This is a genomic window from Flavobacterium sp. MFBS3-15, assembly GCF_026107645.2.
Taxonomy (GTDB): domain Bacteria; phylum Bacteroidota; class Bacteroidia; order Flavobacteriales; family Flavobacteriaceae; genus Flavobacterium.
The window spans coordinates 1-115,343 of sequence record NZ_JAPCHV010000003.1 but is presented as its reverse complement, the minus strand read 5'-3'; the positions used below and the strand labels follow the sequence as shown (position 1 = coordinate 115,343).

At 46.5% G+C, this 115,343-nt stretch carries 91 protein-coding genes and 1 pseudogene (1 of these 92 running past the window's edge); 41 read left to right on the top strand and 51 right to left on the bottom strand.

Features of this window, described 5'->3' with window-relative positions:
• The 4 genes from gldD to mutY all read right to left on the bottom strand — a co-directional run.
• Nucleotides 1-568 carry the 5' portion of a gliding motility lipoprotein GldD gene (gldD, locus tag OGH69_RS04205; protein ID WP_265173197.1) on the bottom strand. It extends 5 nt beyond the left edge of the window, so 568 of the gene's 573 nt are visible here — the first part of the coding sequence; it begins with the start codon at nucleotides 566-568; the stop codon falls past the left edge of the window.
• Nucleotides 565-1,848, bottom strand: a complete 1,284-nt coding sequence (gene gldE / locus OGH69_RS04200; protein WP_265173196.1) for a gliding motility-associated protein GldE — start codon at nucleotides 1,846-1,848, stop codon at nucleotides 565-567. The genes gldD and gldE overlap by 4 nt, the downstream gene beginning before the upstream one ends.
• 22 nt (nucleotides 1,849-1,870) lie before the next feature.
• Nucleotides 1,871-2,314 (bottom strand): single-stranded DNA-binding protein, encoded by a 444-nt coding sequence (locus OGH69_RS04195; protein ID WP_265173195.1) that lies wholly within the window; start codon nucleotides 2,312-2,314, stop codon nucleotides 1,871-1,873.
• 187 nt (nucleotides 2,315-2,501) lie between these two features.
• On the bottom strand, nucleotides 2,502-3,629 hold the full coding sequence (gene mutY / locus OGH69_RS04190; RefSeq protein ID WP_265173356.1) for an A/G-specific adenine glycosylase: 1,128 nt from the start codon (nucleotides 3,627-3,629) through the stop codon (nucleotides 2,502-2,504).
• A 133-nt stretch (nucleotides 3,630-3,762) separates the two neighbouring features.
• Between mutY and OGH69_RS04185 the strand changes: the two genes are divergently transcribed.
• The 18 genes from OGH69_RS04185 (at nucleotide 3,763) to OGH69_RS04100 (ending at nucleotide 20,750) form a co-directional block, all read left to right on the top strand.
• A complete protein-coding gene (locus tag OGH69_RS04185) occupies nucleotides 3,763-4,059 on the top strand; it encodes an HU family DNA-binding protein (RefSeq protein ID WP_265173194.1) in 297 nt (98 codons plus the stop codon).
• Between the two features lie 382 nt (nucleotides 4,060-4,441).
• Nucleotides 4,442-5,998, top strand: coding sequence for an Rne/Rng family ribonuclease (locus tag OGH69_RS04180; protein WP_265173193.1), 1,557 nt, complete (start codon nucleotides 4,442-4,444; stop codon nucleotides 5,996-5,998).
• A gap of 79 nt (nucleotides 5,999-6,077) precedes the next feature.
• A complete protein-coding gene (locus OGH69_RS04175) occupies nucleotides 6,078-6,923 on the top strand; it encodes a hypothetical protein (RefSeq protein WP_265173192.1) in 846 nt (281 codons plus the stop codon).
• Between the two features lie 141 nt (nucleotides 6,924-7,064).
• Nucleotides 7,065-8,096 carry a DUF6438 domain-containing protein gene (locus OGH69_RS04170; RefSeq protein WP_265173191.1) on the top strand — a complete coding sequence of 344 codons (1,032 nt, stop codon included), beginning with the start codon at nucleotides 7,065-7,067 and terminating at the stop codon, nucleotides 8,094-8,096.
• A gap of 62 nt (nucleotides 8,097-8,158) precedes the next feature.
• A complete protein-coding gene (locus OGH69_RS04165; protein ID WP_265173190.1) occupies nucleotides 8,159-8,584 on the top strand; it encodes a DUF8192 domain-containing protein in 426 nt (141 codons plus the stop codon).
• A gap of 107 nt (nucleotides 8,585-8,691) precedes the next feature.
• Nucleotides 8,692-9,345 (top strand): tetratricopeptide repeat protein, encoded by a 654-nt coding sequence (locus tag OGH69_RS04160; RefSeq protein ID WP_265173189.1) that lies wholly within the window; start codon nucleotides 8,692-8,694, stop codon nucleotides 9,343-9,345.
• A 118-nt stretch (nucleotides 9,346-9,463) separates the two neighbouring features.
• Nucleotides 9,464-10,429, top strand: coding sequence for an ankyrin repeat domain-containing protein (locus tag OGH69_RS04155; protein ID WP_265173188.1), 966 nt, complete (start codon nucleotides 9,464-9,466; stop codon nucleotides 10,427-10,429).
• Nucleotides 10,422-11,057 (top strand): ankyrin repeat domain-containing protein, encoded by a 636-nt coding sequence (locus OGH69_RS04150; protein WP_265173187.1) that lies wholly within the window; start codon nucleotides 10,422-10,424, stop codon nucleotides 11,055-11,057. Before OGH69_RS04155 ends, OGH69_RS04150 begins: the two co-directional genes overlap by 8 nt.
• 8 nt (nucleotides 11,058-11,065) lie before the next feature.
• Nucleotides 11,066-11,884: a WGR domain-containing protein gene (locus OGH69_RS04145; RefSeq protein ID WP_265173186.1), complete on the top strand. Its 819-nt coding sequence runs from the start codon at nucleotides 11,066-11,068 to the stop codon at nucleotides 11,882-11,884.
• A gap of 18 nt (nucleotides 11,885-11,902) precedes the next feature.
• The gene (locus OGH69_RS04140) at nucleotides 11,903-12,661 is read left to right on the top strand and encodes a LytR/AlgR family response regulator transcription factor (RefSeq protein WP_265173185.1); all 759 of its coding nucleotides are present in this window, start codon (nucleotides 11,903-11,905) and stop codon (nucleotides 12,659-12,661) included.
• Between the two features lie 39 nt (nucleotides 12,662-12,700).
• Nucleotides 12,701-14,440, top strand: coding sequence for a histidine kinase (locus tag OGH69_RS04135; protein ID WP_265173184.1), 1,740 nt, complete (start codon nucleotides 12,701-12,703; stop codon nucleotides 14,438-14,440).
• Nucleotides 14,437-16,224: a tetratricopeptide repeat-containing sensor histidine kinase gene (locus OGH69_RS04130; protein WP_265173183.1), complete on the top strand. Its 1,788-nt coding sequence runs from the start codon at nucleotides 14,437-14,439 to the stop codon at nucleotides 16,222-16,224. The genes OGH69_RS04135 and OGH69_RS04130 overlap by 4 nt, the downstream gene beginning before the upstream one ends.
• 112 nt (nucleotides 16,225-16,336) lie before the next feature.
• Nucleotides 16,337-17,083, top strand: a complete 747-nt coding sequence (locus tag OGH69_RS04125; RefSeq protein ID WP_265173182.1) for a hypothetical protein — start codon at nucleotides 16,337-16,339, stop codon at nucleotides 17,081-17,083.
• Nucleotides 17,084-17,091: 8 nt separating this feature from the next.
• The gene (locus tag OGH69_RS04120) at nucleotides 17,092-18,120 is read left to right on the top strand and encodes a hypothetical protein (RefSeq protein ID WP_265173181.1); all 1,029 of its coding nucleotides are present in this window, start codon (nucleotides 17,092-17,094) and stop codon (nucleotides 18,118-18,120) included.
• Between the two features lie 99 nt (nucleotides 18,121-18,219).
• The gene (locus OGH69_RS04115; RefSeq protein ID WP_265173180.1) at nucleotides 18,220-18,537 is read left to right on the top strand and encodes a hypothetical protein; all 318 of its coding nucleotides are present in this window, start codon (nucleotides 18,220-18,222) and stop codon (nucleotides 18,535-18,537) included.
• Between the two features lie 2 nt (nucleotides 18,538-18,539).
• Nucleotides 18,540-19,490: a hypothetical protein gene (locus tag OGH69_RS04110; RefSeq protein WP_265173179.1), complete on the top strand. Its 951-nt coding sequence runs from the start codon at nucleotides 18,540-18,542 to the stop codon at nucleotides 19,488-19,490.
• Nucleotides 19,491-19,555: 65 nt separating this feature from the next.
• Entirely contained in the window at nucleotides 19,556-20,095 is a 540-nt protein-coding gene (locus OGH69_RS04105) for an ankyrin repeat domain-containing protein (RefSeq protein WP_265173178.1), read from the top strand.
• A gap of 1 nt (nucleotide 20,096) precedes the next feature.
• Nucleotides 20,097-20,750, top strand: coding sequence for a hypothetical protein (locus OGH69_RS04100; RefSeq protein ID WP_265173177.1), 654 nt, complete (start codon nucleotides 20,097-20,099; stop codon nucleotides 20,748-20,750).
• Between the two features lie 34 nt (nucleotides 20,751-20,784).
• On the opposite strand, the gene OGH69_RS04095 is transcribed toward OGH69_RS04100, so the two are convergent.
• The 20 genes from OGH69_RS04095 to OGH69_RS04000 all read right to left on the bottom strand — a co-directional run bounded on the left by OGH69_RS04095 (nucleotide 20,785) and on the right by OGH69_RS04000 (nucleotide 33,802).
• Complete coding sequence (locus tag OGH69_RS04095; RefSeq protein ID WP_265173176.1) at nucleotides 20,785-21,183, bottom strand: hypothetical protein; 399 nt, start codon at nucleotides 21,181-21,183, stop codon at nucleotides 20,785-20,787.
• A 12-nt stretch (nucleotides 21,184-21,195) separates the two neighbouring features.
• Nucleotides 21,196-22,695, bottom strand: a complete 1,500-nt coding sequence (locus OGH69_RS04090) for a hypothetical protein (protein WP_265173175.1) — start codon at nucleotides 22,693-22,695, stop codon at nucleotides 21,196-21,198.
• A 78-nt stretch (nucleotides 22,696-22,773) separates the two neighbouring features.
• The gene (locus OGH69_RS04085; RefSeq protein ID WP_265173174.1) at nucleotides 22,774-23,007 is read right to left on the bottom strand and encodes a hypothetical protein; all 234 of its coding nucleotides are present in this window, start codon (nucleotides 23,005-23,007) and stop codon (nucleotides 22,774-22,776) included.
• Between the two features lie 55 nt (nucleotides 23,008-23,062).
• The gene (locus OGH69_RS04080) at nucleotides 23,063-23,692 is read right to left on the bottom strand and encodes a hypothetical protein (protein ID WP_265173173.1); all 630 of its coding nucleotides are present in this window, start codon (nucleotides 23,690-23,692) and stop codon (nucleotides 23,063-23,065) included.
• A gap of 56 nt (nucleotides 23,693-23,748) precedes the next feature.
• Nucleotides 23,749-24,111: a hypothetical protein gene (locus OGH69_RS04075; RefSeq protein WP_265173172.1), complete on the bottom strand. Its 363-nt coding sequence runs from the start codon at nucleotides 24,109-24,111 to the stop codon at nucleotides 23,749-23,751.
• A 44-nt stretch (nucleotides 24,112-24,155) separates the two neighbouring features.
• Nucleotides 24,156-24,842, bottom strand: a complete 687-nt coding sequence (locus OGH69_RS04070; RefSeq protein ID WP_265173171.1) for a TPM domain-containing protein — start codon at nucleotides 24,840-24,842, stop codon at nucleotides 24,156-24,158.
• A 36-nt stretch (nucleotides 24,843-24,878) separates the two neighbouring features.
• Nucleotides 24,879-26,105, bottom strand: coding sequence for a hypothetical protein (locus OGH69_RS04065; protein ID WP_265173170.1), 1,227 nt, complete (start codon nucleotides 26,103-26,105; stop codon nucleotides 24,879-24,881).
• Nucleotide 26,106: 1 nt separating this feature from the next.
• Nucleotides 26,107-26,991 (bottom strand): hypothetical protein, encoded by an 885-nt coding sequence (locus OGH69_RS04060; RefSeq protein WP_265173169.1) that lies wholly within the window; start codon nucleotides 26,989-26,991, stop codon nucleotides 26,107-26,109.
• A gap of 118 nt (nucleotides 26,992-27,109) precedes the next feature.
• Entirely contained in the window at nucleotides 27,110-27,670 is a 561-nt protein-coding gene (locus OGH69_RS04055; protein WP_265173168.1) for a hypothetical protein, read from the bottom strand.
• A gap of 17 nt (nucleotides 27,671-27,687) precedes the next feature.
• Nucleotides 27,688-28,182: a hypothetical protein gene (locus OGH69_RS04050; protein WP_265173167.1), complete on the bottom strand. Its 495-nt coding sequence runs from the start codon at nucleotides 28,180-28,182 to the stop codon at nucleotides 27,688-27,690.
• Nucleotides 28,182-28,424 carry a hypothetical protein gene (locus OGH69_RS04045; protein ID WP_265173166.1) on the bottom strand — a complete coding sequence of 81 codons (243 nt, stop codon included), beginning with the start codon at nucleotides 28,422-28,424 and terminating at the stop codon, nucleotides 28,182-28,184. Before OGH69_RS04045 ends, OGH69_RS04050 begins: the two co-directional genes overlap by 1 nt.
• A gap of 7 nt (nucleotides 28,425-28,431) precedes the next feature.
• A complete protein-coding gene (locus OGH69_RS04040; protein WP_265173165.1) occupies nucleotides 28,432-28,860 on the bottom strand; it encodes a hypothetical protein in 429 nt (142 codons plus the stop codon).
• An 8-nt stretch (nucleotides 28,861-28,868) separates the two neighbouring features.
• Nucleotides 28,869-29,492, bottom strand: a complete 624-nt coding sequence (locus OGH69_RS04035; protein WP_265173164.1) for a hypothetical protein — start codon at nucleotides 29,490-29,492, stop codon at nucleotides 28,869-28,871.
• 4 nt (nucleotides 29,493-29,496) lie between these two features.
• Entirely contained in the window at nucleotides 29,497-29,943 is a 447-nt protein-coding gene (locus tag OGH69_RS04030) for a hypothetical protein (protein ID WP_265173163.1), read from the bottom strand.
• Nucleotides 29,934-30,206 carry a DUF6966 domain-containing protein gene (locus OGH69_RS04025; protein ID WP_265173162.1) on the bottom strand — a complete coding sequence of 91 codons (273 nt, stop codon included), beginning with the start codon at nucleotides 30,204-30,206 and terminating at the stop codon, nucleotides 29,934-29,936. The genes OGH69_RS04030 and OGH69_RS04025 overlap by 10 nt, the downstream gene beginning before the upstream one ends.
• Entirely contained in the window at nucleotides 30,203-30,613 is a 411-nt protein-coding gene (locus tag OGH69_RS04020) for a hypothetical protein (protein ID WP_265173161.1), read from the bottom strand. Before OGH69_RS04020 ends, OGH69_RS04025 begins: the two co-directional genes overlap by 4 nt.
• Nucleotides 30,614-30,649: 36 nt before the next feature.
• Entirely contained in the window at nucleotides 30,650-31,057 is a 408-nt protein-coding gene (locus OGH69_RS04015; RefSeq protein ID WP_265173160.1) for a 5-fold beta-flower protein, read from the bottom strand.
• A 35-nt stretch (nucleotides 31,058-31,092) separates the two neighbouring features.
• Nucleotides 31,093-31,743: a hypothetical protein gene (locus OGH69_RS04010; RefSeq protein WP_265173159.1), complete on the bottom strand. Its 651-nt coding sequence runs from the start codon at nucleotides 31,741-31,743 to the stop codon at nucleotides 31,093-31,095.
• Nucleotides 31,744-31,793: 50 nt separating this feature from the next.
• Nucleotides 31,794-32,360, bottom strand: a complete 567-nt coding sequence (locus tag OGH69_RS04005) for a hypothetical protein (RefSeq protein ID WP_265173158.1) — start codon at nucleotides 32,358-32,360, stop codon at nucleotides 31,794-31,796.
• Between the two features lie 8 nt (nucleotides 32,361-32,368).
• Entirely contained in the window at nucleotides 32,369-33,802 is a 1,434-nt protein-coding gene (locus tag OGH69_RS04000) for a hypothetical protein (protein ID WP_265173157.1), read from the bottom strand.
• Between the two features lie 232 nt (nucleotides 33,803-34,034).
• Between OGH69_RS04000 and OGH69_RS03995 the strand changes: the two genes are divergently transcribed.
• The 6 genes from OGH69_RS03995 to dgt all read left to right on the top strand — a co-directional run bounded on the left by OGH69_RS03995 (nucleotide 34,035) and on the right by dgt (nucleotide 41,258).
• The gene (locus tag OGH69_RS03995; RefSeq protein WP_265173156.1) at nucleotides 34,035-35,228 is read left to right on the top strand and encodes an MFS transporter; all 1,194 of its coding nucleotides are present in this window, start codon (nucleotides 34,035-34,037) and stop codon (nucleotides 35,226-35,228) included.
• A 157-nt stretch (nucleotides 35,229-35,385) separates the two neighbouring features.
• A complete protein-coding gene (locus OGH69_RS03990) occupies nucleotides 35,386-35,706 on the top strand; it encodes a hypothetical protein (RefSeq protein ID WP_265173155.1) in 321 nt (106 codons plus the stop codon).
• Between the two features lie 26 nt (nucleotides 35,707-35,732).
• The gene (locus OGH69_RS03985) at nucleotides 35,733-36,059 is read left to right on the top strand and encodes a hypothetical protein (RefSeq protein ID WP_265173154.1); all 327 of its coding nucleotides are present in this window, start codon (nucleotides 35,733-35,735) and stop codon (nucleotides 36,057-36,059) included.
• Nucleotides 36,060-36,062: 3 nt separating this feature from the next.
• Nucleotides 36,063-36,782, top strand: coding sequence for a GLPGLI family protein (locus tag OGH69_RS03980; RefSeq protein ID WP_265173153.1), 720 nt, complete (start codon nucleotides 36,063-36,065; stop codon nucleotides 36,780-36,782).
• Nucleotides 36,775-39,444, top strand: coding sequence for a TonB-dependent receptor (locus OGH69_RS03975; protein WP_265173152.1), 2,670 nt, complete (start codon nucleotides 36,775-36,777; stop codon nucleotides 39,442-39,444). The genes OGH69_RS03980 and OGH69_RS03975 overlap by 8 nt, the downstream gene beginning before the upstream one ends.
• A gap of 470 nt (nucleotides 39,445-39,914) precedes the next feature.
• On the top strand, nucleotides 39,915-41,258 hold the full coding sequence (gene dgt, locus OGH69_RS03970) for a dGTP triphosphohydrolase (RefSeq protein ID WP_265173355.1): 1,344 nt from the start codon (nucleotides 39,915-39,917) through the stop codon (nucleotides 41,256-41,258).
• Between the two features lie 429 nt (nucleotides 41,259-41,687).
• Here dgt and OGH69_RS03965 read toward each other — a convergent pair whose 3' ends face one another.
• The 4 genes from OGH69_RS03965 to OGH69_RS03950 all read right to left on the bottom strand — a co-directional run bounded on the left by OGH69_RS03965 (nucleotide 41,688) and on the right by OGH69_RS03950 (nucleotide 45,617).
• The gene (locus OGH69_RS03965; protein ID WP_265173151.1) at nucleotides 41,688-42,638 is read right to left on the bottom strand and encodes a DUF3078 domain-containing protein; all 951 of its coding nucleotides are present in this window, start codon (nucleotides 42,636-42,638) and stop codon (nucleotides 41,688-41,690) included.
• Nucleotides 42,639-42,683: 45 nt separating this feature from the next.
• On the bottom strand, nucleotides 42,684-44,453 hold the full coding sequence (locus OGH69_RS03960; protein ID WP_265173150.1) for a 1-deoxy-D-xylulose-5-phosphate synthase: 1,770 nt from the start codon (nucleotides 44,451-44,453) through the stop codon (nucleotides 42,684-42,686).
• A gap of 280 nt (nucleotides 44,454-44,733) precedes the next feature.
• The gene (locus tag OGH69_RS03955; RefSeq protein WP_265173149.1) at nucleotides 44,734-45,360 is read right to left on the bottom strand and encodes a hypothetical protein; all 627 of its coding nucleotides are present in this window, start codon (nucleotides 45,358-45,360) and stop codon (nucleotides 44,734-44,736) included.
• Nucleotides 45,357-45,617 (bottom strand): hypothetical protein, encoded by a 261-nt coding sequence (locus tag OGH69_RS03950; protein ID WP_265173148.1) that lies wholly within the window; start codon nucleotides 45,615-45,617, stop codon nucleotides 45,357-45,359. Before OGH69_RS03950 ends, OGH69_RS03955 begins: the two co-directional genes overlap by 4 nt.
• Before the next feature lie 89 nt (nucleotides 45,618-45,706).
• Here OGH69_RS03950 and OGH69_RS03945 point away from each other — a divergent pair, with 89 nt between their 5' ends.
• The 4 genes from OGH69_RS03945 to pbpC all read left to right on the top strand — a co-directional run bounded on the left by OGH69_RS03945 (nucleotide 45,707) and on the right by pbpC (nucleotide 55,259).
• Complete coding sequence (locus tag OGH69_RS03945; protein WP_265173147.1) at nucleotides 45,707-46,150, top strand: nucleoside deaminase; 444 nt, start codon at nucleotides 45,707-45,709, stop codon at nucleotides 46,148-46,150.
• A 579-nt stretch (nucleotides 46,151-46,729) separates the two neighbouring features.
• Nucleotides 46,730-52,288 (top strand): alpha-2-macroglobulin family protein, encoded by a 5,559-nt coding sequence (locus OGH69_RS03940; RefSeq protein ID WP_372339329.1) that lies wholly within the window; start codon nucleotides 46,730-46,732, stop codon nucleotides 52,286-52,288.
• A gap of 84 nt (nucleotides 52,289-52,372) precedes the next feature.
• Nucleotides 52,373-52,618, top strand: coding sequence for a hypothetical protein (locus OGH69_RS03935; protein ID WP_265173146.1), 246 nt, complete (start codon nucleotides 52,373-52,375; stop codon nucleotides 52,616-52,618).
• Between the two features lie 295 nt (nucleotides 52,619-52,913).
• Nucleotides 52,914-55,259 (top strand): penicillin-binding protein 1C, encoded by a 2,346-nt coding sequence (pbpC, locus tag OGH69_RS03930; RefSeq protein ID WP_265173145.1) that lies wholly within the window; start codon nucleotides 52,914-52,916, stop codon nucleotides 55,257-55,259.
• A 16-nt stretch (nucleotides 55,260-55,275) separates the two neighbouring features.
• On the opposite strand, the gene OGH69_RS03925 is transcribed toward pbpC, so the two are convergent.
• From OGH69_RS03925 to OGH69_RS03900, 6 genes and pseudogenes are all read right to left on the bottom strand, one after another.
• A complete protein-coding gene (locus OGH69_RS03925; protein ID WP_265173144.1) occupies nucleotides 55,276-55,509 on the bottom strand; it encodes a hypothetical protein in 234 nt (77 codons plus the stop codon).
• Nucleotide 55,510: 1 nt separating this feature from the next.
• Nucleotides 55,511-56,059, bottom strand: coding sequence for an RDD family protein (locus OGH69_RS03920; RefSeq protein ID WP_265173143.1), 549 nt, complete (start codon nucleotides 56,057-56,059; stop codon nucleotides 55,511-55,513).
• A 20-nt stretch (nucleotides 56,060-56,079) separates the two neighbouring features.
• On the bottom strand, nucleotides 56,080-58,497 hold the full coding sequence (locus tag OGH69_RS03915; RefSeq protein ID WP_265173142.1) for a ribonucleoside-diphosphate reductase subunit alpha: 2,418 nt from the start codon (nucleotides 58,495-58,497) through the stop codon (nucleotides 56,080-56,082).
• A 71-nt stretch (nucleotides 58,498-58,568) separates the two neighbouring features.
• Nucleotides 58,569-59,546 (bottom strand): ribonucleotide-diphosphate reductase subunit beta, encoded by a 978-nt coding sequence (locus OGH69_RS03910; RefSeq protein ID WP_265173141.1) that lies wholly within the window; start codon nucleotides 59,544-59,546, stop codon nucleotides 58,569-58,571.
• A gap of 246 nt (nucleotides 59,547-59,792) precedes the next feature.
• Nucleotides 59,793-59,933 (bottom strand): annotated as a pseudogene (locus OGH69_RS03905) (DUF3109 domain-containing protein); the annotation flags it as partial.
• Nucleotides 59,934-60,589: 656 nt separating this feature from the next.
• The gene (locus OGH69_RS03900; RefSeq protein ID WP_265173140.1) at nucleotides 60,590-61,177 is read right to left on the bottom strand and encodes a DUF3109 family protein; all 588 of its coding nucleotides are present in this window, start codon (nucleotides 61,175-61,177) and stop codon (nucleotides 60,590-60,592) included.
• 210 nt (nucleotides 61,178-61,387) lie between these two features.
• Between OGH69_RS03900 and OGH69_RS03895 the strand changes: the two genes are divergently transcribed.
• From OGH69_RS03895 to OGH69_RS03875, 5 genes are all read left to right on the top strand, one after another.
• The gene (locus OGH69_RS03895) at nucleotides 61,388-61,963 is read left to right on the top strand and encodes a MarC family protein (RefSeq protein ID WP_265173139.1); all 576 of its coding nucleotides are present in this window, start codon (nucleotides 61,388-61,390) and stop codon (nucleotides 61,961-61,963) included.
• A gap of 58 nt (nucleotides 61,964-62,021) precedes the next feature.
• Entirely contained in the window at nucleotides 62,022-62,222 is a 201-nt protein-coding gene (locus tag OGH69_RS03890; protein WP_265173138.1) for a hypothetical protein, read from the top strand.
• Nucleotide 62,223: 1 nt separating this feature from the next.
• Complete coding sequence (locus OGH69_RS03885; protein ID WP_265173137.1) at nucleotides 62,224-62,835, top strand: FAD-dependent oxidoreductase; 612 nt, start codon at nucleotides 62,224-62,226, stop codon at nucleotides 62,833-62,835.
• An 89-nt stretch (nucleotides 62,836-62,924) separates the two neighbouring features.
• Nucleotides 62,925-63,812 carry a hypothetical protein gene (locus OGH69_RS03880; RefSeq protein WP_265173136.1) on the top strand — a complete coding sequence of 296 codons (888 nt, stop codon included), beginning with the start codon at nucleotides 62,925-62,927 and terminating at the stop codon, nucleotides 63,810-63,812.
• A 61-nt stretch (nucleotides 63,813-63,873) separates the two neighbouring features.
• On the top strand, nucleotides 63,874-64,755 hold the full coding sequence (locus OGH69_RS03875) for a winged helix-turn-helix domain-containing protein (RefSeq protein ID WP_265173135.1): 882 nt from the start codon (nucleotides 63,874-63,876) through the stop codon (nucleotides 64,753-64,755).
• A gap of 17 nt (nucleotides 64,756-64,772) precedes the next feature.
• On the opposite strand, the gene OGH69_RS03870 is transcribed toward OGH69_RS03875, so the two are convergent.
• From OGH69_RS03870 to OGH69_RS03840, 7 genes are all read right to left on the bottom strand, one after another.
• Nucleotides 64,773-65,276, bottom strand: coding sequence for a hypothetical protein (locus tag OGH69_RS03870; RefSeq protein WP_265173134.1), 504 nt, complete (start codon nucleotides 65,274-65,276; stop codon nucleotides 64,773-64,775).
• Between the two features lie 501 nt (nucleotides 65,277-65,777).
• Complete coding sequence (locus OGH69_RS03865) at nucleotides 65,778-66,467, bottom strand: hypothetical protein (RefSeq protein WP_265173133.1); 690 nt, start codon at nucleotides 66,465-66,467, stop codon at nucleotides 65,778-65,780.
• Nucleotides 66,464-69,724, bottom strand: a complete 3,261-nt coding sequence (locus tag OGH69_RS03860) for a carbohydrate-binding protein (RefSeq protein ID WP_265173132.1) — start codon at nucleotides 69,722-69,724, stop codon at nucleotides 66,464-66,466. Before OGH69_RS03860 ends, OGH69_RS03865 begins: the two co-directional genes overlap by 4 nt.
• Nucleotides 69,725-69,733: 9 nt before the next feature.
• On the bottom strand, nucleotides 69,734-71,179 hold the full coding sequence (locus OGH69_RS03855; RefSeq protein WP_265173131.1) for a glycoside hydrolase family 30 protein: 1,446 nt from the start codon (nucleotides 71,177-71,179) through the stop codon (nucleotides 69,734-69,736).
• 117 nt (nucleotides 71,180-71,296) lie between these two features.
• Nucleotides 71,297-72,199, bottom strand: coding sequence for a hypothetical protein (locus OGH69_RS03850; protein WP_265173130.1), 903 nt, complete (start codon nucleotides 72,197-72,199; stop codon nucleotides 71,297-71,299).
• 10 nt (nucleotides 72,200-72,209) lie between these two features.
• A complete protein-coding gene (locus OGH69_RS03845) occupies nucleotides 72,210-73,712 on the bottom strand; it encodes a RagB/SusD family nutrient uptake outer membrane protein (protein ID WP_265173129.1) in 1,503 nt (500 codons plus the stop codon).
• A gap of 17 nt (nucleotides 73,713-73,729) precedes the next feature.
• Entirely contained in the window at nucleotides 73,730-76,858 is a 3,129-nt protein-coding gene (locus tag OGH69_RS03840; RefSeq protein ID WP_265173128.1) for a SusC/RagA family TonB-linked outer membrane protein, read from the bottom strand.
• A gap of 552 nt (nucleotides 76,859-77,410) precedes the next feature.
• Here OGH69_RS03840 and OGH69_RS03835 point away from each other — a divergent pair.
• Nucleotides 77,411-80,317 carry a helix-turn-helix and ligand-binding sensor domain-containing protein gene (locus OGH69_RS03835; RefSeq protein ID WP_265173127.1) on the top strand — a complete coding sequence of 969 codons (2,907 nt, stop codon included), beginning with the start codon at nucleotides 77,411-77,413 and terminating at the stop codon, nucleotides 80,315-80,317.
• Nucleotides 80,318-80,325: 8 nt separating this feature from the next.
• Here the strand turns inward: OGH69_RS03835 and OGH69_RS03830 are convergent, their stop codons facing one another.
• Together OGH69_RS03830 and OGH69_RS03825 are read right to left on the bottom strand one after the other, a co-directional pair.
• Nucleotides 80,326-80,931 carry a trimeric intracellular cation channel family protein gene (locus tag OGH69_RS03830; RefSeq protein ID WP_265173126.1) on the bottom strand — a complete coding sequence of 202 codons (606 nt, stop codon included), beginning with the start codon at nucleotides 80,929-80,931 and terminating at the stop codon, nucleotides 80,326-80,328.
• 149 nt (nucleotides 80,932-81,080) lie between these two features.
• A complete protein-coding gene (locus OGH69_RS03825; RefSeq protein ID WP_265173125.1) occupies nucleotides 81,081-83,225 on the bottom strand; it encodes a glycoside hydrolase family 97 protein in 2,145 nt (714 codons plus the stop codon).
• A 146-nt stretch (nucleotides 83,226-83,371) separates the two neighbouring features.
• Here OGH69_RS03825 and OGH69_RS03820 point away from each other — a divergent pair, with 146 nt between their 5' ends.
• Nucleotides 83,372-83,950 carry an HD domain-containing protein gene (locus tag OGH69_RS03820; protein WP_265173124.1) on the top strand — a complete coding sequence of 193 codons (579 nt, stop codon included), beginning with the start codon at nucleotides 83,372-83,374 and terminating at the stop codon, nucleotides 83,948-83,950.
• Complete coding sequence (locus tag OGH69_RS03815; RefSeq protein ID WP_265173123.1) at nucleotides 83,947-84,816, top strand: YitT family protein; 870 nt, start codon at nucleotides 83,947-83,949, stop codon at nucleotides 84,814-84,816. Before OGH69_RS03820 ends, OGH69_RS03815 begins: the two co-directional genes overlap by 4 nt.
• Nucleotides 84,817-84,882: 66 nt before the next feature.
• Here OGH69_RS03815 and OGH69_RS03810 read toward each other — a convergent pair whose 3' ends face one another.
• The 6 genes from OGH69_RS03810 to OGH69_RS03785 form a co-directional block, all read right to left on the bottom strand.
• A complete protein-coding gene (locus OGH69_RS03810) occupies nucleotides 84,883-85,926 on the bottom strand; it encodes an adenylate/guanylate cyclase domain-containing protein (protein WP_265173122.1) in 1,044 nt (347 codons plus the stop codon).
• A complete protein-coding gene (locus tag OGH69_RS03805) occupies nucleotides 85,926-86,303 on the bottom strand; it encodes a response regulator (protein ID WP_265173121.1) in 378 nt (125 codons plus the stop codon). The genes OGH69_RS03810 and OGH69_RS03805 overlap by 1 nt, the downstream gene beginning before the upstream one ends.
• 95 nt (nucleotides 86,304-86,398) lie before the next feature.
• Nucleotides 86,399-88,519, bottom strand: coding sequence for an ATP-binding protein (locus OGH69_RS03800; RefSeq protein ID WP_265173120.1), 2,121 nt, complete (start codon nucleotides 88,517-88,519; stop codon nucleotides 86,399-86,401).
• Nucleotides 88,520-88,530: 11 nt separating this feature from the next.
• Entirely contained in the window at nucleotides 88,531-90,651 is a 2,121-nt protein-coding gene (locus OGH69_RS03795) for a sensor histidine kinase (RefSeq protein WP_265173119.1), read from the bottom strand.
• A gap of 1 nt (nucleotide 90,652) precedes the next feature.
• Nucleotides 90,653-94,144 carry a sensor histidine kinase gene (locus OGH69_RS03790; RefSeq protein WP_265173118.1) on the bottom strand — a complete coding sequence of 1,164 codons (3,492 nt, stop codon included), beginning with the start codon at nucleotides 94,142-94,144 and terminating at the stop codon, nucleotides 90,653-90,655.
• Between the two features lie 114 nt (nucleotides 94,145-94,258).
• On the bottom strand, nucleotides 94,259-94,579 hold the full coding sequence (locus OGH69_RS03785; RefSeq protein WP_265173117.1) for a hypothetical protein: 321 nt from the start codon (nucleotides 94,577-94,579) through the stop codon (nucleotides 94,259-94,261).
• A gap of 221 nt (nucleotides 94,580-94,800) precedes the next feature.
• Between OGH69_RS03785 and OGH69_RS03780 the strand changes: the two genes are divergently transcribed.
• A complete protein-coding gene (locus OGH69_RS03780; RefSeq protein ID WP_265173116.1) occupies nucleotides 94,801-95,661 on the top strand; it encodes a UDP-2,3-diacylglucosamine diphosphatase in 861 nt (286 codons plus the stop codon).
• 641 nt (nucleotides 95,662-96,302) lie between these two features.
• Here OGH69_RS03780 and OGH69_RS03775 read toward each other — a convergent pair.
• Both OGH69_RS03775 and OGH69_RS03770 read right to left on the bottom strand, forming a co-directional pair.
• The gene (locus tag OGH69_RS03775; RefSeq protein WP_265173115.1) at nucleotides 96,303-97,676 is read right to left on the bottom strand and encodes a GH1 family beta-glucosidase; all 1,374 of its coding nucleotides are present in this window, start codon (nucleotides 97,674-97,676) and stop codon (nucleotides 96,303-96,305) included.
• A complete protein-coding gene (locus OGH69_RS03770; protein WP_265173114.1) occupies nucleotides 97,645-98,679 on the bottom strand; it encodes a glycosyltransferase family protein in 1,035 nt (344 codons plus the stop codon). The genes OGH69_RS03775 and OGH69_RS03770 overlap by 32 nt, the downstream gene beginning before the upstream one ends.
• 473 nt (nucleotides 98,680-99,152) lie before the next feature.
• Between OGH69_RS03770 and OGH69_RS03765 the strand changes: the two genes are divergently transcribed.
• The 4 genes from OGH69_RS03765 to OGH69_RS03750 all read left to right on the top strand — a co-directional run bounded on the left by OGH69_RS03765 (nucleotide 99,153) and on the right by OGH69_RS03750 (nucleotide 115,199).
• Nucleotides 99,153-102,659: a T9SS type B sorting domain-containing protein gene (locus OGH69_RS03765; protein WP_265173113.1), complete on the top strand. Its 3,507-nt coding sequence runs from the start codon at nucleotides 99,153-99,155 to the stop codon at nucleotides 102,657-102,659.
• 174 nt (nucleotides 102,660-102,833) lie between these two features.
• Entirely contained in the window at nucleotides 102,834-109,400 is a 6,567-nt protein-coding gene (locus tag OGH69_RS03760; RefSeq protein WP_265173112.1) for a T9SS type B sorting domain-containing protein, read from the top strand.
• 4 nt (nucleotides 109,401-109,404) lie between these two features.
• Nucleotides 109,405-110,436 (top strand): endonuclease, encoded by a 1,032-nt coding sequence (locus tag OGH69_RS03755; protein WP_265173111.1) that lies wholly within the window; start codon nucleotides 109,405-109,407, stop codon nucleotides 110,434-110,436.
• Nucleotides 110,437-110,771: 335 nt separating this feature from the next.
• Nucleotides 110,772-115,199, top strand: a complete 4,428-nt coding sequence (locus tag OGH69_RS03750) for a lamin tail domain-containing protein (protein WP_265173110.1) — start codon at nucleotides 110,772-110,774, stop codon at nucleotides 115,197-115,199.
• Nucleotides 115,200-115,343: the final 144 nt, after the last annotated feature.

Below are 115,343 nucleotides of genomic sequence, written 5' to 3'. Positions count from 1 at the left end.
TCCACCTGATGGTTTCCATGAGGTTGCGCATGTCGTCCTTGATGTAGCTGGCGGCAGGCAATATAGAATCATAATTCGGTTTTGCGTAGAAATACATCGACCCGGTAAGGAAGTGGCGTGTACTGTCGGTCACGTAAAACTGCGCGTTGGTAGCCGCATTGCCCCCTACCTGGTAAAACATCCCGTACACTTTACGGTCGTAGTTAAGGTAAGGCTGCTCCAGTATCTCATCAGCCTTTATTACGTGCTCATAGGTCAGTTTTTGCGCATCGCGAAGCAACAGTTCCAGGTTTTTATCATCCACCTGCTTGTAGGTAAGAAACACGGTTGCCTTCATTTTAGGATATTGCAGGACAAGGTTGCAATTTCCTTTATCGGTCACTTTGGCCAGGGAATTATAGCCGAAAGTATAAGGGCAGTCGCCGGTGTAAGGCACATACGTCCCCATAGGATAATCAAGCCTCAGGTAGGCCTGGGGTTTCGGGACTGCATCCTCACCGCAGCCTGTTACCCCTGCTGCAAACGAGAGCAGCACCGCAAAAATCCCGATTCTCTTTAAAATTTTCATGAAAGCGTTACCTTAATTTGTTTAATCCTTGTCCTGTCGACCATTTCGACGGTAAATATATTACCCTTAAATTTAATTTTCTCGCCTTTTTCCGGAAAATTGCCCGACAGCTCCAGCAGGAGTCCCGCCAGTGTTTCTGCCTCTCCTCTTTCCGCTTCAAAATCTTCCTCCTCCACATTACAGATACGATAAAAGTCCTTTAGCAATATCTTCCCGTCAAATAGGTAAGTCCTGTCATCTATTTTTGAGAATATGATGTCCTCATCGTCAAACTCATCGCTGATATCACCCACGATCTCCTCCAGTATGTCTTCGAGTGAGATGATGCCGGAGGTGTCGCCATACTCATCCACTACTATGGCGAGGTGGTTCTTCATACCCTGGAATTCCCTCAGCAGGTCGTCCAGCTTTTTATTCTCCGGGACAAAAAAAGGCTCGCGGATGATACCCTGCCATTCAAAATCCTGGCTGTCGATGTGGGGTAGCAGGTCTTTGGTAAACAAAACGCCCTCTATACGGTCAATATTGCCCCTGTAAACCGGAATGCGCGAATAGCCCATGCTTACAATATTCGGGAGCGCTTCGACAAAAGGGATTTCAATATCCAGCGCAAATACATCGATGCGCGGAGTCATTACCTGGGTGACCTCGGTACTGCCAAAAGCGACGATGCCCTCCAGCAGTTTGTGCTCCTCTGCCGATGCATCACCGTAATCTGTCAGTTCCAACGCCTGGGAGAGCCTGTCGACCGACAAATCGTTTCGCTGCCCCCCAATGCGCGCCTGCAGCTTCAGCGTAATTTCCCTCATGGGGATGCTGAGCGGAGATAATATCCTGCTTAACAGTTGCAAAGGCATTGCAACCCGTTTAGACAACCGCCTGTTATTGCGCACAGCATACACCTTTGGCACCACCTCCCCGAAGAGGAGCACCAGTAAGGCTATCACAGCAACTTCTACTATGAAGCGAAGCCATGGAAGGTGGATTGCGGAAAAAGCATCCAGCCTGAAAAAAAAGATGATGATGGAAATATTGACAAAGGTATTGGCAATGGTAAGGGTAGCCAGCAGTTTTTTGGGCCTCTCGAGCAGAGCCGAGATTATTTTTCCTTTTTTTGGGCTCTTTACCCGTATCTTTTCGATATCCTGCAATGTAAGCGAAAAGAAGGCTGTTTCTGTACCCGAAAGGACAGCGGAAAAAAACAGCAGGATGGCTATTCCTGCAAAACCCAGTATAAGGTTATAATCTATCGTACTGAAACTCGAGGGGTCGGGATCCAAAATGAGGGGTATTGGTTAAACATCAAAACGGCAGGTCCGTATCAGGCGCCGGCAGGTTCTGTATATCATAGTTCGGCTTGGAAGGCTCGGCCGCTACAGAGAATGGCTGCCTGTTGTGGTCAAGCTCTTTTTTGGTAGTAAGGAACGTGAACTCGGTAACCTGGATCTCAGTGGTATATTTGGTGGTACCGTCTTCCGCCTGCCACTGGCGCGACTTGATGCGGCCCTCCACATAGATTTTATCACCCTTGCTCAGGTATTTCTCGCAAATCTCGGCTGCTTTGTTGCGTACCACTAGATTATGCCACTCTGTCGAAGTGATTTTTTCGTTGGTTTGCTTGTTGATGTATACCTCATTGGTTGCCAATGGGAAACGCCCAATGCAGTTGCCCCCCTCAAAATAGTGGATTTTTACATCGTCGCCCAAATGCCCTATCAGCAGGACTTTATTAAGTGTTCCGTTCATAGCCCTGGTGTTTGTTCACTCAAATATACTATATAAACCTGATTTTTTGATTGCGTTATGTAAAAATTTCACATAACCGAACTATGAACTACGTAAATCCTGACATTTATTACAGTACAGACTTTGAACTGCAACATCTCTACCATGGCAGTAATGGTGCAGGCTGGAAGATACCATCGCTCATTACCTAAACTCTCCAATGCTTCTCCATAAAATTATGGATGACGATTGGGAATGGGTACTTCATCGCTTCTTCTATAGAAATTGCATTTGACAGTACATTACCGAATTCCACCTCCCAAAAACGAATACTTAGGTGCTGGTGCGACAGTTTATGCAATATGCGTTCAGGATGAAGCAGCGTGATGCTTTTCGGCGCAAAAGCTACCTGGGCAGGAGATGCCTTCCCCTCCTCTGGAGAGCCTGTCCCGCCATGGCGGGAGGCGCCCGAAGGGCGGGGTGGTTTTTCATCGGCAAAATATCGTCCGATAATCATACTCATTTCATCAACAGAAACCTCTTTTTCCGTCTCAATCAGCGGAAATTCATACAGATTATGCCAGATGCCTTTGGCGGTGCGCTTGTTTACTATAGTGTGTCCGGCAGCATCTTTTACAATAAGGTAATTAAAAAACCTGTCGGTCACTTTTGTTTTTTTCAGCTTTACGGGAAGCATGCTTACGCGGCCGGTAAGGAAGGCGGCACATTCCTTATTAAAGATGCACACGCTGCAATCGGGATTCTTTGGCACGCATTGGAGGGCACCGAATTCCATCATCGCCTGGTTGAAGGTGGCGGCATCATCCTTCGGAAGCAACGACGCAGCGACTTCGGTGAATTGCTTTTTCGCACCCGATGAGGAGATGTCGGTTTGAATGCCGAAATAGCGGGCCAGCACACGGTAAACATTCCCGTCGACCACAGGCACCGGTTCACCGTAGGATATGGAGGCGATGGCAGCAGCGGTATAGTCGCCCACGCCTTTCAGTTTCAGCAGGCCTGCATAGCTATTGGGGAAGGTGCCGCCCATTTCGAAGGCTACCTGCCTGGCCGTAGCATGCAGGTTGCGCGCCCGTGAATAATAGCCCAGTCCCTGCCACAGCTTGAGAATGTGCTCTTCGGGAGCGGAGGCCATGTCGTGGACGGTGGGAAACGCTTCGGTAAACTTTACAAAATAGGGCGTTCCCTGCGCCACGCGCGTTTGCTGAAGCATGATTTCCGAGAGCCATATACGGTACGGATCGGTGGTTTTGCGCCAGGGCAAATCACGCTTGTTTTGTAAATACCATTGAATTAAAGACTTAGAAAACCCCATCATTACTGTAGTGTTTGCAAAAGTAAATGTTTATGTTATTAAATTTTAATCGATTAACCTTGAATATTTGTTTTTTTAATTCTTATATTTGCACACTCAAAAAAAATACACACTTATTAAAATTTTATAGAAAATGACGAAAGCAGACATCGTAGCGAAAATTTCCGAAAAACTAGGACTAGAAAAAGGAGATGTACAGGCAACAGTTGAGTCTTTTATGGAGGAAGTTAAAAATTCCCTTGAGACAGGTGATAACGTATACCTAAGGGGCTTCGGAAGCTTTATAATCAAAACACGTGCTGAAAAAACGGGCAGGAACATATCTAAGAACACTACAATCAAGATCCCTGCACACAATATCCCGGCGTTCAAGCCAGCTAAAGTATTTGTTGACGGTGTAAAAACCAATACTGAAGCAAAAGTAAACTAATTTATTAACCACCCTAACCCTTCGACATTATGCCAAGTGGTAAAAAAAGAAAAAGACATAAGGTAGCTACTCACAAACGTAAAAAAAGAGCGAGAGCTAACCGTCACAAGAAGAAAAAGTAGTGTAATACTACTTTTTCTTTTTTCAAAAACGTTCATTGAAAACAGGATTTCAGATTTTAGATTTTAGATTTCAGATTGAGCTGCACTCCTGCACTTAACACTGAGACTGCGACTGGAAACTGTAATCTCCGGGTACACAAAATACCTGTTTAAATTTTGTTTAATCCATCCGATGAAAAAGTTGATGGTTGACAGTTGATAGTTGCCGGATCTTGCCGACAACCAACAACCGGCAACCGACAACCAAATTGCGGATAAAAATGTACAGTGTGAATAAAGAATTAATCATTCGATCTGGTTCTGACGCAGTAGATTTTGCCTTATTAAAAGATGGAAAACTAATTGAATTGCACAAGGAAAAGGAAGACAAGGACAAGTTCTCCGTAGGTGATATTTTCATCGCCAAGATACGCAAGCCTGTCGCCGGCCTCAATGCCGCCTTTGTCAACGTAGGCTTCGAGAAGGATGCATTCCTGCATTACCACGACCTCGGGCCCAACCTCCCTTCCCTGCTGAAATTCATGAAACTTGTAAGCGCAGGTAAATTAAAAGATTATTCCCTTAAGAACTTTTCGTTTGAAAAAGAGATCAACAAAGACGGGGCCATAGCCGATGTGCTGAGCGCCAACCAATCCGTTCTTGTACAGGTAGTCAAGGAACCCATATCGACCAAAGGCCCAAGGATAAGCTCCGAGCTTTCGCTGGCCGGCCGTTATGTGGTGCTGGTGCCGTTCTCCGACAGGATTTCCATCTCACAGAAGATAGAGTCCAAAGAAGAAAAGGACCGCCTGAAACGCCTCGTGCAGTCTATCAGGCCAAAAGGTTTCGGCGTTATCGTGCGAACGGTAGCCGAAGGAAAAAAGGTAGCAGAGCTGGACCGCGATTTGCAGAACCTTCTGGACAAATGGACAGGAATGTGCAAACGCCTCCCGAGCGCCCACCACCCAAGCAAGGTTTTGGGGGAAGTCAACAAGGCTTCCTCGATACTGCGCGACGTGTTCAACGACACATTTACGGGCATTTATGTGGACGACGAGGACCTCTTTTACCAAACTAAGGACTATCTGCAGGAGATAGCTCCCCAAAAAGCGAATATCGTTAAGTACTACCAGAACAGGGACCTGCCGCTCTTCGAGAAATACAACATCGAAAGGCAGATCAAGACCTCGTTCGGTAAAACGGTATCCATGAGCAAAGGCGCATACCTTATCATTGAGCACACGGAAGCACTGCACGTCATCGACGTGAACAGCGGCAACCGCTCGAACAAGGCCCTTAGCCAGGAAGATACCGCCCTTGAAGTCAATATGATCGCTGCCGCAGAGATTGCGCGCCAGCTGCGGCTCAGGGACATGGGCGGAATTATCGTGGTGGACTTCATAGACATGTCCAACCCCGATAACCGCAAAAAGCTCTTCGACTTCCTACGTGAGGAAATGAGCGACGATAAAGCAAAACACAAGATCCTGCCTCCGAGTAAATTTGGGCTCATCCAGATCACTCGTCAACGGGTAAGGCCCGAGGTGAACATCAAGACGCGCGAAGAAAACCCCAATGCCACAGGCGGGGAAATAGAGGCGCCGATACTGGTGATAGACCGCATTACGGCCGACCTTGAAAGAATTATGAAGTCACACAAGAAAATTGTGCTCAACGCGCACCCTTTTGTGGCCGCTTACCTAACAAAAGGATTTCCATCCATTCGCTCAAAATGGTTTTTTGAGCATAAGAAATGGGTGAAAGTCATACCACGTGACGCTTACACGTATTTAGAATACCACTTTTTTGATAGCAAAGGAAACGCTATCGCAGAATAACAACAAACCGCCTTTACTGATGTAAGGGCGGTTTTTTTGTTTGGGGAAATTTATTATGTTTGAGATTAAAAAATAATCAATGGGAACCTGGGGTACCGCAATATCATCTAACGACACTTTCGCTGATACATATTATGATTTCTTCACACTATATAATGATGGCTTTGAAGTTCCGGAGATCACGCAACAACTCATAGATCAAAATCAGGAAACACTCAATATTCCTGAAGATGCAAATAATTTTTGGTTAGCAATCGCCAAATGCCAATGGGAGTGTAAGCAGCTTGACCCGCAGATTTTAAACCGCATTAAAGAAATTATTGATGCTGATGCCGATATACTCATATGGAAGGAATTGGGAGCCGACATAAAAACATTAAAAAAGAGAAGAGAACATTTGGATAAATTCTTAGCTCAAATCCAGACTGAACGCACAAAGCCTAAAGTCCGAAAGAAAAAAATAATCCGTGAACCCATTTTTGAAAAAGGTGACTGCCTGATATTTAAATTAAATAATGGAAATTTTGGAGGTGCGTTTGTATTAGAGGCTATAAAAGGCACAGAATATAATTACAACCTGATTGCTTCCACGAGAATTAACAAGGTTAAGCAGCCCACAGAAAAGGATTTTAAAGATGCTGATATCCTTGTTAAAAATTATTCTAATCGGAAAGATGATGTCAATATTATGTGGTATCTTCCTATAGATCATAAAAACCTTCCCAAAATAGACATATTATATAATCTGGAAGTAAATAACTCATTTGACCCGAACAAAACACAATTTGGCTTCGTTAATAATTTTACGATGTGGTTTATAGAAACAATTGACGAACAGTTCAAACACGAGCAAATAAGCCATCAACCAAGTATAAAAATACCCGCCAAGAAATTTATAAAGAAAGATTTTTTTAAATTTTGGTAATTTGAAAATAAACTGTATTCCACCATCAACTAACCTAAACCCCCATGATCCCAACCTTCAGCTCCAATACTGAATAAGTCCGACCTTTAAGTAATAAAGGTCTCTCCTAAATAGTATACTATAAACCAACCGAACCGGCTTATGAGATTTTTTATCATCCCGTTTTTGCTACTAATTATTGGCTGTAAACATGAAAATGCATTAATTATCAGACAGCCTGAAAAGTTTGTAAAAGCCGACATTACACCTTCAGCAGTTGATAGCCTGATTACCAACGAAGATGTTTCGGAGTATATGAGAAAAATTGACACCAATTTTTCGAACTTCAGCGTCGCGGATATAGAGCTGTTACATGGCCGCCGGAAGCCTGAGGTTGACAGTATAATGAAACTAAGAATGAAAGAACTCGGAATTTCAAATAGTTTTTATAAAGCAGATTTTGACAATAATGGATATTCCGATTTGCTGGTACTCGGAGGTTGGAGACTTGGAGCAGACAGTCCTGAAGATGAACTTGCGTATGACTGCTTTTTGATAATGAATTTTGAAAATAACACCAGTAAAATTTTTGAATTGCAAAAAGATTTCAGGAATTTCGATGTTCCTGAAATTCGGTATTACGAAGGCAGAGAGCCATTGCTCGTAATCCACTCATCTGAAAATATGGACTATAAAAATCCGACCACCAAACAAATTACAGAAACAAAACTCACAGGGAAGTTTGGTGTATTTACTGAATATAACGAAAAGCCTGCTGCTGTTAAAATTGAGAGGATTGAATATGAGGCCGGGCCATGTCTTGGCACTTGCCCAATGTTTAAGATGACCATAAATAAAGACGGGGCGGCGACTTTTTTTGCGGAATATTACAATTTCAGTGAGGGCTCGGATGTTGACTTTAATAAGCCTGAAGGCACATTCAAAACGAATTTAAAGAACCAGGAGTTTGAGCAGCTTATGAACGTTTTGAACTATATTGACTTCAAAAACCTGAAGAACCAATATTCTGTGCGTTATACAGATGCGCCAATAGCCGATATTACAATAACGTATGACAATGGTAAAACTAAACATATTTACGATAACGGGATGAAAGGTACGTATGGATTACGGGCAGTATATGGATTACTTGCAGACCTCCGCTTCAATCAGGACTGGGTAAAGGTTAAGTAGTTAAAAAGCGCTTAAAATGTACTATTCCCATCAAAATTTCGTTTTTCACAAAAACTACACCTATGAAAAATTATCTCCATCTCTTGCTGCTTATGGCTTCGATGGGCATGTTTGCGCAGGCCGACAGGTGCGGGCTCGATAACAACCCCATGCTTACCGACGAGGAAGCCGCTTTCCTGAACGAATACTTTAGCGAACTGGACCGCAAAGGTTTCGACTTCACAGGAAAGAAAGTGCTGATACTCGGCGGCTCGGCCGGGTCAAGGTTGTGCGGCAAGCAGGATTACTTCAACAGCATTAAAAGCAGGATTGAGCAAACCACCCTGCCAATAGCCTCCAGCCCTTACCCGCTTACGGAAGAGGAAAAAGCACAGACAGGCTATGATGCCGTACTGACCTTTTGGAACAAAGTGCCCATGACCCGAGCTAAAATTAAAAGGGTAGTGCGCCGCGTAGCCGAGGGTATTTGGGAAGTGCCGGGTGTCTGAAAATACATGATGTTGGCGAACCGCTTTTGTTAGGCGGTTTTTTTGTACGGTATCGTTATGGATAAAGAAATTTCGTATGTTTACAGCCTTACCTAAACCAAAAAACTATGGACAGGATTGACCATGACGAATTGAAAGCAATGATCAGCAATGATGCTTTTGATAATTATACTGACGAACAGGTATTCAGGGATGCCAAATACTATTTTAAGTCGATGAAATCGGCGCCTTTCTTCGGGGAGGAAACGCTTGGCATTTATGTGGATATCTATAAGAAGCTTGGCGAAAGGGGCTACGCCCCGGCCTTGTATGAGCTGGGATTATTGTATCATAACGGAGAGTCCTGGCTGCCACCAAACTATGAAGTATCATTGGGCTACCACCAAAAGGCCGCCTCGCTGGGCAATGCCGATGCGATGTTTGAGCTGTACGTGTATTACGTACGAGGCATTGGCACCGAAATAGATGAGGAAACAGCTATGGACTGGAACCTGAAAGCTGCCAACACCGGCAGCGACAGGGCGTGCTACAACCTGGGGACTTTTTATGCCACGGGGAACGGCGTGCCACAGGACATGGATGTGGCTGTACAATGGTATGAAAAGGCTTCACAAATGGGCAATTTTCGTGCTACGGAAACACTCGGACTGATGTACCGCTATGGCGAAGGTGTACCGCGGGACGTTGACAGGGCCGACGCTTACGAAGAACTGGAAGACAGGCAGCGTGAGGAGTTCCGCCAATCCCTGGATGAGATGTAACCTTTAAACCGAATATTCACCTGTTGCCCACGAACCTTCATTTCAATATTGAGGGGCGGGCGGTTTTTATACCTTAGCAGAAGCATAGTAAAAAAAAGGCTTTAGCCTACCAAATGTTATGATAAATAACCTTAATAATGAACAGCGCAGGCAGTTTGGCATCGATGTCTACAAAGGGCATTTTGATGCTGTTGTGCAAACCATGTCGCAATATAATATCGATGTGAATGAGCTGGTATATGATGATAAGAATGAAAACATCATTTTCCAGTGCATTAGCGGTGTGGATCACAATGATAACATCCGCCTTATAAAGCACCTGCTGGATAACGGGGCCAATCCCAACATTAAGTCAAGGTCAGGCTATAACGCCTTCCATTCCATTTTATATATGCCAAAACACATCGAGCTTGTTTCGCTCATGCTGGACAATGATGTGGAAGTAAACAGCCAGGATGGCCAGGGCTATACCGCTTTCCACCTGTTTTTAAAGCATTACTATGGCGCGCTGGCGTGGAAAGGTATCCCGTTGAAAATGCAGTGCCTTGCCATTTTGGAGAAGTTCCTGCAAAAAGGCGCCGATCCGGATATCCTGAACAATTACGGGACGCCACCGAGGAATGAGCCGGTAAGGGAAATGCGTTCGGTAACCAACCTGTTCTCGAAATATGATGCAATGGGTATCGAAAAGCCTGTGCCGGTAAAGCAGGAGCGTAAGACTAACCTCAAATACCCTGAAGTGGGCAAAGAGATATGGGCAAAATATGTACCGCGCAGCGGGGCATCGGAAACGGTACAGGGCGAATTGCTGCGGAGCATCGAAAAGCTTCGTGATGAGGCCCAGCGCAACGGCAATGGCAATTATGGCGCAATGCACATGCAAATGGCAGACTACATTGCCACAACGCTTATAGCATCGGGTATGTTTGATGAAAAAGAAATAAACGACGACATAAAGCCACTGACCTATAAAACGAAGCCGTACCTGGAAGATGATATTTACGACCGTTTTTGCGACCGCATTTGCGAGTTTTACCTGAAGTACCCCGAACCGATATATATAAACCAGAACCAAAATGGCTAAACCGAAAATTGTATTGCCTCAAAAGCTGCACAAGGAATTCCATAAATTGAACGCCGATGCCGATATAGCCGGGCTGGCAGCATTTTTCGATGACAATAACATCGATATCAATGCGACACTATATAAGCCGGAAGAAGGTGAATATGGTTTCACCCTTTTCCATTATATTTTTAGTGGTAAGGGCATATTGGAAAAGCTCGGTTTTTTCCATCAGAGGGGCGTAGATATAAACATCAGGAATAGTCAATTTGCACATACGGCTTTGTTCCAACTGTATCCAGCCGAAAGGGACCTGCGTGTATTGGAGAAACTGCTCACTTTGGGAATCGACGTAAATATTCCCGATAATGAAGGAACTACTTATATTACCCGACTGACCCAGAATTATACCGATAAGTTTGTTTATGACGATAACGAACAAAGGCATATTGAAAAAAGCGAAAGCAAATTCGAAATAGAGTTCCGGTTCATTGAACTGGTCCTGCAGCATGGCGCCGACCCTTCGTTAAAAAACAAATATGATACCTCTGCACTTGATTGGATAGCGCACAGGAAGGCTACCGACGATTTTGCCGCGGCTGATGCCAAACTGGAAAAGCTTTTTCAGGAAACTGGAAATTTACAATAACATCTATTATGTCAACACTATACACCATTACGATAAAAAGCATTGAAGATATAAAGGTCACAGCTGAGGTACGCGTAGACCATCCGGATGCGGGGAGCGACATTGGTTCCAAAGATTTTGCCTTGCAGATACTGCTCGAAACAGGGCATATTGAAAGGCCTTATTTTGAGAAACTACCGATTCCTGAAGCAGAATGGGAAAAGCTGGTTACGGAACATCCGAGAAAGGAAGAATATGACCTGATGCACCTGTATAATGACGGGAGGAAACTTGACATCTCTGCGGAAGAAGGTAAAAAGAGGGAAGACATGAAGTATTGGGAAAAACATAATGAAGAGCTTGCATTGCAATATGGCATGAAAATTTCCAGCAGCGGTATGTCAAATGGGCAGTATTATGTCCGTTTTGAGAATGAACCGCTCAAGGTAATTGAAGCCGCTAACAAGGTCATTACATCAAAACCGGTAAAGAGGAAGCTTGAAAAAGACTTATACACCCTCGAGTTTGAACTTGCCGATGTGGAGTACCTGCACCACCTGAGGGAAAAGATGCGGTATGAGACAGCGGCGTATAATCTTTTGTCGTGCCACAGGTACGAAGTAAAAATAGAGGAAGGCGAAACGGTATTACTCACCTACAAAGATGCCAAGAGTGATAAGTTTTGGCAGGTAATGCAGGATGGCACAACACTGAATATTACTTACGGAAAAACCGGGACTGCGGGCCAGAAGAACGTGAAGGCTTTCGATTCGGTACAAAAAGCAGAAAGGGAACGCGACAAGCTGATTGCCGAAAAACTGGGCAAGGGATATACGCGTGCCAATTAACCATTACAATTTACAATTATGCTACGAGCCATTGTCATAGACGACGTTGAAAAAATAAGGAGCAAGAACATTGCTGCAATCAAGCAATATTGCCCGGGGGTGGCGGTGATTGCCGAGGCCGATGACGTAAAATCGGGGGTGGAAGCCATAAAGCGCTACCTGCCCGACCTGGTTTTCCTTGATGTGGAAATGCCCGACGGTACCGGTTTCGACCTGCTTCGCGAGCTGAGCCCCATCAACTTTAAGGTGATCTTCATTACCGGCTACCAGGAGTTTGCCATAACGGCGTTCCGCTTCAGCGCGATTGACTACCTGTTGAAGCCGGTGGAACCGTCCGACCTTATTGAAGCCGTTAAAAAAGCCGAGGAAAGCGTAAATAAAGAGGTGCTCGACCTGAAGCTGAGCACACTGTTCTCGAATATGGAACGGCCCAAGAACCTGCAGAAGCTCATCCTGAAAACGGCCGAAAAGGTATATTCGGTAAACGTGCAGGATATTGTGCATTGCGAATCGGACAAGAATTATACGACCTTTTATTTCATCAACGCGCCAAAGCTGGTAGTATCGAATACGCTGAAGGATTACGAAACGCTGCTCACACCACAGGGCTTCTTTCGCTCGCACCAGTCGCACCTTATCAACATGCTGTACTTTGACCATTTCATCAAGGCCGACGGCGGGGCGACCATCGTAATGAAGGATAAATCGAAAATACCTTTGGCGGTGCGCAAAAAAGAAGAATTCCTGACTATTTTGGAAAGCTACAGCAAGTGGTAGCCTGATAGCATGAGGGCTCGCTGTATAATACGGTTTTGCATGCTGTGCTGTATCCTGACAGGTACGGTCGACACCCTCTATTCCCAAAACTATAAGCGCATCGACTCGCTGCAATACATAGCCGACACCTGCAGCAGGGCGGGGCAAAATTATAAAGCGGCCTCGGCCCAGAATGACGTGGATTCAGGATTTATGATTGCCGGTAAGGAGCTGCGCGCCCATGCAGCCTACCGCAATGCGCAGGCGTACGTAAGGTCGCAGAAGTATGATGATGCGTTTTATTACATTACAAAATCCTTCGGGATAAAATGCGAATTGCAGGATTCGATAGGCATTGCCTACTGCTACAGCGTAATGGCACAAATCCACCTGTTTAAAAAAGATCATGACAAAGCCGGGCGTTACCACCGGCAGGCTATAGGGATCTTTGAACGCAATCCCCATAAAAAACAAAATGCTGTTACCGCCAAAGTACTGTATGCCGACTATTTCATCAACCAGAAAAAATACCGGGAGGCAATGGAACTGCTCTCCGCAGCGCTTGACGATACGCCCGGTACCGGCTTTTATAATTCAAAGGCATATATAAAAGACCGGATGGGTATGTGCCGCTTTATGACGGGCGACAGCAAAAAAGCGGTGATGTATTACCGGCAGGCATTAGCCGATGAAACAAAAAACCGTTATGTGGACATCCGCATGGGTATTTTGCTACACTTTGGAGAGCTGTATCTTTCTTTAAAAGACATACCGCAGGCCAGGCTTTTTCTGGAAAAGTGCATCAGCCTGAAGCCGGCGGGCGAAGTAAACGAGGATTATATACAGGCCAACCAGTTGCTTGCAAGGCTTTATGAAGGCCTGGGAAACTATGAGCAGGCCTATAACTATGGTATGGAAGCCATGCAGTCTAAAAGGGAACTGATGGATGACGCAATGCTTACCAGTACCGAAGCGCAGTCGGTAAAATTTGATGCGGAGCAGCTCTCGTTGCAAAACAGCCTGCTGCAGGCTACCGCTGAGACACAAAAGATTGAGGCACAACAGGCCGATGCACGCAAAAACATTTTCCTGTTCGGCTTTATATTTACTATTATAGTACTTGCAACCGTGCTGGCATTCCTGTATTTTTACTTCAGGCAAAAACGCGCCATTGCCACCAACAGGAACAACGAACTAAAGCAAAAACTACTGCTTACGCAAATGAATCCGCACTTTATCTTCAACTCGGTAGACAACATACAAAGCCTTATTTATGAAGATAGAAATGACGAAGCGGCAGACTACCTTTCGAAGTTTTCGCAGCTTACGTTACAAATACTCGAAAACTCGTCATTGCAATACATCAGCCTGAAAGAGGAGCTTAGCATGACTGCCAACTACCTGGTGATACAGCAGCTGCTTTACAATAATTTCCAATTTGAAATTACGGCAGAGGAAGGCATTGACAAAGAGACAATATACATACCCCCAATGCTCACCCAGCCTTTTATAGAAAATGCCATAAAACACGGCCTTGCCGGAAAAAAAGAAGGCGGGATGATACGGGTACGTTTTTATAAGCAGCGGCACAGGCTTTATTTTGAAGTAGCCGATAACGGAAAAGGAATCGGGACGGAAGCCCGAAAGGACCACCGGTCTATGGCGACCAAAATTACCGCAGAAAGGCTCAATGCTGCTCATGGTGAAATAGAAATAGCCTCCATTGTGGAAGATGGGATCGTAAAAGGCGCGGTAAGCCGTTTCGCCATTCCCTACAAAATAAAAAACAGGCACGGATGAAACGACTTGTTGCTGTGTGCTTTATAATTGTTCTTCTGGCGTTTTTACCGCCGGAGGCTGTGGCGCAGCGCAACAGCAGGAAAGCTTCTCCTGAAAAGATGGCGGATTCGCTGAACCGGCTTGGTTTGAAATATTACAACAATGACAACGAGCAAAAAGCAGAGACCAATTATTTAAAGGCCATAGCTGTCGCCCGGAAATACAATCTTAAAAAAGAGCTTGGGCTTAGCCTGTATAACCTTTCCAGGCTCTATTCCGATACAGAAGATTACCTTACTGCAATAGCGCTGGGGGAAGAATCCGTGGGGATACTCCAAAAAGCAGGTGACAAGGAAACCGTCGTCAATTGCCTCCTGAATCTCGAAAGATGCTACCGGAGGCATGGTATCATAGTAAGGGCGATGACCTATGCAGACAGTGCGGTTAAAACAATGAGGACCTTTAAAAATGACAAGCTGCTTGAGGTGGCTCTATGGCGGCAGGGTCAAATATACCGTAAATGGAATGCCGAATTGGCGATACCGATCTTTAAGGAAGCGCTGGCACTGGCAAAAAAAATCCCGGAATACGAGAACATTGATAACATGCTGGGTTCGCTGGCACATTGCCATACCGATCCGTACACCGGCAGGTATGATCCTAAGATGGCTGAATATTATCACAAACTTGCGTTGGACGCAGCATTGAAATACGACCGTAAGGATGTGAATACCTGCCGTATAGATTATGGCAAAATATGCACCATGAACGAAAAGTATGAAGAAGCGGAATACCAACTGAAGCTGGTTTATGACGAAGCATCTGCCAATAAAATTATTGATGACCAGTCTGTTGCGGCATTTTGCCTTAGCGAGGTCTATTTTGGGATGGGGGATTTCCCGACGGCCTACCGCTACCTGACCGAACACCAATCGCTTGAGGACAGGTTTAATGCCGGGGAGAAAAAGGGCATGGCCGAAAAAATGGCCTTTAACTTCAAGACCAAACGGATTGAGACCCAAAACAAGCTGCTGAAGAAGGAGCGCGAACTCCAAAGGGCAAAGCTGGATCAGGAAAGCTTCCGCAAAAGCGTGAAGGTATGGGTGTCGGTAATAACAGCATTATTCCTGGCACTGGTAACCCTGTTCTTATACCGTTTCCTTAAAAAGAAAAACCTGCTGCTTTCCAAAAGAAGCAACACACTGCGCCAGCAATTGCTGCTTACGCAAATGAGCCCGCATTTTATCACTTCATCCATCGACAGCATCCAAAAACTCATCAGGGAAGATAAACCCGACGTCGCGGCCACCTATCTTTCTAAATTTGCCCGCCTGACGCGGCAGATACTTGAGAACAGTGCCGGCGATTACATTTCGCTGGAGGAAGAGATCGCCATGGTAACGAACTACCTCACGGTACAGCAGCTGCTCCATCAGGGCGGCTTTAGCTTTACGGTAGATGACGACGGGCTGGATGCCGAAGCGGTGTACCTTCCGCCCATGCTAACGCAGCCGCTGCTTGCCAATGCGGTAAAAAGGATTGCTCATAACCCTCCCGGTGAACGGCATGTTGCGGTACGTTTCGGTATGAAAAACCGGAAATTGCGGTTTGAAGTTGGCGACACAGGAGGGCCGCTAAAGCCGGGTGAACAAAGGAGCATTTTTGAAGCGCAGGACGTACGCATAACAATGGAAAGGCTGGGTACCCAAAACAGCATGCCTGTCATGATATCGAACGTTGCTTTCCGCAATGGCATGACCGGTATAAAAGCGGCGTTTGAAATACCGTATATTACTGATGATTAACGTATTCATGTTGTACCTCAACAAATTTTCAAAGACATATAACGAATATTCATTTATAAATAAGAGCTGTTGATTAAATAGTAATTTGCAGTCAGATTAAACAACTGAAATCATGTACGACCTTACCAAAAAATACGAAGATTTTAAAACAAAATTGCAATACAACCCGAGAACCGGCATTGAAAGCTGTGAAGATGGCTACCTGGATATCATTCCATCACACCTGAATATCCAGCTGTATGTGCTTAATGGTGAGCCGGAGGATGATCCCGACTATGAGCGTGATTTTACCTTTAGCCTTGACGAGTCGTTTAAAGAACTGATAGAAGTTTCCTGGGACAACAACCTGCAATATTCGTTTGATAAGGATAAAAGCAATCACCCCAACCTCACGCACAGGCAGGACAACATCGGGTCTTACAGCTTCACGAGTCCACGGGACTTTTTGGGCGCCGAACCGTGGCTTCAGGAACTTACGACCGAAGACAACAAAGATTATGAGCTGATAGGCAAACTGCACATTATTGACAATACCAATGTAAAATACCAATACGCCTGCATTCATTTTGACAGGAAAGATGATAATTCGATATTCGAAAATAAGCTCTACCTGTACAACGATGAGAAGGTGCACCACCTGAAACTGTCGCTGCGGGAGTATTATGAAACCTGCCTCCGAATGTATTGCATTGAAAACTGGCAGCTCCTGTTTATTGATAAGAGTGAAGCCGCAGCCTATGGTAAAGAAATGGAAAATCTTGTTAAAACCTACCGTGACCTGCAGATTGCCTTCCCTGAGGATGACCTTAGCTTTATCGAAAACAGGCTGAGGGAATATGGGGCATTACCTAACCACTAAATTAGAAAATGGTAACAGTACTCGAACCCACGCTGAGCAAGGAAATACAAGCGGCGATAGACAATGCCGACCTGGCAGCCTTCAAAAAGCTGATGGATGAAAATGATGTGGATGCCTCGGCGTTCCTGCATGCATCATCCCGTAAGATTGCCTACCCGCTCATCAACAGGGCATTGTCGCGCGATTTTACGAATAAGAACTTTGCTGACAGGCTTGAGATTGCCCGCCTGCTGCTTGATAAAGGAGCCAATCCGAACATGACAGCGCCCAACGGGATGTCGGCTATGGCGCACCTGTTGCATGAACACCAGTTTTTGGGCGCAACGAAACGTGTGGATTATGAGGTGTACCTGTTCACAATGCTGTTTGCTTCGGAACTGGTGATACGGCACAATGCCGACCTGAACATTGCATTGCGCTCGCAGTATACCTTGCTGGATGAAGTGATCTCTCAGTACCAGATCTATCATGAAAAGGGCATCAGCCAAATGGAGCAGGTCACTTTAGAGATCATTGAGCGAATGCTACAACGTGGCGCCAGATGGACAAGGACGATCGATCATGCTAAATTTAAAGAACTTACTGCACTGATGCTGAAACACTGCAACAGCCGGTCGAAATATACGGCTCCGGAATTGCCCGAACCACCGTTTGATAAGCTGTTCGATACAGAAATCAAAGCAAGACTATGGGAGACATGGAACCAAAAAGAGACTGATGTTTCTGCCGGATTACAGGCTGTGCGCCAATTGCAGTGCAGGGCATACTACCATGCCAACTGGTCGTTCGGCCAGGACGACATGAATGCCCTTGAAACTCTCACAGCATTATTTGACGGACTGGAAAAAGACAAGCGCAAGACGGCACTATCGGATCTCAAAAAGCTATCTGTCCCGCAAAAGAACCTGTGGGACCTGAAGTCGGATTATGAAAAAGAACTGTTCGTCAGGAACAAGGAGATATTACCCATGAAGCCGGTGTATGATGATGCCGTATATCAACGACTTTATAGGGCCTGTTTGGAAATTAAGAAATAATTAACAAGTTTTTGCTTTCAGTGTCGGACTGAAAATTTTTATTGATAACTTAGCTTGTTTGCTTGTAAAACACTATTTATAACCTTAAAACAATAAAAAATGAACTCATTCAAAAAAATCGCGGCCATCGTGCTGCTGGCCGTGATGGCATCGCAGGCGGTAACGGCTGCAACAAACGGGATTACAGTTGCTAAAGAAGCTGTTGGCGGCTATTTCGATGTGTACCTCATCAACAACTGCTCAAAGGAAATCGAGGTGCGCGTACGTGCCGACGGTTCATCGTCAACCTCAAAATACAAGGCGGGCGAAAAAGTGAAGGTACCTGTAAAAGCCGGGTATGAAGTATATGTGGACGGGAAGCTGTTCAAAAAATTTGAGGATTCAGATAGCGGAAAAGAAATTAAACTTTGTAAATAATTATGGGATTTTTTGACAAGATCAAAGGCATGGTGGGTGTCACCGGCGTGAAACTGGAATTTTTATATGTTGAGAATCCCTGGGCTTATTTCGACCCGATGATCAAGGCTACGGTAAACGTTAAGGCTGGTAAAGACCCCGTAACCGTGATAGGCGTTAAGGGTACTTTTTATGCCAAGCGCACGGTAAACAATGCAGAGGAACGAATTGAGTTGGGCACTGAGACCAGGACTGCCGAACGATGTGCTGAAACAAAGCGCAACGGCGAATGGGTAAAGGAATTCCCGTGCGTGGTAGAAGGCGGCGGTGAGGTTTCTTACGGCTACTGGGTGAAGGACATGGACGTACCCGCGGCATTGGCCAAATGGGGCGGCGATACCCCGGAGGATGCCCAGCGCAACGGCATTACCTTCTTCCTCGAATGCGAGGTGGATATTAAGGAAACGCTCGACCTGTTCGACCCATCTCTGACCCAGGAAATAACCGTTTTTGACAACGGGCGCAGGCAGGAGCCGGAAGAGGAATATGAAGAGGAAGAGGATAGTGAAGTAAGCACAAGCATTTATAACGAAGTTATAGCGCTTGAAGGCGAAGACGAGGATATCGACTTTACGCCGGAGCAACGGGCACTTATCCTTTCGGGAAACCACGACGACGTGGAGTTCGAGCTTGAAGGCATGGAGGTGTATGCTATTTACAGCCTGGGCCAGATGCACAATAAAGTGGTGCGCATGACGGACGACTTTTTTGGCGATACCAAAGTAGGCTTGTTCAGGATCAACCACATCAACGGGCACAGGGACCTTGATTTCAGCAACCCGGACAACTGGAGGAGCATTCATATCGATTCCCTTTCGTTTACTTTCTCAAGCCCGAACGAATGGGGAAGCCAGGCTTCGAGGTTCGAAAGCTTATCGCACATTAAGAAAATTGCATTACTAAGCAATAACTAACCCAAACAACAGGAAACGCCCGGCAAAAACGGGCGTTTTTTCAATAAGCGCCACTATATTTAAATATGAACATTGAACTTAACGTTGCAGCCTCAGAAAACAGGCTGGAAGATGTAAAACAATTATATAAAGAGAATGACATACTGTATGTAGCGATCGCCATGGCGGCACAAAGCGGGCATACGGAAATGATCGCGCACCTGCTAACGCTTGAAACCACCAAAGAAGACCGTGACAGAGGGCTTGGCGAAGGCTTGTTCTATGCCAGCCAGAACGGGCACCTGGCGACTGTTGAATACCTGTTGGCCAACGGTGCACCAAAAGTACGCAAACGCGAGAGGTCGGCGTTGCATGTCGCCGCAGCGAAGGGGCATAATGAAATTGTCCTGAAACTCCTCAAAGCAGGCATTAAAGTCGATGTTTTGGACCCGGACAGGTGTACCCCGCTGTTAGGCGCGGTTGGAGACGAACGTATCGAAACAGTTAAACTGCTGCTTGAAAAAGGCGCCGACCCAAACAGGGCCGACCAGTTTGGCCTCACACCCAAAATTTTGGCATTGCGACGGGATAATGAAGCAATAAAAGCGCTGCTTAAAGACGCATAACATGGACCTACAAAAAATAGCGACAAATTTCCCAAATGGCGAAGTGCCGGAACTGCTAAAGAAATTCTACCAATTTCCCGGAACAATTGCCTTTGACGATACCGAAACCGAACGGTACATCCATATAAGCGATCCGGAGGAATGGAAGTACAACCTTGAGGCGATCATCAACAGCAATGTAATGGCTGAGTTTATCCCATTTTATTATAACGGCATACACGAAACGTACTGTTTCTGGAACATCCGCGAAGGCGAAGAGCTGGTTAACCAACCCGTTGTGCGCATTTCAAAACAGCAGCATCACAGCGTCGTTGCGGGCAACCTGCGCGATTTCTTCAGCGTCCATTGCCTTGCGCTCGACATTAAGATAAGCTTTGTGCTGGTTGATAGCGCTTATTGCGTTAAGATGGGCTGGGATTCGTATGTGAAGGATCCGTATAGTTCTTTTGATAAGGAGAGATGTGAACGCATCGGCAATGACTATGCGGAAAACCATCCTGACTTCCTCCCCTACCGCAAATGGCTCATTGAAGAAATGGGTATTGCTCCTGCCGAAGACCCGGTAAAAATTGTAGCCGACGCATATAATGAACTTCCGAACGTTATAGAGCACATACGCTCCAAAGGCGGCTTCAAGGCAGAAACGATGTATTAAAATAAAGGCTGCTTCCTGAGAAAGCAGCCTTATTTCACACAATATACTGGTCGTCTATCTCCCAGCCTTTCATCATCAGTCCCATTTGGGTGCCGCCAAACCATGTCCTGCCTATCTGCAGTTCCCATTCGCAGCCCTCTTCAAATTTTTCGGGCAATTTAATCCCGTGAATCTCTACCGGGAGTTGCCAGTTTTTATACTGTGGCATGTCCAGGTAGCGCTGTAATTCCTCCCGATGGAAATCGAATATCTCCTCCCGGGCATATTCTATGTATTCCTCCATGTGCTGCGTCATCAGCTCGTACAGGAAATCGATCTGGTCCGTCTTTAGTTTGGTCAGCTTTATCTTGTTCTCCAGCCCGCCATGCTTGTTGAGTATTTTATTCAGGGGCGAAAGGTTCGCCTTTACATAGTCGCGTTTTATAGTATCCATAATCATTTATCTTTACGTACACTGGAACACCTGTGATACCTGTTGGTGCTTTTCTGAGTAGAACAGGAACAGCGTTCCGAACATATTGCTGTGGTCCAGCTGTGCCACAAACTCCATCTTCTGGCCGTCAGGGTCGCGCGGGGTTTCGTCGCTTTGCAGCCAAGACGGCTTTCCGGTACGCAAGCTGCCTTCGGTTCTGTTGTCTTCTACTTCTATTTCCTGAACAATGCGCTCAATGCCGTCTTCTATCTGGCTGTATATAAATTTCAGCGTTACGGGGTTTGTGTTATACGGATGCATCAGCCTGTCTGAAATCCGTTCCTGCCCAAAGTCATGCCACCACAAATAGCTTTGAAAACGCACCATCATCACCGCCTGCTGCAGTGTGCAGTTGCCCGAAAGGGTAAACGTTTTGGTGCCATATTGGTTTTCGTGCGTTACATGTATCTCATGGCCCAGATGTTCGAATGTATAGGTGCCTCCCCATTCCATTACCACTTTTTTATCGCTCTTTTCCCTGTATTTCAACACTCCTTTGCCGTTTTCTTCAGGACAGCTGAAGGTATATTCTATAGTATCAGGGAAACCGTCTTTTTCGTTGACTTTTACAGCAATTTTGTCCCGGTTCTCAATCTTGCAGGTATATTTAAGGAACCCTGAATACAGGTCATAAAAATGGCTGAAGGCGTGCAGGTGGATTAACCGTGCCTGATCCTCCTTTATCATGTCGTCGTTACTGCCAACAATGTACCATCCGTTGAGGTCAGCGTCCCATCCGGTTTCCTTTTCCCTGAATACGGCATTGAAGGGCACCCTGGTATACGTGACACCCAGTTTTTCATCCGTTGCGGGCAAATGGTGCGGCGCAAGCTCCTTGAATGCTGTGAACCCTTTACGGGTTTTTTTGTACAGTATCTTTTCGGTCACTTTTATATCCTGTGCCGACTGGTGCAGGGCAGTGCCTTTCAGGAAACCATCGGCGTCATATTGGAATGTGCTGTGTTCCGAGTCCAGCCACTCCCCGTTGCCAAGATAGTATTGCACGGTACGGCTAACCGGCATGATTGTCCCCTTAACTTCTCCGTACGTATAGGCGATGCGCCTGTTGGCATCATGTGAATATGACCCTGAATGCAGTAGCCTTCCCTCCTTGCTGTATACATCGGTCTGCCTGTATCTAATCTTTTCAATTTTGTCAACCGATGTTTGCAGGTATTCGCGCTTTACGTCCGATTGGTCATATTCATCGAGTTTCCGCAGCTTGAGCGGGGCAAGCAGTTGGTACTTTCCATCCTCCAGCCGGAAATCCATACGGCTTACATCCACATTCTGGACAATAAACGTAAAAGGGACACCCTCCCACTTTTGGTCGATTACGCCGCCGTCCAGCTTTACTATGGGCAGCAGCACTTTGTTGAATCCTTTAATGTCGGCCATGCAGCTCTTCAGCGCAGGGAAACCCTCAATCTTCGATTTCTTTTTTGAGGGCGACAGTATGAGTTCTTTTTTCATTTTTTAGTGTTTATTTTTGGGAGTACATCCCCTTGTAACCATCACATGAGTTTTATTCCATGGCTTTTCAGGCATATGTTACCGCCATGAATTCATTTTGTAATCATAAAAATTTACCTTCATATCTGCTATCCTGTTTTCAAGGGCAGTAATGCCTGTTTGTAAATATTTTTCTTTTTCAGGCCCGTCCAAAATGTGGATAACGTCAAATCCGGGATTTGGCCGGGCAATAGGGACTGACAGTTCTATCGTATCATTATCTTCATATAAATAATACTCCCATTCCTTTTGTTCTAAAAGTTTTCTACTCATAGCCTTGCCAATAATTGAAATGTCCGAAAATAATACCTTAAAATTTGTGCAGGATTTACTTCTTAATCCCCACCCAGTTCCTGTCCAGGTCGCTGTAGGGGTAAATCTTTATCATTTTAAGCATTTCCAGGAATCCTTTGTGGCCAAAGTTCTCCACTGTGGCCAGCTCTTCCTCAAATATTTCCATGCAAAGCAGCAGGTGGTGCCTGTGGCCGTCGACTTCAAATTCCCTGTACACATCAAAGATGATGTACCGCACCTCGCCGTCACTTCCCCTTATGCCACATATTTCATAGGGGTTAAACACCTTTTCCTGTGCCGCCGCGGCAATCTGCGTAAAGTTGTCGCACATGCGCCTTTCCATCAGGTTGAACGCCGTGGGCGGATCCTGGTTGATGTCGTTAAAAGGCTGCTTAGTAAAGGCTACCAGTTCATACGTCCCTTTTTTGTTGGGTTTCGGGCCTGTGCCGTCAGTGTTGATGAGTTCCATCGTGGTAAAGCCTGTGCCCTCTGTGTGGTTAGGGAAATAATGCATATCCACCTGCCCTATCGTCATCCCCGCCAATACCCTGAAAGGGATCATGGCATGCCCGACAACACCCGCCGAAGGACCTAATATGCTTTCAATCGCTTCCTGTTTCCGGTTGTAATGCGCAATGTATTGTTCGTTGCTGCTATCGTTCATCTTTTTATCTTTTATCTAACGTCTATCCGTCTATAATCTATCATCTATTCTCTGACCTACTCTATCACAAGCCTTACCCTTGTAACCCCTTCTTCATCATCAAACTCCTGGTTGTACACCCGTTTGCCGATGATTGCGCTGATAGCTTGTCTCACGTTATCCAGTTTGCCGCCAAGTTCCAGGGTCACATTCCTTGATTCATAGTAACTGTCCTCATCTATGAAGTCGGACACATGCAGGTAAAATTCGTCCAGAATGTCTTCCAGCGGATACTGGGAGTCCTCCTCGTCTTCAAGTTCATAGCTTAGGGCAAATACATAATGATTCTCTTCGAGGTCTTTGTAGATATTGCCTTCAATGTGTTCATAATTGGGGTTGCCCCCGTATTTATCAAGCTGTGCTAATTGTATGTTTTTCATAGTATAATAATTAGGTATTCATTTTTTAGTGGTGTTGGATGCCCTTATCCGCCTGCTTTGAAGGGCTTATCCGTTATCCTGTAAACATTTTGCATAACGGCCTGCAATCCTTTTTTTGTTCCTTCAAAATAATTCCCTTTCGAAAATTCGGAAAGCATAATATTGTTAATTATTTTCTGTTTTTCGGTAGCCGGCAGCCTTTCATTGAGATTGCCGCTGCACACAATGCCAACCCTATTGAGCGGGCGACTTACACATATGAGTAATTTTCCGTCGGCCTTGTTGTCCAGTTTCCATTCATCAGCCATCGTTTGTACCAGGTTGTCAAAATCTTCCTTTGATGTCCACGAGCTATCGATGGTTACGATAGCTATCGCTTTATTTGAAAGCATTTGGAACCCGATGGCCATCATGTCCAACTCATCTGTCTGGCTATCAGAATATACCTGGCCGTAGTCGTTCGTCCATCCTGCGGACATTACACGAAATTCAGTACTTAACTCAGGCTTTTCCGGAAGCCTAAGACGTTCCGGGCTTTCGATATACTCGCCGGCATCCCAAAAAGAAGTGCTCCCACCCGATGCAATTAATATTTTGGCTTCTAAAAGTTCGGCTTTACTTATCTTGGGAAGGGCTATTTCTGCCTTTGGTTTCTCATCACCGGGCTTTTGCCCGCACGAAATGAGCAGGAAACCTGACATAAGCAAAGCCGATACATATCTTACGAACATATTTTTACTTCTTTAAACTACAACTCTCCGGCCGCATTAACTCTCCCCTTCATACGCGCCCAGCAACCCGGACACCTCATCCGAATCCGCAATGTCCTCAAGTTCGTCCAGCTTCTTTTCCAGGTCGTCCGCATCCATCCACTCCGGGTTGAATTCATACTGTAGCACAAAGTAGTTGTCTACATATACCAACTCTGCTGCACCATCGTTAAACTCATTAAGCTTGTCCATGGCATCTGATACTTCGTCGGCATCTGCGTCATAATCTTCGGCACCCAGATAGCGGTACAGTACAATGGCATCATCCTTCCAGCCGTACTGGAACGAAACCCCGTCCTTTTTCCAGGCCCACCACCCCTCCTGGCTTTCCATGTCCAGTTCGGCAATGTCCTCATTATACTTCCTTTTAAATACCTCAGCAAGCGCATCACGGGCAATGTCTTTTTCAGCAGTAATCCCTTCATAATACGGGTTCGGCAGCTGTACAGATACCTTACGTTTGTGCTTTTTGTCGTCGGCATCGGTTATCTCAAGCTCAAAGAAGTAATCAAATTTTTCATATTCGCCGTGGCTGTAGCTGCCCAGTCCCTTTACCTGGTCCAGCAGATTGGCCGAAAGGTCAACACTAATTTCATGCCCCTTGGCTTTCGGGTTTACCTCAACCGACAGCTTTTCTTCGCGCCACTCGTGCATCAGCTTCGCAGTAACATCAAACTTTTTGATGGGTGTGCCCGAAAGTACCGTCAGCACAAAATGTGCTGTCCCGTCAAGGAAGTCGAACATATCGCCCCCTGTGTACTGCGGGGTAACGCTTATGGTAAAATCATCCTGCCTTGGCGCTGCCTGCGGCGCATCATCCGGCACTATTTCGGGCGTTTCAAACTGCGGCTCGTCCCACTCCGGCCAGTCTTCGCGCTTTACTCCGGCCATCGGGTTCTTTACCCGGACACGATGCGTTGCCTCCAGCTGCCTTTCCGGTGTTTCGGCTGTTTTTATCTTTGTTTCGATAATAAATGTAAGGTAATCATCGGCGGGAGTTTCAGCAAACGCCTGCTTCATCACATCATAAAACCCAGACCCTATGTTCACATCGCGGGTGTTGGATGGCGTTCCCGACCCCATCACGGTGTGCTCCGCCGTATGGTTTTCCAGTATCACACGGCTGCTCATCTCGCCCAACAGGCAGTCTGCAGCCGCCTCCATAAAAAGCATCGCATCATCAAACATTTCCTCGTTATAAAAGCGTATATCAAATGGTTTCATATTATTCTCCTATTAATGTGGTTATACGTTGTGAAATTGACTCAGGAAGCTCCTTCCTGTACTCCTCATCGGCATATTGGTTGCCAATCTCTTCATAGCTGAAAGCAATGACCGAATCGATGTCCGTATGCTCATTGTTGGCAAGCAGCGCTACAAGTTCGCTGTAATCCAGGGTTTCCGTCATCGCTTCCAGCTTTTCATGTACAGCTGTGTCGGCAAAATGCAGCTCCCCGGAACGGTCCCTTACCGAGAAGAAGGTAGAGAGGGCGTACTCCATGTAGATTACGAAATCGCAGGCATGCGGCTCGTCATACGAAGCACTGTGGTCATCCCCAAATTTTATGGACGGGTTACCGTTTCTTAATGCGATGCAGGCATCGTAATAATAATTAAAACCGTCAAAGTAATTGAATAGTGCGCCGTAGCTTTCCTCCGACTCACCCAGGCTGGTCTCCTTCGGGTCGCCGCCAAATGAAAAACCCATCGAACTGGCAAGCCCTCCTATCGGCAGGACAGATATCCAGCCTTCCTTATAGTCGTCGTCCGGCCATGCTATCGGGAATTTGCCACCGGGATCCATGGCTTCTGTTTCCGGGAAAATAACCGAATGCCACGACACGTGCAGGCCGTTGCTTATCTTGTAAAATTCCTTTATGTATTCGTTAAAGGCAAATGGCCCATCGGGTGCCTCCGAGTCTTTATATTCAACATTCTCCAGCTGCTCTGAATATATCTTTGCCTCGGCTTCGCCTATTTGCCCGTCGGTAGCGCCGGGGTATTTAATGAAATTTACCCGGCTCACCAGGTCGTGGTTCTTTAGTTGTTCAACAGCCGTTTCCAGCCTGCTGAAGTAGCTTTTTGCCCATTCCCGTGCTGTTGTGCCCATATTTATTGTGTGCTATTTTTTGAGATTTTTCCACTCCGCTACGCTCCGGTCAAAACCTCACGAAACGATTCAGCGAAGCTAAATGACACAGGCATCCCGTTGGTGCTAAAATTGTTCATTAATCAAAGTCAGCCATGAAATACTCCGGGTCGTTGGGCAGTATGCCGGCTGCGATCGCCTTGTCGTACATTTCCTGAGGCATGAAAGCATACTGTGCCATCTGGTCGGTAGCGGGCAACATGAAAAAGCGGCCTTCAATATTTTCACCGGGCAGCACTTCCTCATTTACAAACCCTTCTATGAAATCGCCGTCGAGCCAGCCCATGAGCTCCTCCAGGTGGCATTCGTAAGTGCCTTTTTCGGTCACTACCGTCCCAGTAAGCTCGTCCTCGCCAAAGCCTATCGCTTCGTACTCAAACCCGGCCGAAACTACACTGATCCCGCTAAGGGCAGCCATCTCTTCGAAAAGTTCCTTGTAATCGTTGCCCTCTTCAAAACCTTCTGCATCCCTCACGATGTGCGACAATACGAAAAAGAAGTTCTCGCTACCGCTGATCCCGGACAGATGCTCCGATATCTTTGCTTTATCGTTGTGCGGGAGGCCAAACCACCCTATTCCGTCAAGTGCGTCCAGGTAGGCTGCCGCCCCTCGCGATGTTAATGCTTTGTATTTATCCATTGTTTTTTTATATGTTTTTATTCGTATATCCTGCCCATTTCGAGAAGTTGCCCTAAAAAGGCCCAATCGAGGACGTCATACTCATTTTCATCGCTGCCGGCATCAATGCACCACCTTGCTCCGCACTCTAAATTGCCCCAGGCATCAAAATTATACCATCGTTCCCCGGTTTCAGAATCGATGCCAAAACTTTTATACGGATCATCCAGTTGTTTTCCTTTCATTTTATGGAGATCCGATATCTGGAATTGGATAACGGCTGTGGCATAATCATAACCGCTCGCATAATTGTCTTCTTTTGGGGCTTTTTTAATTTTCAGCCACTCGGGATTAAATTTTGCCGGTTCGGATGTAAAAGCATCCTGTAAAATTTGCAGGAACAATTCGGCAGGAACGTCTTCCATTGCTCTTTCTTTCTCAACAAGTTTCAGAAGCGAAAGCAAATAGGTTTCGAGGCTTACATCGGTAGCTTGTAAATTGCATATACGGCTATAGAAATCTTTGTCTGTCATTATCTTGTATTATTATCAATTAACTTTCCTAACAGGTTTGCAATAAAGCGATTCGCCCCGCCGGCGTTGTCCACCTTCCATTCTGTGCCATCATATTTTGAAAGCACGATCCCGTTATCGTCGTTAAATTCAAAGGTGTAATATATAAAATTGGTTGTCTTGTCTACGTTTCCGTAAACTTTTATTTCGTGTGTTTCCCCGCCAATGGTGAGGGATGTTACAAAGGCCGGTTCCTGCTTCATCGTTTAGTCAAAGGAGATCGCTCCCCGTTATAAATGTCACTTCAATCTTAACAGGTTTCCCGATGGGTTCCAGGCGCAGCAAATCGGCGTCTTCCTCCAGTTCGGACAGGAAGGCTTCTTCCGACCGTGCCGTACCTAAAATAATCCAGGGATGCCCAAACGCTGTCTCCATATAATAAATGTCGAGTACCATATTTCCGTTTGGCGCATACAAAGCATCGCCTATCGGGTAGTTTTGCATTTCGCCTACAAGCTCAAAATCTGCCGTGCTGATACGTTGAAGCATTTGGCTACGAATGTGCTGTTCTGCCGCAACGGCCGCGTCCTCTTCTGCCTGGGAGGCATTCGAATACTCCCGCTGTACCGTACGGAGCAGGAAATACCTCCCCTCCCCGGTAAGCCTGTAAATACTGTATATTGTAAATCCTCCTGCCATTCCAAATGCTATTTGTCGTAGTACAAATACGACTCTTTAAGATTGTATTTTTGCCTTATCTCCGCCGACCATTTAAGGTACTCTTCCCTAAAGCCATTAACATCGCTCGGTATTCCCCGTGTCCAGTACAGGTCGCCGTGTGCTACCAGCATGGCCCAGTGATAATCCAGTTCGCCTGTGTAAAACATTACATGGCCTAACGTACGTGGAACATACGCCAGAAAAGAATCCATTATCTTTTCATCCGCTTCCTCATAGGTCATGCGGGCATAAGCCACCATGATATGCTTTATAAATTCGCAGAAAGAAAAATGATTGAAGATGACACCCGTATCGTCATCCTCAAAGCGCATGCCGTCGGTTAGCGGCTCTTTTATCTTTTGTTCCCAGACTTTCAGCGGCGGCGGGCACCATCCTGTTACGATATCATAAACATCGTAAGCCCGTTCCTGCAGGTCTTCATCTCCCGAAAAAACCGCAATCAGCTCTTCGGTCACCTCTTTGGCTGTCTGCCGGTCACCGCCCGCGTTTTTATACGCTGATAAGATGTCTGAAACCTCCTGTGTAAGGCAGTCGCCCTGCCCTATCTGTAGCTTCAAAAGTTCAAAAAGTTCACGGCTGTCATTATACATAAGGCTACTTCTTTAAATCTTCATCAAGATAAGGCACCGTTCCAAACAATTCCCTTGCCTTAAAAATATCTTTATTCACCACAAGTAACCGGTACACATGGTCATTTTGTGCGGCATAATCGGGTATGTCATTCTGTATCGTCTTTATGCCATGGCTTTCCAATGTGAACCTGTAGGAAGTAAATACATCAAAAGACCGCGTAAAGGCCACCAGGTGCCAGTGCTGCATTTTCATTATATGGTTGTAATAATAATGTGTCGCCTCATGCTTATCTGTTGTGGAGAATAACGTCTCCCATACCTGCCCGCGTTGGTAAAAGTTCACCTCCCACCTGCCGTTCTTCATTTCCAGCCGATCGACTTCGTCATAAAGCTGTACACCAACGCCTTCAATGCTAAATCTGCCGCAGCCTTCGGCAATCAATGTATCGTGCAGTTCCTTTAGTTCCATTCTTGTGCAATCGCGTTATACAGCCCGGTCCTGAGCCGGTCCAGTTCGTTATTTTCTTCCATGCAAATTTTCCCATCCCTGTACAGGACCAGGTCGTTAAACGATCCTGCGCCGCCATAAAGGCTAATGATGTCCCTGTACACGGCAACATCGTCGCTGCTTTCAAGCCTGTCAGCAAATGCCTTAAAACTTTTGGCCCGGCCCGGCTCTCCCACTCCGGCCAGCAATTCGTAAATCTTTATGCAGTGTTCCTTTAGGCTCATGGGTTTTCAGTGAGTTTTCCCTCCCATAAAAAGGCGCTGTCGCCAATGATGCCGTCCAGGTAATCCGCAATCATTTTATGCCAGGTTTCATAATAGCCTAATTGTTGCGTGTGCCAATAGACGTTGAACAAGGCTTCAAAGTCAATGCCCTGCAGTTGATTCATCAACGATTTTACCGCATAGCGCTTACCCGATCGCTTGTTTTTATAAATAACCGCAGGCGGCGCCATATAGCCCCAGCGCATCCCGTAATTGTCAAAGTCGAACAGCAGTTCAGAATACCCGTTCTCAAATACGATCTCCTGCCTGTCGGCCGACTTCAGCCTGAAGCCATGCTTTACAAAGAAAACCCCAAAAACATTTTGGATTTCCGCCAGTTCGTCTTCGGGGTTAGATTTATAGTCCATAAGGATTATTTCTCGGCGCAGCCAATGCCGAAATTATTACAGCTTAAAGAAAAAGAATACAACGGCTGCCCACTCTTTCTTCACGCCGCTGGCACGGCCAATCGTGCTGTGGCTCCTGTCCTCTACCGTGCCGTCGCTTTTCACGTAGCCTATGGTGCTGTGGCTCCTGTTCTCTACCGTACCGTCGCTCTTTACATACCCTACGGTCGAGTGGCTCCTGTTCTCAATAGTGCCGTCGCTCTTAATGTAGCCTACAGTTGAGTGGCTCCTGTCTTCGATAGTGCCATCGCTCTTGATGTAGCCTACCGTTGAGTGGCTCCTGTCCTCAATGGTGCCGTCACTCTTAATGTAGCCCGCCGTGCTGCGGCTGCTGTCTTCTATAGTTTGTGCCTGTACAAAGGCTGTCCCGCCAAGGATGGCGATCAGTGTCAATAGTTTTTTCATTTTATATAGGTTATTGGTTATTTTTTATAGAATTTTCAAACCTTTAGGTTAGTACCATATTTGTCAGTGAAGCTTAGCATACTGTGCGGTCCGGAATTCCTGCCGTTAAAACCTTTCTCATTGATTATTTCATACATCTTCCGTATGTCGCCTACGGTATCGCGTTTTGTGATGCTCATTACGGCATCGTCCTTCAGGTTGGCCTTCGCAACGGATTTCAGAAAGAACGGCTGGCCTTTAATCAGGGCTTTATAATCCTTAAATGCCAATCGCATGAATGGGCTTGCCTCAGGCCCGAGAAGCTCGGCCTTCTGTAGGTTGCTCCAGGGCACAAAGGCATTGCGCAGTGCCTGCTGGTTGATAAAAATCCCGTCGTTGGTCACCCCGAAAGAGGGATTTTTAAGGTCGTTCTTAAAGCGGCCGTAAACATAAAAAAGCGCAAATGCGATAGCGAAAAAGCCTCCCCATGCATATACTTGTGCCGGCCACCCCACGTCGGTTATGTAACTTATATCTCTATTTCTCAACGAGGTAACCATTGCCCTGCGGGTATATCCCCAAAAGAACAGCCTCGAAACTACAGCCGGGATAGCGCATATCAGCGAAATAATTATCATGTTACGGAGGCCCTTGTCAATATTTTTCCTGTTATGCCCGGCCTTTTCTATAAAGTTTAAGTTTTTCATTTGTACCTGTTCCCGATTGTTTATTAGTTATTTAATTTGTGGTTTTGGTATCAGCATTGAAAAATGAATTTTGCCGTCCTGCCTTCCGGACAGTCGAACAGATACCCGCACCCTCCGCCAAAGTTCATGGCTGTAGTGTGGTCGGGGCCTTCTTCCAGCTGGGCCACAAAGCGCATTTTGGCATTGCAGCATGTGCATTTTGGCGTTTCGTCACCCTGTATCCATGCCGGCTTTCCGTACAATTGTCCTAAAACATCCCGCCTGCGGCCCTGCCATTCTTCCCTCGCGTCATTGTAGTCTGTCTGGGCTACGGCAACGTTTTTAGCGCCATATTCGGTTTTCCTTAGCGCTACAGATGCATCTTCAGGATGGTAAAATTCTACATTTTCAGCGCTTGCAACCTGTACGGTGCCGTCGCCCCAGCATTCGTCGCAGTCGTACATGAAAATCATTTCGTACCCTATATCGGTCCTGATTTTTCCCTGGTATTGCAGTTCTTTCCCGCACAGGCACTTTGGCCATTCAGGTTCGCTTCCTCTTTCTCTCACAGGAAGCCCCCCAAAGCTTGTATCGTTCAGAAGGTCTCTGCCCTCCTCCTTTATCAATAATTGTATCATTGTGCTGTTTACTTATATAAAACCGGTATGGTGTTATACGACCCGTCTTCCTCAAACCCCTTTATCATCGCCATGCGCGCGGCCGTTTTAACCTCCTCATCAGGGTGGGACAGCCTGTCGCTGCCAAACCACTCTTTCCCGAAAGGCTTCACGCATACCAGCGCTACCTCTTCAATGTTAAGCTTTATACGCTTCGGCAGGCTTTTCGAAGCCATTGTGAGTAACGCCCCGAAAGGCGCATTGGCATCGTACTGCGAACTGTTGAAAAAGGTACCGGCTTCGTTGTTGGAATCATTGTCCCTGATTACCCATGTTTCTACATCAGAAGTGTTGAATTGCAGCGTAAGCGATTCGAACTTCTCTATCAGCGCCCTGAATTGCCCGTGCCTCAGGGCTATCTGGGTCACACTGTTGAGCAGTGCCATCATGTAGTGGTCCCTTACTTTGTAAAACGGCACAATGCTGTCAAATTCAACATAAAATTCCGCGCCTATGCCATTATGTGCCAATTCCTTATCATCGCGCTCGTTGGCATATATGTCCGAAAGGCCGTCGGTTATCACGATAGTGGTATTTTCGGTATAAATGACACGGAACTTCGCAGCGATGGTACCCGTTGTATATCCGGGCCAGTTGTGGTCGCGAAAACCGCCTAAGTTCAGGTACAGTATTTCATCATGCAATGTGCCTGCCGACCTGAAAAAGTCATGGCGAAGGCGTATCGCTTCGGCAATGGCTTCTTTCCTTTTGGCGTATTCCGGATCAAGGGCTATAGCATTATTTTCAATGCCGTGCAGGCCATGCTCCGGGAATGCCGGTTCGGTTTGTACCGTCAGCACGTCATTTTCCAGGCGGAACCAAATGCGCTGCAACTGATTGCCAAGCGCTACATTAAGCAGGTCCAGTCCCATTCCGTAAAAGGAACTGAGCGAAAAAATCTTATTTTCAAACGCTATGCTGTAGCTGCCTGCGATACTGACTTTATCCGCCTGTTCTGTAAACTCACCCATGCCCTCCGCTTTCTTAAAAGCACCCTGGTCGGTTACCCCTTCCGCCTTTTCAAGAATCCTTTCTTCCAACATGCCGATAAGGTCGGCTACGCCATATACCTGCATGGCCACAGGCTCGTCTTTTATAAAAGTAAACCGTACCTGCGTATTTCCCGGCAGGTCGTCATAAAGGTCCCCAAGATCTATGGTACTGCGCAACTCGTCTGTGGCATTGTTCAGTTTTCTTAATTCTTCATCTAACGCCTTCCGCTCCTGAGGAGGAAGATTACTGTACGGACTGTATTTTTTACCGTCTTTTGTGTAGTATATCCCACTTTGCTGACCGCCATAGGTACCTTTGGTCACATCGACATGATAAACTTTCCCGGCTTCCAGATACGGGCTGTAGGCTTCGCCAATGGTGCGCATCAGTTCCTGCTTAGTAGCATCCATTTTTTGTGTGTGAATTTATAGGTAAGAGTATAACTGTTAATTTTCGTTAAAGATAATAATTGCCCGCACATTGCAAACAGAAAATGAAAATTTGGAGGGGTTTGGAATAATTTCGTAACAATCGGGTGAACGTTTGTAAATACTGCCCTCCAACTTTACGAAGTGCGGTACAAAACAATTTCATCCCCGCTTGCAGATGCCTCCCCCAACACCTACCTTTGCACAACTTCCAATGGAAAAGCAAAAACACCCCATCTACAACCTTCAGTTCGGCCTGGTATGCCTTAGCTCACTGCTGTTCTCGGCCAGCTTCAATATGCTTATACCCGAGATGCCGGCCTACCTCAGCAGCCTTGGCGGCGCCGAATATAAAGGCCTCATCGTGGCACTGTTCACGCTTACCGCAGGTATATCGCGCCCCTTCAGCGGGCGGCTTACCGATACTGTGGGCCGCGTGCCCATCATGGCATTCGGGTCGGTGGTATGCTTCGTGTGCGGATTTTTATACCCAGTGCTCACATCCGTTGCAGGCTTCCTGTTCCTCAGGCTCCTCCACGGGTTTTCTACCGGCTTTAAGCCAACAGCCACCGCGGCCTATGTTGCCGACATTGCCCCTCCCGACCGCCTGGGCGAAGCCATGGGCATCCACGGGCTGTGCTTCAGTACCGGCCTGGCGATAGGCCCGGCCATTGGCGGCTACATCGGGCTGCATTTCTCGCTCGACATACTGTTTTACTGCTCGTCGGCCTTTGCGCTGCTGTCCATCCTCATCCTGATGAACATGAAGGAAACACTGCACAACAGCCGCAAATTCCGTCCCTCGCTGCTCAAAATATCGAGGCACGACATCATAGCCATAGAGGTGCTGCCCGCAGGCATTGTCACCTTTATGTCCTACGCCGGCTACGGCGCACTGCTCACCCTGATACCCGACTGGACCGCCCACCTGGGCATTGCCAACAAGGGGATGTTCTTCATGGTGTTTACCCTAGCCTCGCTGGCCATCCGCTTCATTGCCGGAAAGGCCTCCGACCGTTACGGGCGCACCCGCGTCATCACCATAGGGCTGGCCGTGCTTTTCATTTCGCTATTGATCATCGGGTATGCCGACACGCCTGCCGGACTCATGACCGGAGCCGGGATATACGGCGTTGCATCGGGGGTGCTCTCCCCCGCCATCAATGCCTGGACCATCGACATGAGCCACCCCGACCACCGCGGCAAAGCCATGGCTACCATGTACATAGCCCTTGAGGCCGGCATTGGCCTGGGTGCACTCTTCGCAGGCTGGTACTATGCCGATATCATCAGCCGCATACCGGCCGTAATGTATGCTTCGGCAGCCGTAGTAGCGGCTTGCTTTGTGTATATGGTTGTGAGGAAGGGGAGGGTTAAATCGGTGTCATTATTAAAAAAATTACAATAAACATATTTAAAAATTAATTTAATAATTTATTAGATTAATAAAACCCCATTAATTATGTTAATTTTTTCATAAATAAATTGTGTGAGAAAGTATTAATTTTAGTTTTGATATAGCAATTGCGATAACTAGCTGATTATTAATATTTAAATTCAAATTTATGAAGTTACTTTTTTTAAGCACATTGTTGGCAAGTGCAGGAGTTTATCAAAACAACTATAATTCCGAACCACAGACAATACAGCATAAAGAGCAATTACCTGTCGATGAATGTTGTGAAAAGACAGTTCATGTTAGGGTCTGGATTGGGGAATATATGATGTATTTTTTTGGATCCGGCACAGCAAGGGGATGTGTCGAATCTGAAACACCAGACAATCCGGAAGCTCTTGAACTTGCTTGCAACCTGGCTACAAGAGGTGCAAACGCAGCCGCAGTAAGAGCGGTAGAGGAATCCATAGCAGAATACGAACATCGATAAAAATTAACCACTAATTATTATATACTATGAAAAAAATTATTGTATTCGGTGCCCTATTTGTGTGCGCCAGTGTATTTGCTTCAGGTACTGATGAGAAAGTTAAGAAAACTTCGGAAGTTTCTTCAAACACCGATACTATCGATGAATGTTGCAATAAAACAATCGAAATATCTGTCTTTGTTGAAGAATGGTATGTAGTTTTTAGCGCGTCGGGTACGGCCAGTGCATGCATAACATCTGAAACGAGGGATGATCCCCGAAATATGGAAATTGCCTGTGGCCTTGCAACCCGTGCCGCGACAACTTACGCAACCCGTGAAGTAGAACGGATGATTGAAGAGTACCCCCGATAAAACATGAGAGTATTATTATTTCTTTTATTAGGGTTTGCAACCTATTCTCAAACCATCACCGTTGCCTATCGGACCGATGTTATGGATTTGGATAAATATGGCAGCGTCCTGATAGCGACAAACGAACTTGTAACAAATCAATCTGAGAGTTTATATTTTACCAGAATGATAGATACTGTAGTAGTCACTGCAAATACAGATTATGTTCAGGACACCAGAGGATCTAAAAGCAGGGGGGCGATTATGTATAAAAATTTAAAAGAAAAATATGCATTTTATCCTGTTGAAACTAAAAATTTACTCAAAGATGAGAATTATAATACCGAATGGACCGTAACAAATGTAACCAAAACCATTTTGGGTTATAAATGCCAACAGGCCACCGGCTCATTTAGGGGGAGAAGTTATAAAGTTTACTTTACAAGCGAAATCCCCTACCGCAACGGCCCCTTTAAATTCGACGGTCTTCCGGGGTTAATATTGGAAGTTTCTTCAGATGACGGAACGGTACATATAATTGCAACACAGTTAAAAAACACTGATGAAACAATTGAAAAGCCATTCGGAAATTTAAAGTTCGAGGAAATAAATTGGCCCGACTACAGGAAAAAATACAAGCTCTTATTTGACAAAATCACTAATTACAGGCCTAACGCCGGAGAAGGAGTGGAAGCTTCATCATCCATCCCAAAACGGGGAATAGAATATTTGATAGATGATTAAACCTGGTAACATTGTAAGCTCTTTTATCTTATTACTGGCATGTCAATTAAATGGTCAAACCCTTGAAGGAACCGTTTCATCAGATGATGGGGCGGTTCCTTATGCTAATATACTTGTCCGGAAAAAAAGTGCCCCTGATATAATCATAAAATATACTATAACGGATGAGCAGGGTTCCTATTCAATGCTCCTTAATGTCCCCTCTGATTCATTGATACTGGAAGCCAATACAATAAATTTTGAATCTCAGGCAAAGAATATAAAAGCACCTTTGAAAGGTTCGAAATTGAAAATCGACTTTTTCCTGAAACCACAGATTACAACCCTTAAAGAGGTTGTAATTGAAAAACAAAAACCGGTAACTCAAGACAACGACACCATAACTTATAACCCTGATTTTTTTAAAGATGGCAGTGAAAAGGTTGTAGAGGATTTGTTGAGAAAATTGCCGGGCATACGAATACTGGAAAACGGCGAAATAAAATATAAAGGTAAAAGCATCCGCAAATTCCTTCTTGATGGTGACGACCTTTTTGACAAGCTTTACACCGTCGGGAGCAAAAATATAGATGTTAATATCATTGAAGCCGTCCAGGCCATTGAAAACTTTAATGAAAACCCTTTGCTGAAAGGACTCGTTAATTCTGAAGATGTAGCACTGAACCTAAAGTTGAAGAAAGGCGAATCGGATTTATCGGGTTCTGCAAAGCTTGGTTACGGCTACAGGGACAGGTACAAATCTTCTGTAACCGGCTTGCTCGTAAATCAAAAAATCAAGGGTTTCGTTGTCGGGGCCTACAATAATGCAGGCGTAAACAATAGCCCCTACGATTTTCAGTCGTCCATCCTGTCTGTCGAATCACTAACTGACGGTGAATTAGAAGCTAAAGAACTCATAGGGCAGGGTAATTTCTATTCACAGGTTGACGAAAAGTATCGTAACATCAATAGCAGCTTTTATTCCAGCGCAAACCTTCTTTACAAAATTACTCCAGCCATTACGGCAAAAGCGAATTTTGGGATATACGATGACAGGTTTACAAGGCGCAACGAATTAAACACCCAATATAAAATCGACGAGCAGGAGTTTTCATTGCGCCAAACCGAAGACCTGACCAAAAAGCCACGGCTTTACACAGGAGCGTTGTATATGGCGAACAAGCCAAAGGACAGCCTGGCCTGGGAATACAAAGGCAAGCTCAATTACCGCGAAACAGATTTCATGAGCCTCACGAACAACAATGGCATCTACCAGTTGAACAACATTAATTCAATTAACTTTTTTACAAGGCAGGATTTCAACCTTACAAGGAGACTCAGTGCTAAGGGGGCATTAAGCGCAAGTGCAGTGTACACAAGCGGCAGGGTACCACAAAGCTTTATCCTTACCCCTGGTGTAAATTTTGAGGAAGGCTTTGACGGCAGCATCGTACAAAACAATGAAGACAGCCGTTATGACAAGGATTTTTTCAGCACTACAGTTGATTACTTCCACAGTATATCAAAAGAGCTAAAATTAAAAGTAAACGTGGGATATTCACAAGCCAATACTTCGCTAAAATCAGCCCTGGCATCGCAGAGAGAAGATGTAACCACATTTACAAGCCCTGAATATCAGAATGACAACCAATACAATTACCGAGTATTTAATGCGTTTCCAAACATCAGCTACTTTAAGAAAAACAGTTTTGGCATAAATATCGGCGTCAATACACAGTATTTTAACCTTTCCTTGTCTGACAGGATAAGAACCGAAAACAATATTAAAACTGCAGAATGGGTTGTATCGCCACGATTAAAATTAAATTACATTTTAAATCCCAAGTCATCAATATTCACATCATATAATTATAGCCAGATAGCGCCCTCTGAAGATAATCTTTTCTCCGGGGTTATCTTAACAGGATACCGCAGCTTCAGGAACAACGAGCCGGACCTGAAATTCTTCAAAACCCATCAATATTCGTTAGGCTATAATTACCAGGACTTCTATAGCCTTACAAAAATGTCCCTGTCATTTTTTCATAACAGCCGCAAAAACAATTACTTCTATCGTAACCTTATTAGTGTTGAAAACACTATTTCAACAGCTTTCTTACTTGAAACCGGCAACAGGGATTATTCAATAAATTTTGAAGGTGAGAAATACGTCCATTTTTTGAGGACAACAATTCAATTGGAAAGCAATTACCTACTTTCATTCTACAAAAACATAGTGAACAATTCGGACTTAAGAAATGTTGAAGCCCAAACATTAACAATGGGACTGTCATTGCGGCCTGCTGCAATGGGAAATGTAAGCATTGAGAATAAAATCAATTATAGCAATAGTATATATTTACTAGAAGATACCCGGCAAAACAGTTTTAGCAGCCTCAAAGACATGTTTAAAATTGTGTATAAGATGTCGGATGTATTCAGGGCAAATGTTACCCTGAATTATATCGCTACAGATTTGTCCGTAGATAACAACTACACGTTTATCGACGCTGAACTGCAATTGACCTCAAAGAATAAGAAAATAGAATACTCATTGATAGGCCGTAACCTCACAAACAATCTTGAATTCAAAACCGTTTCAGCATCCGATTATTATAGAATGACTTCATCCCATAATCTTTTGGAACGGTATATATTAGGCTCCATTAGCTTTAGGTTTTAGCTAAAATATTTTTTTCTAAACCCATTCCGGTTTGTACAGCACTCCCCCTCCCCCGTAGGGGTGCCCGCCGCGGCGGGCGGGGTGGTTTCAAATTCCGAATCGAATAAAACTCTCCCCCTCCCCAAACTATCGAGAAACCGAAATTAATTCCCTAACGGGAAAACCAACCATCATGTCATTAATTCTACCGAAATTTAATCCCTACGGGATAATTTAGATGCTGATATTTCCCGTTAGGGAATATATTTTGGTAGAAAAATTTTACGCCGTACATTATTTTCCCGTAGGGAATTAATTTCGTTGGAGATGCACCCCGGGATAAATCCGGTTTATAACTCCCTGATTAGTTTTTTAACCTGCCTGTTGTTTTTAACCCGAAATAGGTATTTTTGTACGAATGCCAGCCAAAGCCCAATATCCGGCCTGATTGGCAAAATCTGAAATCTACAATCTACAATCTGAAATAGATGATGCAATGGGAACAGCTCCTGTCACTCAAGAGGCAGGGCGATACAAGCAAGCGCTTGCGAAAGGAACAGGACGATACCCGTCTCGGCTTTGAGGTGGATTACGACCGTATCATATTCTCCTCGGCCTTCCGCAGCCTGCAGGACAAAACGCAGGTAATACCGCTCTCCAAAACCGACTTCGTGCATACGCGCCTTACACACAGCCTCGAGGTCTCGGTGGTGGGGCGCTCGCTGGGCAGGCTCGTAGGCAAAAAGATCATCGAAAAGCACCCGTACCTCAGCGAAGTGCACGGCTACCACATGAACGACTTTGGCGCCATCGTGGCCGCTGCGGCACTGTCGCACGACATCGGCAACCCGCCCTTTGGGCATTCGGGCGAAAAAGCCATCGGCGAATATTTCAAGACCGGCAGGGGACAGCAATACAAAGGGCAGCTTACCGATAAAGAGTGGCAGGACCTCATCGATTTCGAAGGCAATGCCAACGGGTTCAACCTGCTCACGGCATCGCGCCCCGGCGTAGATGGCGGCCTGAGGCTGACGTATGCCACACTCGGTGCATTCATGAAATACCCTAAGGAGTCGCTACCCAAGAAACCGACAAGCAACATATCCGATAAAAAGTACGGCTTCTTCCAGTGCGATAAGGAATTCGTGCAGGATGTAGCGAAGGAACTGGGGATGATCCCCAACAAAACCGGCAGCGACATCGGCTACGAGCGCCACCCGCTGGCCTACCTGGTTGAAGCAGCCGACGACATCTGCTATACCATCATCGACTTTGAGGACGGCATCAACCTCGGCGTGATCCAGGAGGAGTTCGCCCTCGAATACCTAATCAAGTTGGTGAAGGACACTATCGACCGCGACAAATACAACACCCTTACCACCAAGGAAGACCGCCTGGGCTACCTGCGCGCACTGGCCATCGGCAGCCTGATAAGCGACGCGGTGAATGTATTCCTGGAAAATGAGGAGGCCATCCTTGCCGGCAAATACCCGCATGCGCTTACCGACCAGGGCAAATATACCGCCCAGATGAACGACATCATTAAACTGAGCGTAAAGAACATCTACCAAAGCCGCGAGGTGGTGGAAAAGGAAGTGATCGGCTACCGCATCATCGCTACCCTGCTGGATACCTTCTGCACGGCCTATAACAATAAGTTCGACGGCAACGGCGGCAACTACGACAACCTGGTACTGAAGCTCCTGCCCGAGAAGTTCGTCACCGAGAAAATGAGCCTCTACGACCGACTGCTGCACATCTGCCATTTTGTTTCGACGCTGACGGACGGCAAGGCGGTGCTGTTGTACAATACGATTACGGGAACCGCCCACTAAACCCAACGGGGAGAACTGATGATTGTACCTAATGGATCGTTGGGTATTGGATACGCGGGCTAATGAGTCCCGGGAGTGGAACGTAGTTTATAGCAAAAATGTAAAAGGGTACCAACAAAAGTTCCGTAAGAGCGACATATAAATTACGTAGAAATTGCCGGTTTTACTCTAAATCCCGGTTTTCGCCCAAACGTACCCTAAAATCCTATTGGCTATACCCTAAAATACCCCGGGAGGCAACCTAAAATCATCTCAGGCTTCCCTAAAGGGTATACTAAATACCCCTGTTTACCCCTTAAAATACCCCTGTTTCCATAAAATGGGCTGCCTCAAAAAGGAAAAACCTTCCCATCCGGGCACAAAAAAAATCCATCAGCAGCCAATGGCAATACTGATGGATCTGTATTTTGAAACGGTATTGTAAGTAGCCTAAAACGTATAGCTCAACCCTACGCCCAGCATCTGCTTCAGCTGGATTTTCGGGCCTACCTGCACTACAGTGCCGGCAACCTCCTCGGTGGCTTTCACATCGTCGTCGTAAATGATGTGCGTACCGATGTTGGCCTTCACATATTCATTAACCGTCATGTCAAGCTGCAGCTGCCAGTTTACATCCACATTCCCGAAATTGTTGATGTAATCCGTATAGAGCGTGAGCCTGTGGTCGAGGATGATGTTCTTGAATATCGGCCTTTTTATGTTATTGGTAAGCAGTATACCTACCTCGGTACGTGACTTTTTACCATGTTCGATAATGTTTCCTTCGGCATCCTTTTTAGCGGCATCCACCCCGAAGGCACCCTTATCGGCAAGGGTCTGGTTGAGCACAAGCGTCGTCTTGTTCGTCAGTGGCGAGAAGTAGGCGTTCAGCCCAATATCCTTGCGGATGTATTCGCTACCAACCCCCAGGAAAATGTAAGCCGGGGAAAAAGGCCCCGAAATTTCGTCGGTGGTGTTGGGGTACTGGTAACCGTTGGCAAACTGTGTCTGGAAGTTGAACTTGGCACTGTAGTACCAGTTCGAAACCGTGTCCCTGCGGTAGCCGAAGGTCGAGTTGAGCTGGATCTGGTCGTCAGTCTTGCGTGTCTCCTGACCTTCTTGGCTGTTAAGGCCATACTTCAGGATAAGCTCGTTATCCCAGTTCACGTTTTTGCGGTGGTAATTCCTTGCAAAACGGGCCTTGCCCAGTATCGACACCGAGTTGTTACCACCCACATTCCAGTTGACAAATGATATCTGGTTTACATCCAGGCCCAGTGCATTGGTGCGTTCCCAGTAGGTAATGGAATCAGGCAGCGTTGTCGTGATGAGTACCTGCGCTTTGGAAACTTGGGTAAATACAATAAACAACAGGGCTACAATGTAGGCTTTAATCTTCATTTGTAATAGACTTTTAGTGGAAATGCGGTGCAAAATTCGTCAATTTCAATAAGCTGAAAAAATATCTTGTAAGGAAATAACGTCAATACCACAATATTGTTTCAATTGTGCAACGGTTCCCTGTTCGATAAATGCATCCGGAACACCTAAAATGTTTATTTTCAACGAATAACCGTTAGTAGCCGAAAATGCCGCTATGCTGCTGCCAAAGCCTCCCGTAACAGCGCCGTCTTCTACGGTGATGACACTTTCATAAGTACTGAAAACCGTATGCAGCAGGGCTTCGTCCAGCGGCTTTACGAACCCGAAATCGTAATGCGAGAACAGCCCTGCATTTTGTGTTTTTGCCAATGCCTTTGCCACATCATTGCCAATAGTGCCTGTAGAAAGTATCGCTACTTTCGAGCCTTTTCGCAATTGGTGTGCTTTCCCTATCTCAATCTTTTCAAACGGCTTTTGCCAGTCGGTGCTTTCGCCCCTGCCGCGCGGGTAACGTATGGCTATGGGGTGGTCGGGGCCAAGCTGTGCCGTGTATAAAATATTGCGTAACGCCACTTCGTTCAGGGGCGCATAAATGATAAGGTTGGGGATGCAATTGAGGTACGCCAGGTCGAACACGCCGTGGTGTGTAGCGCCGTCTTCCCCTACCAGCCCGGCACGGTCCAGGCAGAAGATGACAGGCAGGTCCTGCAGCGCCACATCGTGTATCAGCTGGTCGTAAGCACGTTGCAGGAAGGTGGAGTAAATGTTGCAATATACCGTCATGCCCTGCGTGGCCATCCCTGCGGCGAGGGTTACAGCGTGCTGCTCTGCAATGCCCACGTCGATGGCCCTTTCGGGGAAAGCCTCCATCATGAACTTCATCGAACTGCCCGAGGGCATGGCGGGCGTGATGCCTATAATCTTTTCATTTTGTTCAGCAAGTTCTACCAGCGTCAGCCCGAAAACATCCTGGTATTTCGGCGGCAGGCCTTCGTCGGCTATGGCCAAAATTTCACCGGTCAGCTTGTCGAATTTGCCGGGCGCGTGGTACTTCACCTGGTCTTCTTCGGCCTGTTTCAGCCCTTTGCCCTTGGTGGTTATGATGTGCAGGAAGCGCGGGCCCTTCAGGGTTTTCTGGCGTTCCAGTTCTTTTAAAAGTGTCGGCAGGTCGTGCCCGTCTATCGGCCCGGAATAGTCGAAGTTGAGCGACCTGATCATGTTGTTGTCGCGGGGGTTGCGGCCTTCCTTTACCTCGGTCAGGTAGTTTTTCAGCGCGCCTACACTGGGGTCGATACCTATGGCGTTGTCGTTGAGTATCACGAGCAGGTTGGCATCGGTTACGCCCGCATGGTTCAGTCCCTCGAACGCCATGCCCGAAGCGATACTGGCATCGCCTATCACGGCAATGTGCACCTTGTGGTTATCACCTCTCAGCTTAGAGGCAATCGCCATGCCCAATGCCGCCGAAATGGAGGTACTGCTGTGGCCGGTGCCAAAGGTATCGTATTCGCTTTCGCTGCGTTTGGGGAACCCGCTGATACCCCCGAGCTGGCGGTTGGTATCGAAATTATCCTTACGGCCTGTAAGTATCTTGTGGCCGTATGCCTGATGGCCCACATCCCACACCAGCAGGTCTTCAGGGGTGTTAAACACATAATGCAGGGCAATGGTCAGTTCGGTCACGCCCAGGCTCGCGCCGAGGTGGCCTTCCTTTACCGATACGATGTCGATGATGAATTCGCGCAGTTCCTGTGCCAGTTGCGGCAGCTGTTGCGGGCTGAGTTTCCTCAGTTCGGATGGATACTGGATATGTGGGAGTAGTTCGCCTGCCATGTAGGCAAAATTACGATATTTGGATGGATTCGCATGCTGTCATTTCGACCGCAGCGCAGCGGAGTGGAGAAATCTCAACCTAATAACGAAAACATGAGATTTTTCGACTCCGCTGCGCTGCGCTCAAAATGACACGGAAATACGTTTACATTCAGATTTTCTTCCCCCACCGTCACTGCGAGGTACGAAGCAGTCTTTCCTTGCTTACCAAATTGAGATTTTTCGACTCCGCGGCGCTGCGATCAAAATGACACAGAATTCCGCCCTGCATTTGACGACTCTACGGGATAGTATCTATTCTGGTTAATCCGGTAAGATGGACCTCCTTGTTTTTGACAGGTACCGAATCTTTCTCAACTATAGGGGTGACTTCTCCAACAAGTGTATGCCTATCCAATCGTGGTGGTACAGGGTCGACCGCAACGGCACCGGTTAAATGGAATTCCGGCATTTTTACCTCAACAGAATTGGTTGAATCGCGTACGGCATTACCAAGCACATGCTTATCATTGCACGCGGGTTTTACGCTGTCAATTACTGTAGCTGTATTGTCCTGTTTTACTATCTGTATCTCCCCGATCGTCTGATTCTTGTCTTTGCAGCTGAATAGCGTTGTGCCCATCGTTAGGAGTAGCGCCAAAAGAAAGATATTCCTGAACTTCGTCTGCGAATACAGCACCCTTTCGGGGATGGTAATGGTGATAGTGTCCAGTTGGGTCGACTTAAACCGCCCACACACCTTTGTCCCACTGTTTTCGAGCAGGTAGCTTTGAATTTCCGATGCGCTCATGCCTGTAAAGTCGGTTACGGTTTTGGCGCAAAGCCCGCAGAAACGTCCCTGCTCATTGGGTGTCATCGCATTCCAGTCTTCGTGGCAGGGTTTTGGGATGGAGATGCGGTGGCTCATGGGTTGAATGCTGTGGTATCAATTACAATGGTATCGCCGGGAAATGTGATGGAATCTATCGGAAAATAAATACTGTCAGTCGGTGCCCAGATAGTGTCAATAGGGAGGTAAACATTGTCGCTATAAACAAGTGAATCGATGTTTGGGCCGAGACTATCGGCAACATTTGCTTCATTCAGGAAAGACGCATCGGTATCGTCGCAGCTCAGGAAAATCAGTCCGGAAACAAGCGAAAAAGCAATCAGGTAGTGTTTCATAATGGTATGGTTTGTAAAGGTATAACGCTGTACTTGTGGTAAATGATATGCTTCCTCGCAAATTTCATCTATAATCGTATTTTTGCCCTATGGAAAACATTTTCACCGACGAGTATTTCATGAAAAAAGCCTTTCAGGAGGCGCAGGCCGCCTTTGATAAGGGCGAAATACCCGTGGGAGCCGTCATCGTGGTAGATAACAAGGTCATTGCCCGTACCCATAACCTTACCGAAATGCTCAACGACGTGACTGCCCATGCCGAGATGCAGGGCATTACCTCGGCGGCCAATTTCCTGGGAGGGAAATACCTTACGGGCTGTACCCTCTACGTTACCCTCGAGCCCTGCCAGATGTGCGCCGGGGCCTTGTACTGGAGCCAGATTTCCAAAGTGGTTTTTGGCGCTGCGGATGACCAGCGCGGCTACCGTGCCATGGGAGGAAAACTACACCCGAAAACCGTAGTGAAAAGCGGTATCATGGAGGAAGAATGCGGTAACCTGGTTAAGGATTTTTTCAAGCAAAGGAGGAAGTAGCACGGACCGCGGGTCTGTCATTTTCACGCGCTCCGTCATTTAGCTTCGCTGAACCACTTCGTTAGGTTTCGACGATAGGAGAAATCTCAAGTGGAATAACGATATCCTGAGATCTTTCGACTCCGCTGCGCTGCGCTCAAAATGACAGAGAATCACGTTTTACATTCGTACTTTTTTTCAATACCGTCACTGCGAGGCACGAAGCAGTCTTTCCACATCCGCTTCACAATTGCGGTAATCTGAGATTTTTCGGCTCCGCTGCGCTGCGCTCAAAATGACAAAAAAGCACGTTTTTAATAGCGAAGTGTATTTCCGGCAGGAGTGTTACGTACCGTCACCCTCTGTCATCGCGAGGAAGCATGACGAAGCGACCTGAGAGGGCTGGGGTGAGGACTGATGGGAAAGAGTGGAAACACCTAAGCAATACTCTGAAAACCATCAAATTACATATTTAAGAAAATTTTTACTTTTCCTTATAAATATTCTGTAATTTTATTACAATATTTATAATGTGTTCTTAGTTATAGCGTCAGATAAGGACCACATAATTAATCCGTTAACCGAAAACCAAAACCAACCATGAAAACCATGAAACTGGTGCTGTACCTCACAGTTATCACACTGATCCTGCATTCCTGCTCCAAAAAATCAGGTAAAGATTTTGATTCAGACTTTACCCTATACAGGGAGTACATTTCCAGCTTTTCATCGGGTATCATTTCAACTAAGGCCGACATACAGGTGGGGCTTGCTTCCGCTAAAAAAGGATGGCAGGTGGGCCAGGAGATCGACGGCAATTACTTCTCGGTTTCCCCAAAGGTTGACGGCAAGGTATTTTTCCTCGAAGGCAATATTCTTGCCTTCCGCCCCACCAAAAGGCTGGAGCAGGACACCGAATATTATGTGACGCTGCACCTCTCCAAATTCATGAACGTGCCGGAAAACCTGGCCGATTTCAACTTTCGGGTAAAGACGCAAAAGCAGGACTTCCTTGTGGTTACCCGCGACCTGCAATCCTATAATCGTGACTGGCAGTACCTGAACGCGAACCTGAAATCCAGCGACTACCTCGACATGGCCATCGCCAAAAAGCTGGTAACAGCTGAACAGGAAGGCAAAAAACTGCCCGTACGCTTTGAAGGCAGCGCGGCAGGCGGCAGCGAGTTTGGCTTTGTCATCGACAGCATACAGCGCAAGGCCCACGACAGCAAGGTGAAAATCTTCTGGAACGGCAAGCCTTTCGACATAGAGACAGAAGGTTCGGACGAATTTGACATCCCCGGCAAGGATAACTTCAAGGTGCTGAATTTACAGGCCTCGGAGAGCGATAACCAAACACTGCTCATCAATTTTTCCGACCCTGTACGCCGCGACCAGGATTTTTCCGGGCTTGTGGCAGTACAGCATTTTCTTCAGGCAGGCGAGGAAAATGACACCGGCATAACCGTAGTGGACGACGTTAAAAACCTCAAATATGCTGTAGACGGCAACCTGCTGAAAGTGTTCTTCCCGGATCCGCTGAACGGGATGTATTCCATCGAGATATTCCAGGGCATTGAAAGCCAAGACGGCTTTAAAACCAAGGTTACCCACAAGGAAAATGTGGTATTCGAGCAGCTGAAGCCACAGGTAAAATTCCTGAAAAGCGGTACGATACTGCCGGCATCGAGCAACCTCAAAATCAACTTCCAGGCGGTCAACCTGAGCGCCGTGGATGTGAAGGTGTACCGCATATTCGAGAACAACGTGATGCAGTTCCTGCAGGACAATGAGATAGAAAGCGGCTATGGCCTGCGTAACGTCGCGCTTCCGGTAGCGAAAACCAAACTGGTGCTGAATACCAATAAAACGCTGAATTACGGCAAATGGAACTCTTTTGCGCTCGACCTTTCCAAGATAATCAAACCGGAACCGGGCGCAATCTACCACATCGAGATGTCGATGAAAAAGGCCTATTCGCTATACAAATGCGACGAAAGCGACACCTCACAGCAGAGCGAAGAGCCGGAAGAAGATGAGGAGGACGAAGAGGAAGACTTCTCGGTATACGACGACGGCGACAACGACTATTACTACTACGATTACGACTGGCAGGAGCGCGAAAACCCGTGCAGCAACTCATATTTTTACGACAGGCAGATCGAGACCAACGTACTGGCGAGCGACCTGGGCGTGATTGCCAAGAAGGGCAAAAACGACAGCTTTTTCTTTGCGGTGACCAGCATTACCACCACCCAACCGGAAGCGGGGGCAAGCGTGGAATTGTTCAATTACCAAAGGCAAAAACTCGCTTCTGGAACGACCAACAGTGAGGGGATACTCATGCTGAATTCGGACAAAAAGCCGTTTTTCGCCATCATTAAAAAAGGTACGAATACCACCTATGTAAAGCTTTCGGACGGCAACTCGCTTTCGCTGAGCAACTACGACGTGGACGGCACCGAACTGCAAAAAGGGCTCAAGGGCTACATCTATGGCGAGAGGGGCGTATGGCGCCCGGGTGATACCCTGTTCATTGGCTTTATCCTGAACGACAAGGAGGCCAAATTGCCGCCATCGCACCCGATAAAGCTGAAGCTGAGCGACCCGAATGGCAAGATGATGTACCAGGCCATGCAGACCTACGACCGTAAAAACCACTTTAAGTTCGTGGTCCCTACACAGCAGGCCGCGCCTACGGGCAACTGGGAGGCGATGGTATCGGTCGGTGGGGCGCATTTTTACAAATCGATCAAGATCGAGACCATCAAGCCCAACAGGCTGAAGATAAAGAACAGCCTGGAGGGGAAAACCATACTGGCATCGGCCCAAAATACGGGTACGGTACAGGTAGCATGGCTGCACGGCGCGGTGGCCAAAGACCTGAAACTGGAGATGCAGGCCAAATTCCTGAAGCAGAAAACGGAATTCAAAAACTACTTCAACTACGTGTTTGACGACCCTACCCAAAGTTTCAGCTCGGAAGAAGTGAATGTTTATTCCGGTAAAACGGACGGCAACGGTAATGCCACGGTAACACTCCAGCCACGCCTGGAGTCGCGTGCGCCGGGCATGCTGAAGGCAGCCATCATCACCAAAGCCTACGAAAAAGGCGGGGATGTAAGCACCGATGTGGTAACCGCAAGCTACTCGCCTTATGAAACGTATGTGGGGCTCAAAAAACCGCAGCCCAACAAATACGGCATGCTGGAAACAGGCAAATCCAACAGGTTTGAGGTGGCTACCGTAAACGACAAAGGACAGGCCAAAGCCGGGCGCAGGCTCGAGATAAAAATATATAAGGTAGACTGGCGCTGGTGGTGGGATGCCTCGAACGATGATGTGTCCAGCTACAGTTCGGCAACTTCGAATACGCCGGTATTTGCAAGGCAGATCGTTACTGATGGTTCCGGAAAAGGCAACTTCACCTTTACTGCCGACGAGGAGGAATGGGGCCGCTACCTGGTGCGTGTTACCGACTTGGAAGGGGGCCACTCTACAGGCGAAACGGTGCTTATCGACTACCCGTCGTGGTCCGGGCGTTCGCGTGGCAACGGCGGCGAAGAGGCGGCCATGCTGATGTTTGCCACCGACAAGGAGAAATATGCCGTAGGCGAAAAAGCCACGATATCATTCCCGTCGAGCGAGGGCGGCAGGGCCCTGGTATCGCTGGAAAACGGGTCGAAAGTAGTGAAAACCTACTGGGCTCCGACACAAAAAGAAGAAACGAAAGTAACCATCCCGATAACGCCGGATCTGGCACCGAATGTGTACATACACATCACGCTGATACAGCCGCACGCAACGACTTTGAACGACTCGCCGATACGCCTGTATGGCATCGTGCCGATAGAAGTGGTGGACAAAAATACAATACTGCAGCCGCAGATAACCATGCCCGCCGTATTGAAACCGGAGCAAAAAACCACGATAAAAGTGGGCGAGAATAACGGAAAGGCGATGACCTATACCATTGCCATTGTGGATGACGGGCTGCTTGACCTGACCCGCTTTAAGACCCCGAATGCGTGGGACAGCTTCTATGCAAAAGAGGCATTGGGCGTGAAAACATGGGACATTTATGACGACGTGATAGGCGCGTATGGCGGTCAGGTAAACCAGGTATTCAGCATTGGGGGTGACGCCGACATGGGCGGCGGCAAGGCCAAGAAGGCCAACCGTTTCAAGCCTGTCGTGATCTACCTTGGGCCGTATACCATTGGCGCAGGCCAGACCAGGGTACACGAAATTAAGCTGCCGAAATATGTAGGCTCGGTACGGACGATGGTGGTGGCCGCGAATGCCGACATGGATGCCTACGGCATGGCCGAAAAAACAACGCCGGTTCGCAGCCCGCTGATGCTCCTGGCCTCGCTTCCGAGGAAGGTAACGCCGAAGGAAAAAGTGACGCTTCCGGTAACCGTATTCGCCATGGAAAACCATGTGAAGAACGTGACCTTGCAGGTAAAGGCCAACAACGGTTTCAGGGTTATCGGCAAGTCGACACAAAGCGTAAGTTTTGCCAGGCCGGACGAGAAGGTGGCATACTTCGATTTGGAAGTGGCCGACCTTACAGGCATCGGTAAGGTAACCGTCACTGCGACATCGGGTAAGGAAAAGGCAAGCTACGATGTGGAGCTCGATATCATGAACCCGAACCCGGTTACGACCACCTATAAGGAAATCGTACTCGAACCGGGGCAGTCGGGCAGGATCGACTGGGCCTCGTTTGGCGTGGCCGGCAGCAACAAAGCCGGGCTGGAGGTGTCGTCGTTCCCGTCAATCGACTTCAACCGCAGGCTGGATTACCTGATACAGTACCCGCACGGCTGCGTGGAGCAAACCACATCGGGCGTGTTCCCGCAACTCTATCTGGCCGACATAGCCGATATTGACCTGGCGCGCAAAACCAAAATACAGAAGAACATTACAGCAGGAATACAAAAACTGTCACAATTCCAGGTAGCCGATGGCGGCTTTGCCTACTGGCCGGGACAGGGCAACCCGGACGACTGGGGCTCGAGCTACGCCGGACATTTCCTTGTGGAAGCTGAGAAGAAAGGCTATGCGCTGCCGCTGAACATGAAGAAACAATGGCTGCAATACCAGCAGAAAAACGCCAGGCAGTGGCGGTACGCCCAGGGTTACCACAACGATTTTGCGCAGGCCTACCGACTGTATACATTGGCATTGGCAGGTTCACCGGACCTGTCGTCCATGAACAGGCTGAGGGAAACGCATGGCATCTCGAACGAGTCGAAACTGAGGCTGGCCGCGGCCTACGCAATCGCCGGGCAGAAGAGCACGGGACAGTCGTTACTGAACCAAAGCGTATTGGAAGACGACAGCGAATACAGCTACTATTACTATGGATCGCCGGAGCGCAACCGTGCCATGGCACTGGAAACGCTCATCGTTTTGGGCCAAAAGGAAAAGGCCTTTGCGATGGCGAACAAGCTGGCACAGCAGATGTCATCCAACAAATGGATGAGCACGCAAACCACGGCCTACTGCCTGTATGCGATGTCGAAATTTGCACAGTCGAACGGGCCGAAAGGCATCGACATAACCTATACGAACAAAGGAAAAACGCAGGCAATCAAGACGAATAAAACCTTTGCCGACAGGGCCCTGGAGTTAAGCGCCAACAACAGCGTGACCCTCAGAAACAACAAGCAGGGTACACTATATGTGAAGGTGGTGTACAGCGGCATACTGCCTGTAGGCCAGGAGCAAACCGAAGAACGAGGCGTGAGGACCGGCATTGTGTTTAAGGACAGGGGCGGCAAGGTGATCAACCCGTCGTCGCTGGCGCAGGGTACGGAGTTTGTAGCCGAGGTGACTATAAGCAATACCAAGGGCGAAAGTGTGGATAATGTGGCGCTTACGCAGATCATCCCGTCGGGCTGGGAGATCGTGAACACGAGGTTTACCGACTTCGGCAGTTTTGCCGAGAACAAGGTAGATTATACCGACATCCGCGACGACAGGACGAACTTCTACTTCTCGCTGAAGCACAATGAGACAAAGGTGTTCCGCATCTTGCTCAACGCGTCCTACCCGGGCAGCTACTACCTGCCGGGCGTGCAGTGCGAGGCGATGTACGACAACTCGTTCCTGGCAAGGACTAAGGGGCAATGGGTACAGGTGGTGAAGTAAGATATTGAGTACCGTGTCATCCTTCTTTCTTGAAATGACACGGTGCTTTAATTATTTGTATATTTGATAATCAATGCAATTGTTATGGAAGCTTACAGATTAAGAGAAAAACTCCTAAGGGAAATTACTGACGCAGATGAGGTTTTGCTAAAAATTGTGGAAGATGCGATCGAAACATATCACCACACAAGGCTTCCAATAGCATCGGAACCGATGTCTATTGAGCAATACAACAGGGAATTAGATATTTCATTGGAACAAATAAAAAGCAATGATGTTTTTACCGAGGAGGAAGTAGATGAAATTATCAAAAGATGGGGAAAAAGATAGTATGGACACATAGAGCTTTACAAGAGCTGGGTGACATAATATGAATATATCTACAATACTACAAAATCCGTAAAGATAGCTAATAGCGTCATTGTTCAGGTTAAAAGATCATCTTTGATATTGAAAATCAGCCCTGAAATTTATCCTTTGGATATATATAAATCATTCAATGACGGAAGTATCCGCGCTTATGAGATTTTTCACTACAGGATATCTTACAAAATAGAAGAAGTTATGTACATTATCTCTGTGCGTCATACGAGTCGCGTTCCTAAGACTTATTAAATATCTTTTGATGAAAATCCCCCATTGGATTAAAGATAACAAGGCAAGGATTATCATAACCCTCATATTCCTAATCGCCTTCTACTTTTCCTTACCGCGAAAGCTGTTCGAAAACCCGTACTCCACGGTGATTGAAAGCGCGCAGGGCGACCTCCTTGCGGCTCGCATCGCAAAGGACGGGCAATGGCGTTTCCCGGCGCAGGACAGTGTGCCGTATAAGTTCCGGCAGTGCATTGTGCATTTTGAGGACCAGCATTTTTATTACCATCCGGGGTTTAATCCCGTGGCGATAGTAAAGGCCATGAAGCAAAACCATGATGCCGGAAAGGTGGTGCGCGGAGGCAGTACGCTCACGCAGCAGGTGATACGCCTTTCGCGCGAGGGCAAAGAACGCAGCTACCTCGAGAAGGTGGTGGAACTGATACTCGCCGCACGGCTCGAAACCCGCCACAGCAAGGATGAGATACTCGGCCTGTACGCCGCGCACGCTCCTTTTGGTGGCAATGTCGTGGGACTTGAAATGGCGGCGTGGCGCTACTTTGGCGTGCAGCCGCACCAGCTGTCGTGGGCAGAGAGTGCCACGCTGGCGGTATTGCCCAATGCTCCCGGGCTTATCTATCCGGGGCGCAACCAGCAGGAGCTTCGCGACAAGCGGGACAGGCTTTTGAAAAAGCTCTATGATGAAGCCATCATCGATAAGCAAACCTATGAGCTTTCGCTTCAGGAAGACCTGCCAGGCAAGCCTTTTGACCTGCCCCAAAGCGCACCGCATTTACTACAAAACATCGGCAGGAAAAAGGATGGCCAGCGCATAAAAACCACGATAAATACCAACCTGCAAAACCGCGTGAACCAGATAGCGGCACGCTATTACCAGGAATATAGGCAGACGGAAGTGTACAACCTCGCCATCATGGTGGTGGATGTGGAAACCCGCAACATTATTGCCTATGTGGGCAACGCGCCTACCGACCGCAACCACCAGAAAGACGTAGACATCATTCCCGCGCCGAGGAGTACGGGTAGCATACTGAAGCCATTGCTGTTTGCCTCGATGCTGGATGCCGGGGAAATTTTGCCGAACACACTGGTTGCCGACATCCCCACCCAGATTGCAGGTTACAGCCCCAAAAACCACGAGCTGACCTACGATGGTGCCGTGCCTGCGCAAAAAGCATTGTCACGCTCGCTGAACATCCCCTCGGTACTGATGCTGAAGGAGTTTGGCGTACCCCGTTTTTATGAGCAGCTGCAGCATTTCAGGTTGCGCGACATCAATAAGAGCCCCAACCATTACGGGCTGTCGCTTATTCTGGGCGGTGCGGAATCGAACCTTTGGGACCTGTGCCGCACCTACGCGGGGATGAGCGCCACGCTCAATTACTTCAATACCCACCAGGCCAAATACAGAACGAAAGAGTTTGCGGAACTGAACTGGGACAGCAGCGTGACCCGCGAATTTGGCAGGGAGGTGTACAACAAGCCCGAGCTGGGTGCAGGGGCAATATGGCTGACTTATAATGCCATGAAGGAAGTGAACCGCCCGCAGGCCGATGAGGCATGGCGCTTTTACGACTCTTCACTGGAGATTGCCTGGAAAACAGGAACTAGCTTTGGCAGCCGCGATGCGTGGGCCATTGGCACCAATCCGAGATATGTCGTGGGCGTGTGGGTAGGCAATGCATCCGGCGAAGGCAGGCCCTCTCTTACGGGTGTGGGCAGCGCGGCGCCTATACTTTTTGATGTATTCAACCTATTGCCGAAGCAGCAATGGTTTGCCACACCCTACAACGATCTTGAAGAAGCCGAAGTGTGTAGCATGAGCGGGCATTTGGCAGGCGAGCATTGCCCAACGGTTAAGCAATGGATCCCGCTGAACGGCAGGAAAACCACTGCCTGCACCAACCACAAGACCGTGCACCTCGACCAGGCAGGCTACCGGGTAAACAGCAGCTGCGAAAGTGTGGACAACATGGTAACCAAAACGTGGTTTGTACTGCCGCCGGTGCAGGAATGGTATTACCGGAAAATACACATGGATTATATCACCCTGCCGCCATTCCGCAGTGATTGCGAAGGTCAGGGCGGAACATACATGGATTTCATTTACCCGAAAGAGGATGGCAAAATTTACCTCGCCAAAGACTTTAACGGGGTGGTACAGCCCGTAATCCTGAAAGCGGCACACACATCTGCGGATGCCCGGCTGTTTTGGTATCTCGGGAATAAATATCTGGGCGAGACCCATACTTTCCATGAAATGCCGGTAGGGGCTGCCACAGGGAGCTACGTTATTACGGTAATCGATGAGGCTGGTAATGAGATACGCAGGAACGTGGAGATTGTGAGGGAATAGCACCCACACTATCCCTCTATTTCAGGAATTTTTTCTTGTCGGCCAACACGAATTCCTTCGACTTCATAGGGTATTGTGCGTAGCTTTTATCGCTCGGGTTCTCAATGACCGATTTGATCGTGATCCTATCGCCAATCTTGAATTTGCTTTCCACCATGCGGTAGTCCAGCAGGTATTCGCCGCAATGGTAGTTGCCTGCATCGTCTTTTTCTATGGTGCCGGTATAAATGGCTTTATCTTCTTTGGACATATTACTGTAATTGTGTTGATCCTATTTCCTCAAATGAATTTTTAATCTCCAATGCCGCTTTGTATTTTTTAGCGTCTACTACATAAGTATTAGAAGCGGTATCGTGCCATCCCCTGGGTATTTTTGCGATGAACGACAACGCTTCAAGTGATATTATCCTGCAAAGCGCCCTTATGAGAATTGCCTTTGCAGTAGGCTTCGAGCCATCCTGCATTACTACCATTGTGCCAGTAATCATTTTACCGATGCTTTTCTGTGTGAGGAATTCGCTTATAAAAAGATAAGCCGACATCACCAAAGTAGTAACTATCCTATCAGTAAGTCCGTCAATCTGTTCGAACCAAATGAGGATAGCATCGCTACCTAAAAAGGAAGTTATTACACCAATAAAACCTATGGCTATGAAAATTAAAATCAGGACAGCGACATCAATCAAAAGGTTCAGCAACCTCTTATGCCATGGAACCAACATGCTACTGTCTATTTTTACTGTTGTATTATAGTTCATTATATAAAAGAAAAGAAGGAGCAAACTAAGCTGCTCCTTCATAATTTATTTGTGTTTGTTGATTAAGATCCGCACATTTCGCAATCTTCCGGGTCGGCGTTGCGGGAGCGCTCCAGCATTGCCTGGAACTCGCTCACGGCCATCGGTGCATCGGCTTCCACTGCTACGCCGTCTGCCAGTACTGCCGCTTTTGGTGCAGGCTCGGCTTTCTTGTCGTTGTTAAGCGTAAACTTGATGGCATCCACAGCACTCTTGGTCCTCAGGTAATACATGCCTGTTTTCAGGCCGCTCTGCCATGCGTAGAAATGCATTGAGGTAAGCTTGGCAAACGTGGCGCCTTCCATGAACAGGTTAAGCGACTGCGACTGGTCGATGAAGTAGCCCCTTTGGCGCGACATGTCGATGATATCCTTCATGCTCATTTCCCAAACCGTTTTGTACAGTTCTTTAATATCGTCAGGAATACCTTCGATGTTTTGGATGGAACCGTTGTTCCTCATCACTTCCTGTTTCAGGTTTTCGTTCCAGAGGCCAAGGTTTACAAGGTCTTCCAGCAGGTGCTTGTTCACCACGATGAATTCGCCCGAAAGTACCCTCCTGGTGTATATATTGGATGTATACGGCTCGAATGCCTCATTATTTCCAAGTATCTGCGATGTAGAAGCGGTAGGCATCGGTGCCATAAGCAGCGAGTTGCGCACGCCGTGTTCCATAACTTCTTTGCGAAGCGAAGCCCAGTCCCAACGTCCGCTAAGGTCTTCATCCTTCAGTCCCCAAAGGTTATACTGGAACTCGCCCTGGGATATCGGCGAACCTTTAAAGGTAGAGTATGGCCCGTCTACTTTTGCCTCTTCCATCGATGCGGTCACGGCAGCAAAGTACATGGTTTCGAATATTTCCTGGTTCAGTTTTTTGGCCTCATCGCTGGTAAACGGAAGGCGCATCAGGATGAACGCGTCGGCAAGCCCCTGAACGCCCAACCCTACCGGACGGTGGCGCATGTTGGAGTTCTCTGCTTCTATAACGGGGTAGAAATTCCTGTCGATCACCTTATTCAGGTTGCGTGTTACGCGCTTGGTCACATCGTACAGGTACTGGTGGTTGAACTGGCCGTTTTCCACGAACATCGGTAGTGATATCGAAGCCAGGTTACACACGGCTACCTCATCGGCGGCAGTGTACTCCATGATTTCTGTACAAAGGTTAGATGACCGGATGGTACCCAGGTTCTTTTGGTTCGATTTCCTGTTGGCCGCATCCTTATACAGCATATATGGTGTTCCTGTCTCGATCTGCGACTCAAGGATTTTCTCCCAAAGCTCACGCGCCTTGATGGTTTTGCGGCCTTTTCCTGCTGCTTCGTATGAATGGTATAATGCCTCGAATTCGTCGCCATATACATCGTATAGGCCAGGGCATTCGTTAGGGCACATCAGTGTCCAGTGCGCATCGTCCTGCACACGCTTCATGAACAGGTCGGAAGTCCACATCGCATAGAACAAGTCGCGCGCACGCATCTCCTCTTTACCGTGGTTCTTCTTCAGGTCAAGGAAGTCAAAGATATCAGCATGCCATGTTTCAATGTAGATGGCAAAACTTCCTTTGCGTTTTCCGCCACCCTGGTCTACATAGCGCGCGGTATCGTTGAATACGCGGAGCATCGGCACTATACCGTTGGAAGTACCGTTTGTACCGCGGATGTACGAGCCCGTAGCCCTTACGTTATGTATAGACAAACCTATGCCACCGGCCGATTGCGAGATCATCGCCGTTTGCTTCAGGGTATCGTAAATACCCTCGATGCTGTCGTCCCTCATGGTAAGCAGGAAGCACGATGACATCTGCGCTTTTGGCGTTCCTGAATTGAACAGCGTAGGCGTAGCGTGGGTAAAGTATTTTTTAGACATCAGCTCATAAGTCTCTATGGCTGACTGGATGTCGTTCAGGTGGATGCCCACGGAAACACGCATCAGCATGTGCTGCGGGCGCTCCACGATCTGTCCGTTTATTTTAAGCAGGTATGAGCGCTCCAGCGTCTTGAACCCGAAATAATCATAATTGAAATCCCTGTTGTAGATGATGGTAGAATCAAGGATCTCTGCATTGGCCATAATGGCTTCATACACTTCGTCCGAAAGCAGCGGCGATTCCTGGCCGGTCCTCGGGTTTACGTAGTGGTACATATCGTACATCGTTTCCGAGAACGACTTTTTAGTATTTTTGTGCAGGTTAGATACCGCAATACGGGCTGCCAGCTGTGCATAATCAGGGTGCGTTACCGTCATGGAAGCAGCGGTCTCTGCCGCCAGGTTATCCAGTTCGGATGTGGTCACGCCATCATACAGTCCTTCAATAACACGCATTGCCACTTTAACCGGATCTACCAGTTCGTTCAGTTCATAGCATAATTTCCTTATCCTGTCCGTGATCTTATCGAACATCACCGGCTCTCTTTTTCCATCTCTTTTAACTACATACATAAGGCAACATTTTAAAAAGTTAATAATTGGCGCGCCATCCCGCGCCTATTGGTCGGTTTAGTAAGTCTTAATTAAAAATCGGCATCAAAGCTGATCTTCTGCGAATCGCCCTCTTTGTTGAGCACGCCCGCCTTTTGGTATTCGGACACTCTTTTCTCGAAAAAGTTGGTCTTGCCCTGCAGCGAGATCATATCCATGAAATCGAACGGGTTACCGGAGTTATACTGTCGCTCACAGCCCAGCTCTACCAACAGCCTGTCGGCGACAAATTCCAGGTACTGTATCATCAGGGTTGAGTTCATCCCGATAAGGCTGGCAGGAAGCGACTCGGTAATGAATTCGCGCTCAATGTTCAACGCATCCACAATAATCTCTTTTATCCTGGCTTTTGGCACTTTATTTACCAGGTGGTGGTTGTGCAGGTGTACCGCAAAATCGCAATGCACACCCTCATCCCTCGATATCAGCTCATTAGAGAAAGTTAGACCCGGCATCAGGCCGCGTTTCTTTAGCCAGAAAATAGAGCAGAATGCACCCGAGAAGAAGATTCCTTCCACCGCTGCGAAAGCAATGAGCCTTTCGGCAAAAGAGTCCGACTCAATCCACTTTAGCGCCCACTCCGCCTTCTTTTTGATAGCAGGGAACACCTCAATGGCGTGGAACAGCTGGTCTTTCTCCGCTTCATCCTTTACATAGGTATCTATAAGGAGTGAATAGGTCTCACTATGGATGTTTTCCATCATGATCTGGAACCCGTAGAAGAATTTCGCCTCCGGGTACTGGACTTCGTTCACAAAGTTCTCGGCCAGGTTCTCGTTCACGATACCATCCGATGCCGCAAAAAATGCAAGAATATGCTTGATGAAGTACTTCTCATCATCATTCAGCTTTGTATTCCAGTCGCTCAGGTCCTGGTGCAGGTCGATTTCTTCTGCTGTCCAGAAGCTGGCCTCCATTTTTTTATACCATTCCCATATATCATGGTGCTTTATGGGGAAAATTACAAACCTGTTTTTATTTTCGGTCAATATCGGCTCTGGTGCAGACATAATGCTTTGAATTTTATTATATTGTGTAACGATGTTTTGTCTTACGGGGGAGATACAAAGATTGGCATTTGAATGAGAAAATGAAAGCCAAACTTATTCACAATCGGGTATAGTTTTTAACAACCCTTAACGAACTGTTAAAGATTTATTAATTTGACAAACTCCTGAAAGTCAAATTATTATAAAGCGTAAATTTATTGATTTTTACCCGAAACAGGCAGTAAAACAAGGGCTTTAACACCATTTTTAACGGCGTCTCTGTACGGGGTTGTCTTTTAGCTCGGCCGCAACTTTTTCCAACTCGGCATACCAGTCTTTGCCAAAGCGGCGGATGAGTGCCTCCTTTACAAATTTGTATACCGGTACCTCCAGTACTTTAATTAAGGAGTTATCAAGTTATTTTGTTTTGTACCATTTGTATCATTTGCATCATTTATACTATTAAAACCATTAGTACCTGATTTATTTTCTACTGCAAATGTTTTATCTTCTTCAATAAATTTATCAACATATCAACAATTACTTGTTTCAACTACTTATTTTACTGGTATTTCTCTATTTGTCGACGATGTCCAAAAATTTTAATTATTGTGTTATTGTTGTTGTTGTTGTCTCTATATTTGTAAAACAACGTTCATGACTGTTTAACACTGTTTAGAATGTTTAAATGATGTTAAATAAAAACCGCCGCACAAGGCGACGGTTCAAAAATGATTATTCTACCTTTCGGTAAATAATATCGCAACATCAATTACCAGCCGTGAGAAAGCATAAATTGATGGAGCGAGTTTCCTAAATTTGGCCCACAGTTCTTTCAAACTGACAGGGCCATTTTTTTTGGCACTCATGGATACAAAGATTGGCATTTGAATGAGAAAATGAAAGCCAAACTTATTCACAATCGGGTATAGTTTTTAACAACCCTTAACCAACTGTTAAAGATTTATTAATTTGACAAACTCCTGAAAATCAAATTATTATAAAGCATAAATTTATTGATTTTTACCCGAAACAGGCAGTAAAACAAGGGCTAAAACACCTTTTTAACGGCGTCTCTGTACGGGGTTGTCTTTTAGTTCGGCCGCAACTTTTTCCAGCTCGGCATACCAGTCTTTGCCAAAGCGGCGGATGAGTGCCTCCTTTACAAATTTGTATACCGGCACCTCCAGTTCCTTGCCCAGGGCACAGGCAGGATTGCAAATATCCCAACGGTCGTAATTGACAGCGGCAAATTCAGTAAAGTCTTTTACGCGTACGGGGTACAAATGACAGGAAACGGGCTTTTTCCAGTCGACAATGCCCTGGTTATACGCCTGCTCGATGCCGCAGAGGGCAGTCTGCCCGTCAAAAATGACATAAGCACAGTCCTTATTATCTATAAGAGGTGTTTCGAGCTCTCCATCGGTGCCTTTCACCCATGTGCCCTGCTTTTCGATGGCTTCTATCCCTTCCTTGCGCAGGAACGGTTTTACCTTAGGGTAAATAGCCTCCAGTATTTTGGTTTCCTCTTCATTCAGCGGCGCGCCGGCATCGCCATCCACGCAGCACCCTCCTTTGCATGCCGAAAGATTGCACACAAACTCCTTTTCTAAAATATCTTCGGATACTATTGTTTTTCCCAGTTGAAACATGGAGCAAAGATACGGTTTAGCCACGAATTACGCTAATTTTCCTCAATTTTGAGGCCACCTGAAATATCATGCGGAAATTTGTGTAATCTACCTAATTCCCTGCAAAATTCATATAGGCATATGTAGCTAAACCCCTCCCAAAATTTAACTGGAAATTAGCACTGATACCAAATATATGCAATACTTTTGCAGTCCCTAAAATCATTTGTCATGGGTTTTGACTGGAAGCAGATATTCACAATAACCATGGTGCTTTTTGCCGTGATCGATATTATTGGAAGCATTCCCATAATAGTAGACCTGCGCAACAAACTGGGCCATATCCAATCGGAAAAAGCATCGATTGTTGCCACGGTCATCATGATTGCCTTCCTTTTTGTGGGTGAAGAGATACTAAAGCTCATTGGTATCGATGCCAACTCGTTTGCCGTGGCGGGATCTTTCGTTCTGTTCTTCCTGGCCCTCGAAATGATACTCGGCATACGGCTTTATAAAGAGGACAATCCCAGCACGGCGTCTATTGTACCCATAGCATTCCCGCTTATTGCAGGGGCCGGAACCATGACTACCATACTTTCGCTACGTGCCGAATTCGAAAAAATAAATATCATTATTGCCATAGTGATCAATGTAATCCTGGTATATATCGTACTGAAATCTTCATCAAAAATAGAGAAGCTTTTGGGGGATAACGGCCTGGGTGTCATACGAAAAGTATTCGGGGTGGTACTGTTAGCAATAGCTGTTAAATTATTCGCGGCTAATGTTAAACAATTATTCATTTAATATTAAATTTTATAATTTCACATCCGGAAAACCTTTCCATATAAGTAACACAAGCTATATGAAAATTTTTATCTACACGCTGATAGGACTCGCTTTTGGGCTTATCATCTTTAATGCCACCCAGCTTGATTTCAACAATCTTACCGAAGGGAACAGCTTTGCGGCACTTGCTGGCATCGTAATGTCGTTGTGCGCCATATGCATCCTTTTAATATTCAGGCTGGCAAAGAACATCGAAGAAAAAACAAGGAACCATTAATATGTTCGATGTCCTTATCATTGGCGGTGGCGCATCGGGGGTTTCCTGTGCGCTAGTCATCGGTTCCGCACTTAAAAAACCCTATGCTGAAGGCAAAAGGGCCGGCATACTTACCCACCAGAAAGCATCAATGCTGCAGGACGCAATCTTTTGGAATGCCTATGGGGTACCTCCCGGAAAATTAGGCAGCGACCTGATGAGCGAAAGCCTGGAGCAGCTCACCTCCCAGTATCCTGAAATGGAGCAGATACCCAATGAAAAAGTGATGCGTATTGATGGCATAGCAGGTAATTTCACCGTTGTCACCAATAAAAACACTTACCAGGCTAAAGCTGTTGTCGTGGCAATAGGATCGGCAAATACCTTTGCCATCGAAAGCCTTATGGACTACGTTATCCCGCACAAAAAAGCAATCCCCGAAAAGAACCGTATCCAACTGAAAAACGACGACCACCTGGTTGCCGAAGGCATTTATGTAGCGGGTACACTTGCCGGGCACCGCAGCCAGCTTGCCATCGCTGCCGGCAGCGGGGCATCTGTAGCTACCGATATCATGACGCTATGGAATAACGGCATCCCGACGCAATATCATGACAGTACGCGTTCTAAATAATCAATTGTAATTTTCAGCCAAATATTAATCTGTAAGATTTTACCCGAACCAAATAAAAACAATACTTTTAGCATTGTAATAAAATGGCTATGAAAGTATTGAATTTGCGAGTTTGGGTTGACTTTAAGATCAACGGAAAAACGCACAACTGGTATTGGGACAAACGCTATGAGAATTATGCCGAAAGGCCAACCTTTACAGATGAATTTGTTTTAGAGTGCGTGCGCAAGCACCTGAAGCTTGATGTTTCCGGGATGATAGATGAAGTGGACAACTTCGGCAACCCGGATTTTGAGTTCGAAGGATTTGAAGAATATACCGAACGCAAGTATAAGCTCAGCCTCAAAACCGAAAGGATGAGCGAAAGCGAAATCAAAAAGGCGTTGCTTGCCATGAACGGCATAAAAACCAAAAAGCTGAACCCTAAAAAAGCAGGATGGGATATTTCATTCAGCGATACTTCTACGGACAATCCTGTAAACCCTGAAAATTATGGCTTCCCGCAGGAGATGCTCGAATACCTCTCCGTCCCGGCCAACCTGTTCAAGTCCATCGAAGGCGGGCAGGAAGGGCCCACGATGATTGAGCTAAGGGCGGCATCTAACCTCAAAACTATCGAAGTGGAGTTTTGGGCTGATGATGAACATACCGCCATTACGAAAGATTTTTTTAATGCAGACCCCAACAAAGGCAATGACGAGCAGATGTACCGCTTTACAGGTATCGACCTGGTGCGGGAAAATGACCTGTACCAAAGCGAAGGCCTGCTGATATGGATCCCGGAGCTCAGGAAATTCGGTACTTATGACCCCGAGCATCAAAATCTTGTCGTGTTCCCCGATGCTACACCGAAAGATATCTTCGGCAATTTTGGGAAATACATTGCTGCCCAATGGCAATACGGCAATGACTATATGGTAAAATGCGGCAACATTTACGACTACTACGAACCGTGGAACTATTTTGAATTTAAATAGCGGCCTGAACGGGATGGTTTTGCAAATAAATCGCAACCTTTGTAAATAATACGCAAACAGCATGTTAAGCACCCGAAACCTCTTTTCCCGGAAGCACACCTATCTGTATATCGTAATGATATGCATGCTTGCCGTTGCCGTGCTTATGGCTTTCAATAATGGGGACGGTAACGATTTTGACCTGTCCAAAAGGGAAGTTTTGCTCCGCAAAATTGCGCACGAACTGCTGCTGCAATCGGGGGACAGTACCTCCCGGGTGTTACCGGTAGAAAAGATGTCCGAAAATGAATACCGGATACGCTTTGAGAAGGATTTTGGCTTTGTACCCGATTCGCTTGTAGACATAAGCCGGCGTGTACTGGCTGCAGACACAGCTGCGACAGATTATACGGTAAGCGTACTGAGTTGCGACAGCCCTGCCATAGCGTATGCATATACCTTGTCGGAAAATAAAAAAGAGGACGTTGTGCCCTGCAAAGGGAGACGACAGCCAAAGGCCTGTTATGTCATCAACATCAAATTCAAGCCTGAGAGCAACAATGCAATGGCAGGATACATTTTGGGCGGCCTGCCGGTTTTGGCATTGACCGGGTTTATTCTTTTCAGACGTAAGCCAAAGAAAACCCCACCCGGCGAAAAGCCTGCCGGTACACTGGATTTAGGCAACACATCATTCTACGTGCAGCAACGGCAGCTCTTAATTGACGGAAACACGATAGACCTGACCACAACCGAAGCCCGCCTACTGCTCATTTTTGCGCAATCGCCCAACCAAACGATAGAGCGCAGCCGCCTGCAAAAGGAAATATGGGAAGATGAAGGGGTCATCGTGGGCCGCAGCCTGGACATGTTCATTTCAAAACTCCGCAAAAAACTGGAAGCAGACCCGGATATCAGCATTGTTGTGGTGCGGGGCAAAGGGTACAAGTTGGAGGTTGGCTGATAAAAGAGTAATCACAGCTACTCTCGCTGTGAATTTATAAATGATTCAATACTTTGCATTATTGAATCATTCAGTTGTGCAGGTTTTCCATTCAGGTACAGCCTTATTACGGTATTAGGCTTAATGATAAGGGAATCGATAAGGTTCTCCTTATAATCTAACAAGGCAATCGTCTTAAATTGAAGCAAATCTTCATTAATTGTTACTTGCCATTCAGGATTGGGCGGAAGTTCTGTTTCGCGGTATTGAAGGCAATAGTGGCGGCGTGGAAGCTCAAAAGAACGGTCTTCCAAGGGCACAACCCTGTACGCTGACTTCAGATAAAGGGTATCGCCTTTCAGGGCATAGGGCAGGGTTACATAATATTCAATGCCGTCCCAAAACAATCCGCATCCTTCCACATCAGAATTGTAATGAATCACGGCTATCGAATCTATGGTGACGGCCTGTCTCAACAGAACACGGTCTTCCCGGCATGATAACAGGAAGAGAAACATCACTAATATCGGTAGTCTTTTCATGTTTTCGGTTTGTCTTTTATCAATGAATACGTCAGCATGATGCTTATCCAAACAACCAACAGGCCCGCAATCACAAACCCGGGGATGAAGCCTTCGTTCACGATGGTCATAATAAGGAAAACAGAAAGGACACTGTTCCAATGCCAGACAACACTATGGTAATATAACGCAGAACCTGTTTTGCATTCCCCGAAGCGATTACGGCAAATGCCCAAAGTGCCGCAAATGTAAGGACCGAATACGCCAAGAGGAGGTATTCGGCAAAGCCCCATCCTTGATTGTGTCCCGCAACGCCTACTGCCATTTGCGCTGCGAACATGAACACAACAAACAGCACTAGTACAATCCGGAACAAGACAGAGTATACCTTCAGCATTTTTAAATAGTTATTAGTGATGGTTGCAATTTAAAGATTTACTCTTTGTCATAATCATCTTTCATCATATAAAAACAGAGGCTGTCGTTTGACAGCCTCCGAATCACAAAAACAATAAAAATGTATCAAAACACTTTAAACTGGTATACCGGTGAAGAGGTAACGTTGCCTGCCTCATCGGTAGTGACCACTTTCCAATAATAGGTACCACCTGATACCACAGCCACGTTAGGCAGTGATTCTGTAGTTACGGTGCCTTTCAGTGTAGTCGGGTTGGTGTTGGTATCCAGGTATACTTTATAATCTACAATATCGTTATCCAGGTCGCTGCCGTCCCATTGCAGGGTAACAGTCGGTCCGTGAACTGTTGCGCTCATGGCAGGTGCCACTACCTCGGCCGGAAAAGGTGCATAGTTGGTTATGCCATTACCGGCATTATAAAACTTCCAGATGTCGCTCCTTACTGTAGAACCATTAGATTTGTTAGCGTTTACATACCATGAGTAAGGAGTACCTTTATCAAGTATTACCTCAAGCGACAGGTTGCCACCCGCACTGTATTGTAGCAAATTTTGGGTCGTGAGGTTTTTTACGTACACAAAATAGGTCTCAGTATCAGGTGCAGCACTCCATTGAAATGTAACCCTGCTTTGGGTAGCCGATACTTCAACACCCGTAGTACATTCCGAGTTATTCTCAGGGAAAGACGGCACAGCGGCCTGGGTATTACTGCCACCTCCATTGCCATCTCCATCGCTTGAACACCCTGCCAATGCAAATAACGATGCCGTTAATGCTATCAGTATCTTTCTCATTCTTTTACAATTTTAATGTTATACGCCTGCATTCCGGCTACTACCTTCATGACATAAATACCTGCCGCGAGCGAACCTGTATCTACGGTGAATACTTTGTCCTGCGTAGTATAATTGCCCGCAATCACCCTCTTGCCCAGTGTAGAGAACAGCTCCGCATATATAATGCCATTCTTAACTTCGGGGATCAGTACATGTAAGTCGTTGCCGCTAACAGGATTCGGGTAAACACGCAGGCTGTTATCCATCATTATGGTCTTCCTGTAAACACCCTGGCACTCCTTGTCCGTCTTTATTTCAAGATTATTCTCGCCGCCTTTAAGGTCTAGGGTAATAGAATTAGCCGAAGTTTCATATACCATACCGTTAAGGTTTATGGTGTAGTGGCTTCCGCCTTCCAATTCAAGATTCACCGTATAATTGTCAGCCGCTACCCTTTGCAGTACCGAAAGGTCGCCCGGTTCGGTAACCACCACGTCAAAGCATTGGCTGAAGGCCGGTGCCTCCGGAAGGGTAATGCACACTTTGTATTCACCTGCCGCCAGATTACTGAAAGAGGTTGTTGTGGTAAAATTGGCCGTTTGGTTTGCAGTACCCGTTAGCGTGGCCACATAGTTGTGGTTGGCCGCTGCTGTAATTGCAATGCTTCCGTTGTTGGATGTACGGCATGTTTCGCTCGTTACCTGCAAGGCAAAGTTGTTTGAAGGCAGGGTGAACAGCGTGCAGCCATTGAAATCTACTACTGTGCCTGCAGGTGTACCCGGGCATTGGTCAATCGTGTCAGGGACACCATCGTTATCGGAATCCGGAGCCTGGAAAGAGAATTTTACCCAGTTCAGGTTAAAGCCCGGTGCTGTTACTACCAGCCTCAGGAAATAACGCCCGGCAGGAAGTGTTGCATCAGTAGCGAGTGTCTGCCAGTTCTGCCATCCACCGGTCGGTGTCATGGTAACGGTGTGTATGTCCTGTGTATTTTCATTGATCAGCTGTAGCTTAAGGCCACCTGTCTGGCTTTCGCCTGAGCGTCGGTACTCAATCCTGTAGTTACCCGCCTGGCTAATATTTACAAGGTATTCGAGGTAATCGCCTGCATCGGTATAGCCTATATTTTGGCCACCTCCTGCATCAGTGGTGTTTTCGAGTTCAAGGCCACTGTTAGCATAGAAACTTTCCGCCTGGATAACCCCCGATATTTGCTGGAGGTTGCCTATTCGGTTGCTGACAGGCTTATCTGTAAAGGCAGCATGTACAGTAGTATCTACCGCAATGAGGTTGCTTCCGGCATAAGTAAACGTGACCACATCTGACGGATTGATTGCTGTAGCAGGAATAATCACAAAGCTGTTTGCCACCGTACCCATAACGATAGAGCTAATGGTAACGGCATTGCCATTCACTTTCAAGGTAAGTCCACTTGAAGCAAGGTCGATGCCAGACTGTAAATGCTTATTGAAAACCACATTAATCTTATCGCCAAGGACATTGGTAGCTGCATCAATCACTTTAAAGTCAGCCTGCGCAGAAGTGGTCGGGTTTTTAAATTCAACGAAGTTCAGGTTAAAGGAACCTGCATCGAAATATACTTTCACTTTATTTTCACCTGCCTGAAGCAGCACATCGGTAAGTGTGACTGTAGACCATGTAGTATACGAACCCGTAGAAGGCAGATTGATCCTTTCGGATATCCTTCCGTTTGCATCTTCCAAATGGATTGCGCCACCCATACCTGAATATCGGATGTCAATATCATACGCAGTCTGGTTTTGCTGGGTAAGTGTGTATAGCAGCCATTCGCCCCCCACAATATGGCTTACATGGAAACCGTTCCCTGTATCATTTGATTCCTGGATGTCAACACCGTCATTACGCATGGCCCATCCGTTGTTCCAAGCGGTAAATGTGCCGGTATCGGTCCTGTAGTTGGCAATATCGGTGTCATGGTAGGCATACAGGTGCGGACCAAGGTCATACTCTGTAGCGTAAACTTTGCCCGGAAGATTGTGAGTCTTATATTTCACAGTTTCTGTGGTTTGTATCTGGCGGAACATTGCATCAATAACGTCCGGCTTAGTGGTAACATTCTGCATTTTATAATTCTCTGCAATCTGCATAAGGGCATTAAATGCAAATTCCTGAGAAGGCTGCGTACCACCGTTAGACCAATAATCAAGCAATTGCTGGTATTGAGCTGTTTTGGTCACAGCCGCAGGGCCTGCTATGCTGCCTATCTTCTTCAGCGGCCACCATGCCCATCCAATATTGAGCGACTCAACAAGGGATATTGCATCCCTGAACCAAACATTGGAGTTCTCACCACTCTCACCTAGCCAAAGTGGGACGTTGTGCTGCGTCCTCAAATTCAGGATCCCCTGTATGGCTCCTACTGTGTTAGCGTTCCAATATTTGTGAAAACTAAGGGTCATATTTGTGTCCCAAAGCGGAAACATTCCATTATAGTTATTACCCCAGCAATTTCCTTCGATTATGATGATATGGTTAGTATCTACCGCACGAATGGCATTTGTTATAGCGACATATAATGTGCGTAAAGGTGCATTTGAGTTTTCGTCGCAACCGTTTTGGTTGCTGCCGGTAAAGGCCCAGTTGGGTTCGTTTATCAGGTCGTAGCCCCCTATCCAGGGTTCATTCTTATACCTTTCAGCGAGCTTTGCCCAAAGTGCAATAAGCTTTTGCTTGTTCGCTTCACTTTCCCATAGTGAAGGCTTAGCAGGGTTATAGTCGGAAATATTCGCATCCTTACCCTGCCCGCCCGGTGCGGCATGCATGTCGAGAATAAGGTAAATTTGATTTTGTTCGCACCATTCCAAAAGCTGGTCAGTACGTTGAAATCCTTCTTCAAGCCACGTGTTTTGCCCTGCCACCGGCTCCTGCTCTATCGGCAGCGTGTACAAGTTATAGTGCATTGGGAGGCGCACGGAGTTAAAACCCCATGCCTTCAAGGAATCGATATCCCGCTTAGTAATGCCATTATTACGATATGCCTGGTAAAAAGTTTCAGCATTAGCTTCTCCTATAAGCTGAGTTATTTTTTCGCGTATCTGCCATTGGGTGCCCGCAAAGGCATCCGTCTGTAGCATATAGCCTTCCTGTACCATCCATCCGCCAAGCCCCATCCCGCGAAGCAGGACGTTGTTGCCGTTGCCGTCCACTATGTTCTGCCCGTTTTGATGCAGGTAGCCCTGACCGAACGCTGAGAACGATAATACCAATAAAAGGATTTTATATAGCTGTTTCATTGGTTACTATTAGTAAATTAATGTTTGTATCGCATGCGCGGGAATTTCAGCAACTGCTTTTGCAGAACCAACAATCAGGTTGTACTTGATTTTTTCGTCACTATTGTTCATCACTACAGTTACCAACCTTCCATTGCTATTCACAAAAGATGTGCTTTGCAACTGACTTCTGCTTGCTGCAGTACTCACCCGTTTTGCTTCCGGCTGAACGAATTTCGAAAAGTGCCCTATATAATAATATGAAGGTGTATAGATTATCTCACCTGTTTTAGTATCAACATGTACTGGTGCAAAACAGAAATTTCCAACATGATTAGGCCCGCCTTTTTCATCAAGGAGAATATTCCAGTCGGTCCAGCCTTCCATGCCGTTATTAAAGTCATTTATCATCTGTTCGCCATAGCGTTCGCCGTTTGGCCAATACTGGTAACGGGCAGGATCGAATTTCTCTACACAGCCTTCCGTAAAAATAAGGTGTTTATCAGGATAAGCTTCCGATACTTTTTGCAGATTTTGGAACATTGGTTTGCCCCCGGCCCAGGTTTCATACCAGTGGTAACCCATTCCCCATGCATATTTTGATGCTTCAGGATCACCAAATATGGTGTTTGCCCGCTGTACCATCAGGTCGCGGTTATGATCCCAAACAATAATTTTTTTATCCCCAAGCTCTTTCTTTATCGTTGGCCCAAGGTAATTTTTAAGGAAGTCACGTTCCTCCTCGGCAGTGTAAATACAAGATTCCCAAGTTTGGGTTGCCATTGGTTCATTCTGTATGGTAAGCCCCCATACAGGCATTCCTTCTTTTTCATAGGCTTTGATGAACTTTACATAATAGTCAGCCCATGTTTGGTAGTATTCAGGAAGCAGTTTTCCACCTCTCAGCATATTTTTACTATCTTTCATAAATGCTGGCGGACTCCACGGACTTACGTAGAAAGTAATTTTGTTTTCCGCAACATTCATGGCCTGCTTTATTAGAGGGATGCGATATTTTTTATCATGGTCAATATTAAAAGACTTGAGACTCTTATCACCTTCTTTTATATAAGTATAGCTGCCACTGCTAAAATCGCAACTGTGGATATGGGTCCTGATAATGGAATAACCAATCCCGTCGGAACTGAAATAAGCATTCAAAAATTCTTTTTGCTTTTCGGGACTCAACTTGGCAAATACTTCTGCGCTGGCATCGGTTATGGCACCACCGATTCCCAAGATTGTCTGGAAGGTTTTGTCAGGTTCTACAAATACAGAGAATTCTGTCTCCAATGGCTGCTTTGAATCTGTAAAGGTGAGATCGGCCGATTGTGAAAGGCGCAGCTGCGTTTTTTCGGCTGTTGTATATACTTTTACTGTGTTTCCCACTGCCGGATACGAATTTTTCGCTTGTTGTCCCAGCGCTGAAAAAGACAGTAATGATAGCAGGCTCAAGCCTAATAATCTGTTTTTCATTATATTTTTTGGAATTTTGCAATTGAATCAATTGCTGTTTTTAAGGAGATATTTAAAAAAATAGCCTGTTTTCTTGCAATAAGATCACAGGCTATTTGTAACTAACCCAAAAACTCTTTATGGCAATTTACGCATTGAAACACCTGAAACGGTAATATTTTTAACACCGTTATTAGATCCTGTACCTGTTTTTATTACAAGATAAATAGTACCCGCCTGATTGAATTCAACCTGCGATCCGGACCCAACACAACCTACTGATGAGAGCATGCCGTTAAATGGTGCAATACCGCAACCAGCCCAGGTATTTAGCCCCAAAATAGCTTCGGGATCACTACCATAATCCGATCCATTTACCGGCTGCGTAGCACCTGTAAATACCTGAAACCACATCTGGTCGTTGCCTCCCGGCCCTTCAACATGCATGTCTACAAGATAGGTGCCGGCTTCCACCTGAACAGCCTGGTAAATTCCCTGTCCGCTCCATGCGTTGGCAACGCCGCCATTGGCAGTAGCGCTTCCTGCATTAAACGACCATGTAACCGTTTGTGTGCCACTGGTATTAAAAGTTGTCCAATCAGAGGCATCTTCAAAATTAGGGCTCACAACAATATTGGGGCCAAGAAACAAGTCTGTAACCTCAAAAACTTGTTGAGATACGAAATTTGTACCGCCAACCTTACCTACAACCCTATGTTGTACTGTATAAGTGCCGGGATAAATAAACGTTATCTGCTTTACATTTTCCTGAGTCCTTGATTCTTCAAGCTCATCAACTTCATCTTCGTACGGCCCGTCGTAAGTAAATTTCCATGTATGGTAGTGGATATTTGGATCGTCGGAACCGGTAAATGTATAAGCATTACCTTCAGGCGTTGTTGCCGTAAAGGCTGCATCCATGTCGGCCATTGTCAAAGGGTTCCCATTGGTTTCCTCCTCCGGTGAACATCCGGTAATCATACCCATTGCAATAACTGCAAGAGTATAAAAACCATTTTTTATTAAATTACTTATCTTCATAGTTGTCTTATTAATACTCTGGATTTTGTTCAATCATAGTGTTTTCAAGTTCCCTTAATGGTATTGGCCATATTTCGTTTTTCCCGGCTACGAAACCTCTTGGTGCAAGTATTGTCGCAGCCCTGCCTGTGCGCACAAGATCAAGCCAACGGTGTCCTTCACCTGCAAGCTCCAGCCTGCGCTCGTTCCATATTGCCTGCATAGATACAGGCACCGGATCCAAACCTACCCTGTCACGAACTGCATCTAACAATGCTTGTGCCCTTGCACCTGTACCGCCCAGCGCTTCAGCTTCCATTAGGTAAGTATCCGCAAGACGGATAGCGTAAGTATTCTGCCTGTAGTTAAGTACGGCATCACCCGGCTCGTCTGAAAGGTCGGCATCAGTCGGCATGAACTTTTTAAGGAAATAACCTGTATCCATATATCCTGGCTCGTATGACGCCTGTCCGGCAGCTACCAGAGCTGTCATATCAAGGATGGTTGCATCAAATCTTGGATCCCCCTGAAGAGCATTATAAAGACTTTGAGTAACAGGGTTAAAACTCCATCCTGCCTGATAAGCAGGTGCACCAGAAGCTCCATAGCCACGTGGTCCCACCATTACGTTAAGCGTGTTTCCTTCATCAGATCCTGAACCCCAGTTACCCCATCCGGCACGGCTGGATTTGGTATGTGATACTTCAAGGATGGATTCCGTATTAAATTTATTGTCAACTACCCAAAGGTCGTTGTAGTTATCCAACAGCCTGTAGCCATAAGGACTCGTAGCACCCGGCGTACCGTTTACTTCTGCTAATACGGCCGCTGCCTGTGGCATTTTGTTTTGGTACAGGTATACCTTGCCCAGTATTGCTTTACCCGCGCCCTGAGATATACGTCCTGCTTCAGTTGCAAGGTCCAGTGTCATCGGCAGGTTCGGGATGGCCTCAGTTAAGTCTAATTCAATCTGTGCATATACCTCCGCAGGATCAGCCTGAGTTTTGGAATAATATTCAGAAGGAAGAAGGTTTGTTGTATACAGCGGAATATTCTTAAACATTGTAACCAGCTGGAAATAGTAATAAGCACGCAATGTTTTTGCCTCAGCAGTAAATCGGGCTTTTTTAACCTCATCCATTGGTATGCCCGGGAGTTTTTCCAGAAGGACATTAGCCCTGAATACTCCCTGATAGAAATCACTCCAAAAACTTCCAGGAATAGTAGTGGCATTAATGGTATAATTTGAGAATGACTGGATTCCTGCGCCATCCGAAGAGTTACCTCCGCCGGCATAGAAGTCGTCTGAACCAGCGTTAAGCATGGCAATCATGTTCTCAAATCCGCCTGATTGCTTTCTCATCAGGTCATATGTTGCTACCAGTGCAGAATATGCATCTGTTTCATTTCGGTAATAGTTCTGCTCAAGGTTGGTACCCTTTGGATCCACCTCCAGAAATTCTTCGCTGCATGCCGTAAATGTTGATATTGCGACAAGCATTGCAATTGATAATTTTACACTTCTAAGTTTCATTTTCATCATTTTTTTAATTAAAATTGCAGATTACATCCCAACATAAATGACTGAGCCTGTGGATAGTACCCTCTGTCGATACCCATTACATCACCTCCAATTTCAGGGTCGAAGCCTGTATATTTTGTAAAGGTAACAAGGTTTTCTGATTGGAGGTATACCCTGAATTTAGAAAGCCCTACAGTTTCAATGATATTTTGCGGTAATGAGTAACCTATCTGAAGTACTTTCAACCTGAAATAATCGCCATCCTGAAGGTAGAATGATGAAGGCTTGCTGAAGTTACCGTTAGGGTCTCCAGATGAAAGTTTAGGATATGTGTTTGAAGTACCTTCGCCTGTCCAACGGTTAAGGGCATTTGTTTGCCAGTTTGATGTTGGTATATCAAGCCTACGTGTTGCCTGGAAAATCTGGTTTCCTGCAACACCCTGGCCAAAAGCCATAAGGTCGAATCCTTTATAATCAAGGTTTAGAGTAATACCAAAAGAGCAATCCGGCAGTGGGTTTCCAAGGAACTTCCTGTCAAGATCGTTGATCATACCGTCACCATTAAGGTCTTTAAATTTGAAGTCTCCAGGAGTAGCCAAAGGCTGAATAAGTGTACCGTCAGCACCCGTATAAGCATCAATTTGTGCCTGGTTTTGGAAAATTCCATCGGTTACATAACCATAGAATTCATTGATGCTGTGGCCAACCTCAGATCTTGTGATAGGCCCTGCCGACTGTATGCCAGGTCCTGAGTTAAATTCCCTGTCCGGGCCAACTGATAGCACTTTGTTTTTAAGTGTTGAAAAGTTACCGTTTACAGAAAGGTTAAGGTCACCAATCTTTTTGCTGTAGCCAAGCTCGATCTCGATACCCGTATTCTGCATATCGGCAACGTTACCTGCAGGCTCGCCTGTTGCACCCACATAGCCAGGAAGCCTTACACCCTGAAGTATACCAGTAGTTTTCTTTTTATACCACTCCACCGTGAGGTTAAAATCCTGGAATATGACAGCATCAAAACCAATGTTGGTCATTGCGGTTTCCTCCCACTTAAGGTCAGGGTTAGCCGGTGCGTCCGGGCTGTTACCAACAACCACCGATCCCTGGTCTCCAATAGTGTAGTTACGGCCGCCGCCTACAAGTGAAAGGTAACGGAAGTTACCGATGTTATCGTTACCTGTTACACCATAACCACCGCGGAGCTTGAACTGGTTTAGCACTTTTGTATCTTTCCAAAAATCTTCTTTAGTAAGCACCCACCCTGCTGAGAATGACGGGAACACACCATATTTGTTATTGTCACCAAAGCGTGATGAACCATCGCGACGGATAATACCGTTGAAGAGGTATTTTTCTTTATAATCGTAGGTAACCCTGGCAAAAAGTGATGTAACTACGTGCTCATTACCTGTAGAAGCCCAACCTATTTGGTCTTCAGGGGCTACCGGCCAATTGAATGATGCCTCTGCAGCTGTATTAACCGGAAGGTTTTGATATGTAGTACCGTGTCCGCTGCTGATGTCATCTACATAAGCGGCTTGTCCTAAAAGTACAGAGAAATTATGTGCGCCTATAAGCTTTGCATAAGAAATAGTGTTTTCGATGTTCCAGCCAAAACCTTTCCTGGTTTCCCTATACATACTATTTCTCAATGTATTGTTATTAGCATTGAGGTAACTTATCGGAGTAAAACTTTCACTACCCCAATAGGCCATTTTACCACCTACAGTGGTCCTAATCCTAAGGCCTTCAATCGGCTTAATCTCAGCAAACGCATTACCTACAAAGTTATCTGCCCAGCCAAAATTACCTTCACGTACTTTAGCATAAGCAAGTGGGTTTGTCATTTCCTGTGCAACATTTGACGATATTCCATAATAATTACCATTTTCATCCCTTACAGCGTAAGGATTATTAAGGTATTCACCTGCATTAGGCTGCGTAGATGGGTCAGTTACTATTGCCGGAGTTGTAGGGTCAAGGCTAACAGCCGAAATCAGCGGCCCTCCATATTCATTATTGGTATTACCTATACCGATGTTTTTTTCCCTTGAGAAACCAACAGTCTGCCCTACTGTAAGCCAGCTATTCACTTTATGCTCAGAGTTAAGCCTGATGTTCTTACGGGTATAGTTTGAAATTTGCGGCATAACGATACCTTCCTGTTCAACCAATCCGAAAGAAAGATAGAAAGTAGACTTGTCGTTACCTCCGCTCACACTAAGTTCATGTTGTGACCTTTGTGCACTGTCGCTAAAGATAATATCCTGCCAGTCAGTACCTCTTCCAAGTTCAGAAGCATTCGGAAAAGGCAATTGGAAGTTGCCACTTGTATAGCCATTAGCGTATGCTTCATTCCTTAATGTCGCATACTGGCGGGCATTTAATAAATCGAGTTTTCTTGATGCCTTTTGCACTCCTGCAAAACCGTTATAGTTAACCTGCATCTTTCCTGCTTTACCCTTTTTAGTTGTAATAAGGATAACACCGGCACCAGCCCTGGCACCGTAGATAGCCTGTGATGCCGCATCTTTAAGCACCTCTATGGATGCAATGTCGGCCTGGTTAAGAAAACCTATTCCTCCATTATCCACAATGATACCATCTACAACCCATAGCGGATTGTTACTATCACCGTTGAAAGAAGTTACACCACGGACACGCACCGTTGCCGATGATCCTGGCTGGCCTGCATTGGCAGCAATCAAAACTCCCGATGTACGACCTTGCAGCGATTGTTCAACCCTTGTAAGGGGAAGGTTTTCAAGTTGCTCTGCTTTTACCTGGGAAATTGCGCCGGTTACAACGCTTTTCTTTTGCGTACCGTAACCTACCACAACAACTTCTTCAAGCTCTTCAGTGCCCGGAGCCATAGAAACGTTAATAGTTGTTTGCCCGTTTACGGCAATTTCCTGTGTTGCATATCCGATAAAGGATATCTGCAGGGTAGCCGTTGGGGCTACGTTGATGGTAAACTTACCATCGATGTCTGTCATTGTACCGTTACTTGTACCTTTTTCAAGTATAGAAGCACCAGGAACCGGTAATCCGGTTTCGTCAGTTACAGTACCTGTAACCTGCGCAGTATCCTGCGCCCAGGCCGTAAGGGTACATAACAAACACAAAAAATAAAAAAATCGTAATTTTAATAATTTCATACTCGTCAAAATTTGGGTGGGTTAATTGTTGATTACACGCAATATTACTGAAAATTTTATTGTTTTAGCATCTAAAAATCTCTACAAAAACCCATCAACCAAAAAAAACAACTATATAAAAACACATCATTTTTTATATAAAATTTTGATTATCAAATATATAATTATAACTTTTTATGTTATCAATATATTAACATTTTTAAAAAAAACCCTACAAAGGCTGTTTTTGGCTACAACGTGGTAGTTAAGTTAGTATAATTCATATTTTAACATATTATATACAATAATATTCTCCGATATTAACCAAATTTTACATTTTTTCAAACAATTCTGAGATGGTTTTTGACTACTTAGCACATAATTACACACTATCTAATATCATTTAAAGTCTTTATTTTATGATTTTTGTAAGAATAAACTTCGTTTCATATTTAAATTTCGTCGAACTAGAGCAAATTACAACGTAATAGTTGCATTAAAATACTTGAAAAGGCTGTGCCGTTTGGACTTAAAAAAAATAGCTTTATTTTTATCAAAATTTAAGACAAGCAGATGCCCACTCCAAATAAAACATCCCATCCTTTTTCAAATATTCCTGCAATAAGTCTTGTGTATTTTCTTGGGCTGGTTATTTTTCAGCTCAACTGCTATGCACAGGTTAAACATATAGGGCTACCACGGATTCTAAACTATAAAAAATCCGATTATAACGGCGGTGCACAGAACTGGGACATTGGGCAGGACAAGAAAGGCAACCTTTATTTCGCCAATACTGCCGGGCTTTTGCAGTTTAACGGAACTTCGTGGAGCAGGACGGCCATCCCGAACAATACGATACGCTCAATGAAAGTATCCGGGTCAGGGAGAATATATGTGGGTGGAAACAACGAGTTTGGCTATTATGATACTGACAAAAAAGGAAATCTTGTTTATCACTCTGTTTCAAGCCTCTTAAGCCGGAACACTAAAAAATTCATGGACTTTGTATGGAAGATACATATATATAAAGGTGCTGTCTTTTTTCAGACGTTCAACCGTGCTTACGTATATAAAGACAACAAACTCACTATTCTCGAAGCACCAAACCGTTTCCAGTTTTCATTTGTTGTGGACGATAAGCTTTATTTCCAGGACATTTCTTCCGGCCTGATGGAATACCGTAATGGTAACCTTGTTCCCCTCTCCGGCACGAAGGTATTTAACAACACCGAAATTTGGGGAATGCTCCGTCTTTCTCAACAAAAGCTGCTGATAATTACAATGGATCGTGGTTTGTATGTATATGAAAACAATAGTGTTCAACCCTGGAGTACCGAGGCTAATGCTTTTGTCCTAAAAAACAATTCATTGGGTGGTAAGTTGCTTGGCGATAATTTCATTGTCCTGAACTCAGTACTTGATGGGGTAATTATTTGCGATTTACAGGGCAAAATCGTACAGCACATCAATAATAAGAAAGGCCTTCAAAACAATACAGCGCTTACTTCATTTGTTGATTCCAACAATAATCTGTGGCTGGGACTGGATAACGGCATTGCCTTCATCAACGAAAACTCTCCTTTCACATTCCTTGGTTCCAGTTACGACCTCAGTACGGTATATTCTTCCCTCCTCTTTCAAAATCACCTTTATGTAGCCACTAATCAGGGGGTTTTTTACCACGACTGGACCAAGGTATTTAAAGAGGAATCTTTCCGCTTTGTGCACGGGACCACGGGCCAGGCCTGGAACCTTCAGTATGTTGACGGCGAACTTTTTTGCCTTCATAACAGGGGAATTTTTACCATTAGCGATGGCAAAGCGGGAAAATTCATTGACGACAGGGGCTATCTGGGCCTGAAAGAAATGCCCGGCATGCCCGGATACCTGATAGGAGCCAACTATCATGGCTTTGCAATTTTTGAAAAAACCCCTGCCGGATGGAAATTTCGCAATCAAATTGAGGGCCTCAATATGTCGGATGCCAAATTTACCACCGACGGCAAGAACATCTGGCTCATCCGCGATGCGGTGGCTTATCAAATGAAACTCACAAGCGACCTCAGGCGCTTTAGCGTCATTGTAACACACGATAATCTCAGTAAAGGCTTAAAAGGCATCACCAGCGTGCAGCAAATAAATAATACGGTTTATTTCCAAACCGATAACCGGTTCTTTAGATATTCACAATCGGCAGATACCTTTATTGAAGATGAAAAGATGTCGGCCCTCTTTAAAAACCTGCCAAAAATCAGGAACTGCTTTGAAGACAAAATAGGGAACATTTGCTACTTTTATGGCGATTCATCCATGGGAATGCTGATAAAAGAACCCGGTGGCAGCTACAGGAATGTTCTTTCGCCATTCTCAACCTTAACAGGGGATCTCGTTTACTATTTCGAATCGATAAATGCCATTGATAATTCCAACATTTTCATCGGCCTTACCGAAGGATTGGCACATTATGATCCCCAACTGCAATACATAAGCACGGCCAAGCCAAAAGCCTTCATAAGGAGCTTTTCATATCCCGGCGATACACTAACAACGGGTAACATGGACCGTTTTGAGAAAATTGACATTGCCTACAAGCACAATAATGTAAAGTTCACCTTTTCATCACCTGTTTATGACAATCCGGAGAACATAAAATTCTCGTACAAACTCAAAGGGTTTGATGATAAATGGAGCGCATGGACAACAGTACCCGTAAAAGAATATACCAACCTGCGTGAAGGCGATTACGAAATGCAGGTAAAAGTAATTAACAGTTACGGTGTGGAGTCGGACCCTGTAACTCTTGGCTTCGCCGTTTCTCCCCCTGTCTATCGCCATCCGCTCGCTTATTTGGCCTACGTACTTATTATTGCATTCGGGTTCTTCTATATCCGAAGAAACATGAGGATCAAAATCCGCAAAAACAAATACTACGAGACCATAGAGCAACGAAGGCTATACCTTGAAAAGGAAACGCGTATAAAAGAAGAGCAGTACGAACTCGAGAAAGAGATTGAACGACTTAAAAACGAGCAGTTGCGCGTAAAAATCCTTACCAAGGACAAGGAACTTGTAAACAACTCGCTGCAGGTTGTAAAAAAGAATAAAGTGCTCAACGATATTATCCAAAAGCTAAAGGATATTGATCCTGAAACTATGGACGAAAGTTCCAAGGCACGTTTCGGAAAGCTGCACAAAACCATTGCGAAAGAGATAAGCAGCGACAAAAGCTGGAATAACCTTGAAAAGCACATCCGTAACGTGCATTTCGACTTCCTTAAGCGCCTCAAGGAAAAATTCCCGGCCATCACCCCGCGCGAAATGGACCTTGCAACATACCTACTCATGAATATGTCGACCAAGGAAATTGCAGAGATCATGAACATATCCGACGGCGGTGTGGAACTGGCACGCTACAGGCTGCGCAAAAAGCTGGAACTTACCCGAAAAGACAACTTAACGGGCTTCCTGATGAGTATTTAACTTGAAAATTATCTGGCTTTCAGCACCGGCAGGTACCATTTGAACCTTACCGCCATCAGCCTGAAAATAATGATGATCGCTGAGGAACAGGCATAAATAATATCCGTATTCAGGCCGGTGCGTCGCAATGCAAAGAACACAATCCCGCCAAAAATGCATACTGTCGCATAAAAGGTTTCCTTCCGGAAGAGCACGGGTATCTCATTGCACAAAATATCCCTGATAACGCCACCAAAACACGCCGTCATGGTACCCAATGCAATGCAGATAACCGGATGCAATTCTGACATCAGGCCTTTTTCGATACCGATCATAGTGAAAACACCCAGCCCGATGGTATCGAACAAAAACAGGGATACCCGCAGCTTTTCGAGCTTCTGCCAAAATAAGGCTGAGACAATAAAACCCAGCAGGATTGCATATACATGGTTAAGGCTGAGCATCCAGGCAACAGGAGTATTGCCGGTAAGCACATCGCGCAAAGTACCTCCCCCTACAGCTGTTACAAAAGCAATGGTAAGTACCCCGAACAAATCGAGTTTTTTATTAATGGCGGTTAACGCCCCGGATATGGCAAAAGCCACAGTACCGATAATGTCTAAGGCGTAAAACATTTTTGAGTAAGTCTGTGATGTATTTGAAACATCTGAATTTGGCACAAAATTAGTCCAAATCCCTATAACCATGCCATTGTAACAACGTTTCGTCACAAAAAACAAAGCCCTGCGTTATCCGCAGGGCTTGTAAACCATATTAAAGAATTTTATAACTTCTTAAGCCCTTTTATCTGGTCTTTAGTCGCCTCGGCAATGCTTATCGCAAAGCCACCTCCCGGAGCGCTCAGCTGGGCCAGTTTCGACTTACTGGTAACCAACACTTTACGAATGGTGTAGGCCTGCGGGTTGGTTTTATAATGAGCATCTTTATCATCGGCATAGATGGTCGCAATGTATGTTTTGCCTTTATCAAGGAAGTCAAAGTCAACGGTGGCATTGCGTGGTGTTTCGCCGTTTACGTTGCCCACAAACCAACTGCTTTTGCCTTTGGCTTTGCGCGCAACAGTAATATACTGCCCCGGCTCTGCCTCAAGGTATTTGCTCTGATCCCAGTCGATGGCCACATCTTTAATAAACTGGAACGCATCCATGAATTTATTGTAATGTTCAGGAACATCGGCCGCCATCTGCAACGGACTGTACAAGGTAACATATAATGCCAGCTGGTTGGCCAGCGTATTGTTTACATGTGAATTGTTATCAGGGTTCAGCTTATTGATATCCATTTCGAATATGCCCGGCGTATAGTCCATAGGCCCGCCCAAAAGCCTCATGAAAGGCAGCAATGTAACATGGTTGGGCTTCGAGCCGCCAAATGCCTGGTATTCCGTTCCCCGGGCCGACTCATTGCCGATAAGGTTCGGCCATGTACGTGCTATACCTGTAGGGCGTACCGCCTCGTGGGCATTTACCATCACTTTATACCCGGCGGCCTTTTCTATAGCGTATTGATAGTGGTTGATGATCCATTGGCTGTAGTGGTTCTCTCCACGTGGCAATATATCGCCCACATAGCCGCTTTTAACGGCATCGTAACCGTTGTCTTTCATGAACTTATATGCTTTGTCCATATGGCGCTCATAGTTGCGTACGGATGATGATGTTTCGTGGTGCATGATCATCTTCACGCCTTTCGATTTGGCATATTCATGAATGCCTTTTACATCAAAGTCAGGATATGGCGTTACAAAATCGAATACATAATCCTTAGAATGGCCAAACCAGTCTTCCCATCCTACATTCCATCCCTCTACCAAAACGCCGTCAAATCCGTGTTCAGCCGCAAAGTCGATGTATTTTTTAACATTAGCCGTATTCGCACCATGCTTGCCGCTTGGCCTGGCTTTGCTATAATCAGTAATTCCCAGTTGTACCGATGGATATTCTTCAGTGTAAGCCCAGGATGTTTTACCGGTGATCATTTCCCACCAAACGCCCACATATTTTACAGGCTTGATCCACGAAGTATCTTCAATCTTGCAGGGTTCATTTAGGTTATAGGTCATTTTAGAAGCAAGGATGTCTCGTGCATCGTCGCTGGCAATAATGGTTCTCCATGGCGATGTGCATGGCGCCTGCATGTAACCTTTATCGCCAATTGCGTCAGGCGTAAGCCACGATTCAAATACCATATTTTTGTCATCCAGGTTCAGGTGCATGCACGCATAGTTGATGAGCGCTGCCTCGTGGAGGTTGATGTACAGGCCATTATCGGTTTTCATTTGCAGAGAGGTCTGCACTCCTGTAGAAGCAAACCCTTTTTGCGAAAGGTTGGCCGTTCTTGACTTTTCTGCCAGGCCACGGATTTCCGATAGCTTTGAAGTTGTATAGTCGTACTCCTGGGTGTCATAATCTCCCGGTATCCAGAAGGCGGTGTGGTTGCCCGCCATGGCAAACTGCGTACGTTCTTCTTTTATTACAAAATATGCAAGGTTATCCTGTTGCGGGAATTCGTAACGAAAGCCTAATCCGTCGTTGAACAAACGGAAACGTATGATGATGTGCCGGTCAGTACCCTTTTGGTTCAACGTTACGGCAAGTTCATTGTAATGGTTACGGATGGTTTTCTGCTCGCCCCATACCGGAGTCCATATTTCGTCAAATGAGGATGTTTTGGAATCGATAACGGTAAAATCGTCGAGCAGGGATTTTTTATCGTTCTTCAGCTCAAGGCCGAGCCTGCTGGTTTTAATTACGTCCTTGCCTTTGTATACAAGGCTGTAAGTAGGTACTCCACCCGCCTGCAACGCAAACTTCATGGTAAATGCACCGTTGGGCGATTTGAGCTCCTGTGCGGCAACAGTACCGAATACGGCCAGCATAAAACAGGCCAATGCAATAACTTTCTTCATGTTTGTTGTTTATTTCTAACACAAATATAGGCTTTACATTCGCTCTTGCGCCTTTGTGGAAGCATAAACAACACCACTCCAACGTTGTAGTAACGGTTTCTGTTGAAAATTAATTTTTATATATTAGCCAAAATATTCCAAACCAGATGCAACAGCGCCCTGAATGCACTTACATGCTGGACAAACTGCGGGATGACCTGCCAAAGCACCTGAAATACCACACATTGGGGCATACGCTCGATGTATACAGTCGTGCAGAAGCCATAGCCAAAGCCGAAGGCCTGAACGGACGGATGCTGGATTTACTGCTGGTAGCCGCCGTTTATCATGATGCCGGTTATTTGCACCAACGTGTGGAACATGAAAACCGTTCCTGTACCATTGTGCGCGAAGTATTGCCCGGGTACGGGTATCCTGAAAAAGAGATTGAGGAAATATGCCGCATCATCATGGCGACACAGCTGCCACAAAATCCCGGTTCGCTGGCGGAGCAGATCATTTGCGATGCAGACCTGGATTATTTGGGGCGTGACGATTTTTTTACCACCGGCGAAGGGCTTTACTATGAAATGCTGCACGACGGTGTGGTTGCCAATGAAAACGAGTGGGATGCCATACAGGTAAAATTCCTCGAAAACCATCGCTTTTTCACGCCCACCAGCATCGCTTTGCGCAGCGCCAAAAAACAAGACAACCTAAACCGGCTAAAAGCCAGACTACAATGAAACAATTTTATTCTAAAAGCAACCTTGTCGACATTGCCTACGCCGTGGCAGGAATTCTTTTTTGCGGCTTTGCACTGAAGGGCTTTTTAGTGCCCAACAAATTCTTCGACGGAGGCATGACGGGTATCTCCCTCCTCTTCCATGAACTGTACCACTGGAACATTGCGTATGTAATTATCCTTGCTAACATCCCTTTTGTCATCATGGCATCCTACCAGGTAAACCGTGCGTTTGCCATCCGTACCATGACGGCAATTGTAGGGCTTGGGCTTTGCCTGCTATTTGTAGATTATCCGCAAATTACTTCCGATAAGCTGCTGGTATCCATATTCGGAGGGGTGTTTATGGGAATCGGCATCGGGTTGGCCATGCGGGGTGGCTATGCGCTGGATGGCGTTGAGATACTCGCCCTGTATACGGGAAAACGCGTAAGCTTTACTACAAGCGAGATTATCCTGGGCATCAACATTATCATATTCCTTGTTGCTGCGGTGGAACTGGGTATGCCAACCGCTTTATATTCGATACTTACTTATTACACCGCTTCCAAGACCATCAATTTTGTAGTTGAAGGGCTTGAAGAATACACCGGTGTAACCATAATCTCCGCAGAAAGCGAAAAAATAAAAGAAGCCCTTGTAATGCGGCTCGGACGTGGCATTACCATCTATAAAGGCGAAAGGGGCTTTATGAAGGAAAGCTACGACATCAGCCAGGACTGCGACATCGTGTTTACCGTGGTCACCCGAATGGAGTTACGCAGGCTTAACAACATGGTGCATGAAATAGATCCTAAGGCATTCGTGTTTACCAATATCATCAAGGAAGCTGCGGGCGGTATTTTGAGCAGGAAAGCGAGGCATTAACTCTTCCGATGAATACCTCCCTCCTGGCAATGACTACCCGTTAGATTTTGCTTAGTGTTGTAACTTTTAATCAATCACTTCATAGGTCATTACCGGATTGGCTTTGTTCTTTAGGGTAAATTCGCCAACGGCAGCACAGTTGAATGATTCCTTTGCGCGGTTGTATACTTGTTCGGTAATGAGTATCTGCCCGGGCTTTGCAGCCGACTGTAGTCGCTGTGCCAGGTTTACGGCATCTCCAATCACGGTATAGTCGAGACGTTTCAACGATTCAGAACCAATGTTCCCTGATACCATTTCACCGGAATTTACACCTATCGATATGGCAGGCTTGTAGGTTTTGTCGCCAAAGGCTATCTCCTGTACATCGGATAAAGCATGACGGATGGCAAGCGCTGCATCTATACCACGGTCAAGATGGAAATCACCACGGAACACTGCCATAACAGCATCGCCCATAAATTTATCTACATGGCCACCCTGGGCTATAACTTCTTTCACTATTTTATCAAAAAGGCTATTCAGGAGCTTTACCACCTCATTGGCAGGAATTTGCTCGGTAAGGGCTGTAAACCCACATACATCTACAAACAGTACGCTGGCCTCAAGCATTTCATTCTTCAGGAGTGTGTTCTCAAATTCTTTGTTGTTCATGAAGTTGAGCACATTCTCATCCACATACATTTTCAGTATGTTATTCTCTTTTATGGCTTTAATCGTTTGCTGTATCTGGCGAACATGCTCAATGGTTTTCTCCATAGTCACCTCGAGATCTTCAAAATCTACCGGCTTTACCACAAAATCGAATGCGCCGCGGTTCATGGCCGCACGTATGTTTTGCAGGTCGCCATAAGCCGAAACCACAACCGCCTTTACAGCCGGGTTGGCTTCGGGCAGGTGTGTCAGCAAGGTAAGCCCGTCCATTACCGGCATGTTAATATCACTTAAAATAATATCAAGATCCGGATGTTCCTTCACCCTGTCCAGGGCTTCCTGACCGTTTTGGGCAAATACAAACTCGTATATGTTTTCCCGTATCTTCTTCCGGAATTTCTGTTTTACCAATACTTCAAGGTCGGCCTCGTCATCCACTACCAGTATCTTCGCCATTATATGTCAAGGTGTTTAAGTTTATCTTTCAGCATATTAAAATCCAATGGCTTAGTCAGGAAGTCGTTGGCTCCCCTGTCCATAGCCTGCTTATGGTTTTCTTCATCGCCATATGCGGTAATCATCATCACTACAGGCGGCGGAGCGCTATAGTCGTGCCTGATTTTGCTCAGGAGTTCCAATCCGCTCATTCCCGGCATGTTGATATCGGACAGTATAAGCACTACTTCGGAGTGATGGCCACGGAGGTACTCCAGCGCCTCTTCGCCCGACTGGGCAAAGTCAAAATCCAGCTCATGATTCTTTATTTCTTTGCGAAAACGCTGTTGGAAAAGCGGCTGCACATCGGCCTCATCGTCTACTACCAGTATCTTCATAAGTAAGGATTTTTAGGTGCTTTATCTCTATGTTGCTAATGTAACAATTCTGTGGGATATAAAAATTGTTTACCCCGATTTGTGTTAAACAAAAATTACGGAGTACCAAGCGGTAAAACGATCTTAAATTCTGCCCCCTCGCCTTCTTCACTTGTAATATCTATGCTCCCCCCATGCCCCTTTACCACAATGTCATAGCTCAGCGAAAGGCCAAGCCCGGTACCTTCTCCTGTAGGCTTGGTAGTAAAAAAGGGCTGCAATATTTTATCCTGTATCTCTTCCGGGATCCCTGTGCCATTGTCCTTTACCCTTATTTCTATGCCATTATCTTTTTGTAAGGTGGTTACGGTAAGCTTCGGGCTGAATCCTGCTTCCGGAGGAGCGTTCTTCTTCTTTTCCTGCGTCGCATAAAAGGCGTTTGTAAACAAATTGAGCAGTACCCTGCCTAAATCCTGCGGGATGGTATTCACTTTGGGCAGGTTTTCATCAAACTGCGTTATCAGCTCGGCATTGAACGATTTATCCTTTGCCCTTAACCCATGATAAGCCAGCCTTAAATATTCATCTGCCAGCGCATTGATGTCGGTTGGCTCTTTTTGTCCGGAGGAAGCGCGGCTGTGCTGCAGCATCCCTTTTACAATGCCATCGGCGCGTTTGCCGTGGTGATTGATTTTTTCAAGGTTTTGGGTTACATCTCCGGCAATGGCTATGGCTTCTTCGGTATCGCCTTTTTGCAACTCCTCCTTTAGTTCCTCCAAAAGCTCAATGCTTACCTCACTAAAATTATTTACAAAGTTCAGCGGGTTTTGTATTTCGTGGGCAATGCCCGCGGTAAGCTCTCCGAGTGATGCCATTTTTTCCGACTGTATCAGTTGGTTTTGCGTTTGCTTCAATTCGGCCAATGACTGTGTAAGTTCTGCCGTACGTTCCTCCACCAGCTGCTCAAGTTCCTTTTTCTGTTCGGCAATCAGCCTGTTACGTTCTTCCTCACGCTCCAGTTTTGCGCGTGCATTGGTCTCCTGCAACGATTTAAAGCGGGCAAACATACCCCAGGACAACACCATGATAGTCCACATACCGCAGGTAGTGATAACCCAATTAAAAGGGAAAATCAAATTTATCAAAGGATCTATGATAGGGCTGAAAATAAACGGCACCGAAGCAATGACAAACAGCCTGGCTTCCTTATCTTTTTTGCGAAGGAAAGAAATGATCATTATTATTGCTGCGACGAGGAATACTATTGATGCCAAAACCGCTATTGCAATTACCACAATGAGGAAAACCACCCAGCGGTTTACAATGCCTAAATAAATAAGTGCCCCGCTGAGCCCAATATACACAGAGAAGTACACCAAAAATTTATCCCATTTGGGAAAGTGTACAGGCACCCTGAAAAAGAAGCGTACTGTATGGAGAAGCATGACTATAAACAGCGTGACTACAAAAGTCAGGAAGAATGGGTAACCACTTCGCCACTCGCTGAAAGCAAGGTATGAAATGGCATTCTCCGCCAGCAGGAATGCCGAGGCTGTAAGCATTAATGAAAATACCATATATACCCTTTCGCGGGTGACATAATAAAAAAACAGGTTGAATATTACCGCGAAGATCATAAAACCAAAAAAACCAAACGATATAAGGTCATCGCTTGTAAAATTGGGGCGGTCTTTGTAATACCTGTCGATTACTTTGTGATAATTACCCAGCCGCGGCGAGGGATTTGACCAAAAGGTAACGTCGCCAAAATCATGATATACACTAATCGTCTCATTAGGTGCGAGGGTGTATGGTATCTTAGACAGGTCCTTCAGGCCGTCCCGCTCACTCCAGGGCACCATATCTCCGCTTTGCAAGTGTTTCCATTTGCCTTTTTGGCTTATATAAATGTGTTCGTGACGCCTGCTTGCGGAAAATGTAATTGTTACAGGGATGTCCGACGTATTTTTGAGCTTGTAACGCGCCCAAGAATGAAAATCTGTACGCATGTCACTATCTATATCCTCAGGATTTTTAAACCAGGCGGTATATTTTGGCGTAAGCACTTTTGCAAAGCTTACCTCTTCCTCCCAGGTATTGAGCTGCTGCCAGTTTTCATCAGGAATATCTACATCTAAGGGTATGCTGTTGTTTACCGGAAAAGGTTCAGGCCACTGGTTTTGGGCGATTGCCGAAAACGTGATAAATAATAGAAAATATAATATATGTTTTTTCATGCCCGTACGTTTTATTCTGCCAATGGGATTGTGATGGTAAAGGTAGTAAAAACCTGTTCTTCGCTCTCTATTGTTATATGTCCGCCATGGCCCTTCACCACAATGTCATAGCTCAAAGAGAGTCCAAGCCCGGTACCCTCACCGGTAGGCTTGGTGGTAAAGAATGGCTGCAATATCTTATCTTTAATGGCATCAGGTATGCCCGTGCCATTGTCTTTAACGCTGATTTCTATTGAGTTGCCCACCTGCCTTGTCACTACCTCAACTGTCGGTTTATACAGTCCCGCATCTCCCCCTTTGGAGGTTGGGGGGCTTTTCTTTTTCTCCTGCGTTGCATAAAAAGCATTGGTAAACAAATTGAGCAGTACCCGCCCCAAATCCTGCGGTATCACTTTTACTTTAGGCAGGTTTTCATCAAACTGGGTAACAAGTTCTGCGTTGAACGATTTGTCCTTGGCGCGTAATCCATGATAGGCAAGCCTCAGGTACTCATCTGCCAACAGATTAATATCTGTAGGTTCTTTTTGTCCTGATGAGGCGCGGCTGTGCTGCAGCATGCCTTTCACGATACTGTCGGCACGCCTGCCATGATGGTTTATCTTTTCAAGGTTTTGCTTAATGTCCCCGGCTATTGCTTTCGCTTCTTCCACATCGCCTTTATCCAGCTCTTCGTCCATTTCATCCAGCAGCTCGATGCTCACATCGCTAAAATTATTAACGAAGTTGAGCGGGTTTTGTATCTCGTGTGCAATGCCGGCTGTAAGTTCACCCAGGCTGGCCATTTTTTCCGATTGGATAAGCTGGCTTTGCGTCTGTTTCAACTCTGCCAGCGATTGGGTAAGTTCCGATGTGCGTTCGGCGACCTGGTGCTCCAGCAATTCATTTTGCCTTGCAATCATCTCGTTGCGTTCCTGCTCCTTTTCCAGGGCCTGGCGTGCATTTTCTTGCTGAAGGTGCTTGTACCGCTGGAAAAGCGACCAGGACAGCACCAAAATCGCCCAAATGAACGAGCAATTAATAAGCCATGGATAATCTGCTATGTGCGTCAGCATCAAAATGAATACAATCAAAAACGGTATCATTGCCAATGCCAGCATGATTGCAAAACGCTGTTTCCTGACAAGGCCAATGACCAGTATAACCATTATACCCATCACTACGCAAAAACGTATCCACCATATCACTGTACCCAGCGCATCCGAAGATAAATCGGTGATGAAATAACGGTATGCTGATACCATAAAGAATACGATCGCAGAGCCTATAAGGATCCTGTTCCACAGGGGATAATGCTTAGAGGCCTGCATGAACCTGAGCGATACCAGGGTAAACAGGGTAAAATTTACCGTGGAGCCTATAAAACTGTCAATGATCCTAAAACCCGGATATTCTTTAAAAATTATGGTTACCAGCGGCCAGGAAAACACATCCAGCGCCAAAAATATCAGCAGCAACCCATACATAAGGTATACTTTTTCCCGTACGGTGTAAAAAAAGAACAGGTTGAAAATGGCGGCAAACAGGAAAAAGCCGAAAAGCCCGGAGGCGATGATTATATTGGTTATGTAGCTGTCATTTTCAACGTAGGCTTCCCTAACCACATTCCTATCTATACCTATGCTCACGTTCACAGATACTTTATACATTCGCTCGAAATTCCTTTCATAAACAGTGACAACCGAATTGGCCGGAATTGTATACGGAATATGCATGATCCTCTTATAACCGTCGCGTTTACTGTGCGCGATCTGAGTGCCTGTTTCAAAATGGCTCCAACTCCCGTCCGGTCCGGCTATGTATACAGTAGCATGCCCTACACTTTCAGGGATGGTTATGCCCAACGGCTTGCCGGTCGCATTTTTTATCCTGTAACGTATCCAAAAAGCCTCCCCCGGGAGTATTTCAACATTCGAACTGTCAGTAAGCGATTGAAAAGCCGATTGCTTTCCGGGCTTCAACACCTCCTGCAACGAAAGCGGTTTGCCTTTTTCTGTAAAATACTGCAGCCTGCTTTTCGGAAAAGGTATGCTTACTGCCGTATCGTTAGCAATCTCTAAAGCCGGCGGCATTTTATCCTGCGGATATACGCACAGGCTAACGAGCAAAAGAATGATATGTAAATACTGCTTCATATTATGCTATCGGGATGCTGATTATAAATTCAGACCCCTCACCTTCTTTACTATTAATGGCAATTGTGCCGCCATGGCCTTTTACCACTATGTCATAGCTCAGCGACAGTCCCAATCCTGTACCCTCTCCCGTTGGCTTGGTGGTAAAGAACGGCTGCAGTATCTTGTCCTTTATGGTATCGGGAATGCCGGTACCGTTATCGTTCACAATGACCTCGACCGAATTGCCGGCCTGCCTTGTAGTTAGCGTAATCGTGGGCTTATAGCCTGTCGCCTGTGACTGTGAATGCTTACTCTTTTCCTGTGTAGCATAAAAAGCATTGGTAAACAAATTGAGCAGTACCCGGCCTAAATCCTGCGGGATGGTATTCACTTTTGGCAGGTTTTCATCAAAATGGGTAACCAGCTCGGCATTAAACGATTTATCTTTTGCCCTTAACCCATGATAAGCCAGCCTTAAATATTCATCTGCCAGCGCATTGATGTCGGTTGGCTCTTTTTGTCCTGATGAGGCCCGGCTGTGCTGCAGCATGCCTTTCACGATACCGTCGGCGCGCCTGCCATGATGGTTTATCTTTTCAAGGTTCTGCTTAATGTCAACTGCTATTGCCCTGGCTTCTTCAACATCCCCTTTATCGAGCTCTTCGCCCATTTCGTCTAAAAGTTCAACACTGACCTCACTAAAATTATTAACGAAGTTGAGAGGGTTTTGTATCTCGTGTGCAATGCCTGCTGTAAGCTCGCCCAGGCTGGCCATTTTTTCCGATTGTATCAGCTGGTTTTGTGTGGTCTTCAGGCTTTCCAGCGAGGCATTGAGTTCTTCTGTACGAAGTGCCACTTTTTCTTCCAGCGCCCGGTTTTGCTTTTGCAATGCACGGGAGCGATACACAATGTACCCACGTAATGCAGCCGCAAACACCATCGCATAAATCAGGCAGGCCCACCAGGTACTCCACCATGGGGGCAGTATGGTTACAGTAATGCTGCTGCCCTTTTCATCCCATACACCATCGGCATTGGCGCTTTTTACCTTAAAGGTATAGGTGCCGGGCGAAAGGTTGGTATACGTAGCTGAACGCTGTGTTCCCGCATCAACCCACGCCTTGTCATAACCTTCCAGCTTATAACGGTATTGGTTAAGCGCAGGATTATCAAAATGAAGGCCTATATAGGCAAAGGTTAGCCTGTTTTCGTCGTGTGCGAGCTCAGGCGTTTCGTCCCCCTTAAGGAATAGTGTTTTTTCGTTACGGTCTTCACCCGGCCATGAAACCGATTGGATTTGTGTAGAAGGTGGCACGGGGTTCGTTTTTATCTCTCCCGGATTGAAAATTACCATTCCACGTTTTGAAAGCATAAAAAAATCGCCGCCGGCATCCTTGTAAGCAGGCCGTATAAACTGGCTTTCCGGCAATCCGTTCGCTTTGGTTACATGCGTGGAGCGCCCGGTTTTTGGGTTAAATTTAGTCAGTCCCCTTTCAGAAGCTATCCACAAATTACCTTCATTATCCTGGTTAATGCCCTGTACGTTATTGGCCAGCAAGCCATCTTCCTGTCGGTATACTTTTATTTTTCCTGTTTTGGTATCAATCCTGAAAAGCCCGTGCAGGTAGGATCCCGTCCATATGATGCCATTTTTATCTTCAAAGAACGAGGTAATGCACATCATCCCTATGGAGGCATCGTTGTAGGCAGAAAATTTTCCTGTTTGTTCGTCTAAAAGATTCAGTCCGCCAAAGTTGGTGCCAACCCATATCCTCCCTTTGCTGTCCTCGTGTATCGAAACCACGTTGCTGTCGTCAAGCTTGTCGGTTTTGGGCATTTCCTTGCCTTCCCTTACAATGTATGGATACCTCACAAACGACTGTGCAGCATTATCAAAGCGGCAGAGCCCTGCACCATAGGTACCTATCCAAACCCTGCCTTTACTGTCGCAAAGTAAAGTGTAGGCGTTATTAGCCGGAAGGCTTTTTGGATCAGCAGGATCATTTACATAGGTTTTAACTTTACCGGTTGCCTGATCGTAACAATACAATCCGCCTGCAAAAAGCGTGTACCATATTTTCCCATCCGGTGCTGCAACTACATTCCAGGCGGACTGTTTACTATCCTTATCAGGAATCGTTTCGAATGTATTGGCAGCCCTGTCCCATTTTATAATGCCATTTTTTGTTGCAAGCCAGTACAGGCCGTTTTGGCTGCGGGCTATTTTATACACCATCCCGCCGTTATACCCCTTTTCCTTTCCAGGGTCATCCTTCAGGAACGTATAGTGCGACTTCTGGTTATTCAGGCGCATAAGGCCCAGGTCGAGGGTTGGCACAAACAGCGTGCCGCTACGGTCCATGAGGGGTTGGAGGGTATAATTAAAAGAAAAGTGCTCCATGCCGCGGGCATTCCCATTATTAGCCGTATAGCGGGTAAAATTGCCCGTTTTGGTTTCAAACAGCAATTTTCCTGCCGGAGTAAGCAGCCACAAATTGCCCTCACGGGTTTCGGCCATTCCGCAAATAGCCGCAACATAGCTTAAATTTTGGGAGTCCGGAGGCAGGTAATTCTTTATAGCACCCGTCTTCTCATCTATAAGCGACAGGCCTTTCAATGTACCTGCCCAAAGCCTTTTACGGCTGTCTTTGTACAGGCTGAAAACAGTATCCGAAGCAAGGCCATTTTGCTCCAGGTAGCGCTTTACGGTATTCACTGAAGGGTTAAACCGCACAACGCCGCCGCCCGGATTATAAAAACCGCTCCTGGCAAGCCATAGCACACCTTTTTGCGACGGGGATTCCAGTATGAAGTTAATATTCTTTAAGCCTGATATGTCTTCATTTACAAAACGCGTAAACTTTTGCTGCCCGGCATCGTAGCCAAAAAGGCCGTTATCGGTACCAAGCCATATCCTGCCGGTACTGTCGGCGTTGAGGATGTTAAAAACCGAAGCCTCAATTTTATTCTTCCCTTTATGCGCAGCGCCAAACGCGACGGTTTTTTTCCCGGCAGGATCATATTGGTACAGGTCGTTGTTTTTTTCTCCGCCAAAACTTACCTCATTGTTCTCATTTTTTGTAATGAGCCATATATTTCCCTTGCTGTCGCTGCTGATTGCTTTTATCGATTTCTTTTTCAGGTTGGCGCCCTTGCCCATTTCGGCAAGGACAAATTTATCGAGAGTGGCGTCGTAACGGTAAAGCCCGGCATACTCTGTACCCACCCAAATAGTCCCTTTATTGTCTTCATAAAGGCAGTTGATGTAATAAAAGTCCACCCTGGCAGAAGTTCTTAGGTCATAAGGCTTGGTAGTGTACCCATCATACCGCACCAATCCGTTTTGTGTCCCTATCCATACATAGCCTTTTTTGTCCTGCAGCAGCGAGGTCACCCGGTTTTCCGGCAAGCCGTCCTCCATGGTAATATATTCGAAGGTTTTTTTGCCCTGTGAAAAGCAGGAGAAGGAAAGCAGTAAAAATGTAAAAAGCGAGAGATAATGTTGTTTCATAGGTTGGCCGGACAAGGAGTCCTTAATATAGTGTTAAATATATTAATTTTTTGGCGCAACCCAATCGCCAGTGAAAAAATTGCCTGAAATCTGACTGAAAAAGCTATAAAAAAGCTACTCCCTCTCCCTTTTTATCTCGGCAAGGCGCTTTTTGTGGTTGCGTGATACATCGCGCAGGTCGCGTACGGTATTTTTTGCACAGGTAGCCATTTTTTTGAAACGGATGGAAAAATCCTCAAGCTTTTCGGCATCTTTAGTATCCAGGCGGCTTTTCATTTCTTCTATGAACTTAGAAAAATCCTCCATAACACTTTCAACTTCAGAATAGTCCGACCTAACATCATCATACAGTTCATTTATTTCTTTAACAGCATCCTTAAATAGCCGCTCTGCACTGTAATCTTTTGTTCCCTTCTTTTTTTTGAATAATCCCATCAAATAAATTTTGTACGAAATTATCTTAACCACACTTTTTCGATGTTAAGAACCAATTACCAAATCATTATACTTTTAACTGTTCAGTTTGTTTTTATTAAGAAAATTCACAAAATATAAATGTTAAAAAACCATATAACGATAAAAATGGCTTAACACATACTTTAAACTAAAAAGCTTACTTGCCTTGCAATTTAAGTACACCTGACTGATTAAATGGTATGAGAAAACGAGAAGTAGACTTAGTTGTAATTTCTGACGTGCACCTGGGCACTTACGGCTGCCACTCCAAAGAGCTCCTGCGCTACCTGAAAAGCATTAATCCCAAACAGATCATCCTGAACGGCGATATCATCGACATCTGGCAGTTCAGCAAATCCTACTGGCCGGAGTCGCACATGAAGGTACTGCGCCGCATCATGAAATTCGTGTCCGACGGCGTACCGGTATACTACCTTACCGGCAACCACGATGAGATGCTGCGCAAGTTTGCCGACCTCAACCTGGGCAGCTTCCGCCTGCAGAATAAGCTCGTGATGAAGCTCGATGGCGAAAAGGCATGGTTCTTCCACGGGGATGTATTCGACGTGACGATGCAGAATTCAAAATGGCTTGCCAAAATGGGGGCTGTGGGCTATGATACCTTAATTCTCATCAACAGCTTTGCCAACTGGTGCCTTACCAAAATGGGACGCGAGAAGATGAGCTTTTCGCAAAAGATCAAGAAAAGCTTTAAGGACGCCGTGAAGTTCATCAACAACTTTGAGAATACTGCTGCAGAACTGGCCATAGACAAAGGCTACAGCTATGTTATCTGCGGGCACATCCACCAGCCCGAAATGCGTGAAATTACAACCCCCAAAGGAAGGGTGATGTACCTTAACTCGGGCGACTGGGTAGAAAGCCTGACCGCGCTGGAATATAACCTGGGGCAATGGAGCATTTTCAACTACAGGGAGGATTATAAAAAGCTTCCTGACGATGAGGAAGATGAGTTTGAAGATGCCTTCGATACCGAGGACCTCAACACCATGCTCGATGTAAAATCGTTGCTGATACAGTTTAAGCTGGATACGGAGTAAGCGCCCTGACTAATGCACCTAACCCCAAAGATGGGAGCTCCACTCATTCCTGATACGGTTTTCCATTTCGAACTTAGCCTGCGGAGTGAGAAATCCCATTTAACATCCGTAAGTAAAGTAGAGATTTCTCCCGTCGGTCGAAATGGAAGAGGAGCCCTCCTGCCACAGAGATGGATTTTCCATTTCGAACGGAGCCTGCGGAGTGAGAAATCCCATTTAACATCCGTAAGTAAAGTAGAGATTTCTCCCGTTGGTCGAAATGGAAGAGGAGCCCTCCTGCCACAGAGATGCGTTTTCCATTTCGAACGGAGCCTGCGGAGAGAGAAATCCCAATTAACATCCGTAAGTAAAGTAGAGATTTCTCCCGCCGGTCGAAATGGAAGAGGAGCCCTCCTGCCGCAGATATCCGTTTTCCATTTCGAACGGAGCCTGCGGAGAGAGAAATCCCAGTTAACATCCGTAAAGTAGAGATCTCGCCGCTCGTCGAAATGGAAGAGGAGCCCTCCTGCCGCAGAGATGCGTTTCCCATTTCGAACGGAGCCTGCGGAGTGAGAAATCCCATTTAACATCCGTGAATTAGAGATTTCTCCCGCCGGTCGAAATGGAAGAGGGGATTTCTCCTGAATCAAATGGAAAGACAGCTAACCGTTCAAAAAAGCTTTGTACCAATGCCCGGAGGATTTGATGATGCGCTGCTGCGTTTCGAAATCCACATGCACCAATCCAAACCTCGGGTGGTAGCCTTCGGCCCATTCAAAATTATCAAGGAGCGTCCACACAAAATAGCCCTGCACATCAACACCTTCTTCCTTAGCCCTGAGCACCTGCCTCAGGTGGCTTTTGATGTAGTGTATACGCTCAGGGTCATTTACTTTGCCGCCGACTGCCGTGTCCGGAAAGGCCACGCCATTTTCGGTAATGTACAGCTTTGGCATATTTTCATACTCAGCATATTTTTTCAGCATGTGGTATATGGCAGGCGGGTATATTTCCCATCCCATGGCGGTAAGCGGCACCTTGCGGTTTTCGGCTTTTACCAGCACCGCATTCAGGTAAGGCACAAATATGGAGTGCTTTACTATTTCGCGGGTATAGTTCTGTATGCCTATGAAATCGAAATCAAATTGCATTAGCCCGCTGTCTCCCGGCTTCATGTACTTTTTTAGTTTCTTCGCTACCGGCAGGTCCTCTTCAGGATACCCCATGCCGAGTATCGGTTCAATGAACAGCCTGTTGAGCAGGGCGTCTACCCGGCGTGCCGCCACTACATCCTTACGGCCTGACGTATACGGTTCTATGTGAGAGCATGAAAAGGTCGTGCCTATCTGCGCATCGGGCAACAGGCTCCGCAAAGTCCTGCCCCCTTCGGCCATAGCCAGCACGGCATGGTGCACCGCCGGAAGGAAGTTATTCAGGCCTTTTTTTCCCGGGGCATGCAGTCCCAAAAAGTAGCCCGCGCCGGTAAACACCATGGGCTCGTTCATCACCATCCAGTATTTTACCCGATCGCCAAACGCTTTGGCGCACACCTGCACAAACTCCTTAAACCATTCAACCACTTCCCTGTTGGCCCATCCGCCTTTAAGGTCGAGCTCGTGGGGCAGGTCCCAATGGTATAGAGTGACCCACGGCTCTATACCGTTGGCCAGGCAGGTATCGATGACCCTGTTGTAAAAGTCGATGCCATGTTCATTTACTTCGCCTGTCCCTGCGGGAATGATCCGTGACCATGACAGGGAAAACCTGAAGTTGGGGATGCCAAGCTCTTTGAGGACGGCAATGTCTTGGGGATAGGTATTGTAAAAATCACAGGCTGTATTGCCATGGTGGCCGCTGGGTATGGCACCGCTTTTGGCCGTGAATACATCCCATACCGACGGCCCTTTGCCGTGGGCATCGTGACCGCCTTCTATCTGGTAGGCGGCAGTAGAGACACCCCATTTGAAATCATCGCCAAAAAGGGCCCTGTTGAATAAATTATCTTTAAGCTCCATTTGTTTTCCTGGCGCTTTCATTGTTTGTAATTGCTGCCGGCCCGTGCTTCTCAACGAGCCTGTCTATTATCTCCCGGGTCATATCAGGATAGTTTACCTTAACACGCTTATCGTCTGCCAGCCAGGCCGAGATGACCGCCTGGTGCTTTTTTTTCAGGCTTTTCACCACAGGTACACCCATGGCTTTGAGCGCTGCAGCGTTCAGGTGCTGCTCATACTGGCTTTTCATGGGTATAACCAAAAGCTTTTTACCCAGGAAAAGCGCCTCGGCAGGCGTTTCGAACCCGGCGCCACACAATACGCCTGAAGATGTTGCCATGCTTTTGGTAAACTTTTCGCTATTGATGGGCTGGATGGTGATGGCCCCCGAAGTAAAGGGCTTTTTATTGTGCTTGGAAAAGACCTCCCAGCGGATGCCTTTGTAGGCAGAAAGCCTTTTGATGAGCCGCTTATCGTCATACGACGGAAGGTATACCGTATAATGGCCTTTGTCGGCCACTTCCTGTTCCCTGACCTGTTGGCGGATTACGGGTGTAAAAATAGTATCGCCGATGGCTGTAAAATGAAACCCGTAAGCGGCTGACGAGGGGGCATAGTTATTAAGTATCAGCTTGCCCATCATATCCTCATGCTCCGGGCGCGGCGCGCTGGGCGCGAGTACGGCCGACTGATGGCTGAGGGATATGCAGGGCTTGTTCTTAAAATAGCAGGCCCATGCCGATACCGGCTCAAAATCGTTGATTACAAGGTCATATTTTTCTACCGGCAGGTTTCTGATTTCCTTCCGCAACCGCCTGAAGTTGGTCTTCGCAAAAGTTTTCCACAGGCTTACGCCCCCGGTTTTCCCGAAGATAAAGCTTAGTCCCCTGAATTTGTACTTAACCGGAAACGGCAGTGAGAGATCGCCCTGGATACCGCTCACGATAACATCTACGTCACCGTGCTTCATAAGGCAGGGCACTACGTCCATCGACCTGCTCAGGTGTCCGTTACCGGTACCCTGGATTGCATAAAGTATCTTCATTTTACGATACAATAAGGTTATACCGCTGCAAACCGACCCGGTATTGCGGCAAAGTTTAGCCATCTTTAAATAATCGTTAGCAAAAATATGGGAGCGGAATCAGGAGGAGGTTTAGATGCCGTGATTTAATTGTTACTAAATGGTTATTATGGATTTAGAGCAGACCTCACCCCAACCCCTCTCCAAAGGAGAGGGGAGCAGCTTCCCCCGGGTGTGCTTACTCAAGCCTAAATATTAGAATCTATAACCGGCAGGAGTGTTACGTGCCGTCACCCTCTCCTTTGGAGAGGGCCGGGGTGAGGACTATACGGCATGAGTGCATTCTCCCCCTTTCCTTTGGAGAGTCCCGATAACTATCGGGGGGCGAGGTTTAGCCCTCCAACAAATAACTATTTCATAAAACTGTAGTAACGGGATGTTCTTGTAACGCACCTTAACTTGCGCCGCATTTGCACATAACCAAAAGAAGAACAATGCAAAAAAAAATCAAGCTATCCGTTTTCAGGATGTTCACATTCCTGATTGCTCTGTCAGGCACCCTTGCTGCCCGGGCACAATGCCCCTCAGTCACCACAATATCACCCTCTTCGGGCCCTGCCAATACGGTAGTGGCCATAACCGGAAACAACTTCCAGTCGGGTCCGGCCATTACAGCCGTGCAGTTCAACGGCGTTAATGCTGCGAGTTTTACGATAGTATCCAACACCGTTGTTACAGCAGTTGTTCCGGTTACTGCGGCCAATGGCGCCGTGAGCGTCATTTCCGGAGGATGCCCCGCTGCATCGGGAGGTAACTTTACCCTCATGAATTCAGACTGTAACCCACCCGCAGGCGGCGACGTATACATATCCGAACTTTATGACCATAATCCCGGCAGCTACGGGGTTATTGAGCTGTATAACCCTACCGACAATACCATTACCTTTGGCGGGCAGTATGTGCTGGAGCGCTATGGCGAAGTAGGTGACACTGACCCTACAAACGGCTACATCCTCACCCTTCCGGGTTCAATTGCGCCGCATTCTACCTACCTTGTTTCTAGCTACGGATCGGGTGTGCAGGGATGCACGGTAACCACGGTTGCTAACCTGGGCGGGGGGATCAACGGCAACGACGAGTTCAAATTGAAGAAGAACGGTACTATAATAGATATTGCCCGCGCACCTGTAAATGCATGGTACACCGTAATACGCAATCCTGATGCCACAGCGCCATCGGACAGCTACATCGCTTCGGACTGGTCCATCACGAGCAGCTTCAGCTGTGCCAACCTCGGTGTGCACAATGCCGCTGTAACCGATCCTCCAACGATTACAGCACAACCGCAGGACAGCGGCGACACCTGCGACAACGGTTTTGCCGTACTTTCGGTAGCGCTGGATGACGCCACAGGCTTCAGCTTCCAGTGGAAAATGCTGGACAGCTCAGGCAACTGGGTAAACGTAACAGGCAGCAACTATTTTGACGCTACCACATCAATGCTTATCATCGACCCTGTGCCTTATGCTTTCAACGGCAACCAATATTACTGCGAAATAGCTGCTCCGGGCTGTACCCTGCTGAGTAACAGCGTAACGCTTACCGTACTGCCCTCTCCTGTGGTTACCACCAACATTACATCCGACTGTACCCTCGGTACGGCAACCCTTACCATTACACCTGTACTGGGCGCAGGGCTTACCTACAAGCTGAACAGCGGGCCTTTCCAGGCTTCCAACACATTTACCGGCCTTACACCCGGCACTTATACCCTTACCATACAGTCGTCACCGGGCAACTGTACTGCTACCCAAACCGTTACCGTGAACCCGATAACCGGCGCACCCGATGTAGCGACATTTAACGTGGTGCAGCCTACCTGTACCGTTCCTACGGGAACCATCAATGTTACCGCCCCAACAGAAGCGGGAATGACCTACAGCATCGACGGGACAACCTTTGATACTGCCACTTCGTTTGCAGGGCTTGTACCCGGCACTTATACCATTACCGTGAAAAATGCAGCAGGATGTACATCGGAAACAGCCGGCATTACCATTAATGCAGTACCTAATGCACCGGCAGTCGCCGATGTAACGGTGACACAGCCCACCTGTACCGTACCTACCGGCACCATTACTGTAAATACGCCTGCGGGAATGACCTATAGCATAGACGGTGTGAACTTTGGCACTGCTACCTCATTTGCCGGGCTTGTTCCGGGGACCTATAACATCACCGTGAAGAATGCCGAAGGATGTACCTCCATCACGGGCAACATCGTCATCAACGCGGTTCCGGGAGCTCCTGCGGTAGCTACTTATGTAGTAACACAGCCGGACTGCGCCACTCCCTCGGGCACGATAACCATAACCAATCCGTTAGTGGGTGTAACTTACAGCCTTGATGGTACCAACTTCAGTGGCACCCCATCATTTGCAGGCCTGACACCGGGCACTTATACTGTAACCGTGAAAAATGCCGCAGGGTGTACATCGGTAACCGGAAACATCATCATCGATGCTGCGCCAACCGTACCTGCCATAGCCGATGTGACAGTGACCCAGCCGGACTGCACAACACCAACAGGAACCATAACGGTTGATGCGCCGGCAGGACTTACTTACAGCATCGACGGAACAAATTTTGGCACAACTGCTACCTTCAGCGGGCTGGTGCCGGGTACCTATACCATAACCGTGAAAAATGCCGAAGGGTGCACATCGGTTACCGGAAATATTACAGTCAATACCGTGCCAAATGCCCCTGCCGTAGCCGGCGTAACAATTACCCAGCCCACCTGCACCCTGCCTACAGGAACCATTACTGTAGATACACCTGCCGGAATGACCTACAGCATTGACGGGACCAACTTCCAGGCAGGGACACAATTTGCAGGGCTCCTACCCGGCACCTATACTGTTACCGTGAAGAACGCGGCGGGCTGTACCTCAATAACAGGCAATATCACTATCAATGCCGTGCCTAATGCTCCGGCACCGGCTACAGTGTCCATTACACAGCCTACCTGTGACGTGCCATCGGGTACCATTACCATCACCGATCCGCTTGCGGGCGTTACCTACAGCCTTGACGGTGTTAACTTCCAGGGGAGCCCTGTTTTTGAAGGACTTGTTCCGGGCACCTATACGGTAACGGTGAAAAATGCGGTGGGCTGTACCTCGGTCAGCATAAACCATATGGTAGACCCTGCACCTGCCGGGCCTGCCGTACCGATCCTTGCCATAACCCAGCCGACGTGTGCCGAACCTACGGGAAGCATTACTGTAACAAATCAGGGAACAGATATTACTTACAGTATCGACGGGTTGAATTTCCAAACCGGAACATCGTTCACCGGCCTTATACCCGGAAATACCTACACGGTTACCGCAAAAAACCTCCAGGGATGTACCACAGTTTCATCACCCACTACCCTAAATATCCTCCCGGCAGGACCACAAATCACCGGTACACAGGGGTGCAGGGATACCGTTTTTGGAAGCAATTATATTTTGGAAGCGCTTCCTGTTGATAATTCATTCGACATTGCAACCGCCAATTTCGAATGGCGAAATGAGGCAGGGATGATTGTAGGCGACAACGAAAACACATTCAACGCTAACCGATATGTGGCTGATAACAACATCACTATCAGCGACTTTCCAATCCAGATACGGGTTACAGTTACTACAGCTGCCGGATGCGAGGCCACATACAGCTTCACAGTTGACAATGCATTCTGCAGCATTCCTAGGGGGATATCGCCAAACAACGACACCAGGAATGACAATTTTGACATTACAAGACTGCAAGCCAGCAAGATAGCAATATTTAACCGCTACGGGCAGGAGGTATATGCCAAAAGCAACTATACCAACCAATGGCACGGCCAGGCCGACAATGGCGATGAGCTGCCAACAGGCACGTACTATTACATGATTGAAACCCAAGGCCAATCACTCACAGGATGGGTGTATATCAACCGCCAGGAGAACTAAAAATTAAGCTTTGTATTGTAAAGCCGCCCCAAAAGGCGGCTTTAACTTTTTGTTAACGTTGTTTACAATTAAATCATAATCAGGCAACTATAACATAACTTTTAAGAAATTAGGCTAAAGTCCAATACTTTTAACTTCGCCCTGTTAAACCCGCTATGAAAAATTACTAAAAACATGCAACAAAAAAACAAAAAGCACACAGGCCTCATCCCGCTGTTGCAATTTTTTTTTGTCCTTTTCTCCGGATATGCAGCCCAGGCACAGATTTACTACCATAACTTTGGTACTACTACCATAAACTCACATCCGTACACTGCTTCGCCTGCAACATTGGCCCCTAACCTTTCGGGCTCGTCATGGACAAACAGCATCGGCACATGGACCAGCAATACCGGCGCAACAGGCCAGGGCATCATGGTTGTCACTACTCCGGCAACTACCACCATTACACTGACTTTTAACGTTACATCGCCCTATCACGCTAATATCACTTCTTTCAATTTTTGGACACAGCGCAGCAGCTCAGGGCATTCGGCGTGGTCGATGTCCATAAACGGAATTAACGCCGGTAGCGGCACTATGCCAACAGCAGGAACATCTATGGGTGTTACACCTGTGGCCAATGCGGTCTCGGGGCTTACAGGCACTGTAACGGTAGTGCTTACCCTTACCGGCGCTACAGGCAACGGATTTTTCAGGCTGGACGACTTTACCCTGAACGGCAGTGTGGGCTGTACCAATTCTGTAACTTCTTATACTCCGCTATCAGGCCCAAAAGACACCATGATTACCATAACCGGATCGGGTTTTAGCGATACCGCTTCGGTAAAGATAGACGGTATCAATATGACGTATAATGTTATTTCGGACACACAAATTGAAGCTATGATTCCTGCCGGGGTAACAACAGGAAATATCTCCGTAACTTCTGCAGCCGGTTGTGTGGCCACAGCCGGAACACCGTTTACATTGCTTGCTTCAGATTGCACATCACCGGAAATATACATTTCGGAAATATACGACGCCTACAGCGGCACGCCCGGTTCGATAGAGCTTTATAACCCAAGCACGCAACCCATAAACCTTTCAGGATACCGGCTGCTACGCTATGGAGACATAAACCTTGCCTCACCAAACAACAATGCGCCTGATTACAACATGGCACTTACCGGAACCATCAATCCGCAGTCCTGCTATATGGTTTCGATAAATATTACGGCTGCTTGTCCCGGCGTAGCAACACATTTTCCTCTAACCAACGGTATCAATGCCAATGACGAATTTGAATTGTTCAACCCGTCTAACGAACTGATAGATAACGTACACATTCCCTTTGGCACCGGAGATAATTCTGGTAAAGGTTACACCATGATACGAAAACCCAATGCCGTTGCGCCAAAGGAAGTTTTTGCCCTGGCCGACTGGAATGCCTACGGCGATGAGTTTTGTTCTAATCTTGGCATTCATACCGCAAACGGCCCGAGCGCCCCGCTACCGCTTATTACCCATCCTGTACCAAGAACAATTTGCGTAAATGCAAACACTGCTTTCAATGTCATCATAACACCCGCTACAGGATTTACCTACCAGTGGAAAATGCTTACAGCCTCAGGCACCTGGGTAAACGTTACCAACAATGCTACCTATAACGGGGCCACAACGGCAACACTCACTGTAAACGGCGCACAGGTGGCCATGGATGGAAATCAGTACTATCTGGAAGCGACTTCTCCAGATTGTGTTGTGCGTACCGATGCCGCGCAACTGTATGTTCTGGAAAAACCTGAAGCACCGACAGTAACCGTTGTACAGCCTACCTGCACTACACCTACAGGAACTATTGAAATAACAGCCCCACTTAGCGATCCGGGTGACCCGAATGTTACTTACACTTATAGCATAAACGGGGTGACCTATGTCGAAAGCACAACCTTTGAGAACCTTACTCCGGGTACAACCTATAACATTACCGCAAAAAATGTTGCGGGATGCGTTTCGAACATAACAGTACAGGTAATAAATACTGTGCCGGGAGCACCGGCTGCACCTGTTGTTACAGCCGAACAGCCGGATTGCGATACTGACAGGGGCACGATAACTGTAACACCTCCTGCCGGAACCGGCTACACCTATAGCATTAACGGTACAGATTATTATACAAACCCTGTCTTTACCAACCTGCTGCCGGGCAGCTATAATGTATCCATACGCCAAAACGGATGTACCTCTGCCATAACTGTAGAGGTTATAGACGATGCACCGGAAATACCGGTAGCTCCGCAGGTAACACCCGTTCCCCCTACATGTACAACACCGGGCAGCATAACTGTTAACTCGCCTGTTGGGGCGGGTATTACCTATAGTAAAGATGGCATTAACTACCAGCCGGAAACTTTATTTGACAACCTTACACCCGGGACAAGCTACAGCATTACAGCCAAGAATGCTGACGGATGTGTGTCGGCAATAACAGTACAGGCAATAAATGCCGTGCCTGGAGCACCTGACCAGCCAACCGTTGTAATAAGCCAGCCCGATTGCGACACTGCCACAGGATGGATAACGATTACAGCTCCCATTGGCAACGGCCTTACCTATAGCGTAAACGGGACCGATTATCTGAATCAAACCGGCTTTACATTAAACCCCGGTACTCACAACATTACCGTTAAAAATACGGCCGGATGCATATCGGTTGCAAGGGTTGTGGTTATAAATGACCAGCCTGAAATACCAATTGCTCCTAATGTTACTGTCGATCAACCGGGCTGCGGGGAAGAGAACGGAAGTATAACCATAAATTCTCCTTTGGGAACCGGCCTGACTTACAGTATTAATGGTACAGATTATTTTGACACCCTTAATTTTGAAGATGTTCAGCCGGGAACTTATAGCATAACCGTGAAAAATACCGCGGGATGTATTTCGACCGTTACATCCGGAACCGTTAATTCCGGGACGGACATGCCAAGCCTCCCTGTACTGGATGTAACCCAACCGGACTGTGTTGACACAACAGGCTCGATTGAGGTAACATTTCCATCTCAAAGTCCGGGTATTACTTATAGTAAAAATGGTGTAGATTACCAGAGTAGCCCGGTTTTTGACAACCTTACACCGGGAGCCAGCTACAGCATTACCGTGAAAAACTCGAGTGGCTGCATTTCCACCGCTACAGTACAGAGTATTAACACCATACCAACTGCCCCGGCAACACCAACGGTTACTTTTACCAACCCGGATTGCGATACACCTACGGGAAGCATAAGTATAGCCACACCGGACGCAAGCCTTACCTACAGCCTTGATGGGGTAAACTATAATCCTTACCCTTCTGCTGCCTTCGCGACGGTGAATCCGGGCAACTACAGCATTACTGCCAAAAATGCGGCGGGATGTGTCTCGGTTGCTTTTGCTGTTGTAATTGCCGACCAGCCTGAAACCCCGGTAGCCCCAACGCTTAACGCAGAACAGCCGGATTGTGATACACCGAAGGGAACCATAATGATAACAAACCCAACTGGGACAGGCCTTACCTATAGCAAAGACGGTGTAAACTATCAGGACGAAGTAATGTTTACCAACCTTGATGCAGGCACTTACAACATTACGGTTAAAAATGCTGCCGGGTGTATATCACCAGTTGCAACGCAGATTATTAATGCAGCCCCAGCTACTCCGGCGGCACCGGATGTTGCGGTTGTACAGCCGGATTGCATTACTACCACCGGAACGGCTACTATATCGCCTGCCGTTGCCGGACTCGAATACAGTAAAGGTGATAATGTGTACCAAACGAACCCTGTATTTAACGGACTTGTTCCCGGACAGACCTATAATTTTACGGCAAGGAATGCAGACGGATGTATCTCGGCCATAACAGTACGTACCGTTGACAATATCCCTGATGCTCCTGATGCACCAACTCTGACTGTCAACCAACCGGGGTGTACTACGGCAGGAAGCATTACTGTAGCAAATCCAACCGGAAACGGACTTACCTATAGCCGTAACGGGGTAGATTACTCTTCTAATCCATCGTTTACAAACCTATCGGCTGGTACATACAACATTACCGTGAAGAACACAGCCGGATGTGTTTCGGCACCAACGGTACAGATGATTGATCCTGCACCTCCTATACCGGCGGCACCGCAGCTTATTTCGGGCCAGCCGGATTGCGAGACCCCTACCGGAAGCATTACTGTAACCAATCCTGCCGGAGCAGGGTTTACCTACAGCCGCAATGGGGTGGATTACCAAACGGAACACATATTTTATGATGTGCCGCCAGGCATGTACAGCGTAACGATAAAAAGTCCTGAAGGGTGTATTTCGCCGGCAACAAGCCATACCATCAACCCAGTACCTGCAACACCGGCTGCACCTGTGGTTACAGTTACCCAGCCTACGTGCATTGTTAGCACAGGTACCATTACCGTAACGCCTCCGGCGGGAGGTGCCCCTGAATACAGCAAAGATGGTATTAACTACCAGGCTAGCCCCGTATTTAGTGGCCTTACACCGGGAACTACTTACACCATCACCATCCGTAATGCCGCCGGATGTGTTTCTACGGCAACAGTGCGCACCATAGACCCGATACCGGCACCTCCTGCTCCTCCTGCGTTAACAGGCATTGATCCCGGATGTACCACTTTAGGCAGCATTACCATAACTTCACCAAGTGCAGGAAACGGATTTACCTTCAGTAAAGACGGGGTAAACTTCCAGACGTCGGAAACTTTTGGCGGCCTTGTGCCGGGTACTTACCAAATCAGGGTAAAGAATTCCCAGGGATGTGTTTCGGATTCGGCGACTTATGTTATCAATCCGGGGCCATCTACGCCCGCACAGCCAACAGTATCGATAGTACAGACCACTTGTACCGCAACTACCGCAACTATTACCGTTACAGCACCTTTAGCAGGTGTTACATACTGCATAGACGGGCTGCCGGGACAAACATCCAATATTTTCAATAATGTACTGCCGGGGCAACACAATATTACAGTGACCAATGCTACAGGATGCATTTCGCCGGTAAGGGTCGTGACCATCAATCCGGTGCCTGTTGCGCCCGATGTGCCGATACTTAATGTTTTCCATCCGGGATGCAATGCCACTAAAGGCAGCATTATTGTGAATTCGCCTGCCGGAAATGGAATCAGTTACAGCATCAACGGTGGCGATTTCCAGTTTAGCCCTGCCTTTGGCAACCTCGACCCGGGCACTTATACCATTGTTGTAAAAAATGCGGCAGGATGCCTTTCGACACCTGTTACCGTAACGATAAATATACCTCCGGCCACACCGGCAGCACCAGTTATAACTATAAACCAACCAGACTGTACAACTGCTACTGGAAGCATAACAATAGTGTCGCCAACAGATCCGGGAACAATGTTCAGCATTAACAGCCAGCCGTACCAGGCAGGGCCAACCATTGGTAACCTGGCACCGGGTAGTTATGTTATTACAGCACGCAACGCACAGGGATGTGTCTCGGCTTATACTCATTTCATCATCAACTACCAGCCCCTTACACCGGCCATGCCTGTAGTAACATTGACCCAACCTGACTGTACAACCGCAACAGGTACCATAACAGTAAACTCACCTGCCGGCATTGGATTGGAATACAGCATTGATGGTACCAACTTCTACCCCTCGAGGATATTTAGCAACGTACTGCCAAACACCTACACCGTTACCGTTCGCAACAGTGCCGGATGTTCGGCACAGCTGACTGCAGTAACCATAAACAACCCTCCTGCCCCGGCACCCGACCCCGGTGCAATAACCGGAAACAATGCTGTTTGTGAAGGCGGAAAAATACAGCTTGCCAACACCGTAACCGTTGGGGTATGGGGAAGCAGTAACACAGGCATTGCAACTGTGGATGCCAACGGACTGGTAACCACCCTTGCCCCGGGGACTGTGACCATAACCTATACTACAGGCACTGACTGTACGGATGAAGCCATTCATGTTATCACGGTATATGCATTGCCTTTGCCAGACCTGCGCGACATGCACCTTTGCGTAGACAACGAAACAGGAGAAATAACCCCTGCGCTGCTAAGCTCGCGCATAATAAGCCCGGGAAACACTTACGAATGGACGCACAACGGAACAGTGCTTACCTTTAACACCGCAGCCATAATTATAGATGAGCCGGGAGAGTATACCGTAAAGGTGACCAATATTGCAACGGGTTGCGAAGCTACCGATTCGGCAACGGTGGGTACCTCATCACTGGCATTGGGGTATGCCGATGCGGCTACCGATTTCCATTTTAACCAAACTATTACCGTACACATAACAGGCGGATCGGGCGATTATGAATACAGCCTTGATGGCGGGCCTTTCCAGGACGAGCCTTACTTTACAAACATATACGAAGGAGAATATCACATCTCGGTAAGGGATAAGCACCTGTGCGGTACGCTGGAGCTGGATGTATATGCCCTTAACTATCCGCGTTTCTTCTCGCCAAACGGGGATGGCACGCGTGACACATGGAACATAAAAGGACTTGGACTGCAGCCCGATGCAAAAATTTATATCTTTGACCGTTACGGCAAAGTGATTGCCGGACTTAAACCCGGAGGCCCGGGATGGGACGGTACTTATAATGGCGCGACACTGCCTGCCACAGATTACTGGTTCACACTGGAATACCGTTCTGAATCGGGAGCGCAAAAGGAATTTAAAGCGCACTTCTCCTTAATCCGTTAGTCCCATGAAGAACTACTTTTTTATCCTTTTCCCTTTCCTGTGTGCAGCTCAAATGCCGGCATACTATAACTCTATAGATTTTGAGTTGGAAGGCGACGCGCTAAAAGCACAGTTGGCAACACTGATAACCACTACCCATACCAATGAACTGGAATATACACCGGATGTATGGGATGCCCTGAAACAATCGGACCTTGATCCCGACAATCCTGAAAATGTTTTGCTTATTTATGGCTATGATGACAACGATGACAATGTAGCCAATGACCGTACACGGGACAAGGACCTGAGCTGCCATACATCAAACTGTGCCGGGTTGTGGGTACGCGAACACGTATACCCGCGCTCGTTGGGCGACCCCAATCTGGAATTTGAAGGGCCCGGTGCAGATGCGCACCACCTGCGATCTATAGACAACAGCATGAACAACAGCCGGAGCAACAGGCCGTTTGCCGACGGATCGGGTAATGCCACTACGCTTACAGGAGGTAATTTTTATCCGGGTGATGAATGGAAAGGCGATGTGGCAAGAATGATGATGTACATGTATGTACGCTACGGAACGCAATGCCTTGCCACCGAAGTAGGCATGGGCAGTACATCCTACAGCAACTTTGGCGACATGCCCAATATCTTTTTGGAATGGAACGCCGAAGATCCTGTAAACCAATACGAAAGAAACCGCAATACCATTTTACACACCATGCAAGGCAACCGTAACCCGTTTATAGACAACCCCTACATAGCCACTATAATATGGAACGGCCCTGATGCCGAGGATACCTGGGGAACACTGTCCAATGCAGACATACAGTTTACCAATATTCATGTCTATCCCACCGTCACTACAGGCACGGTAACTGTTGAAAACGCTGGCATCAACTATGTATATTCAGCCTACAATAGCCTGGGGCAACAGGTAAAGCTCAACATTACAGATAATAAAGTTAATCTTGAAGGTAATTCCGCAGGAATATATATCCTGAACATACAGCATGGCGCAAAACATAAAACCTTCCGATTAATTCTGCAATAACAATACATATCTGCACTGATATAAAAAGCGTCGTTCGTTAGTTTTTTGATCCGGATTCCCCTGCCAGCCAACGGCAGGGGTTTCCTTTTTAAGAACTCCAGAAGTTTTATGTTATTTTTAATAATTCATTTTTTGGTTAAAAAATTCACATATTAGCTAAATATTCAAAACATATTTACTAATTAACAAAATATTTAAATCCCTAACATTTATTTGAGGTAAGTATAACCACCTGCTTACAGTAAGACAACCTCTCTTTTAGTAACCGGTAACAAGTAGTAATTAAGTTTGTATTGCATTGATATTCAATGCGACAACTAACAAATTATTATTTTATGAAAACACAGTTACACAGGGCATTTCTCAATGCCTGGATGGTTGTTATTGCCCTGACGGCAACAACGGCAATGTGGGGCCAGGTCACCCTTCCGGGATCATCACCCTATTCAGAAAATTTCAACACCACACCGGGCACCTCGGGCACATCCTACCCAACGGGTTGGACAGCCTATAATGGAACCACTGTGGACAATGCCATGACAGTAGGCAACGCCTCTTCGGTTTCAGGAGGTAATTACAATTTCGGGTCGCGGATAGGCATCCTTGGCTCGGGAAGCACCTTCTCCCCTTCTTCAATTGTATTGAATATTGCCAACACAACTGGAAAATCGGGATTGACAATCTCTTATGATGTGATAAAAATCAAGGAAGAATCAAGGAGCAACTCCTTTAACCTTGAAATCAGCACCACATCGGCTACTACAGGATTTACGGCAGTTACCGGCGGCACCTATGCATCGGGTACCATAGCTGCGGGTACGACTACGGCCTATGCCAACCTAGATCTTTCTGCCGTGAATAATAACAGTGGCAACGTGTGGATCCGCTGGAGCTACACTGAACTTGGCGGTTCAGGAAGCAGGGATGCTATAGCCCTGGATAATGTTGTCCTTTCATGGAACTCTGCACCAACTGTAACTTCGTCTGCAGCTACCGCAATAACCACTTCGTCTGCGACTTTAAACGGCACAATCAATGCTAACGGTGCAACAGCTGCCGCTTCATTCAGCTACGGGCTTACTACAAGCTACGGGAGCAGCATTGCCGCAACACCATCATCAGTAACAGGCACTTCAGCTACAAGCATCAGCGCACCTATTTCTTCATTATCACCTAATACACAATACAACTTTAGGGCCGTTGCCACTGTAGGCAGCACCCCAACCAATGGCGCCAATGCAAGTTTTTATACCCTGGCTAATGTGCCGGGCATACTTACTGTAGATAACGCTGCTATTTATACTCTTGATGTGACCATCACGGCCACATCACAAAACAGCAACCCTGCTACCACACGCTATGCGATACAGGAAGCAGCCGGCCAATATGTACAGGCAAGCGGTGCCCTGGGCGCTTCAGCTGTATGGAGGACTGCAGCGGAATGGGGAACTGTTACCGTAACCGGACTTACAGCTGCTACAGATTATACTTTTGCAGCGAAAGCACGAAACAATGCAGGCACACCGGTAGAAACTGCCTTTGGCGCAGGTACCGACGCTTCAACGCTTGAAAACACGCTTCCTACACTTACAGCCGGTACACTTGACGGTTTTGGTTCAGTATGTGTCAATGTTGCCGAGGGTAAAGAAATGTTTACCCTAAATGGTATCAACCTTACGGCCGGCGATATTACAGTTGGTCCGCTGGATGGCTATACTTTCTCTACTACAGAATTTGGCACTTACACCGCAACGCTTGCCATACCTCAAACAGGAACCCTGACACAGGATATATGGGTAACTTTTGCCCCTACGATTGCAGGTTCATATAATGGCAATATCCCGGTAAGCGGAGGCGATGCAACATCCATCAATATAGCTGCAACAGGATCGGGCATTAACACGCAGGGCACCGTAACAACAAATTCTGCTGTAGCCGGATCGGCATCGACAGCTGCAATTGAAGGCGAAGTGACCGCACAAGGCTGTACTGATGTAACCGCAAGGGGCATAGTATACAGCGCCACAACAAACCCTGTACTTGGAGGCAGCGGTACAATGAACGTAGCTGATGCAGGCGAAGGCACGGGTGAATATACAGTTAACCTTACCGGACTTACAGGCGGTACAACGTATTATGCTAAAGCATACGCAACTAATGACGGGGGAACAAACTACGGCTCTCAACTGAGCTTTACTACAAGCCCTGTGGTTGCACCTGTTGCTACTGATGCTACCGATGAAAACCATGAAAGCTTTGTAGCCAACTGGAATGCTGCAGACGGCGCTGCAAGCTATAGGCTTGACGTAAGCACATCGCCAACATTTGGTACTCTTACGCCGGCTACCGACTTGTTCTTCTCTGAATATGTTGAAGGTTCATCCACAAACAAATACCTTGAAATATTCAATGGTACAGGTACTGATGTAAACCTTGCCGACTACAGGGTAAGGCTGTACTCTAACGGAAGCACTTCGGCTTCGGGAACTTCAAATGATGTTCAGCTTTCAGGAACACTTGCCAATGGCGCCGTTGTGGTGATCAGGAATTCAGGAGCATCTATCTATAGCGGCACTGCTGCCGTGATTGCCTCTGTAAACTTTAACGGTAACGATGCTGTAGCGCTTTACAAAATATCTACTGCCGCCAACGTAGATATTTTTGGAAACATCGGTAACGACCCGGGTTCTGCCTGGACAAGCACTTCAAACACAACAGTAGACAAAACCCTTGTACGTAAAGCTACTGTAACAGGCGGCGTAACTGTTGACCCATCAGGTTCAGGTTTCCCAACCCTTGAAGCTGAATGGACACAATTTGACCAGAATACAGTAAGCAATCTTGGTTCGCATACCTATGCCGGCACAACACCTTCTTTCCTTCCGGGGTATGAAAACCTTGCTGTAACTACGGGTACTTCGCAGCTTGTTAGCGGCCTTTCGCCTGTGACTACTTACTACTACAGGGTTAGGGCTGTAGGCGGCAACACAAGTGCTAATTCGAACACAATTACAGCGGTTACAACTGAAAATACAGACCCACAATTTACAGCCACCGAGCTTCCCGCTTTTGGCGATGTATGTATCAATGGTTCTGAAGGACCTGAATCTTTCACCATAACAGGTGCTTTCCTTACTGCAGATAATGTAACGGTTGGCCCTCTTGCAGGCTATTCTTTCTCAATTACAGAAGAAGGGACTTATACCGACTCGCTTGACCTAACCCAGGATGGCGACGATTTCGAGCAGATCGTTTATGTAAAATTCGAGCCGACTGCCGAGACAGCTTATGCAGGCAACATTGCCATTGCTGGTGGTGGAGCGGACAGCATAAACATTGCAGCTGCAGGTACCGGTGTGGATACGGCTCCTATAGTTGTTATAAACGATGCAGAAGCACTGACTGCTTCTACTGCAATTATTGAAGCCGAAGTTACCTTAAGTGGCTGTACGGCATTAACTGAGAGAGGGGTTGTATATTCTACCTTTGAAAATCCAGTAATAGATGGTGAAGGTGTTATAAAAGTTACTGATTCAGGTATAATCGTTGGTACATTCACGACAGAACTTGAGGAACTTGCAGGAGCTACAACCTACTATGTTAGAGCCTATGCTATAAATAATGCCGGCACTTCCTACAGCAATGATGCAACATTTGTTACTGGCAATGTAATTGCCCCCGTTGCAGTAGATGCTATAGATGTAACCGCAGAAGGCTTCATCGCATTTTGGAACAATGCAGAAGGAGCAGTTAGCTACAGGATCGATGTAAGTACTTCATCTACTTTCGGAACAACGGCAGCCGCAACCGATCTTTTCTTCTCTGAATATGTGGAAGGTTCTTCTACCAACAAATACCTTGAAATATACAACGGTACAGGAGCCAACGTTGACCTGTCTGACTACAGGGTAAGGCTATACTCTAACGGAAGTCCTTCAGCTACCGGAGTAAACGATGTACAGCTTTCAGGCACTCTTGCCAACGATGCAGTACTTGTTATCAAAAACTCAGGCGCGACCATTTATACAGGCACTGCAACCGTAGTATCTTCTGTAAACTTCAATGGTAACGATGCCGTTGCTCTATACAGGATCTCTACTGCAACTAATGTTGACATCATCGGAAAAATGGGCGAAGATCCGGGATCAGCCTGGACAAGCACATCGAACACAACGGTAGACAAAACCCTTGTAAGGAAATCTTTTGTAACAGGCGGTGTAACAACAAATCCTGCTTCAGGCTTCCCAACACTGGAATCGGAGTGGGAAGTACTTAATCAAAATGTTGTTACAGGACTTGGTTCGCACACTTATGCAGGTATAGCGCCATCGTTTGTTGAGGGTTATGAAGACTTTGAAGTAGCATCAGGAATTACCCAGGAAATAGAAGGCTTAGAACCGGAAACCACCTACTATTACAGGGTTAGGGCTGTTGCCGGAAATGTTTCGGGCAACTCTAACACAATAGTTGTAACAACAGGTGCCGCAGGTGGCGCAAGGATGGCAATGAGTGTTGAGGAGGCTAACAGCGAAGAGAACCAAATCATGGTTTACAAGCAGGATGGTGTTCTTACAATAACATCAATTGCTTCGGACATCAAATCAGTAAACGTGTTTGACATTACAGGAAAACAGTTGTTTGCTTCGGATGCTTTCAACCAAAAAGAAGTACGCCTGCAAAGCATTGCGTCTTCAGGCCAGATGCTTATAGTGAAAGTGGGTACTGTTACCAATGAAAACGTAACAAAGAAAGTAGTTCACTAAGCATTCAGATTTTAAATACAACAGGAAGGGGCTGTCTCAAAAGTGAGGCAGCTCTAATTTTTTAAACAAATAAGGGAGCCCGAGGGCTCCCTATATTCTGCAAGTTTGTTAACTTGCGGTGTGTATAATAAATCAAAAGTAGTC

Coding starts and splice junctions, on each gene's coding strand:
- OGH69_RS03950 (WP_265173148.1), bottom strand. CDS start 45,617: ATGAAACACTACCTGATTGCTTTTTCGCTTGTTTCCGGACTGATTTTC.
- OGH69_RS03965 (WP_265173151.1), bottom strand. CDS start 42,638: ATGAAGATTAAAGCCTACATTGTAGCCCTGTTGTTTATTGTATTTACC.
- OGH69_RS04020 (WP_265173161.1), bottom strand. CDS start 30,613: ATGGACTATAAATCTAACCCCGAAGACGAACTGGCGGAAATCCAAAAT.
- OGH69_RS03885 (WP_265173137.1), top strand. CDS start 62,224: ATGTTCGATGTCCTTATCATTGGCGGTGGCGCATCGGGGGTTTCCTGT.
- OGH69_RS03985 (WP_265173154.1), top strand. CDS start 35,733: ATGAAAAAAATTATTGTATTCGGTGCCCTATTTGTGTGCGCCAGTGTA.
- OGH69_RS03960 (WP_265173150.1), bottom strand. CDS start 44,453: ATGGCAGGCGAACTACTCCCACATATCCAGTATCCATCCGAACTGAGG.
- OGH69_RS04115 (WP_265173180.1), top strand. CDS start 18,220: ATGAACTCATTCAAAAAAATCGCGGCCATCGTGCTGCTGGCCGTGATG.
- OGH69_RS04075 (WP_265173172.1), bottom strand. CDS start 24,111: ATGAAAAACATACAATTAGCACAGCTTGATAAATACGGGGGCAACCCC.
- OGH69_RS04105 (WP_265173178.1), top strand. CDS start 19,556: ATGAACATTGAACTTAACGTTGCAGCCTCAGAAAACAGGCTGGAAGAT.
- OGH69_RS03945 (WP_265173147.1), top strand. CDS start 45,707: ATGGAAAACATTTTCACCGACGAGTATTTCATGAAAAAAGCCTTTCAG.
- OGH69_RS03880 (WP_265173136.1), top strand. CDS start 62,925: ATGAAAGTATTGAATTTGCGAGTTTGGGTTGACTTTAAGATCAACGGA.
- OGH69_RS03810 (WP_265173122.1), bottom strand. CDS start 85,926: ATGGCGAAGATACTGGTAGTGGATGACGAGGCCGACCTTGAAGTATTG.
- OGH69_RS03870 (WP_265173134.1), bottom strand. CDS start 65,276: ATGAAAAGACTACCGATATTAGTGATGTTTCTCTTCCTGTTATCATGC.
- OGH69_RS03830 (WP_265173126.1), bottom strand. CDS start 80,931: ATGTTTTACGCCTTAGACATTATCGGTACTGTGGCTTTTGCCATATCC.
- OGH69_RS04080 (WP_265173173.1), bottom strand. CDS start 23,692: ATGAACGATAGCAGCAACGAACAATACATTGCGCATTACAACCGGAAA.
- OGH69_RS03790 (WP_265173118.1), bottom strand. CDS start 94,144: ATGAAACAACATTATCTCTCGCTTTTTACATTTTTACTGCTTTCCTTC.
- OGH69_RS04160 (WP_265173189.1), top strand. CDS start 8,692: ATGGACAGGATTGACCATGACGAATTGAAAGCAATGATCAGCAATGAT.
- OGH69_RS03760 (WP_265173112.1), top strand. CDS start 102,834: ATGCAACAAAAAAACAAAAAGCACACAGGCCTCATCCCGCTGTTGCAA.
- OGH69_RS03855 (WP_265173131.1), bottom strand. CDS start 71,179: ATGAAAAACAGATTATTAGGCTTGAGCCTGCTATCATTACTGTCTTTT.
- OGH69_RS03795 (WP_265173119.1), bottom strand. CDS start 90,651: ATGAAGCAGTATTTACATATCATTCTTTTGCTCGTTAGCCTGTGCGTA.
- OGH69_RS04145 (WP_265173186.1), top strand. CDS start 11,066: ATGTCAACACTATACACCATTACGATAAAAAGCATTGAAGATATAAAG.
- OGH69_RS03895 (WP_265173139.1), top strand. CDS start 61,388: ATGGGTTTTGACTGGAAGCAGATATTCACAATAACCATGGTGCTTTTT.
- OGH69_RS03900 (WP_265173140.1), bottom strand. CDS start 61,177: ATGTTTCAACTGGGAAAAACAATAGTATCCGAAGATATTTTAGAAAAG.
- OGH69_RS04155 (WP_265173188.1), top strand. CDS start 9,464: ATGATAAATAACCTTAATAATGAACAGCGCAGGCAGTTTGGCATCGAT.
- OGH69_RS04150 (WP_265173187.1), top strand. CDS start 10,422: ATGGCTAAACCGAAAATTGTATTGCCTCAAAAGCTGCACAAGGAATTC.
- OGH69_RS03940 (WP_372339329.1), top strand. CDS start 46,730: ATGAAAACCATGAAACTGGTGCTGTACCTCACAGTTATCACACTGATC.
- OGH69_RS04165 (WP_265173190.1), top strand. CDS start 8,159: ATGAAAAATTATCTCCATCTCTTGCTGCTTATGGCTTCGATGGGCATG.
- OGH69_RS04090 (WP_265173175.1), bottom strand. CDS start 22,695: ATGAAAAAAGAACTCATACTGTCGCCCTCAAAAAAGAAATCGAAGATT.
- OGH69_RS04065 (WP_265173170.1), bottom strand. CDS start 26,105: ATGAAACCATTTGATATACGCTTTTATAACGAGGAAATGTTTGATGAT.
- OGH69_RS03780 (WP_265173116.1), top strand. CDS start 94,801: ATGAGAAAACGAGAAGTAGACTTAGTTGTAATTTCTGACGTGCACCTG.
- OGH69_RS04185 (WP_265173194.1), top strand. CDS start 3,763: ATGACGAAAGCAGACATCGTAGCGAAAATTTCCGAAAAACTAGGACTA.
- OGH69_RS04025 (WP_265173162.1), bottom strand. CDS start 30,206: ATGAGCCTAAAGGAACACTGCATAAAGATTTACGAATTGCTGGCCGGA.
- mutY (WP_265173356.1), bottom strand. CDS start 3,629: ATGGGGTTTTCTAAGTCTTTAATTCAATGGTATTTACAAAACAAGCGT.
- OGH69_RS03850 (WP_265173130.1), bottom strand. CDS start 72,199: ATGAAGATAAGTAATTTAATAAAAAATGGTTTTTATACTCTTGCAGTT.
- OGH69_RS04045 (WP_265173166.1), bottom strand. CDS start 28,424: ATGAAGCAGGAACCGGCCTTTGTAACATCCCTCACCATTGGCGGGGAA.
- OGH69_RS03860 (WP_265173132.1), bottom strand. CDS start 69,724: ATGAAACAGCTATATAAAATCCTTTTATTGGTATTATCGTTCTCAGCG.
- OGH69_RS03845 (WP_265173129.1), bottom strand. CDS start 73,712: ATGAAACTTAGAAGTGTAAAATTATCAATTGCAATGCTTGTCGCAATA.
- OGH69_RS04110 (WP_265173179.1), top strand. CDS start 18,540: ATGGGATTTTTTGACAAGATCAAAGGCATGGTGGGTGTCACCGGCGTG.
- OGH69_RS04005 (WP_265173158.1), bottom strand. CDS start 32,360: ATGATACAATTATTGATAAAGGAGGAGGGCAGAGACCTTCTGAACGAT.
- OGH69_RS03775 (WP_265173115.1), bottom strand. CDS start 97,676: ATGAAAGCGCCAGGAAAACAAATGGAGCTTAAAGATAATTTATTCAAC.
- OGH69_RS04040 (WP_265173165.1), bottom strand. CDS start 28,860: ATGGCAGGAGGATTTACAATATACAGTATTTACAGGCTTACCGGGGAG.
- pbpC (WP_265173145.1), top strand. CDS start 52,914: ATGAAAATCCCCCATTGGATTAAAGATAACAAGGCAAGGATTATCATA.
- OGH69_RS03980 (WP_265173153.1), top strand. CDS start 36,063: ATGAGAGTATTATTATTTCTTTTATTAGGGTTTGCAACCTATTCTCAA.
- OGH69_RS04130 (WP_265173183.1), top strand. CDS start 14,437: ATGAAACGACTTGTTGCTGTGTGCTTTATAATTGTTCTTCTGGCGTTT.
- OGH69_RS03805 (WP_265173121.1), bottom strand. CDS start 86,303: ATGAAGATACTGGTAGTAGACGATGAGGCCGATGTGCAGCCGCTTTTC.
- OGH69_RS03990 (WP_265173155.1), top strand. CDS start 35,386: ATGAAGTTACTTTTTTTAAGCACATTGTTGGCAAGTGCAGGAGTTTAT.
- OGH69_RS03840 (WP_265173128.1), bottom strand. CDS start 76,858: ATGAAATTATTAAAATTACGATTTTTTTATTTTTTGTGTTTGTTATGT.
- OGH69_RS03875 (WP_265173135.1), top strand. CDS start 63,874: ATGTTAAGCACCCGAAACCTCTTTTCCCGGAAGCACACCTATCTGTAT.
- OGH69_RS04055 (WP_265173168.1), bottom strand. CDS start 27,670: ATGGATAAATACAAAGCATTAACATCGCGAGGGGCGGCAGCCTACCTG.
- OGH69_RS04070 (WP_265173171.1), bottom strand. CDS start 24,842: ATGTTCGTAAGATATGTATCGGCTTTGCTTATGTCAGGTTTCCTGCTC.
- OGH69_RS03925 (WP_265173144.1), bottom strand. CDS start 55,509: ATGTCCAAAGAAGATAAAGCCATTTATACCGGCACCATAGAAAAAGAC.
- OGH69_RS04035 (WP_265173164.1), bottom strand. CDS start 29,492: ATGTATAATGACAGCCGTGAACTTTTTGAACTTTTGAAGCTACAGATA.
- OGH69_RS03910 (WP_265173141.1), bottom strand. CDS start 59,546: ATGTCTGCACCAGAGCCGATATTGACCGAAAATAAAAACAGGTTTGTA.
- OGH69_RS03975 (WP_265173152.1), top strand. CDS start 36,775: ATGATTAAACCTGGTAACATTGTAAGCTCTTTTATCTTATTACTGGCA.
- OGH69_RS03865 (WP_265173133.1), bottom strand. CDS start 66,467: ATGAGAAAGATACTGATAGCATTAACGGCATCGTTATTTGCATTGGCA.
- OGH69_RS03995 (WP_265173156.1), top strand. CDS start 34,035: ATGGAAAAGCAAAAACACCCCATCTACAACCTTCAGTTCGGCCTGGTA.
- dgt (WP_265173355.1), top strand. CDS start 39,915: ATGCAATGGGAACAGCTCCTGTCACTCAAGAGGCAGGGCGATACAAGC.
- OGH69_RS03820 (WP_265173124.1), top strand. CDS start 83,372: ATGCAACAGCGCCCTGAATGCACTTACATGCTGGACAAACTGCGGGAT.
- OGH69_RS03800 (WP_265173120.1), bottom strand. CDS start 88,519: ATGAAAAAACATATATTATATTTTCTATTATTTATCACGTTTTCGGCA.
- OGH69_RS04135 (WP_265173184.1), top strand. CDS start 12,701: ATGCTGTGCTGTATCCTGACAGGTACGGTCGACACCCTCTATTCCCAA.
- OGH69_RS03955 (WP_265173149.1), bottom strand. CDS start 45,360: ATGAGCCACCGCATCTCCATCCCAAAACCCTGCCACGAAGACTGGAAT.
- OGH69_RS04170 (WP_265173191.1), top strand. CDS start 7,065: ATGAGATTTTTTATCATCCCGTTTTTGCTACTAATTATTGGCTGTAAA.
- OGH69_RS04000 (WP_265173157.1), bottom strand. CDS start 33,802: ATGGATGCTACTAAGCAGGAACTGATGCGCACCATTGGCGAAGCCTAC.
- OGH69_RS03755 (WP_265173111.1), top strand. CDS start 109,405: ATGAAGAACTACTTTTTTATCCTTTTCCCTTTCCTGTGTGCAGCTCAA.
- OGH69_RS04030 (WP_265173163.1), bottom strand. CDS start 29,943: ATGGAACTAAAGGAACTGCACGATACATTGATTGCCGAAGGCTGCGGC.
- OGH69_RS04095 (WP_265173176.1), bottom strand. CDS start 21,183: ATGGATACTATAAAACGCGACTATGTAAAGGCGAACCTTTCGCCCCTG.
- OGH69_RS03785 (WP_265173117.1), bottom strand. CDS start 94,579: ATGGGATTATTCAAAAAAAAGAAGGGAACAAAAGATTACAGTGCAGAG.
- OGH69_RS03815 (WP_265173123.1), top strand. CDS start 83,947: ATGAAACAATTTTATTCTAAAAGCAACCTTGTCGACATTGCCTACGCC.
- OGH69_RS03825 (WP_265173125.1), bottom strand. CDS start 83,225: ATGAAGAAAGTTATTGCATTGGCCTGTTTTATGCTGGCCGTATTCGGT.
- OGH69_RS04120 (WP_265173181.1), top strand. CDS start 17,092: ATGGTAACAGTACTCGAACCCACGCTGAGCAAGGAAATACAAGCGGCG.
- OGH69_RS04140 (WP_265173185.1), top strand. CDS start 11,903: ATGCTACGAGCCATTGTCATAGACGACGTTGAAAAAATAAGGAGCAAG.
- OGH69_RS04085 (WP_265173174.1), bottom strand. CDS start 23,007: ATGAGTAGAAAACTTTTAGAACAAAAGGAATGGGAGTATTATTTATAT.
- OGH69_RS03750 (WP_265173110.1), top strand. CDS start 110,772: ATGAAAACACAGTTACACAGGGCATTTCTCAATGCCTGGATGGTTGTT.
- OGH69_RS03835 (WP_265173127.1), top strand. CDS start 77,411: ATGCCCACTCCAAATAAAACATCCCATCCTTTTTCAAATATTCCTGCA.
- OGH69_RS04180 (WP_265173193.1), top strand. CDS start 4,442: ATGTACAGTGTGAATAAAGAATTAATCATTCGATCTGGTTCTGACGCA.
- OGH69_RS03935 (WP_265173146.1), top strand. CDS start 52,373: ATGGAAGCTTACAGATTAAGAGAAAAACTCCTAAGGGAAATTACTGAC.
- OGH69_RS04060 (WP_265173169.1), bottom strand. CDS start 26,991: ATGGGCACAACAGCACGGGAATGGGCAAAAAGCTACTTCAGCAGGCTG.
- OGH69_RS03770 (WP_265173114.1), bottom strand. CDS start 98,679: ATGAAGATACTTTATGCAATCCAGGGTACCGGTAACGGACACCTGAGC.
- OGH69_RS04050 (WP_265173167.1), bottom strand. CDS start 28,182: ATGACAGACAAAGATTTCTATAGCCGTATATGCAATTTACAAGCTACC.
- OGH69_RS04125 (WP_265173182.1), top strand. CDS start 16,337: ATGTACGACCTTACCAAAAAATACGAAGATTTTAAAACAAAATTGCAA.
- OGH69_RS04100 (WP_265173177.1), top strand. CDS start 20,097: ATGGACCTACAAAAAATAGCGACAAATTTCCCAAATGGCGAAGTGCCG.
- OGH69_RS04015 (WP_265173160.1), bottom strand. CDS start 31,057: ATGAAAAAACTATTGACACTGATCGCCATCCTTGGCGGGACAGCCTTT.
- OGH69_RS03915 (WP_265173142.1), bottom strand. CDS start 58,497: ATGTATGTAGTTAAAAGAGATGGAAAAAGAGAGCCGGTGATGTTCGAT.
- OGH69_RS04010 (WP_265173159.1), bottom strand. CDS start 31,743: ATGAAAAACTTAAACTTTATAGAAAAGGCCGGGCATAACAGGAAAAAT.
- OGH69_RS03920 (WP_265173143.1), bottom strand. CDS start 56,059: ATGAAGGAGCAGCTTAGTTTGCTCCTTCTTTTCTTTTATATAATGAAC.
- OGH69_RS03890 (WP_265173138.1), top strand. CDS start 62,022: ATGAAAATTTTTATCTACACGCTGATAGGACTCGCTTTTGGGCTTATC.
- OGH69_RS03765 (WP_265173113.1), top strand. CDS start 99,153: ATGCAAAAAAAAATCAAGCTATCCGTTTTCAGGATGTTCACATTCCTG.
- OGH69_RS04175 (WP_265173192.1), top strand. CDS start 6,078: ATGGGAACCTGGGGTACCGCAATATCATCTAACGACACTTTCGCTGAT.
- OGH69_RS04195 (WP_265173195.1), bottom strand. CDS start 2,314: ATGAACGGAACACTTAATAAAGTCCTGCTGATAGGGCATTTGGGCGAC.